Below are 114771 nucleotides of genomic sequence, written 5' to 3'. Positions count from 1 at the left end.
GGTCGAGGCGTTCGTTGGTGAACGGCCGGGCGCTGCCGACCACGATCACCTGCTGGGTGCCGGTGGTGCGGCTGATCAGGGAGTTGCGGCCGTTGCCGTGCGGGTAGCAGCCGACGTCGCGGGCGCCGGGTTCGTAGCTCTCGCCGCCGATCTGGACGGCGCCGGCGTTGGCGGCCTCGGGCAGCGCGCAGGCGGGTTCGATGGCGGTGGTGCTGTCGGTGGCGGAGTAGTAGGTGGCGATGCCGGGGACGAAGGCCTTCAGGGCGGGCTGGTCGGGGTAGATCAGCACCAGTCGGCTGTTGGCGCCGCGGTGGACGGCGGCGAGCCGGGTGAGTTGCTGGGCGGTCAGTTCGTCGGGGTGGCCGAGGACGACGGTGGTGTCGTCGGCGCGCAGGGCGGCGCCGAGTTCGCTCTCGGTGGCGGCGGTGCGGCTGGAGACGCCGCGCTGCTGGAGCAGCTGGTCGGCGGCGCGGATGCCGCCGGGGGCGCCGGAGCGGGGGTCGAGCGGCCAGTCGGAGCCGTTGTTGGGGATGCCGGCGACCATGGCGCCGACCAGCAGCACGGCGAGGGTGGCGAGCAGCCACCAGCGCCAGCGCCGCCACAGGGTGCGCAGGGTGGTGCGGGGCGTGTCGGCCGGCGCGGCGGCGGTGGGCTGCTCGGCGGGGTCGGCGGTGGCGGGCGGGGGTGCGGTGGTGGTCATGCGGTTCCTCCGCCGGCCGCCACGGGCGTGGGGCGGGTGCATTCGAGGGCGCGGTCGAGGTCGGCGAGGAGCCGGTAGGACGCTTCGTCGGCGGTTCGTTCGCCGAACGCGATGTCATCGAACAGCCGTGCGGCGGAGGCGAGTTCGCGGGCCCGTTCGGGCAGGGCGCGGCCGGCTTCGGCGGCTGCCTCGTCGGCGGTGCGGCCGGGGCGCGGGTCGAGGACGGTGCGTTCCTCCAGGCCGCGGACCAGGGCGCGCATCTGTTCGCGGACGGCGTCGGCCCAGGCACCGCGTTCGGCGTGGGCGGCGGCGTCGGCGCGGTGCTGGGCGGCGCTGCGCGGACCGTCGGCGGCGAACAGCGTGCCGGCGGAACGGGCGTCGCGGCGGGGCGCGCCGTAGCGTCGCCAGGCCACCACGGCGATGACCACGGCGAGGACGATCACCACCACCAGGGCGACGCCGTCGCCGCCGCCGAGCGGAACGCCGGCGACGGTCAGGTGGTCGAGCTGGCGCTGGACCCACGCCACGAAGCGGTCGACCAGTCCGGGTTCGTGCTGGTGGTAGATGGCTTTGCGGAGTTCCTCGTGCGCGGCGTCGCGGGCGGCGTCGCGCGGCACAGTGACCGGAACGCTGTCCGCGAGCAGCGCCCCTCCCCCCCGGAGTCCCATGGCGATCAGGCTCCCGGCGGGGGGTACTGGCCCGGGACGGGCGTGGTGGTGCGGGTCGGGTAGTGGCCGGGCATGCCTGCGGCGCGGGCGAGTTCGATGTCGAGCGCCTCGCGCCGGATCCGCTGGTCGACGTAGAGCAGGCCGAGCAGGCAGCCGGTGAGCGGGATCGTGAGGGTCTTGGCGAGGACGCCGAAGACCGCCGTGACGCCGATGCTGAGCGCGGCCTCCGTGTCGGTGGCGTAGAGCTCGCCGGGGCCGCCGCCGATGGCCAGGGAGATCAGCTGGCCGGGAACGAGGAGTACCGCGCCGAGCAGGCCGACGGCGATCTGGAACACCACCAGGGCGCCGAAGATCCGCCACCAGGAGCCGCGGACCAGGTGCCAGGAGCGCTTGAGGGCGCCGACGACGCCCTGCTTCTCCAGGACCAGCGCGGGGGCGGCGAAGGTGAGCTTGATCGCGATCCACAGCATGGGCAGCAGGGCGGGTGGGACGAGTACCAGCAGGGCGGGCTCGGCGGTGAAGCCGGTCAGCAGCAGCACCGGGACGAGCGGCACGGCGAGCGCGCCGAGCATGATCAGCGTGTGCAGCAGGGCCAGGCCGGTCAGCCGGCCGAGGAGCGGCCGGGCCTGCGCCCAGGCCTCCTTGGGCGGGGTGTCACGGCCGAGCAGGCTGTTCCCGATGACGGGGGTGAGCAGTCCGGTGGCGATCATGCCGGCGAGCATTTCCAGCGGCAGCGTGTAGTAGGTGGAGAACGTCGCCTCCAGGCTGGTGCCGGAGACGTGGATCCACCAGGAGACGCCGGCCTGGACGAGTTCGAGGACGCAGGCGAGGAGCAGGCTGAGTCCGAAGGCGGTCTTCCAGTACCTGCGGACGAGGGCGAACGCGCCGTCCATCAGTTCGCCGAAGCCGAGCGGACGCAGCGGGATGATGCCGGGCGTCGGGCCGGGCGGCACGGCCGGTCCGGGCGTCGGGCCGGGCTGCGGGCCGGGCGGGGGCGGTGCGGCTGCGGCGGTGGCCTGCGGGGCCGGGGGAACCGAGTGGCCGGTTTCGGACGGGCCGGGCGCGGGCTCGGGAGAACCGGGTGAGGTCCAACCCGGGGTCTCGGACAATCGACGCTCCTCGTCGGGGCACCCTGGCGCGGGTGCATCGGGGTGCCCATCGTGCCATGGTGCGCACGCGCACCCCAGAGGTATCCCGTTGCTGATCCGCAACGGTGCGGGCAAGGCCGTCGAGCCGATACCTTTGCGATGGTATGACTGCTTCGGCCGACGGCCGGGGGCCGGCAGCGGAACAGCTGTGCGTCAGGTCACATTCGGGTGATGAGAAGATGGAGCCATGAAGGGACGTGTCCTCGTCGTCGATGACGACACCGCACTGGCCGAGATGCTCGGCATTGTGCTGCGTGGTGAGGGTTTTGAGCCGTTTTTCGTCGCGGACGGGGACAAGGCGCTGGCCGCCTTCCGGGAGACCAAGCCGGACCTCGTGCTGCTCGACCTGATGCTGCCCGGACGGGACGGCATCGACGTATGCCGGCAGATCCGGGCGGAGTCGGGCATCCCGATCGTCATGCTCACCGCGAAGACCGACACGGTCGACATCGTGGTGGGCCTGGAGTCCGGTGCCGACGACTACGTCACGAAGCCGTTCAAGCCCAAGGAACTGGTCGCCCGGGTCCGGGCCCGCCTGCGCCGGGCCGAGGAGCCCACGCCGGAGCAGCTGACCATCGGCGATCTGGTGATCGACGTCGCCGGGCACTCGGTGAAGCGCGAGGGCCGCGGCATCCCGCTGACCCCGCTGGAGTTCGACCTGCTGGTCGCGCTGGCCCGCAAGCCCTGGCAGGTGTTCACCCGCGAGGTGCTGCTGGAGCAGGTCTGGGGGTACCGGCACGCTGCCGACACCCGGCTGGTAAACGTGCACGTGCAGCGCCTGCGCTCCAAGATCGAGAAGGATCCTGAGCGCCCGGAGATCGTGGTCACCGTCCGCGGTGTCGGCTACAAGGCCGGGCCCAGCTGAGGATGAGCGAAGAGCAGGCCGCCTCCTCCCCGTCGGACGAGTTCGCCGGCGGGGAGGCTGCTGTGCGCGGCGACGTGCTGAGTTCCACCACCGGCCGGCCGCGCCGGCGCCGGTGGTGGGCGGCGCTGTTCGCGCCGGTGATCCGGCAGTTCCGGCACCCGGTGGGCCGGGTGCTGGCGCTGTACCGCCGCTCGATCCAGCTGCGGGTGGTCGCGGCGACGCTGCTGCTGTCCTTCGTGGTGGTGCTGGTGCTCGGCGTGGTGGTGGTCGCCCAGGTGCGCACCGGCCTGCTGGAGGCCAAGCAGAAGGCCGCGCACGGGCAGGCCATCGGCGGCTTCCAGATCGAGCAGGACAAGATCAACGAGGCGATCAACCTGCAGGCCAAGGCCGGTGCGACCGCCGACCCGACCCGCGACCAGATCAACGCCTGGCTGACCAAGCAGGTCTCCGACCTGGCGTCCGGCGGCGCCGGCGTCTACTCGGTGATCGCGATCGGGCCCGGCGGCCAGGAGGACAGCGCCGCCAGCGCCGGCCTGCGCGGCAGTGCCCGCTACTCGGGCTCGATCCTGCCCGACTCGATCACCTCCGACATGCGCGCCAAGGTCGCCGCCGAGCCGTCCGTCCCGCACGAGCAGCCGGTCAAGCTGCTCCGCTCGCCGGACAGCCAGGCCAAGCCCGACGACAACAAGGGCCTGGCGATCGGCAAGCAGTTCAGCGGCCCGGACGGCAACCCGTACCAGCTGTACTACGTCTTCTCCTTCTACCAGGAGACCAGCACCCTGAACCTGGTGATGGGGACGCTGGCCACCGCCGGGCTGTTCCTGGTCATCCTGCTCGGCTGCATCGCCTGGCTGGTGGTCCGCCAGGTCGTCACCCCGGTGCGGATGGCCGCCGGTATCTCCGAGCGGCTGGCCGCCGGGCACTTCGACGAGCGGATGAAGGTCACCGGCACCGACGACATCGCCCGGCTCGGCGACTCGTTCAACCGGATGGCCAACGGCCTGCAGGCGCAGATCCGCAAGCTGGAAGAGCTCTCCCGGGTGCAGCGGCGGTTCGTCTCCGACGTCTCGCACGAGCTGCGCACCCCGCTGACCACGGTGCGGATGGCCGCCGACCTGATCTACGACAGCCGCGAGGACCTGGACCCGATGGCGGCCCGCTCCGCGGAGCTGCTCCAGGACCAGCTGGACCGCTTCGAGTCGCTGCTCGCCGACCTGCTGGAGATCAGCCGCTTCGACGCCGGCGCGGCCATCCTGGACGCCGAACCCGTCGACCTGCGCGACATCGTGACCCGCGTCGTGGAGGCCGCCGACCCGCTGGCCCAGGCCAAGGGCAGCGCGGTGCTGATCCGCGGCGGCGAGACCCCGGTGATCGCCGAGGTGGACAGCCGCCGGATCGAGCGCATCCTGCGCAACCTGGTGGTCAACGCGCTGGAGCACGGCGAGGGCCGGGACGTGGTGATCCGGCTCGGCGCGGGGGACGGCGCGGTCGCCGTGGGCGTGCGCGACTACGGCATCGGCCTGAAGCCCGGCGAGGCCTCCCGGGTGTTCCACCGGTTCTGGCGGGCCGACCCGTCCCGGGTGCGCACCACCGGCGGCACCGGCCTCGGCCTGTCCATCGCGGTCGAGGACGCCCACCTGCACGGCGGCTGGCTGCAGGCCTGGGGCGAGCCCGGTGGCGGCTCGCACTTCCGGCTGACCCTGCCGCGCACCCGCGGCGGCGAGATCTCCCGCGCGCCGTTCCGGCTGGAGCCGGAGGACTCCCGGCACAACCGCGGCATGTCCTCGGTCGGCGCGCCCTACCGGCGCGCGGTGCGCGGTGGCGGCGAGCCCGCCGCCGTCCCGGAGACCCCGGACACCGGCGAGCGGCACACGTTCGGCTCCGGCCTCGGCGGGGTGCTCAGCATCGGCCCGGGCCTGGGCCGGCCGAGCGCCGCCCCGGTCGCCGACCCGTCGGACGTTCGCGCCGCAGCCGCCGGATACGGGGCCACCGGCGCACAGGTCGTGGTGGACCGCAGCGGCCGCCCGACGCAGCCGGCCCCGTCCGCACCGGACGGCGCCGACACCGATCAGGAGGGGACCACCGGTGCACAGGGACGACAGGACGGCTGAGCGACGGGCGCTTGCCTGGGGCGGGGTCGCACTGCTGGCGGCCGCCGCCACCGGCTGCGTCTCGATGCCCTCCGGCGGCCCGCCGCAGCGCCTGGAGGTGCCGCAGGGCGCCGCCGACGGCGTCCAGGTGCACGTCTACCCGGTCGCCCCGCACAAGGACGAGAGCCCCAGCGACCTGCTGGCCGGCTTCCTCGACTCCTCCAACGCCGACCAGGCCAACTACGACACCGCCAAGCAATACCTGACCGCGGACGCCGCCAAGCGCTGGCGCCCCGACGCGCAGGTCGTGGTGCTGGCCGAACCCCCCGGGCGGAGCCATTCCGTCCCGGGCCCGGACGCGACCACCATGCCGATCAAAGTCACCGGCACGCGGGTCGCCGAACTCGACGGCCGGCACACCTACCAGCCGCCCCGCTCTCCCGAGTACAAGGAGACCTTCACCTTCGTGAAGGTCGCCGAGGGGCCCGACGCCGGCCAGTGGCGGATCAACGACCTGCCCGACGGCCTGATCGTCGACCTGACCAACTTCAAGAACACCTACAAGCCGGTCCACCGGTACTTCTTCGCCACTCCCGACCCGTCCATCGACCCCGCCCAGCGGAGCGCGGTGCTGGTGCCCGACCCGATCTACCTGCGCCGCCGAATAGACCCGCTCACCGAGGCCGTCCGAGCCACCGCCGAAGGGCCCTCGCAGGGGCTCGCCCCGGTGGTCACCGCCCCGCTCGAAGGCGTCAAGGTGCTCAGCGCCACCGTCGGCGACAACCGGATCGCCTCGGTCAAGGTGGACGGCGTCGAGCTCGGGAAGTACCAGGACGGCTGCAAGCAGCTGGCCAAGCAGTTCTTCCAGACCCTGGCCGACCAGCAGGGCAAGCTTGACCGGCTCGACCTGTCCTCGCCCAAGGGTGGCTGCTCGGTCGGCAGCGCCGAGGCCGCGGCGGTCGCGCCGGGCTTCCTGGCCGGTGGCGAGAACGGCATGCAGGCGTACATCCAGCTGGCCAACGGCCGGCTGACCCGTTACAGCCAGTCCGGCGGGGACGCCGCCCAGACCGCCGGGCCGCTCCCCTCGGTCGCCGGGGTGCTCGGCCAGCCCGCGCAGGGCAACCAGCCGAAGCCGGGCGAGCTCGCCGTCCGCCGGGACGGCGGCGCCGTCGCGGTGATCGACAAGGACGGCCGCAACCTGTACCAGGTCGATCTGGCCAAGTCCGGCAAGTTCGGCGAACCGATCGTCTCCAGCCACGCCCCGCAGGGCCTGGCCTCGCCCAGCTGGGACGGCCAGGGGAGCCTGTGGCTGGTCGACCGTGACCCGGCCGCCTCCCGGGTGCTGATGGTGCGCGAGCACGTCGTCGTCCCGGTGACGGTGGAGGGGCTGGACAAGCGCTCCGTGCAGGCGCTGCGGATCTCCTCCGACGGCACCCGGGTCGCGCTGCTGCTGCGGGGCTCCGACGGAAAGACCACGCTGTGGCTCGGCCTGGTGACGCACGGCGGCACCCCTGCCACCCCCGCCGCCCGGATCACCGGGCTGCGCCAGCTCGCCCCGCAGCTCACCGAGGTCGCCGCCGTCTCCTGGAGCGACACCGACCAGCTGGTGGTGCTCGGCAAGGAGGCCGACCGGCTGCAGCAGCTGCACTTCCTGGGCACCGACGGCTCGCAGTCCACCGACTCCCCGCTGCAGGGCGGCGAGTCGATGACGGCGCTGTCCGCCACCGAGGCCCGGGTGCAGGCCGACCAGGCCGGCCCGGCGGTGCTCGCCGCGTCCGGCAACGGCGTGTACCGGCTGAAGGACAACCAGTGGCACGCGGTGACCAGCACAGACACGAAAGACACGCCCGTGGCGTTCATCTACCCGGGCTGAGACCGGCCTCCCCGGCCGGCGCGCCGCGTCGGCCGGGCCCGGGGCCGCGCCTGGCCGCCGCTGCCACGGTGGCCGCCGCCCGCGGCGGGCAGCCTGCCGCGCGCAGCGCCCGGGCCGCCTCGGCGAGGCTCGCGCCGGTGGTGACCAGGTCGTCCACCAGCACCAGCCGGTGCCCCGTCAGCCGGCCGGCCAGTCGGGCCGGGACGGTCAGTGCCTCGTGCAGATTGCGGTGCCGCTCGGCCGCGCCCAGGCCCGCCTGGTCGGCGACCGGCCGGGACTGCCGCAGCACCGGGGCGACCAGCGTGGCCACCCCGCCGCGGCGCAGTTCGCGGGCGGCGGCGCGGGCCAGCCGCAGCATCGGATCGTGGCCGCGGGCCCGGGTGGCGGCGCGCGCGGAGGGCATCGGCACCAGCAGCAGCGGGGCGGCGCCCGCGCCGGTGGCGGAGCGGACGGCGGCGGCCAGCGCGCAGCCGAGCGGGGCGGCCAGCCGCAGCGCGCCGCGTTCCTTGTGGGCGAGCAGCAGTTGGCGCACCGGCCCGGCGTAGGGGGCGGCGGCGTGCACCGGCGGTAGGCCGGGTGGTGGGCGCATCGGCCCGGCCGGCCCGGCGCCGGTGCCGTCGAGCAGGGCCCGGCAGGGCGGGCAGAGCGCGGTGCGGCCGTCGCCGCAGCCGGCGCAGCGGGCGGGGATCAGCAGGTCGAGCAGGGCGGCGAGGACCGGTGCGGGGCCGGATCCGGGCCGGTGGGCGGTGCTGCGGCTCGTCACGGAAACCCCTCCGGAACCCTCGCCGGGCGGCGACTTCAGCCATACGGTGGGCGGTGTCAGGCGTGTTGTCCAGTCGTTTGCCACTGTTTCACCCGTAGGAGGGTAAACAGGGGGGAACAGCCGGGCCGTCGACCGCTCGTCGGTACGTTCGTTCGACTGGGGAGGCGAGATTCCCCCGTGAGGTGTTGCATAAGGGCTCCAGGGGTTTCGAACGCTCCTGGTGGGGAGGAAGTGAGGTAAGGGGCCGGCGGTTCTCGCGGGTCTCCCGGGCGGTGTTCCGGGGGCGGGCGGTGGCCGGCCGGTCCGGCTGGGTCTCACGCCGGTCCGGGACGCACTCCGGGCCGGTCAGTACCAAGGGATCGGAGTTCTGCGTGGACATCGTCGTCAAGGGCCGCAAGACCGAGGTGCCCCAGAGGTTCCGCGAGCACGTGGCCGAGAAGCTGGAGAAGGTCCAGAAGTTCGACGCCAAGGCGATCAGCCTGGACGTCGAGGTGTCCAAGGAGCACAACCCGCGGCAGGCCGACCGTTCCGACCGGGTGGAAATCACCCTCCGCAGCCGGGGCCCGGTGATCCGGGCCGAGGCGTCCGCCAACGACCCGTGGGCCGCGCTCGACCTGGCCTCGGCGAAGTTGGAGGCGCAGCTGCGCAAGTCCGCCGACCGCCGCCGGGTGCAGAAGGGCGGCACCAACGGGCGCGGCCCGCTGAGCGTCGCCGCCGCCACCGCCGTGCTGGCCGAACCGCCCTCGACGGAGGCCGCCGAGGGCGTGAACGGCACGATCCGCAAGACGCTGGCGGGCAGCCTCGAGGTGGAGGGGGACGGGCCGCTGGTGGTCCGCGAGAAGACCCACTCGGCCGCGCCGATGTCGCTGGACCAGGCGCTGTACGCGATGGAGCTGGTGGGCCACGACTTCTACCTGTTCCAGGAGAAGGACAGCGGGCTGCCGAGCGTGGTCTACCGCCGGCACGGCTACCACTACGGCGTGATCCACCTGAAGGAGGACCAGGCCGCGGCGGCCGACTTCGCCGGGGCCGGGGGCGCGATCAACGGCCCCGACGAGGAGTGAGTGGCGGCCGCGTCCGCCGAATGACAGAAGTGGTGACCCCGGTGGCCGTGAACGGCCGCCGGGGTCACCGGCGTTCGGGGAGTCACCCAGCCGGGCGGTTCGGCGGCACAGGGTGATCTCAGGCCGTCCGGGGCGTGGAATGATGGGCGCGTCACGTGACCGGAGGCGGGGGAGGACCGGATGGGGGAGAGCCTGGGCGCGGAGGACGCCGGCTACCCGCCGCGACGCGCGGAGCCGATCCGGGTGCTGGTGGTGGACGACCACGCGCTGTTCCGCCGCGGCCTGGAGATCGTGCTCGCCGAGGAGGAGGACATCCGGGTCATCGGCGAGGCGGGGGACGGCGCGGAGGCCGTGCTGAAGGCCGCCGACCTGCTGCCCGACATCATCCTGATGGACGTCCGGATGCCCCGGCGCAGCGGCATCGAGGCGTGCACCGCGATCAAGGACGTGGTGCCCAGCGCCAAGATCATCATGCTGACGATCAGCGACGAGGAGGCCGACCTCTACGAGGCGATCAAGGCGGGGGCGACCGGCTACCTGCTGAAGGAGATCTCCACCGACGAGGTGGCCACCGCGATCCGCGCGGTGGCCGACGGCCAGTCGCAGATCAGCCCGTCGATGGCGGCCAAGCTGCTGACCGAGTTCAAGTCGATGATCCAGCGCCGCTCCGACGACCGGGAGCTGGTGCCCGCGCCCCGGCTGACCGACCGGGAGCTGGAGGTGCTCAAGCTGGTGGCCACCGGGATGAACAACCGGGAGATCGCCAAGGAGCTGTTCATCAGCGAGAACACCGTGAAGAACCACGTGCGCAACATCCTGGAGAAGCTGCAGCTGCACTCCAGGATGGAGGCCGTGGTGTACGCGATGCGTGAAAAGATCCTCGAAATAGGCTGAGTGAACGCCGATGGCCCGTCAGGCCAGCAGCTTCTCCAGCTCCGGCCGCAGCGCCTCGTCGTCCAGCCGCTCCACCCGGACGTCCGAGCAGCCCACCCACTCGGCGGCCTCGCGCAGCGCCTCGGCGAGGGCGGGCACCGAGCGGGGGCCGTCCAGCGAGACCTGCCGGGCCACCAGGGTGGCGCCCTCGCGGGCCGGGTCGACCCGGCCGACCAGCCGGCCGCCGGCCAGCAGCGGCATCGCGAAGTAGCCGTGCACCCGCTTGTGCTTGGGGGTGTACGCCTCCAGGCGGTGGGCCATGCCGAAGATCCGCTCGGTGCGGGGCCGGTCCCAGATCAGCGAGTCGAACGGGGAGAGCAGGGTGGTGCGGTGCCGGCCGCGCCCCGCGGCGGAGCCGCTCGTCGACCCAGCGGTCTCCAGCGCCGCCGGGTCGGCCCAGGCCGGGGCGGACCAGCCCTCCACCGCGACCGGGACCAGGCCGGAGGCGGGCAGTGCCGCGTCCAGCTGGGCGCCCTTGAGGCGGTGGTAGTCCATCAGGTCGGCGCGGGTGGCCACTCCGAGCGCGGCGCCGGCCTGTGCGACCAGGCGCTCCAGGCACTCGGCGTCCGTCAGGTCCTGCTCGAACAAATCGCCGGGGACCGCCCGTTCGGCAAGGTCGTAGACCCGCTTCCAGCCGCGCCGCTCGGTGACCACCACGTCGCCGAAGGCCAGTGCGCGCTCCACCGCGATCTTGGTGTCGGACCAGTCCCACCACTCGGCGGTCTTCTTCGCCCCGCCGAGGCCGGTCGAGGTCAGCGGGCCCTCGGCGCGCAGCTGGGCGAGCACCTGCGCGTACACCTCCTCGGAGACCTGGTGGCCCCAGACCCGGCCCTTGACCCGGTTGGCGCGCCGGCGGAAGGCGAACAGCGGCCACTCCTCGATCGGCAGGATGCAGGCGGCGTGCGACCAGTACTCGAAGGCGGTTCCGCGCCCCCAGTACGCCTGCTCGACCGGGCGACGGCCGACGGCGCCGAGCCGGGCGTACGGCACCAGTTCGTGCGAGCGGGCGAGCACCGAGATGGTGTCCAGCTGGACGGCGCCGAGCAGGCGCAGCACGCCGCGGGCGCCCGCGCGGCGGTCGGGGGAACCGAGCAGTCCCTGGGCGCGCAGCGCGAGCCGGCGGGCGTGGTCGGCGGAGATCCGGACGGTCGGGGCAGGGGTCGCGGCCATGGGGCGAGGCTAGGGGAGGGCACTGACATCGCGGCCACGCCCGAGCGCTTTGACCGTTTGTACCCTGCTTCGGGCGATGTGCGCCCAGGGGTGACACAGGAATAGCGTGCTGACGGACCTCCCGGGCGCTCGGGCTCCTCGCATACGATGGCCCGTACGGTGGGGTGGACTCCCCACCGGCAGTCATCCAGAGCCGAATGAGGCAAGGAGCCCGCTCACGTGTCCGTCTTCGACAAGATCCTGCGCGCAGGCGAGGGCAAGATCCTCCGCAAGCTGCAGCGGATTGCCGCCCAGGTCAACTCGATCGAAGAGGACTTCGTCAACCTCACCGACGACGAGCTGCGCGCACTGACCGACGAGTACAAGGCCCGGCTCGCCGACGGGGAGAGCTTGGACGACATCCTCCCCGAGGCCTTCGCGACCGTTCGCGAGGCCGCCAAGCGAGTGCTCGGGCAGCGCCACTACGACGTGCAGATCATGGGCGGCGCCGCGCTGCACCACGGTCACGTCGCCGAGATGCGCACCGGCGAGGGCAAGACCCTCGTCGGCACGCTGCCCGCGTACCTGAACGCCCTCACCGGCAAGGGCGTGCACCTGATCACCGTCAACGACTACCTCGCCGAGCGCGACTCGGAGTGGATGGGCCGGGTGCACCGCTTCCTCGGCCTCGAGGTGGGCGTGATCCTGGCGAACATGACGCCGGCCGAGCGCAAGCGCCAGTACGGGATGGACATCACGTACGGCACGAACAACGAGTTCGGCTTCGACTACCTGCGCGACAACATGGCGTGGTCGCAGGACGAACTGGTGCAGCGCGGCCACAACTTCGCGATCGTCGACGAGGTCGACTCGATCCTGATCGACGAGGCCCGTACCCCGCTGATCATCTCCGGTCCGGCGGACCAGGCCACCAAGTGGTACAGCGACTTCGCCAAGCTGGTGCAGCGCCTGAAGATCGAGCGCGACTACGAGGTCGACGAGAAGAAGCGCACCGTCGGCATCCTCGAGGACGGTGTCAGCCGGGTCGAGGACTACCTGGGCATCGACAACCTCTACGAGTCGGTGAACACCCCGCTGGTCGGCTTCCTGAACAACGCCATCAAGGCGAAGGAGCTGTACAAGCGGGACAAGGACTACGTCGTGATCAACGGCGAGGTCATGATCGTCGACGAGCACACCGGCCGCATCCTGGCCGGCCGCCGCTACAACGAGGGCATGCACCAGGCGATCGAGGCCAAGGAAGGCGTCGAGGTCCAGAACGAGAACCAGACGCTGGCCACCATCACCCTGCAGAACTTCTTCCGCCTGTACGACAAGCTGTCCGGCATGACCGGTACCGGCACCACCGAGGCGGCCGAGTTCCACCAGATCTACAAGCTCGGTGTGGTCCCGATCCCGACCAACAAGACCCCGCTGCGGATCGACCAGCCGGATCTGATCTACAAGTCCGAGCCGGCCAAGTTCGCCGCCGTGGTCCAGGACATCGCCGAGCGCCACGAGAAGGGCCAGCCCGTGCTGGTCGGCACCGTGTCGGTGGAGAAGTCCGAGTACCTGTCGCAGGAGCTGCGCAAGCGCGGCATCCCGCACGAGGTGCTGAACGCCAAGCACCACGAGCGCGAGGCGCAGATCGTCGCGCAGGCCGGCCGCAAGGGCGCCGTCACCGTCGCCACCAACATGGCCGGCCGCGGCACCGACATCATGCTCGGCGGCAACCCCGAGCACCTGGCCGCCGCCGAGCTGGCGCAGCGCGGTATCACTCCGGAGGACACCCCGGAGGAGTACGAGGGCGCGATGCCGGCCGCGATGGAGAAGGCCAAGCTCGCGGTCAAGGCGGAGCAGGTGGAGGTGCAGGAGATCGGTGGCCTGTACGTCCTGGGCACCGAGCGCCACGAGTCCCGCCGGATCGACAACCAGCTGCGCGGCCGCTCCGGCCGTCAGGGCGACCCGGGCGAGTCCCGGTTCTACCTGTCGCTGGGCGACGACCTGATGCGCCTGTTCAAGGCCGGCATGGTCGAGCGTGTGCTCTCCATGGCGAACGTCCCCGAGGACGTGCCGATCGAGTCGAAGATGGTCACCCGCGCCATCGCCTCCGCGCAGACCCAGGTCGAGCAGCAGAACTTCGAGATCCGCAAGAACGTCCTCAAGTACGACGAGGTCCTCAACCGCCAGCGCGAGGTCATCTACGGCGAGCGCCGCCGCGTCCTGGAGGGCGAGGACCTGCAGGAGCAGGTCGGCCACTTCATGGACGACACCGTCGCCGCGTACGTCGACGCCGCCACCGGCGAGGGCTTCGAGGACGACTGGGACCTCGACAAGCTGTGGACGGCCCTCAAGCAGCTCTACCCGCTCGAGCTGGACCTCGACGAGCTGGAGGAGGACGCCGCGGAGAACGGCGGCCTCACCCCGGAGTACCTCACCAAGGTCATCCAGGAGGACATCGCCGCCGCCTACGGCAAGCGCGAGGACCAGCTCGGCGACCAGATCATGCGCGAGTTGGAGCGCCGGGTCGTGCTGTCGGTGCTGGACCGCCGCTGGCGCGAGCACCTCTACGAGATGGACTACCTGCAGGAGGGCATCGCGCTGCGCGCCTACGCCCAGCGTGACCCGCTGGTCGAGTACCAGCGCGAGGGCTTCGACCTGTTCTCCGCGATGATGGAGGGCATCAAGGAGGAGTCCGTCGGCTACCTGTTCAACCTGGAGGTCCAGGTCGAGCAGCAGGTCGAGGAGGTGCCGGTGCCGGACGACGAGCAGGTGCTGCTCGAGAAGCTGGAGAAGGACGCCACCGTCCCCGCCGCCCGCCCGGAGATCCGCGCCAAGGGCCTGGAGGCCCCCGAGCGCAAGAAGCTGCACTACACCGCCCCGTCCGACGAGGTCGGCGGCGGCGTGGTCGAGGGCGACTTCGACGAGGACGGCCTGGTGCCCGACGGTGACGGCCTGACCCGGGCCGAGCGCCGCAAGGCGGCCAAGGCCGCGAAGGGCCGGCGTCGCAAGAGCTGACCGGCAGCGCGCGTCCGACGGGGCGTCACCTCCTTTCCGGGGGTGGCGCCCTGCGGCGTTTCCCCGGGTGCTCAGGCGCACTTGGCAGGTGTTCAGCGGGCCTCGACGGCGGTGCACTGCCACTGGCCGGTGCGGGTGTGCAGTTCCAGCCGGAACGCCAGCATGTGGTGCCGGGGTCCGAGTTCGATCCGGACGCAGGCCTCCACCGCGCCCGGCGCGGGCGCCGAGTCGTGCACATGGCCGAGTCGCGGCTGCCAGGACCGCCCGCGCGGGCGGAGCGGGCCGCTGCGGGTGAGTGCCGCGAGCTGGTGGAAGCCCGGCAGCGTGGTGTGCCGCTGCAGCTGGTGCACCGGGCGCACCCCGCACAGCACCTCCACCAGGCGGCGGGCGAAGCGGGCCGCCAGCTCGCTGTGCCCCGTCCGGGTCGGCGCCGGGCTGCGCGGCCGGGCCGGGCGTCCGCCGTCGCAGGCCGCCCGCGGGCTGCGGACGGTCCGGACCGCGTCGCCGGCCGGGTGCGGGTGGCGGACCGGGCGGCGGGCGGAGTGCACCGGGTGGACCAGCGGGCGGATGCGGGGGCCGGGCGTCCGGGTGAGCTGCTCGGTCATCGGGGCCTTCTCGGGCGTCGGGGCGTGGGGGCCGGTGCGTCGGGTGTGCCGGACCTTGTTATCGGGCCCGCAGGGGCAGGCCCAAGGCGGGTCGCGCGCCCGCGAGGCGGCCGGAAACTCCACTCGTGCGGGTGGTGTTCGCGGGGGCGGAAGGGGCCCGGCGGGCCCGGCCGGTCGCGGAGTTGACGCACGGTCGGCGGCCGGGCGGCACCAAGGGGGACACCGCCCGTCCCCTGACCGGCCCAGCGCGGAACCGGCGGCCGCGGGCTGCGTATTCTTGACCCGTCGCACTGTGACCGAGGAAGGTGCCCCCCATGCGCGTGTACGTGCCCACCACGTTGAACGACCTGACGGTGGCGCACCCCGAGGGGGTCCTGGAGCAGAGCGTCGCGTACGCGGTGACTCCGGCGCTTCGCGAGTGGTACGTCAGCGACGACATGGAGGAGCTGGAGTACGCGGCCCTCAACCGGGCGGCGCTGTCCTCGATCCGGCTGCTGGCCGCCGACCCGAAGGCGGTGCGGCGGCGCGTCGTGGTGGCCGTCGAGGTCGCCGACTCCGCGGTGTCGCCGTTCCCGGGCGACGAGTACCAGGACCAGGCCTCGCTGGGCCGGGTGGTGCTGGCCGGCCCGATCCGGCTGGCGAAGGCCGCCTCGGTGCACGCCGACGACGCGGACGCGGACGTGGAGGCCGACGTGGCCGCCGCGGCCGACGCGATCGCCGCCGCCGACCAGGGCGACCAGGACGCGCAGTTCACCGTGGACGGCGCGGAGGACCACGAGCTGCTCTGGTTCGCCACCCAGGAGATCCCCGGTCTGATCGCCTGATCTTTCGCTCCAGGACCCCGTCACGGCCACCCGGCCAGGGCGGGGTCCTCGCGTTTCCGCGCCCACTGCTCCGACCGCCCCGTATGAGGCGTCTGCAATCATTGCGCTTGCAAGAAGATGCGTCTGCAATTATTGTCGGAGCACGTAAGGCGCATCCGCAATCGCATGGAGGTCGGCAGTCATGCCTCTCGCGCTCCTCGCCCTGGCCATCGGGGCGTTCGGCATCGGAACCACCGAGTTCGTGATCATGGGCCTGCTGCCCGAGGTCGCCTCGGACTTCGGGGTGACGATCCCCACCGCCGGCCTGCTGGTCACCGGCTACGCGATCGGCGTGGTCGTCGGCGCACCGCTGATGACCGTGCTCGGCACCCGGATCAGCCGCAAGCGGATGCTGATGCTGCTGATGGTCCTGTTCACCGTCGGGAACCTGTTCTCGGCCCTCGCGCCGAACTTCGGGGCGATGCTGGTCGGGCGGATCGTCGCCTCGCTCGCCCACGGCGCGTTCTTCGGCATCGGGTCGGTGGTCGCCGCCGAGCTCGTCGCGCCGGAGAAGAAGGCCGGGGCGATCGCCACCATGTTCACCGGGCTGACGGTCGCCAACATCGTCGGCGTGCCGCTCGGCACCTTCGTCGGCCAGAGCGTCGGCTGGCGGGCCACCTTCGCGGTCGTCGCCGCGCTCGGCGTGGTCGGACTGCTCGGCATCGCCAAGCTGGTGCCGGACCTGCCCCGGCCCGAGGGCGCGCACCTGCGCCGGGAGCTGGCCGCGTTCCGCAACGTGCAGGTGGTGCTGGCGATGGCGATGACCGTCCTCGGCTTCGGCGGCGTGTTCGCCGCGATCACCTACATCGCGCCGATGATGACCGACGTCGCGGGCTTCTCGGCAGGCGCGGTGCCGTGGCTGCTGGTGCTGCTCGGCGTCGGCATGTTCCTCGGCAACCTGCTGGGCGGCCGGTTCGCCGACCGACGGCTGATGCCGATGCTGTTCACCACCCTCGGCGGCCTGGCCCTCGTCCTCGCCCTGTTCACCGTCACCGCGCACAACGAGATCACCGCCGCGGTCACCCTGCTGGTGATCGGCGCCCTCGGCTTCGCCACCGTGCCGCCGCTCCAGAAGCGGGTCCTCGACCAGGCGCACGGCGCGCCGACGCTGGCCTCGGCCGTCAACATCGGAGCATTCAACCTGGGCAACGCGCTCGCCGCGTGGCTCGGCGGCGCCGTCATCTCGGCCGGATTCGGCGCGACCGCACCCAACTGGGTGGGCGCGGCGCTGGCCGGCTCCGCCCTGCTGCTGGCCTTCGTCTCGGCCGGCCTGGAGCGCCGCGAGGCGGCGACCCCCGCGGCCGTCCCCGCCCCCGCGCTGAACCACTGATCCACCCTCACTCCCCGTACCGGAGAAGCACCATGAGCACCACCCTCACCACCACCCCGCTCACCACCACCGACGCCGAGACCCTGGTCGTCGCCGCCCGCGCCGCCGCCGAGGCGGCCGGGGTCGCGGTCAGCGTCACCGTCCTGGACGCGGGCGGGTACCTGCTGGCGTTCCGCCGCGACGACCGGGCCGTGCTGATCTCCGGCGAGACCAGCACCCGCAAGGCGTACACCGCGCTCCAACTGAACGCGCCGACCGCCGACCTGGTCGACCTGGTCAAGCCGGACGGCCCGTTCCACTCGCTGCCGACCGCGCTGGACCGTCCCCTGCTGTTCATCGCCGGCGGCGTCCCGGTGCACCGCGACGGCCGGCTGATCGGCGCCCTCGGCGTCGGCGGCGGCGCCCCCGAGCAGGACCACGGGTTCGCCACGACCGCGCTGCGGGAGCTCGACCGGTGAGCGCCCGCACCCCGCAGGAGGTGTTCGCCGAGCACGGCCGGCGCCTCGCCACCGGCGACCTCGACCTGATCGCCCAGAGCTACACCGAGGACGCCGTGTTCCTGACGCCCGACGGCGTCCGCACCGGCCGCGGCGGCGTCAAGCAGGTCATCGGCCGGCTGCTCGCCGAACTCCCCGACGCCGAATGGCAGCTCACCCCGCTGTTCGCCGACGACCTGCTGTTCCTCCGCTGGAGCGCCGCCACCGCCACCCGGCAGGTGACCGACGGAGTCGACACCTTCGTCTTCCGGGACGGCCTGATCCGCGCCCAGACCCTGAACTACACCCTCACCGAAAAGGCTTGATCCCCATGACCGTCCCCACCGTCACCCTCGACAACGGCGTCAAGATGCCGCAGCTCGGCTTCGGCGTCTTCCAGGTCCCGGACGAGGAGACCGCCGCCGCCGTCGCCACCGCGCTGGAGGCCGGCTACCGCAGCATCGACACCGCCGCGATCTACGGCAACGAGCGCGGCGTCGGCAAGGCGCTGGCCGCGTCCGGGCTGCCGCGCGAGGAGCTGTTCATCACCACCAAGCTGTGGAACGCCGACCAGGGCTACGACGCGACCCTGCGGGCCTTCGACGCCAGCCTCGACAAGCTCGGGCTGGAGACCGTCGACCTGTACCTGATCCACTGGCCCACCCCCGCCCGGGACCTCTACCTCGACTCCTGGCGGGCGATCGAGCGCCTCGCCGCCGACGGCCGGATCCGCGCCGCGGGCGTCTCCAACTTCCAGCCCGCGCACCTCACCCGGCTGATCGAGAACGGCGGCCTGGTGCCCGCCGTCAACCAGGTCGAACTGCACCCCGGCCTCCAGCAGGCCGAACTGCGGGCCTTCCACGCCGAGCACGGCATCGCCACCGAGGCCTGGAGCCCGCTCGCCCAGGGCGCCGTGCTGGGCGATCCGGCGATCACCGCGATCGCCGAGCGCACCGGCAAGTCCGCCGCCCAGGTGGTGCTGCGCTGGCACCTCCAGCTCGGCAACCTGGTCATCCCGAAGTCCGTCACCCCGGCCCGGATCCGGCAGAACCTCGACGTCTTCGACTTCACCCTGACCGACGAGGAAATGGCCGCGATCGCCGCCACCGACCGCGGCCTGCGCACCGGCCCGAACCCGGACGAGTTCAACGCTGCCTGATCCTGCCCGGCCCGGGCCCGGAATTCCGAACGGGATTCCGGGCCCCGGCCGTACTCTTGGCGGGTGCGTACACACATAGTCTGGGACTGGAACGGCACCCTGCTGTCGGACATGCCGGCGGTGCTGGGGGCCAGCAACGCGGCGCTCTCGCTGGTCGGGATCGCGCCGATGTCGCTGGAGGAGTACCGGGCGCAGTACGAGATCCCGGTCCCGCGGTTCTACCACCGGCTGCTGGGGCGGATGCCGAGCCGGGACGAGTGGCTGGAGCTGGACGACGCGTTCCACGTCAAGTACCTGGAACTGTTCCCGAGCTGCGGGCTGACGCCGGGCGTGGAGGAGCTGCTGACGGGGTGGGCGGCGGGTGGGCGCAGCCAGTCGGTGCTGTCGATGTACGAGCACGAGAAGCTGGTGCCGGCGGTGGACGCGTTCGGCCTGACCAGGCACTTCGTGCGGGTGGACGGGCGGCGTGGGGATTCCGGCGGGCGCAAGGCGGAGGAGCTGGCGGGGCACCTGGCGGCGCTGGGCGGGGAGATCGACCGGCAGCGCACCGTGCTGATCGGGGACGCGGCGGACGACGCGCACGCGGCGCTGTCGCAGGGCATCAAGTCGGTGCTGTGGACGGGCGGCTCGCACACCCGGGAGAAGCTGGTGCACGTCGGTGTGCCGGTGGTGGATTCGCTGGCGGAGGCCGTCGCGGTGGCCGAGGAGCTGTCGCGCTAGGCGTGTCACGGCACGTCAACGCGGGTACGCGCGTTCACCCTGGGAGGGGAACAGCACGCACCACCGTACGGAGCAGTTGAGCAGCATGCCGATCGACGCGGTCACCACCGTCCCCACACCCGTCAACGAGCCGCCGCGGGAGTACGCGCCGGGCAGTCCCGAGCGGGCCCGGCTGCTGCGGGTCGCGGACCTGCTGGCCGGGCAGTACACGACGCTGTCGATGACCGTCGGCGGCCGGCAGCGGATCGGCGGCGGGGAGCGGATCGAGGTGGCGCAGCCGCACCACCACGCGGCGAAGCTCGGCGTGCTGGGCAACGCGACCGCCGCCGACGTGCGGGACGCGGTGGACGCGGCGCTGGCGGCCGCGCCGGAGTGGCGGGGCCTGTCGTTCGACGACCGGGCGGCGGTGTTCCTGCGCGCCGCCGACCTGCTGGCCGGGCCGTGGCGCGAGACGCTGGCCGCCGCCACCGTGCTGGGCCAGTCGAAGTCCGTGCAGCAGGCCGAGCTCGACGTGTGCGAGCTGGTCGACTTCTGGCGGTTCAACGTGCAGTTCGCCCGGCAGATCCTGGCCGAGCAGCCGATCTCCGGCCCCGGGGTGTGGAACCGCGCCGACCACCGCCCGCTGGAGGGCTTCGTCTGCGCGATCACCCCGTTCAACTTCACCGCCGTCGCCGGCAACCTGCCGACCGCGCCCGCCCTGATGGGCAACACGGTGGTGTGGAAGCCCGCGCCGGCGCAGATGCTGGCCGCGCACTTCCTGATGCGGCTGCTGGAGGAGGCCGGCCTGCCGCCCGGCGTGGTCAACCTGGTCACCGGCGACGGGCAGGCGGTGGCCGAGGTGGCGCTGCGGGACCCGGCGCTGGCCGGGCTGCACTTCACCGGCTCCACCGCCACCTTCCAGCACCTGTGGCGGGAGATCGGCCGCAGCATCGGCCACTACCGCAGCTACCCGCGGATCGTCGGCGAGACCGGCGGCAAGGACTTCCTGATCGCCCACCCCTCCGCCGACCCGGCCGTGCTGCGCACCGCGATGCTGCGCGGCGCGTTCGAGTACCAGGGCCAGAAGTGCTCGGCGCTGTCCCGGGCGTACGTGCCGCGCAGCCTGTGGCGGCGGATCAAGGACGACTTCCTCGGCGAGGTGGACGCGCTGACCGTCGGCGACGTCACCGACCTGAGCAACTTCATGGGCGCGCTGATCGACGAACGCGCCTTCGCGCGCAACCGCGAGGCGATCGAGCGCGCCAAGGCCGACCCGCAGGTGGAACTCCTCGCGGGCGGCCAGTACGACGACGCGATCGGGTGGTTCGTCCGGCCGACCGTGCTGCTCGGCGGCGCCCGGCGCGGCGAGATCTTCTCCACCGAGTACTTCGGGCCGATCCTGGCCGTCCAGGTGTACGAGGACACCCGCTGGGAGGAGGCGCTGGACCGGGTCGACGCGGCCGCCCCGTACGGCCTGACCGGCTCGGTGATCGCGCAGGACCGGCGGGCCATCGCGCAGGCCGTGGAGCGGCTGCGGTTCACCGCCGGAAATCTGTACGTCAACGACAAGCCGACCGGAGCGGTGGTCGGACAGCAGCCGTTCGGCGGCGGCCGGGCGTCCGGCACCAACGACAAGGCGGGCGCGGCGCAGAACCTGCTGCGCTGGACGTCCACCAGGTCGATCAAGGAGACGTTCACCCCGCCGACCGACTACGTGCACCCGCACATGGAGTGGTCACCCGAGTGACGTACAGGACGCCCGGACGGCTTTGGACAAGGTGTCCAGGAAGGAACGATCTTCGTCCGGGATTGTGCCTCCATGTCCCCTGACACCCTGGTGCCGCCACGTTAGGCTGGCTGGCGTCGCCGGTTTCGGTCAGGCAGGCCAAACGACTTGTCGTACCCGGGTTGAGCGCGACTCATGCGTGACATGAGCGCTTTTCCACCTGGTGCGCGGGAGGATTTGCCGATGGGGCCCGGCGGTGCACCCACCGTCATCACCGAGTCACGCAACGGCGCGCGACAGGAGCCAAACAGCTATGCAGACCAAGCTGGACGCAGCCAAGGCCGACCTGCTCAAGAAGGCAGCAGCAGCCGCTGAGAACAGCCAGGTGGGGGGAGCGGCGCCCGGCGAAGGGCTGAGCAACGGCGCTCTGGCCGCCTACCTGCACCACTACTACCTCCACACGGCCCCCGAGGACCTGATCAGCCGGGACCCGGTGGACGTCTACGGTGCCGCGGCCTCCCACTACCGGCTGGGCCTCAAGCGCCCGCAGGGCACCGCCGAGGTCCGGGTGTACACCCCGACCGTGGAGGAGAACGGCTGGTCCTGCGGCCACACCGTGGTCGAGGTCGTCACCGACGACATGCCGTTCCTGGTCGACTCGGTCACCAACGAGCTGACCCGCCTGAACCGCGCCATCCACCTGGTCGTGCACCCGCAGCTGGCGGTCCGCCGCGACCTCACCGGCAAGCTGCTGGAGATCCTCGACACCGACGCGTGCAACCGCGCGCAGGCCGCCGGCGCCGAGTGGCCCGCGGACGCCGTGATCGAGTCCTGGATGCACATCGAGATCGACCGCGAGACCGCCCGCGAGGACCTGCGCGAGATCGAGACGGGCCTGCGCCGCGTGCTGGGCGACGTCCGCGAGGTCGTCGAGGACTGGACGAAGATGCGCGACTCCGCGCTCCGTCTGGCCGACGAGCTCGCCGAGCAGCCCCCCGCGCACCTGCCCGAGCAGGAGGTCGGCGAGGCCTGGGAGCTGATGCGCTGGCTGGCCGACGAGCACTTCACCTTCCTCGGCTACCGCGAGTACGACCTGGTCGAGCACAAGGGCGAGGAGGTGCTCAAGGCGGTCGCCGGCACCGGCCTCGGCATCCTGCGCGCCGACCCGCTCAGCCACGACACGGACCACCACCCGGTCTCCGAGGCCTTCGGCCGGCTCTCCGCCCCCGTGCGCGCCAAGGCGCACGAGAAGAAGCTGCTGATCCTCACCAAGGCCAACAGCCGGGCCACCGTGCACCGCCCCGCGTACCTCGACTACGTCGGCGTGAAGAAGTTCAACGCGGCCGGCGAGCCGATCGGCGAGCGCCGCTTCCTCGGCCTGTTCTCCTCCGCCGCCTACACCGAGTCGGTCACCCGGATCCCCGTGGTGCGCCGCAAGGTGCAGGAGGTCATGGACGGCGCCGGCTTCTCCGGCGAAAGCCACGACGGCCGCGACCTGCTCCAGATCATGGAGACCTTCCCGCGCGACGAGATGTTCCAGACCGCCGCCGCCGAGCTGCAGTCCGTCGCCACCAGCGTGCTGTACCTGCAGGAGCGCCGCCGGCTGCGGCTGTTCCTCCGTCAGGACGAGTACGGCCGCTACTTCTCGGCGTACGTCTACCTGCCGCGCGACCGCTACACCACCCGCATCCGGCTCGCCCTGATGAGCATCCTCAAGGAGGAGCTGGACGGCGACACCATCGACTACACGGTGTACGCCACCGAGTCGGTGCTGACCCGCCTGCACTTCGTGGTCCGGGTCGCCCCCGGCAACGAGCTGCCGCAGCTGTCCGACGCCGACATCGAGCGGATCGAGAACCGGCTCGCCGAGGCCGCCCGGTTCTGGATGGACGGCTTCAACGACCAGCTGCAGACCGAGTTCGGCGAGGAGCACGCCGCCGAGCTGGGCCACAAGTACGCCACCGCCTTCCCCGACGGCTACCGCGCCGACTACTCGCCGCGCACCGCCGTCGCCGACCTCAAGCAGATCGAATCGCTCACCGGCGAGGGCGACTTCCGCCTGAACCTGTACCAGCCGGTCGGCGCGGGCGACGACGAGCGCCGCTTCAAGATCTACCGGGTGGGCGGCCCGATCTCGCTCACCGAGGTCCTGCCGGTCCTGCAACGCCTGGGCGTCGAGGTGCTCGACGAGCACCCGTACGCGCTGCGCCGCACCGACGGCACCACCGCGTGGGTGGTCGACTTCGGCCTGCGCCTGCGCGAGGGCACCGACCTCACCGAGGAGGACCGCGAGCGCTTCCAGGACACCTTCGCGGCGACCTGGCGCGGCCAGGCCGAGAACGACCGCTTCAACGAGCTGGTCCTCACCGCCAAGCTGACCTGGCGTCAGGCCGTGGTGCTGCGCGCCTACGCGAAGTACCTGCGGCAGGCGGGCTCCACGTTCTCCCAGGACTACATGGAGGACGCGCTCGGCAACAACACCCACACCACCCGGCTGCTGGTCAACCTGTTCGAGGCCCGGCTCTCGCCGAGCCACCGCTCCGGCGGCGACGAGCTGACCGACGCCATCCTGGAAGAGCTGTCCGGCGCCCTCGACGAGGTCGTGTCGCTGGACGAGGACCGCATCCTGCGCTCCTTCCTGCACCTGATCAAGGCCACCCTGCGGACCAACTTCTTCCAGCACGACGCCGAGGGCAACTGGCACTCGTACGTGTCGATGAAGTTCGACCCCAAGGCCATCCCGGACCTGCCCGCGCCGCGCCCCGCCTTCGAGATCTGGGTGTACTCGCCCCGGGTCGAGGGCGTCCACCTGCGCTTCGGTAAGGTCGCCCGCGGTGGTCTGCGCTGGTCCGACCGGCGTGAGGACTTCCGCACCGAGATCCTCGGCCTGGTCAAGGCCCAGATGGTCAAGAACACCGTCATCGTGCCGGTCGGCGCCAAGGGCGGCTTCGTCGCCAAGCAGCTGCCGGACCCGTCGGTGGACCGCGACGCGTGGCTGGCCGAGGGCATCGCCTCGTACAAGACCTTCATCTCGGCGCTGCTCGACATCACCGACAACCTGGTCGCCGGCGAGGTCGTGAACCCGGTCGACGTGGTCCGCCACGACGAGGACGACACCTACCTGGTGGTCGCCGCCGACAAGGGCACCGCGACGTTCTCCGACATCGCCAACGGTGTCGCCCAGGAGTACGGCTTCTGGCTCGGCGACGCGTTCGCGTCCGGCGGCTCGGCCGGCTACGACCACAAGGGCATGGGCATCACCGCCCGCGGCGCGTGGGAGTCCGTCAAGCGCAACTTCCGCGAGCTCGGCGTCGACACCCAGTCCGAGGACTTCACCGTCATCGGCATCGGTGACATGTCCGGCGACGTGTTCGGCAACGGCATGCTGCTGTCCGAGCACATCCGCCTGGTCGCCGCGTTCGACCACCGGCACATCTTCCTCGACCCGAACCCGGACGCGGCCGTCTCGCACGCCGAGCGCCAGCGCCTGTTCAACCTGCCGCGCAGCTCCTGGGACGACTACGACAAGTCGCTGATCTCGGCCGGCGGCGGCGTGTTCCCGCGCTCCGCCAAGTCGATCCAGCTGTCCGCCCAGGTCCGCGAGGTGCTCGGCATCGAAGCGGCCAAGCTGACCCCCGCCGAGCTGATGAAGGCCATCCTGCAGGCCCCCGTGGACCTGTTCTGGAACGGCGGCATCGGCACCTACGTGAAGGCCTCCACCGAGACCAACGCGGAGGTCGGCGACAAGGCCAACGACCCGATCCGGGTCAACGGCACCGACATCCGCGCCCGCGTCATCGGCGAGGGCGGCAACCTCGGCTGCACCCAGCTCGGCCGGATCGAGTTCGCCTCGCACGGCGGCCCGCAGTCCAGCGGCGGCTGGATCAACACCGACGCCATCGACAACTCGGCCGGCGTGGACACCTCGGACCACGAGGTGAACATCAAGATCCTGCTCAACCAGGTGGTCGCCGACGGCGACATGACGGTCAAGCAGCGCAACACCCTGCTCGCCGAGATGACCGACGAGGTCGGCCGCCTGGTGCTGCGCAACAACTACGCGCAGAACGTGGTGCTGGCCAACGCCGTCGCGCAGGCCGCCAGCATGGTCAACGTGCACGCCCGCATGATCAACCGGCTGGAGTCCAACGGACAGCTCGACCGGGCGCTGGAGTTCCTGCCCACCGAGAAGCAGATCCGTGAGCGCCAGCAGGCCGGCCGCGGCCTGTCCCAGCCCGAGCTGTCGGTGCTGCTGGCCTACACCAAGATCACCCTCGCCGAGGAGCTGCTCGCCACCGACCTGCCCGACGACCCGTACTTCCGGGACGTGCTGCACCAGTACTTCCCGTCCGCGCTGCGGGCCCGGTTCGCCGAGCAGATCGACAACCACCCGCTGCGCCGGGAGATCATCACCACGCTGATCGTCAACGACACGATCAACCGCGGTGGCTGCACCTTCGCGTTCCGCCTCCGCGAGGAGACCGGCGCGACGATGGAGGAGATCGCCCGCACCCACGCCGCCGCCCGCGCGGTGTTCGGCCTGGAGCAGCTCTGGGACCAGGTCGAGGGCCTCGACAACCAGGTCGGCGCCAAGATCCAGACCACCATGCGGCTGCACGCCCGCCGCCTGGTCGAGCGCGCCACCCGCTGGATGCTGGGCAACCGCCGCCAGCCGCTCGACATCGCCGGCACCATCGCGTTCTTCCACGACCGGGTCAACCAGGTCTGGGACTCGCTGCCCAAGCCGCTGCGCGGCGAGGACCTCGCCTGGTACGAGTCGGTGTACCAGAGGCTGTCCTCGGCCGGTGTGCCGGAAGACCTGGCCGGCCGGATGGCCGGACTGTCCTCCGCGTTCCCGACCCTCGACATCGTCGGTGTCGCGGACCGCTCGGACGCGGACGTGATGGAGGTCGCCGAGCTGTACTACGACCTCGGCGACCGCCTGGAGATCAGCCACCTGCTCGACCGGATCATCGAACTGCCGCGCACCGACCGGTGGTCCTCGATGGCCCGCGCCGCGATCCGCGAGGACCTGTTCGCCGCGCACGCCGCCCTCACCTCCGACGTGCTGGCCGCCGGACCGGCCGGATCCAGCCCCGAGGAGCGCTACACCGAGTGGGCCGAGCTCAACGGCAACCTGCTCGGTCGGGCCCGCACCACCCTCGACGACATAAGGGGTTCGGACAACTACGAGCTGTCCAGCCTCTCGGTCGCCATGCGGGTCATCCGCACCCTGCTGCGCGCCGGTCGCTGACCGCACCACCCCGAAGGGGTCCCGGGCAACCCGCCCGGGGCCCCTTCGGGCGTTCCCGGCACAATGACCCGCATGAGCGATTCTGCGTTCGACCGGCTCACGGACCTGCTCGGCGAACCCGACAGGCAAGCGCCGCACGGCAGTTGGGACGCTGCCGAGACCTACCTCGGGGTCCGGTTGCCGAGCGGCTACAAGACTTTCGTGGACCGCTGGGGCCCCGGCACCCTGGACAGCTTCCTCACCGTCCTCGGACCGGTCGACGGCACCGCGGACGAGGCCCGCGGGCTGTGGGGGGCGTGGTACGGCTCGCAGCCCGGCCAGACACGCAACCACGACATCGACCCGTTCCCGTACCACCCCGAGCCCGGCGGGCTGATCGGCTGGGGAGTCGACAAGTACGGCGGCGCCTGGTTCTTCCTCGCCCAGGGCCCCGACCCGGACCGCTGGCCGATCGCCGTGGTCAGCGACACCGGCCAGTGGTACGCCACCCGCGGCACCTTCCCCGAGTTCCTGCTGCGCTGCCTGGAACGCGAGAACTACCCGCTGTTCCTCGACATCACCTGGCCGCGACCGCAGCCCCACTACCTGCCGTACCGGGCAGACTGAGCACCACCGTCAACCCGCCGTCCGGGTTGCCCGCCAGCCGCAACTGTCCGCCGTGCGCCTCGGTGACCGCCGCGACGATCGCCAGCCCCAGGCCGTGCCCGCGCCGCACCGGGCCGCGCTGTGCCGTCCGGCCGCTGCCGCGCAGGAACGGCTCGGTGAGCGTGGCGACCACCGAACTGTCCAGCACCGGGCCGGAGTTGCGCACCGTCAACTGCACCCGGCCCGGATGCTGCCGGTCCGGTCCGGTGGCCAGCTCCACCCGGCCGCCGGACGGCAGGTTGTGCCGGACGGCGTTCTGCAGCAGGTTCACCGCCGCCTGCCGCAGCAGCACCTCGTTGCCGGCGGCCGGGGCCGCGGACAGCTCCGCACTGACGGCCACCCCCAGCTCGGCGGCCTCCGTGGCCACCGCCGCCAACGCCTCGCGGGCCGGCGCGGACAGCTCCACCGGCGCCGACTCCGGGACACGGTGCGGGAGTTCGGCGAGCTGCAGCAGCGCCTCGGTGACCTCGATGCCGCGCCGGTTGGTGTCCAGCAGCCGGTCCACCAGCCGCGGCCAGTCCTGCCCCGCCGGGTCGGCCGCCGCCACCTGCAGCATCGTCCGGTTGATCGCCAGCGGCGTCCGCAGCTCGTGCGAGGCGTTCGCCGCGAAACGCTGCTGCGCGTCGAACGCCCGCTCCAGCCGGGCCAGCATCTCGTCGAACGCGTCCGCGAGCTCGGTGAACTCGTCCCGCGGCCCCGCCAACGCGATCCGGTGCCCCAGGTCCCCGTCCGACGCCCGCCGCGCCGCCGCCGTCACCTCCTGCAACGGCCGCAGCACCCGCCCCGCCACCAGCCAGCCGCCCGCCATCCCCACCACCGTCAGCACCGCCAGCGCGTACGCCTCCGCCGTGAGCAGCGAGCGCAGGATCTCCTGCCGCGACGGGGCGTCCGAGCGGTAGCGCGGATTCGCCGACGTCAACGGGTAGTTGGGGACGTACTTCATGCCGACGTACACCACGCCCAGGCAGAGCGCGCCGGTGGTCACGGTGAACAGCGTGTAGCTCAACGTCAGCCGCAGCCGGGCGGTCAAGCGGCGCGGGCGGCTCACGCCGCGTCCAGACGGTAGCCGACACCCGGCACGGTGTGGATCACCCACGGCTCACCGAGACGCTTGCGCAGACCCGAGATGGTGATCCGCACCGCGTTGGTGAAGGGATCCGCGTGCTCGTCCCAGGCCCGCTCCAACAGATCCTCCGCGCTCACCACCCCGCCCCGCGCCGCCATCAGCACCTCCAGCACCGCGAACTGCTTGCGCGGCAACGCCACATACCGCCCGTCCCGGAACACCTCGCGCCGGAACGGATCCACCCGCAGCCCCGCGAACTCCAGCACCGGCGGCGCGGACTGCTCCGGCCGACGGGCCAACGACCGCAGCCGCACCACCAGCTCGGCCAGGTCGAACGGCTTGGTCAGATAGTCGTCCGCGCCCAGCTCGAACCCCGCCACCTTCTGATCCAGCCGCGACGCCGCCGTCAGCATCAGCACCCGGCAGCCCAGCCCCGCCGCGACGATCCGCCGGCACACCTCGTCACCCGACACCCCCGGCAGGTCCCGGTCCAGCACCACCACGTCGTACCGGTGCACCCCCAACCGCTCCCACGCCGCCTCGCCGTCCCCCGCCACGTCGCACGCGATCGCCGCCAACCGCAACCCCGCCTGCACCGCCTCGGCGAGGTACACCTCGTCCTCCACCACCAGCACCCGCACGCACAGCTCCGCTCCTCGACGATTCGGACATCCATTGAACCCGACACCGCATGTCGAAAACGTATGCCCGCCACCCGCCACCCGCTGCGCGGGGCCGGCGCGGGAACCGGGGGCGGGCCGGGGTGGCCGGTCGGGCGGTACCCGCTGCGCGGGGTGGCCGGGGGGGTGTGGTGGGTGTCGAAGACGTATGCCCGCCACCCGCTGCGCGAGGCCGGCGCGGGTGTTTTGTGTGCCGCTGCGCGGGGCGGCCGAAGGGGATGTGGTGGGTGTCGAAGACGTATGCCCGCCACCCGCCACCCGCTGCGCGGGGCCGGCGCGGGAACCGGGGGCCAGGCCGGGGCGACCAGTCCGGCGGTACGCGCTGCGCGGGGTGGCCGGGGGGGTGTGGTGGGTGTCGAAGACGTATGCCTGCCTCCACCACCTGCTGCGCGGGGCTGGCGCAGGCGGTTTGTGTGCCGCTGCGCGGGCTCGGTGGGCGGGGATGCGGTGGATGTCGAAAGCGTATCCGGAAACGTAGACGCCCTCGCAACACCGTCCGCCCTGCAATGGACCCCGGAAGCACGTGTACGGAGCAGGAGGCAGAGATGCGGAAGACCACGCGGCGGGCGATCACCTCGGTGGCGGCGGTGACGGTGCTGGGGGCGGTGGCGGCGTTCGTCGTGGGGGGATCGGACCAGGTGCGGGCGGCCGACGGCGAGCTGGCCGCCGGTGTCTCGGCCAGCCCGTTCGACGACGGCTCGGCGGCGGTGAGCAGGCTCGACCCGGCGCTGCTCGCCGCGTTGCGGGCGGCGGCCACGGACGCGAAGGAGCAGGGGATCGAGCTGCGGGTCACTTCGGGGTGGCGGAGCCGGAGCTATCAGCAGCGGTTGCTGGATGCCGCGGTGGAGAAGCACGGCAGTCTGGAGCTGGCGCGGCGGTACGTGAACACGCCGGAGAAGTCCTCGCACGTGTCGGGCAAGGCGGTGGACGTCGGGCCGACCAATGCCGACGACTGGCTGAACCGGAAGGGCGCCAAGTACGGGCTGTGCCAGGTGTTCGCGAACGAGATGTGGCACTTCGAGCTGCTGACCACGCCGGGCGGCCGCTGCCCGTCGCAGCTTCCGGACGCCGCCGGCTGAGCGGTGCCCGGAAGCCTGAAGCGGTCAGCTCTCGGTGGCGCGGCGGAGGGCGGAGGCGAGCAGGGCGAGGTCGGTGGGGCCGTTGCCGAGTTCGCGGACGGGGCGCGGGGACGGGGCGGCGCCGTGGTCCTCCAGGCGTTGGGCGACGACGGTGGGCCGGAGCGTCGCGGTGCGCGGGATGCGGCCGCTGACCCGGGCGCCCTGGAAGGCGGTGACGGCGCCGTCGGGGCGGCGCAGGTAGCCGCGGCCGGGGGTGGTGCCGGGCAGGGCGGCGGCGTCGGGCAGGTCGATCAGGAGGTCGGAGTCGCCGGGCTGTTCGGTGCGCAGGGCGATCCGCAGTTGCGCGGCCTCGTCGAGTTCGGTGTCGGCGGTGCTCTCCGGCGAGCCGGTGGTGGCGATGACGTGCACGCCGAGGCGGGCGCCGCGGGTGGCGGCGGCGGCCAGCGCGCGGGCGAGCGGGCGGCCGCCGGGGGAGGCGGGGCCGAGCAGCGCGTCGTAGTCGTCGACGACGACGATCAGGCGGGCGGGGGCGTCGGCGGACGGGGCGTCGGGGGAGCGGCGGGGTTCGACCACCCGGACGCGGTCCGCGGCGGGGCCGCCGACCAGTGCGGGGGTTTTGTCGAAGATCTGCCGGGTGTGCCACTCGGTGAAGCTGAGGCCGTCGAACAGGGCTTCGCGGTGGGCGAGTTCGTCGAGCAGGCGTTCGGCGGCGAGCAGTGCGCCGCGCGGGTCCTCGGCGGCGTTGACGTGGTCGGTGACGTGCGGCAGGTCGGTGCAGCCGGCCAGGCCGCCGTCGTCGGCGCGGTCGCCGTCGATCATCAGCAGGGCGAGACGGTCGGGGCGTTCGGAGACGGCGAGCGAGGCGGCGAGGGCGCGCAGCAGTTCGGACTTGCCGGAGCCGGGGCCGCCGCCGATGAGCAGGTGGTCGCCGTCCTCGGCGAGGTCGACGGCGCAGGTCTCCTCGCCGGCCGCGCCGCGTGCGGTGCCGAGCAGGGCGGCGGCGGCGCCCGCGCCGGCGGGCAGCGCGTTCCAGCTCTCGGCGAGCCGGGCGGGGGAGAGCGATTCGGAGCGCAGCAGGTCGAGCAGGCGGAGGGCTTCGGGGAGCGGTCCGCGGGCGGCGTGGTCGGCGTCGGTGGCGGCTTCGCGGAGCGGGGCGAGGGTGCGGGCGAGGCGTTCGGCCCAGGCGGGGGAGACCGCGTCGAGGGCGATGTCGGTGAGGTGTTCGCGGGCGCCGCCGGCCGGCCGGTCGAGGGTGAGGCGGGTGGCGACCTCGCCGGTGATCAGGCCGAACGCGCCGAGCCCGGTGGGGAGTTCCTCGGGGACCTCGGCGAGGCAGAGGACGAATACGCCGGCCGCGGGGCCCTGCCGGAGCAGCAGGCCGAGGGCGCGTCGGCCGGCGTCGGTGCCGGGATCGCCGTCGACCAGGACGACGGTGGCGGGCGCGGCGGCGGTGGCGGAGGCGAGTTCGGTGAGCCGGGCCTCGGCCTGTTCGGGGCCGAGGCCGTAGAGGAGCCGGCAGGCCTGGCCGTGGGCGGGCCGCAGGTGGGGCAGCCACTGGGCCCAGGACCAGTCCTCGGCGTGGTGCTCGGGGGCGATCACGACCAGGGCGAGGCCGCTGGGCGGGTGCAGCGCGGCGAGCTGGGCGAGCACGGCGCGGGCCAGGCCGGCGAGGCGGTGGCGCGGGCCGGCCAGGCCGAGGCTGCCGGCGGTCTGCAGGTCGACGGTGGCGGGGACGGCGGGCAGCAGGGTGCCGGGGGCGGTGCCGGGGCCGCCGGGGAGGTCGGCGGTGCCCAGACGCAGGGTGAGCGCGTCGGGGTGGTCGGGGCCGCGTTCCCACAGCCGGGGGCCGGTGCCGAGGGCGGCGAGCAGCAGCGCGGCCGGGTCGGGCCAGCGTTCGCGCTGGTTGGCGGCCTGCCGCAGGCGGGCGGTGGCGTGCTGGCGGTCGGTGTCGACGGCGGGCGGCTCGGGGCGGGTGCGGCGCAGCCAGCGGCCGCGGCCGCCGCCGGGCTCGGCGGGCGGTTCGGCGGGGGGCGGGGGGCCGGCCGGGCGGCCGGGTGCGGTGCGGGCGGTGGGGCGGGGGGCGAGCCGGAGCCGGCCTTCGCCGTCGGGGGTGGTGCTGCGGGCCGCTATGTCGGCGGGGTGGGCGAGCTGGAGGGTGGATTCGCCGATCCGCAGCAGTGCGCCGAGCGCGAGTTCGGCGCTCTCCTCGCGCAGGTAGCGCTCGTCCAGCAGGGTGCCGTTGGTGGAGCCGAGGTCCTGGACGGTGGCGTGGCCGTCGGCGGTGAGGTGCAGGGCGAGGTGCAGCCGGGACACGTCGGGGTCGTCGAGCGGCACGTCGGCCTCGGTGGAGCGGCCGATCCGGATCCGCTCGCCGTGCAGGCGGTGGACGCCGCCGGCGTCGGGGCCGCCGACGACGCGGAGTTCGGCCGCGGGGTGGCCGGCGGTGTCCCCGGTGTCCGGGTCGGGCTCGCCGAGGGCGAGGACGGCGCCGTCGATCAGCGGGGGGTGGCCGATCGGGAGCTGTTCGTCCAGGCGCTGCTCACCGGCGTACAGGTGGATGTGAGTGGCGGAGCGTGGTCCGCGGACGCCGACCGCGCCGGCCAGCGCGGTGGCGACGGCGCCGAGCGTGGTGCCGACCGGTGCGGTGACCAGGACGTCGGCAGAGCTCCCGGGGCTGGTCGGGCCGCTGCGCGGTCGAAGGACGGTGAGCCGGATCTGCATCACGCCCGGGGTCCCTTCTGCACACGTGTGGTGCCTGCCATCCTGCCACTCGGGACGGACAGTCCGCGCACGGTACCGGATTTGACGATCTTGCGATCATCGCCATGGTGAATCCGACGCCGAGTCAGGTCAAGGAGACCCCGGCGCCCCAGGTGGCCGACAGTGCGCGACGGGCCCCGGCAGCACCTCGGAAACCCGCGCGGGCACCGTTAGAGTTGCCGAAAACCGGGAGCCCTCGCGCGCGGGCGGATCCCAAAGGCCCCGGCGCCGTTCACGGGAACGGGGGAGTGCCGGAACGCGGCCCCGCAGCGGGCGCGGGGTGACCGAACGGAGTGCACAGGTGCGGCCTGTCGGAAGCAAGTACTTGCTCGAGGAGAGCCTCGGACGCGGAGCGACCGGCACGGTCTGGCGCGGCCGGGTGCGCGAGGACGTCGCCGTGCCGGGCCTGCAGCCCGGCCAGGCCGTCGCGGTGAAGGTGCTGCGCGAGGAGCTCGCCGCCGACCCGGACGTGGTGATGCGCTTCCTGCGCGAGCGCTCCGTCCTGCTGCGGCTGACCCACCCCAACATCGTGCGCACCCGCGACCTGGTGGTGGAGGGCGAGCTGCTCGCCCTGGTGATGGACCTGATCGACGGCCCCGACCTGTTCCGCTACCTGCGCGAGTCCGGCCCGCTGTCGCCGATCGCCGGCGCGCTGCTGATGGCGCAGATCGCCGACGCGCTGGCCGCCAGCCACGCCGACGGCGTGGTGCACCGCGACCTGAAGCCCGCCAACGTCCTGCTGGCCACCCTGGTGATGGACGGCGGCGAGCAGATGTACCCGATGCTCACCGACTTCGGCATCGCCCGCCTCGCCGACTCCCCGGGCATCACCCGCACCCACGAGTTCGTCGGCACCCCCGTGTACGTCGCCCCGGAGTCCGCCGACGGCCGCCCGCAGACCGCCGCGGTGGACGTCTACGGCGCCGGCATCATGCTGTACGAACTGGTCACCGGCCGCCCGCCGTTCCAGGGCGACAACCCGCTGGCGATCCTGCAGGCCCACCTCGCGCAGGAGCCGCAGCGCCCGCGCACCATGCCCGAGCCGCTGTGGACGGTGGTCGAGCGCTGCCTGCGCAAGGACCCGGCCGAGCGGCCCACCGCCGTCTCGCTGGCCGAGGCGCTGCGGGTGGTGGCGGCCGGCATCGGCGTGCACTCCTCGCCCGCCGCCGTGGACGCCGCCCTGTCGGTCGCCGCCCTGCTGGTGCCCGACCCCGCGCTCGCCCCGCCCGCGCCGGCCCACGACCCCGCGTTCGGCGGCAACGGGTACGACCCGGCCGCCGCCACCCAGGTCATGACGCACAGTCAGGCCGTCCAGGGCGCCGAGGACCGCACCCAGCTGATGAGCCCCCAGCCGCCCGCGCCGCCCGCGGACCGCACCAGGGTGATGCCCGCGATGCCGCCCGCGCCCGAGCAGCCGCCCGCGCAGCCGGACGGGCCGCACCCGTGGCAGACCCAGCTGCAGGCCGCCCGGGACCGCAACGAGCAGACCCGGATCGGCTACTTCGAGCCGGAGGACCTGGCCGACCCGCAGGTCGCGCCCCGCCCGTACCAGGCCGGCCAGTACCCGCCGCCCGGGCAGCGCCCGCCGGTCGCCCCGCCGCCGTACCAGGCCCCGCAGCCCGGCCCGCCGCCCGGCGGCGGCCGGTACGCCCCGCCGCAGGGCCCGTACCAGCCGCAGCAGGGCGGGCACCCGCAGCAGGGCGGGTACCCGCAGCAGGGCGGCGGCCGGCCCGGCGGCCAGTACCCGCAGGGCCGCGGTGGTCGCCCGCCGGTCGCCCCGCAGCCGTACCAGGCGCAGCAGCCCGGCCCGCCGCCCGGCTACGACGGCCGCCCGCAGGGCCACGCGGCGCCGCAGCGCCGGCCCGAACCGGCCCCGCCGCGCCGCCAGGAGCCGCCGTACCGGGAGCCGGAGCCGCCCCGGGCGCGGGAGCGCGAGCCGCGCCCGCGCAGCCGCAACCGGATGTGGATCCCCGGCCTGGGCTGCGCGAAGGGCTGCCTGCTGGTGCTGGTGGTGCTGGCGCTGGGCTGCCTGGCGCTGTGGAACTTCACGCCGCTCCCGGACTACTGGCACAACGTGGTGGGCTGGTTCGATTCGGCGAAGTCCTGGATCGGCAGCCATACCGGCAACTAGGTTTGACGCTTTGTCGACACTCCGACGAAATTCCTCCGGATCGGAACCGCTCCGGGGGCCCTCCGCGGCCCCCGGAGGTCGCTCGGGCGCGTAGGTTGTTCCGCGAGCACCGACCTCACGAGCCCACGGAGCAGCATTGGCACGCAAGATCGGCAGCCGGTACACGGTCCACCAGGTGATCGGCCGCGGCTCGGCCGGCACGGTGTGGCTCGGCGAGGGCCCGGACGGGCCGGTGGCGGTGAAGCTGCTGCGCGAGGACCTGGCCGCCGACCAGGTCCTGGTCGGCCGTTTCGTCCAGGAGCGCACCGCACTGACCTGCCTCGACCACCCGCGGGTGGTCGGCGTGCACGACATGGTGGTGGACGGCAGCGACCTCGCCCTGGTGATGGACCTGGTCCAGGGCACCGACCTGCGCACCCGCCTGGAGCGCGACGGCGTGCTCGACCCGCTGGTCGCCGCCTCGGTGATCGCCGACGTCGCCGACGGCCTGGCCGCCGCGCACGCCGCCGGCATCGTGCACCGCGACGTCAAGCCGGAGAACGTCCTGCTCGACCTGGCGGCCCCGCCCGGCCCCGGCGGCGCCCCGCGCGCCAAGCTCACCGACTTCGGCATCGCCCGCCTGGTCGACGCCCCCCGCCGCACCCGGGCCACCCGGATCATCGGCACCCCCGACTACCTGGCCCCCGAGATCATCGAGGGCCTGGAGCCGCGCGCCGCCGTCGACATCTACGCCCTCGCCACCGTGCTGTACGAACTGCTCACCGGCACCACCCCGTTCGGGGGCGGCCACACCGGCGCGGTGCTGCGCCGGCACGTCACCGAGAACGTCCCGCCGGTCGAGGGGATGCCGGACGGCCTGTGGCGGATCATCTCCGAATGCCTGGCCAAGGCCCCCGCCTCCCGGCTTCGGGCCGCCGAACTGGCCTCCCGGCTGCGCGAGCTGCTGCCCGAACTGGCCGGGGTCGGCCCGCTCGCGGTGCCCGCCCAGCGGACCGCCACCGAGGAGGCGCCCACCCCCGGCGAGGCCGTCTACGCCGAGACGGAGACCGGCCGCGGCACCCACCGCCGCCGCCGCGGCCCCGCCGTCCCGCTGGTGCCCGGGCCCACCCCCGACTCCACCCGCGACACCCACACCAGCCTGCGCCGCCCGTCCGCCGGGGAGCTCGCCTCCTACGCGGAGGAGTCCCGCGCCCAGCGCACCCAGCCCGCGCCCGCCCACCGGCGCACCCGGGCCCAGCAGATCCGCCGCCGCCGCACGCTGGCCGTGCTGATCGCGGTGATCCTGCTGCTCGCGGGGGCCGCCGCCGCCTGGACGGCGTTCGCCGCCGAGCCCCCCGCGTCCACCGCCGGAGCCGTCCACACCACCTGGTACCCCCGGTTGTAGCCGAGCCCCCCCGGCGAACCATTACCCTTGTGGGCGTGGCAGCCGTCGATCCTTCCGAAGAGCTCAAGAACCTCGACTCGACCATGTCGTCGATCGAGGCAGTCCTCGACCTGGACAAGATCCGGGCCGACATCGCAACCCTGGAGGAGGAGGCAGCCGTCCCCACCCTGTGGGACGACGTCGCGAACGCGCAGAAGGTCACCAGCCGGCTCTCCTTCCTCCAGGGCGAGCTGCGCAAGGTGGAGTCCCTGCGCGGCCGGGTCGAGGACCTGGGCGTCCTGTTCGAGCTCGCCGAGGCCGAGGACGACGCGGACACCCGCGTCGAGGCCGAGAACGAGCTGGAGGCCGTCAAGAAGGCCGTCGAGGAGCTGGAGGTGCGCACGCTGCTCTCCGGCGAGTACGACGCCCGTGAGGCCCTCGTCAACATCCGTGCCGAGGCGGGCGGCGTCGACGCCGCCGACTTCGCCGAGCAGCTGATGCGCATGTACCTGCGCTGGGCCGAGCGGCACGGCTACCCGACCGAGGTCTACGACACCTCGTACGCCGAAGAGGCCGGCATCAAGTCCGCGACCTTCACCGTCAAGGCCCCCTACGCCTACGGCACCCTCTCCGTCGAGCAGGGCACCCACCGCCTGGTGCGCATCTCCCCGTTCGACAACCAGGGCCGCCGCCAGACCTCCTTCGCCGGCGTCGAGGTGCTTCCCGTCGTCGAGCAGTCCGACCACGTCGACATCGACGAGGGCGACCTGCGCATCGACGTGTACCGCGCCTCCGGCCCCGGCGGCCAGGGCGTCAACACCACCGACTCCGCGGTCCGCATCACCCACCTGCCCACCGGCGTGGTGGTCTCCTGCCAGAACGAGCGCTCGCAGATCCAGAACAAGGCCTCGGCGATGAACGTCCTCCAGGCCAAGCTGCTGGAGCGGCGCCGCCAGGAGGAGCGCGCCGCGATGGACGCGCTCAAGGACAGCGGCAGCTCCTGGGGCAACCAGATGCGCTCCTACGTCCTGCACCCGTACCAGATGGTCAAGGACCTGCGCACCGAGCACGAGGTCGGCAACCCGCAGGGCGTGCTGGACGGCGACATCGACGGCTTCATCGAGGCCGGCATCCGGTGGCGCAAGCAGCGCGAGAGCTGAGCGTCATAGCGAGGCAATGAGAAAGGGCCCCACCGCTTCGGCGGTGGGGCCCTTTCCGTGTTCTCGGTCCTGGGGATCAGCGGGCGAGCAGCGCCAGCGCGATCAGGGCGGCGCACAGGACGGCCAGTAGCACCGTCGGGTTGAGCGTGGCGAACGGCCCGTGCTGCTCCTGCTGGAGCCGGGCGCGGTTGGCGCGACACACCGGGCAGCGGCCGTCGATGACGCGGCCGTTGCAGTTGGCGCACACCAGTTGGTCGCAGGTCATGCGTGTCCTCCTTGCTGCATAGCCAACGTGCCGGAGGCGGCTTCGGTTCCGACTCCCTACCACTCTGCCAGGTTCCGGACACCCGGGCCCCCGGAGGGGAAGGGTTATCGAGCTGTGACGTAGCTCGCAATTTCGGGTCCGAACCGGAACCGAAGCAGACGAAATTCCCATGGGTAGCCGCCTGGTTACTGCGGGTACGCAAGGGCATCGCGTAAGGTCACTGGCTCCGATCCACCTAGGATGGCCCCGTGATGCAGCCGTGATCAGATTCGACAACGTCTCCAAGACCTATCCCAAGCAGAACCGTCCGGCCCTGGACAACGTCTCGCTGGAGATCGAGAAGGGCGAGTTCGTCTTCCTGGTCGGCTCGTCCGGTTCGGGCAAGTCGACGTTCCTGCGCCTGTGCCTGCGCGAGGAGCGCCCGTCCACCGGCGAGGTGCACGTCCTCGGCAAGGACCTGGGCAAGCTCTCCAACTGGAAGGTGCCGCACATGCGGCGCCAACTGGGCACTGTCTTCCAGGACTTCCGCCTGCTGCCGAACAAGACCGTGGGGCAGAACGTGGCGTTCGCCCTGGAGGTCATCGGCAAGCCGAAGAGCGCCATCAACAAGGTGGTGCCCGAGGTGCTCGACCTGGTCGGCCTCGGCGGCAAGGAGGAGCGGATGCCCGGCGAGCTGTCGGGTGGTGAGCAGCAGCGCGTGGCGATCGCCCGCGCGTTCGTGAACCGTCCGATGCTGCTGATCGCCGACGAGCCCACCGGCAACCTCGACCCGCAGAACTCGGTCGGAATCATGAAGCTGCTGGACCGGATCAACCGGACCGGCACCACCGTGCTGATGGCCACCCACGACCAGGCGATCGTCGACCAGATGCGCAAGCGCGTCATCGAGCTCGACAAGGGTCTGCTGGTCCGTGACCAGGCCCGCGGCGTCTACGGCTACCAGAGCTAGAAGAGAGAAGCATGCGCGCCCAGTTCGTTCTGTCGGAGATCGGCGTCGGTCTCCGCCGCAACCTGACCATGACGATCGCCGTCGTGGTCAGTGTCGCGCTCTCGCTCGCCCTCGCCGGTGCCTCGCTGTTGGTCCGCGACCAGGTCAACTCCATGAAGGACTACTGGTACGACAAGGTCGAAGTCAGCATCTACTTCTGCGCCAAGTCGGACCACAACTCCGCCCAGTGCGCGGCCGGCGCGGCCACCGAGGACCAGATCAGGGACGTCAAGGCCGACCTGGACAAGCGCACCGAGCTGGTGCAGAGCGCGACCTTCGAGAGCTCGCAGGAGGCGTACCAGCGCTTCAAGGCGTCCAACCCGGACAACCCGCTGCTCGCGGCGGTCGGTCCGGACGCGCTGCCGGCGTCCTGGCGGGTCAAGCTCAACGACCCGACCAAGTACGACGTGATCCAGAGCGCCTACGCCGGCAAGCCCGGCGTGAAGTCGGTCGAGGACCAGCGCAAGATCCTGGAGAACCTGTTCGGCCTGCTGCGCGGCCTGCAGACCGCCGCCTTCGTGATCATGGCGCTGATGCTCTGCGTGGCGCTGCTGCTGATCGTCAACACCGTCCGGGTGTCGGCGTTCAGCCGACGCCGCGAGACCGGCATCATGCGGCTGGTCGGCGCCTCCAACTTCTACGTGCAGATGCCGTTCATCGCGGAGGCCGCGTTCTCCGCGCTGCTCGGTGCGGGCCTGGCCTCGCTGCTGCTTCTGGGTGGTCACTTCTTCGTCCACGGGTGGTTGGCGAAGAAGGTGCTGTTCATCAACTTCATCGGCCTGTCCTCGGTGCTGGCGGTCATTCCGCTGCTGGTGGTGGTCGGTATGGCGATGGCCGGCATCGCGGCGTTCTTCACCCTGCGCAAGTACCTGAAGGTCTGACGGGCCGTCGGCAACGCCCGCCGGTGGCCCTACACTCGCTGGCATGCCGACAGCTCCACGAGTACGCCAGGGGATGACCCTCGGCCTGGTGTTCGGCGCCGTGCTGTTCGCCGGAGCCGCTTCCGGGGCCTGGGGCGAACCGATCGGTTCGTCCCGGGCCCCTTTGTCGTCCGACGGGGTCCGCGGCGCGGACCTGTCCGGGGCCGACCTGAGCCCGCAGGAGGCCCGGCAGCTGGTCGGCGCCAGCGGCGACCGGTGGGCGGCCTACCTCAGCCCGCAGCAGTACCGGGACTTCACCGGCGGCCGCTACCCGGGCGTCGGACTGACCGTCGAGCGCAGCGCCGACGGCCCCACCGAGGTGGCCGAGGTGCTGCCCGGCTCGCCCGCCGCCCGGGCCGGCATCGCCGCGGGCGACCGGCTGGTCAGCGTGGACGGCGTCCCGGCCGCTCAACTGCCGGTCACCGAACTGGTGTCCCGGCTGCGCGGCGGCCCGGCCGGCAGCGAGGTCGTGGTCGGCGTGCAGGACGGCGACGGGCCGGTGCGCGAACTCGGCCTGACCCGGGCCGAACTGGCCGCCCGTGAGGTCGAGACCGACCGCCCCAGCCCCGGCGTGGCGCGGATCGCGGTGCACGCCTTCACCAAGGGCGTGGCCGGCCAGGTGCGGGCCGCCGCGGCCGGTGCCCGCGGCGTGGTGCTGGACCTGCGCGGCAACTCCGGCGGCCTGGTCGAGGAGGCCGTCGGCGTCGCCTCGGCGTTCCTCGACGGCGGCCCGGTGGCCAGCTACCAGGCGCGCGGCGAGCACCGCGAACTGACCGCCACCCCCGGCGGCGACACCGCCGTCCCGCTGGTGGTGCTGGTCGACGGCGGCACCATGAGCGCCGCCGAACTCCTGGCCGGCGCCCTGCAGGACCGCTCCCGGGCCGTCCTGGTGGGCGAGCGCACCTTCGGCAAGGGCACCGTCCAGCAGCCCAGCACGCTCGCCGACGGCTCGGTGCTCGAACTCACCGTCGGCCGCTACCAGACCCCGGCCGGCCGCTCCCCGGACGGCACCGGCGTCCAGCCCGACGTTCCCGCCCCCGCCGGCGACGACACCGGCACCGAGAACCTCGCCCTGCGGGTGCTGGACGGGCTGAGCCCCGCCCCCGAACCGTCCGGCGCGCCGTAAAGGGGCTGCCGAGGGCGCCCCCGAGGTGCGAGAATGACGGAGCTATGGCAAAGGAAACGGGCAAGAAGCTGGTCGCGCAGAACAAGAAGGCGCGGCACGAATACACCATCCTCGACACCTACGAGTGCGGAATGGTGCTCACCGGAACCGAGGTCAAGTCGCTCCGCGAGGGCCGGGCCAACCTGGTCGACGGCTACGCGTACATCCAGGGCGGCGAGGCCTGGATCGACAACGTCTTCATCCCCGAGTACACCCAGGGCACCTGGACCAACCACTCGGCCCGCCGCAAGCGCAAGTTGCTGCTGCACAAGATGGAGATCCGCAAGCTGGAGTCCAAGGCCAAGGAGACCGGCCACACGCTGGTCCCGCTGTCCCTGTACTTCAAGGACGGCCGCGCGAAGCTCGAAATCGCCCTCGCCGTCGGCAAGAAGCTCTACGACAAGCGGCAGACCCTGCGCGAGCGCCAGGACCGCCGCGAGTCCGACCGCGCCGTTGCCGCGGCCCGCCGCCGGCAGGGCTGAGACCCGCTCTGATCGGACGTCAGGTCAAGGGCGTGCCAACCCGGTTGCATGTGGTGACCGGACGCTTTCGTACGATCTCGGGGTGGACTCCTCACTGCTGAGCGGCTGGCTCCCGTGGACATTGCGCATTCTGGCCCTCGCGGCACTGGGCGCGGCGGTGATTCGGGTCAGCCCGTTCTGGGTGCGCCGCCGGCTGCCGTGGGCGGCCGCCGGGGCACTGGTGGTCACCGGGTTGACGGCCGTCCTGGTGGTGCTGTTCGGCGATGTCCAGGACGGGCTGCCGGTCGGGCTGTGGTTCTGGATGTTCTGCGCCCTGCTGGCGCTCGGCTCGCTCACGTTCGGCCTGCAGGGCGCCCGCTGGTGGAACATGACCGCAGTGCCGATCGCCGCCGCGCTGTCCGTGCTCTGCGGCGCCAACTCGCTGAATGCCGCCACCGGTTACTACCCGAGCGTGGACATCGCGCTGTCCGACCTGGCGGGCGCCCCGGTGCCCCAGCAGATGAGCCTCGGCCAGGCGCTCGGGACGGTCGGCAAGGCCACCGAGGGCCGGGTGGTCGCGGTCGACATCCCGGCGGAGCCCAGCGGGTTCCAGCACCGGCAGGAACTGGTCTACCTGCCGCCGGCCTGGTTCAAGAGCAAGAACCGCCCGCAGTTGCCGGTCGTGGAGATGATCGGCGGCCAGTACATGTCCCCCAGTAACTGGGTGCGGGTGGGCGACGCGGTGAAGACCGCCGACGCCTATGCCGCTGCGCACGACGGCTATGCTCCGGTGCTGGTCTTCGTGGACGCCACCGGCGGTTTCAACGCCGACACCGAGTGCGTCAACGGCCCGGCCGGCAAGGCCCAGGACCATCTGGTCAAGGACATCCCGCCGTTCATCGTGAAGACCTTCGGCACCGCCTCCGGCCCGCGCTCCTGGGCGGCGGCGGGCTGGTCGATGGGCGGCACCTGCGCCCTCGACCTCGGAGTGGTGCACCCCGAGGTTTTCGGGCACTTCGTCGACATGGCGGGCGACCTCGGACCTACCACCGGTAACAAGCAGCAGACCATCGAGAAGCTGTACGGGGGCGATGCCGAGGCGTGGGCCGCGAACGACCCGCTGACGGTGCTGCGCGGCAGGCACGGCGACTACAGCTCCTCCTCCGGCCTGTTCATGGTCGGCGATACCGAGGCCGGCCACATCGCCAACGCCAAGGAACTCGACCGGGCCGCCAACGCGGCCGGCCTGAAGACCCGGGTCGAGGTCCACCCCGGCAAGCACGACTGGCAGTTCGGTGCCTTCGCGTTCAAGGAATCGCTGCCCTGGCTGGCCAAGGAACTCGGCCTGCCGGGCGCGGGCGGCTGACCGGCGGCACTGTCGCAGCTTCGTCACCGTCCACCCGGATGGCGCGGTGCCGCCGCTCGGGCGCCTACCATCCCGGGGTGGACATCTCGTTGTTGGACGGCTGGTTCCCGTGGACGGTGCGGGTGCTCGCCGTCGTCGCACTGCTGGCCGCGATCGGCCGGCCCGGACGCCGCTGGTGGCTGCGCCGGCTGCCGGTGGCGGTCGGCGCGGCGGCCGGCGCGGCGGGGCTGCTCGCCGTCGGGGTGCTGGAGCTGTCGGGAATCACCGACCCGCTTCCCGCCACGCTGTGGGTCTGGCTGGGCGTGGCACTGCTCGCCGCCCTGGTGCTGGTGGCCGGCTGGCGCGGGGCGCGCTGGTGGCACCGGGCGGCGGTGCCCGTCGCGATGCTGGCGGCGGTGCTGGCCGGGGCGAACACGCTGAACGCGGCGACCGGCTACTACCCGACGCTGGGCGACGCGATCGGTGAACTCTCCGGCTCCCCGGTGCCCGACCAGATGAGCCTGGACCAGGCGCTGCAGACCACCGGCCGCACCGGCACCGGCCGGGTGGTCGCGGTGGACGTCCCCGCGGTGCCGAGCGGCTTCGCGCACCGGCAGGAGCTGGTGTACCTGCCGCCGGCCTGGTTCCGCAGCAAGACGCGGCCCAAACTGCCGGTGGTGGAGATGGTCGGCGGCGAGTTCGCCGCCCCCGACAACTGGGTGCGGGCCGGCAACGCGGTGAAGACCGCCGACGCCTACGCGGCCAAGCACAACGGCTTCTCCCCGGTGCTGGTGTTCGCGGACGCCACCGGCGGCTTCAAGGTCGACACCGAATGCGTGGACGGCCCGGCCGGGAACGCCGCCGACCACCTGGTCAAGGACCTGCCGAAGTACGTCGAGAAGACCTTCGACACGTCCGCCGACCCGAAGAAGTGGGCGATGGCCGGCTGGTCGATGGGCGGCACCTGCGCGATCACCCTGACCGCCGCCCACCCCGAGGTGTTCGGCCACTTCCTGGACATCTCCGGCGACCTCGGCCCGTACATCGGCGACAAGCAGCAGACCATCGAGAAGCTGTACGGCGGCGACGCCGCCGCCTGGGCCGCCTACGACCCGCAGACCGTGCTGGCCGCGCACCGCGGCAAGTACAAGGGCGTCACCGGGATGTTCGACGTCGGCGACCAGGAGAGCGGGCAGCTCGCGCACGCCAAGCAGCTGGAGGCGGCGGCCGGGAAGGCCGGGCTGACCACCCGCCTGAACGTCGAGCCCGGGCGGCACGTCTGGCAGTTCGCCGCCGGCGCCTTCGAGCGCCAGCTGCCGTGGCTGGCCCAGCAGTTGGGCACTCCGGGGGCGGCCGCGAAGAACCCGTCGGCCGCCGCTCGTTAATGCGCTGGACCCTTGACGCGCCGCCCGAGTACTATGGCAGCGCATCACCCGGAGGGCCTCGCCCGCCGGTGCTGTTTGTCAAATCAACATGGGGATGATCGGTTTCGACAGTGGCTGTCGAAACAGGAGAAGCGAGCCGAGGAACGCGGCAATGATCTCGTAAACCATCTGTCGCAAAAATATAATCGCCAACTCTAAGCGCGATTCCCAGCAGTTCGCTCTCGCAGCCTGATCTGCGAAAGTGAATGGGTGTCAGCCCGGGGCGTTCCCGACCCGGATCCTGGCATAATCTAGGGAACTCAACCTTCCACTCCGGTCACGGGGGTGGCGGGGAAACCAAACAGTGGCTGGGCCTGTTGGCGGCTTGTCCGCGTGACTGCCAGGGCCGAGAAACTCACAGCGGACTGCGCTCGGAGAAGTCCTGAATCCTCTCCACTGGACCCGGGTTCGATTCCCGGCATCTCCACCACCCCATGTGCATCGCAGAGCCGTCCTCCACCCGGAGGGCGGCTCTCGTGCGTTCCGGGCCGGTCCCCGGTCCGGGCGCCGGTGGGCGGGGGTCCTCGTCCGCGGAACAGTTCATCCCGTAAGATCGTCCGTCCGCCTTTTTCTCCGCACCTCTGGGGGCTCCTTGGGCGCGCACGGCTCTGCCGAGCACCACACCGATACTCTCCGCGACCGCGAGATCGCGGAGGAGCAGCAGCATCTCGACACCGTCTACCAACGGCTCGAGGAGAAGCTCGCCGAGGCGGAGTACATCCTGGAGGACGCCGCGAAGCGCGTGCAGGTCGGCACCCCCGGCGCACTCGCCGAGCGCGACGCCCAGGTGTACCGCGCCGGCGCGCACCTGCAGCGGCTGAACAACGAGTTCGAGGACTTCCTCTTCGGGCGCATCGACCTCCAGCAGGCCGACGCCCCCGAGGAACACGGGATTCCCTCGCAGACACCGATGGACCCGGCCGACCCGGCGGTCGCCGAGAGCCTGCACATCGGCCGGCTCGGCGTGCTCGACGCCGAGTTCGGCCCGCTGGTGATCGACTGGCGGGCCCCGGCGGCCGCACCCTTCTACCGGGCCACGCCGCTGGAGCCGGGCCGGGTGATCCGCCGCCGGGTGATCCGTTCCAAGGGCCGCAAGGTCATCGGCGTCGAGGACGACCTGCTGCGTCCCGACCTGACCCCGACCCTGAACGGCGAGGAACTCGCCGTGGTCGGCGACGGCGCGCTGATGGCGACGCTGGGCCGGGCCCGCGGTCACACGATGCGCGACATCGTCTCGTCCATCCAGAAGGAGCAGGACGAGGTGATCCGGGCGGCCGCCGCCGGCGCCACCCTGGTCACCGGCGGCCCCGGCACCGGCAAGACCGCCGTCGCCCTGCACCGCGCCGCGTTCCTGCTCTACCAGGACCGCCGCCGCTACGCGGGCGGCATCCTGGTGGTCAGCCCGACGGCGCTGCTGGTCTCCTACACCGAGGGCGTGCTGCCCTCGCTGGGCGAGGAGGGCCAGGTGGCGATCCGCGCGGTCGGCAGCCTGGTGGACGGCATCGAGGCGGCCCGCTACGACAGCCCCGAGGTGGCCCGGATCAAGGGCTCCTCGCGGATGGTGCAGCTGCTGCGCAGGGCCGCCCGGGCGGCCCTGGAGCTGGGCGCGCCGACCGAGCTGAAGGTGTTCGCCCGCGGCCAGGCGCTGCGGCTGGACGCGGGCCGGCTGAAGACCGTGCGCGGCAACGTGGTGGGCGGCGGCGGCACCCCGCTCAACCTGCTGCGCCCGCGCGCCCGCCGCCTGCTGCTGGACGCGCTCTGGTCGGAGGCCGTGCGCGACCTGCCGAAGCCGGTCAGCCACGGCGAGCGCGAGCAGCGCCAGGAGGAGCGCGAGTCCTTCGACGAGTACGTCTCCGACGAGGCCGCGTTCCTGAACTTCCTGGACGCCTGGTGGCCGGCCGTCACCCCGCGCCGGGTGCTGGCCACGCTGCGCCAGCACCGGCACACCAACCGGATCGCCCGCCGGGCCGTCACCCCGGAGGAGGCCCGCCTGCTGGCGGCGTCCTGGCGGCACCTGGACGACCGCGGCGCCGGCGACCTGTCGGCGCACGACGTGGCGCTGGTCGACGAGCTTCAGGTACTGCTCGGCGAGCCGGCCCGGCCGAAGGTCCGGGAGGTCGACGCGATCGACCTGCTGACCGGCCTGGAGGAAGTCACCACGTACGGCGAGCGGGCGTACGGGCGGCGCGAGCGCGAGCGTATTCCCGAGGAGCGCCGCGAGTACGCGCACGTGATCGTGGACGAGGCACAGGACCTCACGCCGATGCAGTGGCGGCTGATCGGCCGCCGCGCCCGGATGGCGACCTGGACCATCGTCGGCGACCCGGCGCAGTCGTCCTGGCCGTTCCCCGAGGAGGCGCAGGCGGCGATGGGCGAGGTGCTGGCGGGCAAGCCGCGCCGCCGGCACACGCTGACGGTGAACTACCGCAACCCGGCGGAGATCGCCGAGGTGGCGGCGAAGGTGCTGGCGCTGGCCGCGCCGGGCACCCCGTCGCCGAGCGCGGTCCGGGCCACCGGCGTGCACCCGCGGTTCGCGGCGGTCCGGGACGCCGGCGCGGAGTCCTTCGGCAAGGCCGCCCGGGCCGAGCTGGAGCGGCTGCTGTCCGAGGTGGACGGCACCGTCGCGGTGGTCGTCCCGATGGACCGCCGCGCGGAGGCCGCGTCCTGGACCGAGGGCCTGGGCGACCGGGTGGTGGCGCTGGGCAGCCTGGAGGCGAAGGGCCTGGAGTACGACGCCACGGTGGTCGCCGACCCGACCGGCATCGCCGGCGAGTCCGAGGCGGGCTTGCGGGTGCTGTACGTGGCGCTGACCCGCGCCACCCAGCGGCTGACGGTGCTGTCCGGCCCGGACGACCTGCCGGACGCCGCCGGAGTCCCGGCCCTGCTGAAGTAACGCGAAGGCCCCCCACCAGGAGGTGGGGGGCCTTCGTGAAGCTGAACACCGACCCGCCATGCTCGCCTCGCGGCAAGTGGTCCCTCGAAGGGACGAAGGTTGGGCCCGGGGGCTTGGATCGAGCCGGTGCCGTTCCAATGTAACGCATCGGCGCCCACGGGCAAGGAGGCCCTCTGCCCGGGCCGTGCGGGTTTGTCGGATCCGCACACTCAATGAACGTTATTTCTGGCAAGCACCCGGTAGGTGCGACGATCGATACCTAGCTTGCTGCGCGATTACCAGGCCGGTCACGGTCTGCTGATTCTAGGAAGAAGGACGTCGATGGCGACGGTGCCCAGTGTCTCGAACTCGATCACGGTCCGGTTGGAGGTGCCGGCCACCGGCAACGCGGTGAGCTCCATCACCACCGCGGTCGAGTCCTCCGGCGGCTCGGTCACCGGCCTCGACGTCACCGCCTCCGGCCTGGAGGCGCTGCGCATCGACGTCACCGTCGCGGCGTCCTCGGTGGCGCACGGCCAGGAGATCGTGGAGAAGCTCCGCACGATCGACGGCGTCACCATCGGGAAGGTCTCCGACCGTACGTTCCTGATGCACCTCGGCGGCAAGATCGAGATGTCCTCGAAGCTGCCGATCCGCAACCGTGACGACCTCAGCATGATCTACACCCCGGGTGTGGCCCGGGTGTGCATGGCGATCGCGGAGAACCCCGAGGACGCCCGCCGCCTGACCATCAAGCGCAACTCGGTCGCCGTGGTCACCGACGGCTCCGCGGTGCTGGGCCTGGGCAACATCGGCCCGAAGGCCGCGCTGCCGGTGATGGAGGGCAAGGCGGCGCTGTTCAAGCGCTTCGCGGGCATCGACGCGTGGCCGCTGTGCCTCGACACCCAGGACGCCGACGAGATCGTGGCGATCGTCAAGGCCATCGCCCCGGGCTTCGCCGGCATCAACCTGGAGGACATCTCCGCGCCGCGCTGCTTCGAGATCGAGGCCCGGCTGCGCGAGGCGCTGGACATCCCGGTCTTCCACGACGACCAGCACGGCACCGCGATCGTGGTGCTGGCCGCGCTGACCAACGCGCTGAAGGTGGTCGGCAAGGAGATCGGCGAGATCCGCGTGGTGATGAGCGGTGCCGGCGCCGCCGGCACCGCGATCCTCAAGCTGCTGATGGCCGCGGGCGTCGCGCACGCCACCGTGGCGGACGTGCAGGGCGTGGTCCACCTGGGCCGCGAGGACCTGAACGAGAACCTGCGCTGGATCGCCGAGAACACCAACCGCTCCGGCCGCACCGGCACCCTCAAGGAGGCGGTGGCCGACGCCGACGTCTTCATCGGCGTCTCCGCCCCGAACGTGCTGGACGGCGACGACCTGGCCACCATGGCCAAGGACGCGATCGTCTTCGCGCTGGCCAACCCCGACCCGGAGGTCGACCCGGCGGTGGCCCGGCACACCGCCGCGGTGGTCGCCACCGGCCGCAGCGACTTCCCCAACCAGATCAACAACGTGCTGGTCTTCCCGGGTGTCTTCCGCGGCCTGCTGGACGCCCAGTCCGCCAGCGTCGACACCGAGATGATGCTGGCCGCCGCCCGCGCGCTGGCCACCACCGTCACCGACGACGAGCTGAACGCCAACTACATCATCCCCAGCGTCTTCCACCCGGGTGTCGCCAAGACCGTCGCCGCGGCCGTCCGGGACGCCGCCGTGGCGGCCCGTGGCGGCGCGGAGGCGGCCCCCGCGAAGCCCACCCCGGGCATCGTCGGAACGCTCGACACCGCCGCGTTCCCGGCCGTTCAGCTCTGAGCCGGTGAGCGCCCGGCACGGTCGCCGCGGCCGGATTGCGGCGAACGTGCCGGATCCCTTGCGACACAAGGGAAAGGGGCGTGTTTGGGCTTGTCGGTGCCAGGGCGTACCGTAGCCCTGCGACGGGGTGGCGTGTCCGACAAGTACGGAACGTCCCCAGTTGTGCCACGGCGTGTCGTCCCGGCCGCCGCCCGCCCCGGCCACCCCGGAACCGACGGAGCGTCACACCTCTGTCCGGCGGACGCTGTTCGGGTCAACCACGCCGGTACCCGATTGGCTTTCTCAGTGCCGGTCGAGGCAGGATTCGTACCCAGGCGGGCAGTTTGCGGCGCTTCGCGGTGCGAGCCCGGCCCCTGACCACCCCTCGCCTGAACGAGCACCGTGCCGCGGACCGGCCATGCCTCCGCGTACGGCAGAGCAACAGACCACAGGAGTACACATGAACCGCAGTGAGCTGGTGGCCGCGCTGGCCGAGCGCGCCGAGGTGACCCGCAAGGACGCCGACGCCGTGCTGGCCGCCTTCGCCGAGATCACCGGCGAGGTCGTCGCCAAGGGCGACGAGAAGGTCACCATCCCCGGTTTCCTGACCTTCGAGCGCACCCTGCGCGCCGCCCGCACCGCCCGCAACCCCCAGACCGGCGAGCCGATCCAGATCGCCGAGGGCTTCAGCGTCAAGGTGAGCGCCGGCTCGAAGCTGAAGGAAGCCGCGAAGGGCAAGTGACCCTCCGCTGAACGCACCGGTGGCCGGCCTCCCCTCGGGGAGGCCGGCCACCGGCTTGTTACGGGCCTTGGATCAGGCGGTCAGCTGGACCGCGGCCAGCTCGGCCTCCGACGGCAGCTCGATGTGCGCGCCCAGGTCGCGCAGCTTGTCCATGAAGTTCTCGTAGCCGCGGTTGATCAGGTCGATGCCGTGCACCGTGGAGGTGCCCTCGGCCGCCAGCGCCGCGATCAGGTACGAGAAGCCGCCGCGCAGGTCGGGGATGACCAGCTCGCCGCCCATCAGCTTGGACGGGCCGGAGACCACCGCGGAGTGGTTGAAGTTGCGCGCGCCGAACCGGCACGGGGTGCCGCCCAGGCACTCGCGGTACAGCTGGATGTGCGCGCCCATCTGGTTCAGCGCGCCGGTGAAGCCCAGCCGGGACTCGTACACCGTCTCGTGCACGATCGACAGGCCGGTGGCCTGGGTCAGCGCCACCACCAGCGGCTGCTGCCAGTCGGTCTGGAAGCCCGGGTGGACGTCGGTCTCCAGGGCGATCGCCTTCAGCTCGCCGCCCGGGTGCCAGAAGCGGATGCCCGCGTCGTCGATCTCGTAGGCGCCGCCGACCTTCCGGAAGGTGTTCAGGAAGGTCATCATCGGGATCTGCTCGGCACCGCGGACGTAGATGTCGCCCTTGGTGGCCAGCGCCGCGCAGGCCCACGAGGCGGCCTCCAGGCGGTCCGGCAGCGCCCGGTGGGTGTAGCCGTCCAGCTCGTCCACACCGGTGATCAGGATGGTGCGGTCGGTGCCCAGCGAGATGATCGCGCCCATCTTCTGCAGCACGCAGATCAGGTCGACGATCTCCGGCTCGATCGCGGCGTTGCGCAGCTCGGTGACGCCCTCCGCGAGCACCGCCGTCAGCAGCACCTGCTCGGTGGCGCCGACCGACGGGTACGGCAGCTCGATCTTGGTGCCGCGCAGCCGCTGGGTGGCCACCAGGTAGGTGCCCTGCGGGTGCTTCTCGATGGTGGCGCCGAACTGGCGCAGCACCTCGAAGTGGAAGTCCACCGGCCGGCCGCCGATGTCGCAGCCGCCCAGGCCCGGGATGAACGCGTGGCCGAGACGGTGCAGCAGCGGGCCGCAGAACAGGATCGGGATGCGCGAGGAGCCCGCGTGCGCGTCGATGTCCGCCACGTTGGCGCTCTCGACGTGCGACGGGTCGAGGATCAGCTCGCCCTCCTCGTCGCCGGTGCGGACAGTGACACCGTGCAGCTGCAGCAGGCCGCGGACGACCTTGACGTCCCGGATGTCCGGCACGCTGCGCAGTCTGCTGGGGCCCTGGCCGAGCAGCGCGGCGACCATGGCCTTGGGGACCAGGTTCTTGGCGCCGCGGATCTGGATCTCGCCTTCGAGCGGGTTTCCGCCGTGGACCAGCAGGACGTCGTCGGTCATCGTTCTCGCAATCCGGGGTGCGCAGGGATGTTTTCGGCTGCGGAGCTGAGGGAACGGCCCTTCGCCACCACATAGATGGTAGAGGGTGGGCGATTGGTTCCCGTGTGCCCTATTGGTGATCATGCTGTAAGGGGTGCCCGGCGGCACCGCCATTGGGCCGGACGGGTGGCCTGCCCACGGCCCGCCGGGTGTCCGGCGCGGCCCCTCGGGAGGCATCATGGCAGGCATGGAAGCGGCCCCCTCGTTCACCGGGCGACTGCTCGTGGCGACGCCCGTACTGACCGACCCGAACTTCGCCAGGTCGGTCGTGCTGCTGCTCGACCACGACGCCCAGGGGGCGCTCGGCGTGGTCCTCAACCGGCCCACCCCCGTCGACGTGGCCGCCGTGCTGGACGGCTGGGCGTCGCTGACCGGCGACCCCGCGGTGGTGTTCCAGGGCGGCCCGGTGGGGCTGGACTCGGCGCTGGCGATCGCCGTGGTGCCCGGCGAGGAGACCCACCCCGGGCCGCTCGGCTGGCGGCGGGTGCACGGGGCGATCGGCCTGGTCGATTTGGAGGCCCCGCCGGAGGTGCTGGCCGGGGTGCTCGGTGGCATGCGGGTGTTCGCCGGCTACGCCGGCTGGTCGCCCGGCCAACTGGAGCAGGAGATCGCCGAGGGCGCCTGGTACCCGGTGGAGTGCGAGGCCGGCGACGTCTCCTGCGTGGAGCCGGACCGGATGTGGCGGGCCGTGCTGCGCCGCCAGCGCGGGCCGCTGGCGATGCTCGCCACCTACCCGGACGACCCGATGCTGAACTGACCGGCGGCCTGCTCCCGCATGGTGGCCGGGTTCCGGGCGGCCCCCATAGACTTGGCACCCATGAGCACTCTTGAGCCCGAGCGCGGCCTCGGCACCGGCACCCTGGTCGAGCCCGTCCCGCAGACTTCGCACGGGGACGGCGACCACGAGCGCTTCGCCCACTACGTCCAGAAGGACAAGATCATGGAGAGCGCGCTCTCCGGGTCCCCCGTGGTGGCGCTGTGCGGCAAGGTCTGGGTGCCCGGCCGCGACCCGAAGAAGTACCCGGTCTGCCCGATGTGCAAGGAGATCTTCGACGGGCTGAACAACCCGGGCGGGGACGACAAGAAGGACTGACCGTCCGACCTGTGCGATGCCCCCGAGTGGTCTATGCCAATCGGGGTTCACCGGGGCAGGATGAGGCGCATGGACCTCATCCCTGCCCCGTTGCACGTCCGGACCCCCGCCGACACCGCCCCGTTCGAGCTGCACGCCGGCACCCGGATCGCCGCCGCCCCCGGCACCGAGGGCGTGGCCCGTCGGCTGCGCGCCGAACTGTCCGCCGCCACCGGCCTCGACCTGGACCCGGCCCCCGCAGGGCAGGACGGTGACCTCGTGCTCGCGCTGGACGACACCCTCGCCGCCGAGGAGTACCGGCTGAGCGCCGGCCCGGACGCGGTACGGCTCACCGGCGGCGGCGCCGCCGGTCTGTCGCACGCCGCGCAGACCCTGCGCCAGCTGCTCGGCCCCGCCGCGTACCGCACCGCGCCGCTGCCCGGCGCGCGCTGGACGGTGCCCGCGGTGGAGATCCACGACGCGCCCCGGTTCGGCTGGCGCGGCGCGCTGCTGGACGTCTCCCGGCACTTCATGCCCAAGGCCGGGGTGCTGCGGTTCATCGACCAGCTGGCCGCCCACAAGCTCAACGTCCTGCACTTCCACCTGACCGACGACCAGGGCTGGCGGATCGAGGTCAAGCGCTACCCGAAGCTCACCGGGACCGCGTCCTGGCGGGAGCGGTCGATGGTCGGCTTCCGGGCCGGCAAGCGGCACGACGACCAGCCGCACGGCGGCTACTACACCCAGGACGACCTGCGCGAGATCGTCGCCTACGCCGCCGCCCGGCACATCACCGTCGTCCCCGAGGTCGACCTGCCCGGCCACAACCAGGCCGCCATCGCCGCCTACCCCGAGCTCGGCAACACCGACGTGGTGGACACCGCCGCGCTCGGCACCTGGACCGACTGGGGTGTCAGCGAGAACATCCTGAACGCCTCCGAGGCCACCCTGCGGTTCTACGAGCACGTGCTGGAGGAGGTGCTGGAGATCTTCCCCTCCACCTTCGTCCACCTCGGCGGCGACGAGTGCCCCAAGGACCAGTGGAAGTCCAGCCCCGCCGCGCAGGCCCGGATCGCCGAACTCGGCCTCGCCGACGAGTTCGAGCTGCAGAGCCACGTCATCCGGCACTTCGACAACTGGCTGGCCGAGCGCGGCCGCCGCCTGATCGGCTGGGACGAGATCCTGGAGGGCGGCCTCGCTCCCGGCGCCGCCGTCTCCTCCTGGCGCGGCTACGAGGGCGGCATCGCCGCAGCTCAGGCCGGCCACGACGTGGTGATGTGCCCCGAGCAGCACGTCTACCTCGACCACCGGCAGGCCGGCGGCGAGGACGAGCCCGTGCCGGTCGGCTGGGTGCGCACGCTGGAGGACGTCTACCGCTTCGAGCCCGTCCCGCCGCAGCTCGACGAGCAGGCCGCCCGGCACGTCATCGGCACCCAGGCCAACATCTGGACCGAGTTCATGCTCGACGGCCGGGACGTCGACTACAAGGTGTTCCCGCGGCTGGTCGCGTTCGCCGAGGTCGCCTGGTCCGACCTGCCGCGCGACCCCGACGCGCGCGACTGGGCCGGTTTCGAGACCCGGATGGCCGGCCACTACCCGCGCCTGGACGCCCTCGGCATCGAGTACCGCCGCCCCGAGGGCCCGCTCCCCTGGCAGCGCAAGCCCGGCATCGTCGGCCGGCCGATCGACGGGCGTCCCGGCGCCGGTCCGGCCGTCGGCTAGGACGTACCGGAACTCCGGGCGCGGCCGCCTCGTCATGATCAAGTGAACAACCGATCACCTGGACAGGCCCGGTCGTCTTCGCGCCCGGAGTTGTCCCGAGTTGTTCGGACCTGTCCGCGACCTCGGAAATGATCAGCGGTCTTTGTGTGCCAGAGTTGCCCAACCCGCACCGATCGCCCGTACCCTACGGGCGGCAGGCCGCACTGCAAATGGAGCACGGTGGGAACCTGGTGAACCGGACGATCATGATGCCGTCCTCGGTCGACGAGGCGGTCGAAGCGCTGGCCGCCACCCCCGGGGCGGTGCCGGTGGCGGGCGCCACCGACCTGATGGAGGCCGTCAACGGCGGACGGCTGCGGCCCGCCGCCCTGATCGGACTCGGCCGGATCACCGAACTGCGCGGCTGGCGCTACGAGGACGGCGGCACCGCCGTCCTCGGCGCCGGGCTCACCCACGCCCGGATGGACCGCCCCGACTTCGCCGCACTGATCCCCGCCCTCGCCGACGCCGCCCGCACCGCCGGACCCCCGCAGGTGCGCAACGTCGGCACCCTCGGCGGCAACATCGCCACCGGTGCCCCCGCCGGCGACACCCTCCCGGTGCTCGCCGCCCTCGAAGCCACCGCCACCCTCGCCCGGCCCGGCACCGTCCGCGACGTCCCGATCAGCCACCTGCTCACCGGACTCGACCCGCTGCGCCCCGGCGAACTCCTCACCTGGGTGCGGGTGCCGCTGCTGCACGCCCCCCAGGTGTTCCTCAAATCCACCGGCCGCAGCGGCCCGTCCCGCGCCGCCGCCTCCGTCGCGCTCGTCCTCGACCCCGCCCGGCGCGGCGTGCGCTGCGCCGTCGGCGCCGTCGCCCCCGTCCCGCTGCGGCCGCTGGAGGCCGAGAACTGGGTGGCCGGCTGCATCGACTGGGACGCCCGCGGCCAGGACGGCGCGGTCCTGATCGATCCGGCCGCGCTCGCCGCGTTCGGCGAATACGTGGCCGGCGCCTGCGTCCCCGAGGGCGGGGCGCCCGACGAGGGGGCGGGCCCGGCGGCCGCCCGCCTGCGGCGTACCGTGGCCGTGCTGGCCCGCCGGGCGCTGGGAAGGGCGCTGAAGAAGTGACCGACGAACTGCTGAACCACCCCGGGGCGCTCACCGGTGACGTGCGCCCCACCGCCTCGTACACGCTGCGCGTCAACGGCGTCGAACGACCCGTCAGCGACGCCTGGATCGGCGAGAGCCTGCTGTACGTGCTGCGCGAACGCCTCGGCCTGGCCGGCGCCAAGGACGGCTGCGAACAGGGCGAGTGCGGAGCCTGCTCGGTGCAGGTCGACGGACAGCTGGTGAACGGCTGCCTGATGCCCGCCGCGCTCGCCGCCGACAGCGAGATCAACACCGTCGAGGGCCTGTCCGGCACCGGCGGCGCCAGCGACGTCCAGCAAGCGCTCGCCGACTCCGGCGCCGTCCAGTGCGGCTACTGCACCCCCGGCCTCGCGATGGCCGTCCACGACCTGCTGCAGCGCAACCACCGCCCCAGCGAGATCGAGGCCCGCCAGGCACTGTGCGGCAACCTGTGCCGCTGCACCGGCTACCGGGGCGCACTCGCCGCCGTCCAGGCCGTCGCCGACGCCCGCGAAGCCGCCCTCGAAGCGGAACTCGACGCCGCCGAACAGGCCGCCGCCACCGCCACCGACACACCCCGGCCGCCCGCGCCCGAACCCGCCCGGGCCACCGAGCAGTCCTTCTCCGACCTCGCGCTGGCCGGCGAGCTCCCGCTCTACGCCGACTCCGAACTCTGGCACGAGGCCGACCAGTTGATCCCCCCGCAGGCCCAGGCCGAGCCCGCTCCGCAGGCCTGGTCCGGCACCCCCGCGCACGGCACCGCCGTCCCCGTCGGCTGGGAACCCACCCCCGCCCACGGCACCACCGCCGACGCCGCCGTCTACGGCACCCCCGCCCACGGCACCCCGTACCTGCCCACCCCGCCGCACGGCATCCCGCACCAGGACGCCGGCATCTACGACACGGCCCCGCCCCCCGGCACACCGCCGCAGGACGCGGGCGCCTACGACGGCACCGTCTACGCCACCGACGGCTACGGACACCAGTACACCGGCTACGACGCCACCCCCGCCCACGGCATCAGGCTCCCCGAGGACGAGAACGCATGACCTCCGCCACCGAGCTCCCGGCGGCCGCCCCCGCGGACGACGAGACCGGCTCCACCGGACTCGGCAGCTCCCCGCTGCGCACCGACGCCCTCCCCAAGGCACTCGGCATCTACCCGTACGCCGCCGACCTGTGGGCCGAAGGGCTGCTCTGGGGCGCCGTGCTGCGCTCCCCGCACCCGCACGCCCGGATCGTCTCCGTCGACACCTCCGCCGCGCTCGCCGTCCCCGGCGTGCACGCCGTGGTCACCGCCGCCGACCTGCCCGCCGGGCCCGACGGCGCACCCGGCGGGGCCGTCGTCGCCGACCGGCCGGTGCTCGCCTCCGGCGTGGTGCGCCACCACGGCGAACCCGTCGCCGCCGTCGCCGCCGACCACCCCGACACCGCCCGGCTCGCCGCCGCCGCGATCCTGGTCGAGTACGAGGTCCTGGAACCCGTCACCGACCCCGAAGCCGCCTTCCACGCCCCGCCGCTGCACCCCGACGGCAACCTGCTGCGCCACCTGCCGCTGCGCACCGGCAACCCCGACGCCGTCGGCGAGATCGTCGTCGAGGGCCTCTACCAGGTCGGCCGGCAGGACCCCGCCCCGATCGGCGCCGAGGCCGGCCTCGCCGTGCCCCGCCCCGACGGCGGCGTCGAACTGCACCTGTCCTCCACCGACCCGCACGGCGACCGCGACCGCACCGCCGCCTGCCTCGGCCTCGAACCCGACCGGGTCCGGCTCGTCGTCACCGGCGTGCCCGGCGCCAGCACCGACCGCGAGGACCTGTCCTTCCAGGTCACCCTGGCGCTGCTCGCGCTGCGCACCGGCCGCCCCGTCAAGATGACACTCACCCGCGCCGAGTCCTTCCAGGCGCACCCCACCCGGCACCCCGCACTCCTGCGCTACCGCCACCACGCCGACGCCGAAGGCAAGTTGGTGAAGGTCGAGGCGCAGATCCTGCTCGACGGCGGCGCCTACGCCGAGGTCTCCGCCGAGGCGCTCGCCGCCGCCGTCGCGTTCTCCGTCGGCCCCTACACCTGCCCCAACGTCTTCGTCGACGCCTGGGCGGTGCGCACCAACAACCCGCCCGCCGGACGGATGCGCGGCGAGGGCGCGCTGCAGACCTGCTTCGCGTACGAGTCGCAGCTCGACCAGCTCGCCAAGCAACTCGGCGTCGACCCGGTGGAGATCCGCCGCCGCAACGCGATGTCCACCGGCGACCCGCTGCCCACCGGACAGGCCGTCACCTGCCCCGCCCCCGTCACCGCACTGCTCGACGCGCTCGCCGACTCCCCGCTGCCCGCCCTCCCGCTGGACGACCCGGAGGCCGACTGGCTGCTGCCCGGCGGCCCCGGCGGGGCCGGCGACCCCGCCGCCGTGCGCCGCGGCATCGGCTACGCCGTCGGCATGGTGCACATGCTCGGCGCGGAGGGCGAGGACGAGGTCTCCACCGCGACCGTCCGGGTCTCCGGCGACCACGCCACCGTGATCTGCGCGGCCGTCGACTCCGGGCAGGGCTTCGCCACCCTGGCCCGCCAGATCGTCCAGTCGGTGCTCGGCGTCAGCGAGGTCTACATCGCGCCCGTCGACTCCGACCAGACCTCCGCCGGCCCCGCCGCCCGCAGCCGGCACACCTGGGTCTCCGGCGGCGCGGTCGAACGGGCCGCGCTGATGGTCCGCCACCAGATGCTGCAGCCGATCGCCGCCGACTTCGGCATGTCCGTCGAACTGCTCACCATCAGCGACGGGAAAATCACCTCGTACGACGGTGTGCTCGGCATGCCCGTCAGCCAGGCCCTCGAAGGCCGCGAACTCTGGGCCACCGCCCAGTGCCGCCCGCACCCCACCGAACCCCTCGACCCCGAGACCGGACAGGGCGACGCCTTCGTCTCCATCGCGTTCTGCGCGATGCGCGCCGTCGTCGACGTCGACATCGAACTCGGCGCCGTCCGGGTCGTCGACGTGACCGTCGCCCAGGAAGTCGGCCGCGCCCTCAACCCCCGCCAGATCGAAAACCGCATCGAAGGCGCCGTCGCCCAGGGCGTCGGACTCGCCCTGCTGGAGAACCTCCGCACCGAACACGGCATCCCCCTCAACGCCTCCCTCACCGGCTACCGCCTGCCCACCGCCCTCGACACCCCCGACATCCGGATCGCCGCCCTCCTCGAAGAACGCGACGTCGTCGCCCCCTTCGGCGCGAAAGCCGTCAGCGCCGCCCCCGCCGTCGTCGCCCCCGCCGCCGTAGCCGCCGCCGTCCGCGCCGCCACCGGCCTCCCCGTCGGCCGGCTTCCCATCCTGCCGGAGGACGCGATCCTCGCCTGACGGTCCGCCACTCGCTGCCCGGCGCGGGTGCGCCGGGCAGTGGGGGCGGGGCGATTCAGTAGACGGTCAGTCAGGAGTCCTGTCAGGGCCGCAGTTGGCGGTCGCCAGGCCGGATCAAGGCCCGAATCCCGCCCGCCGTTCCGGGCCGTGGCAGGCAGTCGGGTCGTGGCTGGGCGAAATGTAGTGGGCTCGTCACCAGGGGTCTGCGCAGCGACCGGGCCGGGCGATACGATCGGACTGTCCTGCGTTCCGGGGGCGTTGCGAGAACGAACGGGCTGTCACTCGACTGACGGGGTACTGATGAGGCTGACGAGACTCACGCGCGTGCTCGGCGCGACCACGCTGACCGCGGGCTTCCTGCTTGCAGGACTGCCGGCGGCGTCCGCGGACCAGGTGCGTGACGGGCAATGGGCGAACCAGCTCTTCAACCTCGACAAGGTGTGGTCGATCACCAGGGGCGAGGGCGTCACCGTCGCGGTCATCGACGAGGGAGTGGATGCCAACCACCCGGACCTTGCGGGCCGTGTGTTGCCCGGGTACGACCCGAGCGGTGGCGGTAACGAAGTGAAGCCCACCGACCCGCACGGTACCCAGGTGGCGAGCCTGATTGCCGGCCAGGGCCACGGCAGTGGCAATGGCGACGGTGTGGTGGGCCTGGCTCCCGGGGCCAAGATCCTGCCGATTTACAAGGTGAACTCTCGTGGCAGCAACGGGGTTCCAGAGGGTATCAAGTGGGCGGTGGATCACGATGCAAAGGTGATCAACATTTCGCTGGGCAGTGCGGATCCCAGTGAGCGTGATCGGGACGCGATTGCCTATGCCTACCAGCACGATGTCTTGGTCGTGGCCGCCACTGGCAACGACGGAGCTTCGGTGGGGTATCCCGCCGCGTTCCCGGGGGTCCTCGCCGTTGGCGCGGTCGCTCAGGACCTGAAAATCTGGCCAAAGTCCAACTATGGTCCGGAAGTGCTCCTTTCGGCACCCGGCGTGCAGATTGTCGCTGCAGGCGCCTGCGGTGGGAGTCAGTACTGCAGGGAGGCCGGTACCTCGTTCGCGGCTCCGTATGTCTCTGCTGCTGCGGCTCTGGTGCGGGCGAAGTTCCCGAAGTTGACGGCCGGCCAAGTCGCGGAGCGGTTGGTCAAGTCTGCATCGCGGCCAACAGGGGTGAGCAAGCTTCCCGACGAGCACTACGGCTATGGCGTTGTCCGCCCGTACGAGGCGCTGACGATGGATATTCCGGCGGGGTCCGCCCAGGGGCCGTTGGCACTTCCGTCCGGCGTGAACGATGGCGGCTCGAGTCCTGCGGCCAGCGCCGGGGCGACCGCCGGCAGTGGAAGTTCCGCTGATCCAGGTTCCGGCCTTGGGAATCCTGGGGCGGCGCCGGAGCTGAAGCAGTCGAAGACCTCGACCACTCCGCTGATCCTCGGTGCGGCCGGCGGCGCGGTGGTGTTGCTCATCGTGATCATCGCGATCGTGGTGGCGAACAGCCGGAGGCGCAACCGGTCGCAGGGCATTCCCGCGCAGCCGGGCGGGCCGGCTCCGTACGGTGCTCCGCAGGGTTGGCCGCCGGCTCAGGCTCAGCAGCCGCCGTACGGCCAGCAGCAGGGAGCTCCGCAGTACGGTCAGCAGCCGCCGCCGGGCTACCCGCCCCAGCCGCCGACGTCCTATCAGAACCCTTACCAGGGACAGTAATCAGGCGCGTCGAGGGCGTGTCAATGCGCCCTCGAAACGCGATACGATCGAACGCTCTGAGCAAACGGTCAGCCCACCCGCCAGAGCGCTACCACGGGGAAGTTTCGACACTCCAGGGGGAGAGGGCCTCGTGTCCGACGGATTCAGCGTAAACCCGGATGAGCTGGAGGCAGTCGTCAAGCGACTGCGGGCCCTCCAGCAGAACATCAGCACCTGCGGCACCAACACGAAGTACAAGACCGACATCTCTCGGGATGCCTTCGGCGGCAACTTCGTCGAGGCGCAGGCGCTGTATGACGCGCACGGCAAGATGCAGGCGTTCCTGACCAAGACGATCGCGGATCTTGACGCCCTGATCAACGAGTACGGCGACAAGACCCAGCTCGCTCATGCCAGGTACACCGGCGTTGAGCTCGACAAGCAGGCGACGATGAACCAGCTGAACCCGAGGACGGTCTGACATGGCGTCACACAAGACTCCGTTCGACAGCTACGCCCTCATCCCGCTCAAGGACATGGTCGGGCACTCCAGCCCGGACCGGATCCGCGAGGTCGGCGATCACTGGAAGAACGTTCACCAGGAACTGAACGACGTCGCCGCGAAGCTGCAGGAGGCCGTGCAGCACGCCTCCGCGAACTGGGAGGGTGCTGCGGCCCAGGGCTTCGCGCAGAAGGGCGGTCAGATCCAGCAGAGCCTGACCAACACCGCTGCACATGCGTCGAACACTTCGGTCGCCATGGACTATGCGGCAACCGCGTTGCAGCAGACCAAGTCGACGATGGGCCAGATCAAGGTTCCCAGCCTCTGGGACCGGGCTGTCAAGACCGTGAACGACGGCTTCGCCTCCTCCGACGAAGGCCTCAAGCGCGACCTCGCCTCGGGGATGAACCGCATCGACGCGGTGAACAAGAACGCCCATGAACTGTCGGCGACCGAGGTCGCCCACCAGTACGCGATCGGCGTCATGGAGCACCTCGGCCCCCAGTACCTCGAGGCGGCGAGCTATCTGGACAGTCCGCCATCGAGGGTCGGTGACGGCGAGACCCGCGAGGCCTTTCCGCCCCCGCCGCAGGTCAGCCCCCCGCCCGGGCACACCCCGCCCAGCTCCCCGATGCCGAAGTACCCCGAGGGGCACCCGAAGGACCTGCCCCCGCCCGGGTATGTGCCGCCGGGTGACCCGCGGGCTCCGATGCCCGGGATCCCGAACCAGCCGAATCCGCTGCCGCCCGGGCACGGCGGGGTGGTGCCTTCGCCGGGGCAGCCCTGGACTCCGCCTGCGGGGACGGGGCTGGACGGGTGGACTCCGCCTGACACCGGGGTCGGCGGGGGCGGTCACCCCGGTGGTGGGCTGCCTGGTGGGGTGGGAACCCTGCCGGGGCCCGGTACTGGTGGTGGCGGGTCCGGTGGTGGTGGCATCGGCGGTGGCGGTGTCTACCTGCCCGGCGGCGGTGGCCTGCCTGGTGGCGGGTCCGGTGGCGGCGGCCGTGGCGGTGGCGGCGGTGGCCGTGTCGGCGGCGGTCTTCCGACCGGCGGGCTCGGGACCGGTGGTGCCGGCGGTGGCAAGGTCGGCGGTTCCGCCGGTGCTGGTGCCGGTGCAGGCGGCAAGGCCGGTGGTGTCGGCGGTGCCGGTGCCGGCGGCGCGGGTGCTGCGGGTGGCCGTGGTGCGGCCGGTGCCGGTGGTATGGGCGGCGGCATGCACGGTGGCGGCATGGGTGGTGCCGGTGGCGCGAAGGGCGGTGCCGGCGCCAAGGGCGGCAGCGGCCTGGTGCGCAAGGCCGGTGGCACGATCGGTGGGACCAAGGCCGGCGGTGCCGGTGGCCGTGCGTTCACCGAGGGCGGTTCGGGCATCGGCAAGGGCCGGTCTGCCGGACAGGGCGGTGCGGCCGGTATGCACGGCGCGCCGGGTTCCGGGAGCGCCAACCGGAAGAAGAAGAACGAGGGTCACCGTCCCGACTACCTGGTCGAGGACGAGGAGACCTGGCGCGGTGGCACGGCGAACCCCGGGGTCATCGAGTAGCAAGAGGCGGTAGGCAGCGGCGGGCGCCGGTGATGGTCCTGAGGGATCGTCGCCGGCGCCCGTTGTCATGAGGTGCTATGAGGCGCCGACAGCGGCGAAAAGGGGAATGGAAATGGAAATGGGCAGCGGAATTCACCGGGCGCGGCGGTGCACATTTCGCGCCCGGTGAATTCCGGGAGAGACCGTGACGGGATTCGAACCCGTGTTAACCGTTTTGCAGACGGTTCCCTGGACCACTCGGGTACACGGTCGTGAAGGGGTGCGCGCAGGCGTCAACCAGCCTGTCGGCGCGGGGGAGTTGCGGTCAGGCGCAACAGGAGAGGGAACACCGGCAGCCGGGACAGGAGGCACAGGTGCGGGGCGCTGCGAGGGCCGCCGTCTTCCTGTTCATCGCCTTCTCCTGCCGTCGGGGGCTGCTCCGGTTCGTTCCGGTGAATTCACTATAGCGGGCCGGACTCGGGCGGCGTCAATGGAAAGCGGGAATTCGTCGATGAATTCCGTGTGTCGGCGCTGTGCTACGGTCGGATCGAGGCGGGTGCTGGTGGCCCGTCCCGGACGAGGTGCGTCGTACCCGGTATGACAAGACGGCGCGGTAGGTGGTTCGACTACTGCGAGGAGTCCGTCGTCATGGCGTGGGTGGTTCTGATCGTTGCCGGTGTGCTGGAGACCGTCTGGGCGGTGGCCCTGGAGGCCAGCAAGGGGTTCTCGCGACTGGTGCCGAGTGTGGTGTTCCTGGTGGGGCTGGTGCTGTCGATGGGCGGGCTGGCGTACGCGATGCGGTCGATCCCGTTGGGGACGGGCTACGCGGTGTGGGTGGGCATCGGCGCGGTGGGGACGGCGCTGTACGGGATGGTGGCGCTGGGGGACGCGGTGAGTGCGGCCCGGATCACCTGCCTGGTGCTGATCATGGCGGGGGTGGTGGGGCTGAAGGTGCTGCACTGAGGCCCGGCGGGTCCTAGGGCCGGCGGCGGAGGTCCCGTTCCGTCGAAGGGCCGTCCGAGAGGCCGTCCACGGGTCAGGATCAAACGGCCAGGACGGCACTTACCATATCGAGGTGACCACCACCTCCCCGGCCGAAACGGCACTACCGCAGCAGATATCCGACGACGGCACGGGAGGGGTGCTCAGCGGGCCCTGGCGGGCGTTGACGCTGGGCATCGTCTCGGTGGTGCTGCTGCTGGCGTTCGAGGCGACCGCCGTGAACACCGCGATGCCGACCGCGGCCCAGCAGCTCGACGGCATCGGCCTGTACGCGTTCGCGTTCTCCGCGTACTTCACCACCACACTGCTGGCGATGGTGGTGTCGGGGCAGTGGTGTGACCGGCGCGGGCCGCTGGCGCCGCTGTTCACCGGGATCGCGGTGTTCGCGGCCGGACTGGTGACGGCCGGCACCGCCGTGAACATGTGGATGTTCGTCGCGGGCCGGGCGGTGCAGGGTCTGGGCGGCGGGCTGGTGATCGTCGCGCTGTACGTGGTGGTCGGCCGGGCGTTCCCGGAGCGGCTGCGGCCGGCGGTGTTCGCGGCGTTCTCGGCGGCCTGGGTGCTGCCGTCGATCCTCGGCCCGGTGATCTCCGGTGCGGTCACCCAGAACCTCGGCTGGCGCTGGGTGTTCCTCGCGGTGCCGGCGCTGGTGCTGCTGCCGCTCGCGGTGATGGGCCCCGCGCTGCGCCGCTCCGAGCGCCGTCAGCCGCCGCTCAAGGCGCAGCCGTACGACTGGCGGCGGACCCGGGACGCGGCGATGGTCGCGGTCGGTGCGGCGCTGCTGCAGTACGCGGGTCAGCGGCTGGACGTCTGGGCGCTGCTGCCGGCGGCCGCGGGGGTGGCGCTGATCGGTCCGGCGGTGCTGCGGCTGCTGCCGAAGGGGACGCTGCGGGCGGCCCGCGGCCTGCCGACGGTGATCCTGCTGCGCGGGCTGGCGGCGGGCGCGTTCTTCGCGGCCGAGCTGTTCATCCCGCTGATGATGCAGACCCAGCGCGGCCTGTCGGTGACGATGGCGGGCCTGACGCTGGCGCCGGGCGGTCTGTCCTGGGCGCTGGGGTCGTGGCTGCAGGGCCGACCGGGCGCGGAGCGCTACCGGGGGGCGATGATCCGGTACGGGTTCGTGCTGACGGCGGTGGCGATCGGCGCGGCGGCGCTGGTGCTGTTCTCGTCGGTGCCGGTGTGGGTGACGGCGGCGGCCTGGGCGGTCGGCGGCGCCGGCATGGGTCTGGCGATCGCCAGCATCAGCGTGCTGATGATGAAGCTGTCGGCGCCGGAGGAGACGGGTGAGAACTCGGCGGCGCTGCAGCTGAGCGACGCGCTGGGCAACGTGCTGCTGACCGGTCTGGCGGGCGTGCTGTTCGCGGCGCTGGGCGGCGGCGCGGTGAGCGCGGTGGCCCAGGACGCGGCGCTGCCGGCCGGGGCGTTCGCGGCGGTGTTCCTGACCATGCCGGTGGTGGCGCTGCTCGGTGCGGCGCTCGCCGGCCGGGCGGCGGTGGCCCGGGCGGAGAGCTGACGGGCCGACGGAAGAGCTGGCGAGGGCCCGAGCGGCCGACCGAACGGTCACGGGCCACCGGCCGGGCGGTGGTGGCCCGGCAGCAGGGCTGAGGACCTACTTGCCGCCGGCCACCGGCGGCACCGACGGCCGGGTGGTGGCGGGGCCGGAGCCGGTGGTGCCCGCTCCGCCGAGGTAGCTGTTCCAGCCGGCCTCGGGGCTCTGGCCGGGGCTGAGGGCCTGGAGCTTCTTGAGCACCGCCGGGTCCTGCACCTCCAGCCACTCGACCAGCTGCCGGAAGGACACCATCCGGACCTCGGGCTTGTCGGCGATGGCCTTCAGGGTCTCCTCGACGGCGTTCATGTAGATGCCGCCGTTCCAGCCCTCGAAGTGGTTGCCGATGATGAACGGCGCCCGGTTGCCGTTGTAGGCGCGGTCGAAGCCGGCCAGGTAGGCGTCGCGGGCCTGGTTCTGCCAGAAGGCGCGGCGGCCGGGGTCGCCCTTGGTGTTGTCGCCGGACTGGTTGTACATGATGTTGTAGTCCATCGAGAGCACCTGGAAGGTGTGCCCGGGGAACGGGATGGACTGCAGCGGCATGTCCCACAGCGCGCCGCCGGCGAACTTCTGCGGCCACATCTGCAGGCCGCCGGGGCCGGAACTGTCGTACTTCCAGCCGCGCTTGACGGCGGTGGGCAGCAGGCCGCGCTGGCCCTCCAGGCAGGGGGTGCGGCCGCCGATCAGTTCCTTGCGGTAGTCGAAGGGCAGCGCGGGCAGGTCGGTGTTGCCGGTGTTGGTCTTCCAGTTCATGACGAAGTCCATCGCCTGCTGGATCTCGCTGTCCCAGTCCTCGGGGGACCAGCGGCCGCCGCCGTTGGCGCCGCAGAAGTGCCCGTTGAAGTGGGTGCCGATCTCGTGGCCGTCCAGCCAGGCCGCGCTGATCTGCTCGATGGTGGAGCGGATGTGCGCGTCGCTCAGGTAGCCGATGTCGGAGGCGCCGACGGAGTGCTGCGGCGGGTGGTACATGGACTTCTTCGACTCGGGCAGGGTGTAGATGCCGGAGAGGAAGAACGTCATGCTGGCGTTGTGGTCGTTGGCGAGCTGCCGGAACCGGCTGAACAGGCGGTCGTCGAGCTCGCCCGCGCCGTCCCAGGAGAACACCACGAACTGCGGTGGCTTCTGGCCGGGTTCCAGCGGTTCGGGGGTGGGCTGGCCGGGCTGCGGGCCGGTGTCGGAGGTGGAGCCGTCGCCGATCATGGTGGCCGGGGGCCGGGGGACGGTGCTGGAGCCGCCGCTCGCGGCGACGCCGTCGGCCCGGGCGGGCGCGTCGGCGTTGCTCCCGTTCCCGGAGGTGCTCGCGCACCCGGCCGCGAGAGTGGCGGCGGTCGCCGCTCCGGCGGCCAGCAGTGTCCTGCGGGAGAGGGCGTCCATGTCTCACGTCCGTTCACCAGGGAGTAAGGGGATGGCACCGGCCGGAGGGACGGTCCATCAGGTGGAATGACCGATGCGTCGTCCGGGGGGAGTCGGCCCCAGCATCGCACGGGCCGCCGCGCCGTGCTGGTAGGCAAGGCCCGGGGTACGGATGACCGGGGGACACCACGCCGAAAGGCTCACCTGTTCGGCGCACCGGGCCGGAGCGGCACCGGCCCCCACGAGCTGAGCTGGCATCAGATGGCACGGACCGGATCGGACCCTGGACACGGAGGTCGCACCCGCCGATGTGGCAGTCGCTGCTGGACGCGTACCGGGACCGGATCGTCGACACCGGACGGGAGCCGCTGTTCCTGCTGCTGCTCGGCCTGGTGCTGTCGTTCGTGTTCATCCGGATCAGCACCCGGATGATCCGCGCCCAGGTCCGCTGGTGGCCCGGCAACGTCACCCCCGGCGGGCTGCACATCCACCACGTGGTGTTCGGCCAGGCGCTGCTGCTGATCTGCGGCGTCTCCGCGTTCGCGGTGCGCGGCGAGGGCGGCTCCTGGTGGAACCTGCTCGGTTTCGGGTTCGGCGTCGGCTGCGGGCTGGTGCTGGACGAGTTCGCGCTGGTGCTGCACCTGAAGGACGTGTACTGGAGCGAACAGGGCCGCACCTCGGTGGACGCCGTGATGCTCGCCGTCGCCACCATCGGACTGCTGCTGCTCGGTGAACTCCCGCTCGGCGGCTTCGCCCGCCACCCCGACGGGCCGACCCTGGCCGGGGCCTGCGGGCTGCTCGCCCTGGTGGTGGTCAGCCTGCTCAAGGGCAAGACCTGGACCGGGCTGCTCGGCATCATGCTCTGGCCGCTCGCCCTGGTCGGCGCCCTGCGGCTGGCCCGGCCGCAGAGCCCGTGGGCCCGCTGGCGCTACCGCTCCCGGCCGCGCCGGCTGGCCCGCGCCGAGCGGCGCGAGGAGCGCATCCACCGCCGTCTGGTCGCCGCCAAGACCACCGTCTACGACCTGGTGGCCGGCACCCCCGACGAGCACGAACCCGCCGTGCCGCCGGTGCCCGCGCCGGCCGCCGGGCAGCGGCCCGCCGCCGTCGAGCCGCCGCCCGCCGTGGCCGAGCTGCCGCCGCCCGCGCCGTGGCGGCTGCGCTGCGCCGCGTTCGTCCAGTGGTACCTGCGGATCGCCACCCTGATCGACCTGCTCGGCGCCGTCGTCGCCCCGTTCCGCGCGGAGGTCCAACGGATCGACCGGGGCGAGTACTTCGCGCCCGTGCTGGTCACCTCCGGGTTCACCACCGCGCTGCTGGCCGGGCTGCTCGCCGTGATGCTGCGCCGCCGCAAGCGGGCCGCCTGGATCGCCGCGCTGGCCGTCGTCCTGGTGCACGCCGCGCTGTACGGGCTGGCGCTGGCGTTCCCCGAGTTCCGCGCCCACCCGTTCAACTGGTTCTCCTTCGCGCTCACCCTCGCCGTGCTGGTGGCGCTGGTGCTGAGCCGCCCGGTGTTCCGGGTGCGCGGCGGGCGCGGCAACCTGCCGCTGGCCGCCGCCGTGCTGGTGACCGGCAGCGCGCTGCTCACCGGCCTCGGCGCGGTCGCCGTCCGGCTCGGGCACGCCGACGGCGTCCCGAGCTGGGGCGAGGCCGCCCGCTACGGCCTGCTGCGGCTGGTCACGCTGTCCGGCGTCGTCCGGGTCACCGACGTGGACGTGCCGCGCTGGATCGACCTCGTGCTCAACCTGCTCGGCACCGCCCTGCTGCTGCTCACCCTGCGGATCCTGCTGCGCTCCCCACGCGGCACCGAGTGGCAGAGCCCCGAGGAGGAGCTGAGGCTGCGTGAACTGCTGGCGCGGCACGGCGGGCGGGACTCGCTCGGCTACTTCGCGCTGCGCCGCGACAAGTCGCTGTGCTTCTCGGCCAGCTGCAAGGCCGCCGTCGCCTACCGGGTGGAGAACGGTGTGGCGCTGGCCTCCGGCGACCCGATCGGCGACCCGGAGGCATGGCCGCAGGCCATCGAGGAGTGGCAGCGGCGGGTCCGCGCGCACGCCTGGATCCCCGCCGTCACCGGCGTCGGCGAGCAGGGCGGCACCGTGTACGCCCGGGTGGCGGGGCTGCGGGCGCTGCACCTCGGCGACGAGGCGGTGGTGGAGCCGGCCCGGTTCACCCTGGACGGCCGGGAGATGCGCGGACTGCGGCAGACCTGCCGCCGGGTCGAGCGGGCCGGGTACCGGGTGGTGATCCGCCGCCACCGCGACATCCCCGCCGAGGAGTTCGCCGACCTGGTGCGGCTCGCCGACGCCTGGCGGCACGGCCGCACCGAACGCGGCTTCTCGATGGCGCTCGGCCGGCTCGGCGACCCCGCCGACGGCGACTGCCTGATCGCCGAGTGCCGCGACGAGGCCGGCCGGACCGCCGCCCTGCTGTCCTTCGTCCCCTGGGGGGACGACGGGCTGTCGCTGGACCTGATGCGGCGCGACCGGGAGTCCGACAACGGGCTGGTCGAGTACACCGTGGCGCGGCTGCTCGAACAGGCCCGGGACGGCGGGCCGGCGGTGCGGCGGGTGTCGTTGAACTTCGCGATGTTCCGCGAGGTGTTCGAGGAACGGCTCGGCGCCGGGCCGGTGCTGCGGCTGTGGCGCGGGGTGCTGCGGTTCCTGTCCCGCTGGTGGCAGCTGGAGTCGCTGTACCGGGCCAACGCCCGCTACCGGCCGCACTGGCAGCCCCGGTTCGTGCTGTACGAGAAGCCCTCCGAGCTGCCCGCGATCGGCCTGGCCGCCGCGCTCGCCGAGGGCTTCCTGACCCGCCCCCGGCTGCGCCGCGGCCGCAGGGCCTGAGGGCCGGTCACCCGGGCGGAACGGCGGAGGTGCCGGGGCGGGCGGCGCTGGATTGACTGGTGCTCGTCCCGGAGGGAACGGAGGGTGCGGTGGGCGAACGGACGTGGGGCCGGGCGGGGCTGGCCGCGGGGGCGATCGTGGCCGGGGCCTGGCTGCTGCACGGAGGCCTGCTGGGCACGCTGCCGCCGGCCCCGCTCGCCGCGCAGGCGTACGACGGGACGCCGGTGGGGCCCGCGGTGCCGCCGCTGCCGTCCTCGCCGCCGGTGCGGATCCGGATCCCGGTGCTGGGCGTGGACGCCCCCGTCGGCCCGCTGGGCCTGGACGGCGAGGGGCGCCTGCAGCCGCCGCCCGAGGCGGACGGCACCCTGACGGGCTGGTACCGGGGCAGTGCGGCGCCCGGTTCGAGCGGTGCGGCGGTGCTGGCCGGGCACGTCGACACCGCGCACGGCCCGGCGGTGTTCTACCGGCTGGGCGCGCTGCGCAGGGGCGACCTGGTGGAGGTCGCCCGGGCCGACCGGGCCACCGCCTGGTTCCAGGTGGACGGCGTGGAGGTCTATTCGAAACGGGAGTTCCCGGACACCAAGGTGTACGCGGCCACCCCGGACGCCCAGCTGCGGCTGATCACCTGCGGGGGTGCCTACACCCGCGAGGGCGGCTGGGAGGGGAACGTGGTGGTGTACGCACACCTGGTACGCACCCAACGGGCCTGACGTTTACCCGCGGGATACGTGGCGCCGGCGGGAACTCAGGCCAGCAGCTGGGCCAGCGCGCGGTCGCAGTCCAGGTGCCGCAGCTCCTGGCCCTCCGGGACGGCCAGGTGACTGCGCCACAGGAAGCGGCGCAGGTCGGCGCGGGCGAACTGGAGCAGCGCGACGCCCTCCGGGGAGCGCAGTTCGACCATGGTGCGCATGCCGTACGCGGGCCGGATCCGGACGTCGCCCTCGCCGGCCGCCCGGTCCAGGCCGACGGAGAGCAGCTGGCGGGCGAACACCCACTCGATGTCGGGCGCCGACGGGTCGGCGGGGGCGGTGTCGAACGGGTCGTCCGGGTCGTGCGGGCCGTGCGGGTCGTACGGATCGGTGTCGGAGGCGTCCACGGCGTACTCGGCGGGGAAGACCATCCGGACCGCCAGCGGGTCCTCGCAGCAGTAGCGCAGGGTGACCCGCAGCAGGGCGGAGCGGTGGGTGCCGAGGATCAGTCGGGCCTGGGTGTGTTGCTCGATCGGCGCGGGTGCTGGGGACACGACGTTTCCTCCGGAGTGTGGGGTGCGTTGCGCGGGGTGCGACCGGTGTCGCCTCCCGTGACTGAAGAGTCGGAAGGGGCAGGAGGAATTACACCGGTTTTGGGGCCATTTTGAGTGATCTGCGCCACATTGATGGGGATCAGTCGGGCATTTCGGCCGTCGAGTGTGGGGGTGTTGTGTGTGTTCGTACGGTCTCCCGGGCAGGATCGCGGGAGCCGACCGGGCCGCCGCCGGTCCGGCGGGGCCAGGGGAGGACAAGATCGCCGAGTCATCAGCGCGGACGGCCGGGCGCCCGCCGCTCGCCGCGTACACCGAGCTGTACCGGAGCCACCACCCCGGCCTGCTGCGCTACGCCGGCATCCTCACCGGCGGCGACCACTGGCGGGCCGAGGACCTCGTCGCGGAGGCCCACCTGCGGGTGTGGCGGCGGCTGGCCGCCGGGCAGCGGATCGAGGACCCGCGCGCCTACCTGGCCACCACCGTCCGCCACCTGGCCGCCGCCCCGGTCCGCGAACGGGCCGCCCCGGACGTGCCCGGCGGCGAGAGTGAGGACCCGGCCGCGGGCGTGGCCGAGACCGACCGGATGCGCCGACTGCTCGCCCGGCTGCCCGAGCGGTGGGCGCACGCGCTGTGGCTGGCCGAGGTGGAAGGGCTGCCGCCCCGCGAGATCGGGGCCCGGTTCGGGGTGCGGCGCGGCGCGGCGGCGGTACTGGTGCACCGCGCCCGCGAGGGCCTGCGGCTGGCCTACCTGCGGGACTATCCGGGCAGCCCGTGCGACCCGGCCTGCGCCGGGCACTGGGAGACGCTCGCCGGGCACGCTCGCGGCCGGGCCGGACGGCGGGCCGGGCAGCGGGTGGAGCGCCACCTGCCGCACTGCGCGGACTGCCGGCGCCGGCTGACCCTGCTGCGCCGGGTCAACCTGGGCCTGGCCGGGCTGATGGGCAGCGCGATGGCGCTGCTGGCCGCGCTGGTCGCGCCCCCGGCGGGTGCCGCCGGGCAGCGCGGCGGCGAGCCCGCGTGCGAGGTGGGCTACCGGATCACCGCGCAGGCCGGCGGCGGGTTCCAGGCGCTGCTGACCGTCCGCAACACCACCGACCGCCCGATCGGCGACTGGACGCTGCGCTGGCCGCTGGCCGACGGCGAGCACCTGGTGGCACCCCGGCCGGGCACCGGGCAGGCCCACGAGGTGGCCGGGGCGGTGCTGCTCGACGAGGGCGCCGCGCTGCTGCCCGGCGCCAGCGCGGAGACCGGGTTCACCGGCGCCGCGGCGGGCCCGCACAGCGTCCCGGACGCGATCACGGTGAATGGTCGGCCGTGCCGCGTGAAGGTGTGGTGAGGGCCGCGCGGCGGGAGTGGGACGCGCGCCACAAGGGCCCTCCATCGCCGCTGTCCGCCCCTCGGAAGGGGCTAGGCTGGGCGGGTTCCACGACCGCCCGCAGACCGCGGGAAAAGGGCCTTGCATAGGCTCTGACCTGCGACGACCCCGTTCGGAGACCGTGACTACCGCCGCCTCCTCACCGATGGCCCCGCTGTTCTCGCACGCCGACAGCCTCCACCCCCGTCCCACCGGCACCTCCGCCGCCGCACACCTCTCCCCGGCCTTCCCCGGCCGCGCCCCCTGGGGTACCGCGGGCAAGCTCCGCGCCTGGCAGCAGGGCGCGCTGGACAAGTACATCGAGAAGCAGCCCCGGGACTTTCTGGCGGTCGCCACCCCGGGCGCCGGAAAGACCACCTTCGCCCTGACCCTGGCGTCCTACCTGCTGCACAACCACCTGGTGCAGCAGGTCACCGTGGTCGCGCCCACCGAGCACCTGAAGAAGCAGTGGGCCGAGGCCGCCGCCCGGATAGGAATCCGGCTGGACCCGGCGTACTCCTCGGGCCCGCTGTCCAAGGACTTCCACGGCATCGTGGTGACCTACGCGGGCGTCGGCGTCAATCCGATGCTGCACCGCAACCGCACCGAGGCCCGCAAGACGCTGGTGATCATGGACGAGATCCATCACGCCGGCGACTCCAAGTCCTGGGGCGAGGCCTGCTTCGAGGCGTTCGAGCCCGCCACCCGCCGGCTCGCGCTGACCGGTACGCCGTTCCGCTCGGACACCAACCCGATCCCGTTCGTGCACTACGACGCGGGCAGCGACGGCATCCGCAAGTCGATCGCCGACTACACCTACGGCTACGGGCACGCGCTCGCCGACCACGTCGTCCGACCGGTGATCTTCCTCAGCTACTCCGGCAACATGCGCTGGCGCACCAAGGCCGGCGACGAACTGGAGGCACGGCTCGGCGAGCCGATGACCAAGGACCTGATCGCCCAGGCCTGGCGCACCGCGCTGTCCCCGCAGGGCGAGTGGATCCCGGCGGTGCTGCAGGCCGCCGACCGGCGGCTGACCGAGGTCCGCAAGGGCATCCCGGACGCCGGCGGCCTGGTGATCGCCACCGACCAGACGGTGGCCCGCGCCTACGCCAAGATGCTGCGCGAGATCACCGGCGAGAAGGTCACCCTGGTGCTCTCCGACGAGACCGAGGCGTCCAAGCGGATCTCCGACTACGCCGAGGGCACCTCGCGCTGGATGGTCGCGGTGCGCATGGTGTCCGAGGGCGTCGACGTGCCCCGGCTGTGCGTCGGCGTGTACGCCACCTCGATCTCCACCCCGCTGTTCTTCGCGCAGGCCGTCGGCCGCTTCGTGCGTGCCCGCAAGCGCGGCGAGACCGCCTCGGTGTTCCTGCCGACCATCCCGATGCTGCTCGGCTTCGCCAACGAGATGGAGCTGCAGCGCGACCACATCCTGGACCGTCCGAAGAAGGACGGCGAGGGGCTGTTCGACGAGGAGGACCGGCTGCTCGCCGAGGCCGAGAAGGCCAACGACGGGCCGGACACCGGCAGCGAGGAGTTCTCCTACGAGGCGCTGGGCAGCGAGGCGGTCTTCGACCGGGTGCTGTACAACGCCATGGAGTTCGGCATGCAGGCGCACCCCGGCAGCGAGGAGGAGGAGGACTACCTCGGCATCCCGGGCCTGCTCGAACCCGACCAGGTGCAGATGCTGCTGCAGAAACGTCAGCACCGGCAGATCCAGCGCTCCAAGGCCCGCCCCGCCGAGGAGGCCGACCTGATCGAACTGCCCGCCGACCAGCGCCCGGTGGTCACCCACCAGGAGCTGCGCGAGCTACGCAAGGAGCTGAACGCGCTGGTCGCGGCCTGGCACCACCGCACCACCCAGCCGCACGGCACCATCCACAACGAGCTGCGCCGCCAGTGCGGCGGTCCGCTCACCGCGCAGGCCACCGCCAACCAGCTGAAGGCGCGGATCGGGCGGATCAGGGAGTGGGCGACGCAGGGCTGACGGGCCGATGGACTGACTGGGCGTCAAGAACCTTGAGTCGGAGGGTTCGCGGAGGAAATTTGGCTTTCGATTAGAGAAAGTGTGCAGACATCCAGTCTTATCTTCCGTTAATCTTCCGCGTGCCAGCGCCTGGACGCCTCACCCCGAGGTGCCTGTCCGACGCCGGCTGCCCATGTCGAGGCGTGCCGTCCACGCGCGCCCGGCCGTCTGCACCGAACGAGGAGCCTTTCGTGGCGTACAACGCCCAGCCCGAGCTGTCCGACAAGTCCAAGGTCGTCGCCGGCATCCTGCAGATCCTGCTCGGCGGCTTCGGCGTCGGCCGCTTCTACACCGGCCACATCGGCATGGGCATCGCGCAGCTGCTCACCTGTGGTGGCATGGGCATCTGGGCGCTGATCGACGGCATCATCTTCCTGGTCAGCGACACCCGCACCGACGCCCAGGGCCGTCTGCTGCGCAGCTGATCTTGAGCGCCGAGGCGAACGGCCGGCACCCCCGCCCCGCGGACACCCGCGGCGGGGGTGCCGGCCGTTCGCCGTTCGCCCTGCTGCGCCACCCCGCCGCCGGCCCGCTCGGGCTGCTCGCCGCGGGGCTGGCCGGCGCGGCCTACCTGTACACCCGGAACCCGCACCTGCCCGGGCAGTCCCTGCCGTTCTGTCCCTGGCGCCGGCTGACGGGCCTTCAGTGCCCCGGCTGCGGCGGCACCCGGATGACCTGGGACCTGCTGCACGGCGACCTGGTCGCCGCCTGGCACGACAACGCCGCGCTGCTGCTCGCGCTCCCCTTCGTCGCCGCCTGGTACCTGGTGCGGCTGCGCCACGGACTGGCCGGCCGGCGCTGGAAGCTGCGGCTCTCGCCGCGAACCGTCGCCGCCATCCTGGTCGCCGCCGGGCTCTGGACCGTCGGCCGCAACGTCCTCTGATCCCTCTGAATCCCTCGCCCGCGGAGGGCCGTTGTCCGGCTACCGGTCAGATATCGAACACCAGAGCGATCCGACCCGGGGTTTTGCGCGTCTTGTCCGTTTTTTCATCGCGACTTTCCAACGATGTGGATCGGATTTTGAACAACTACTTCCGTAGCGCGCCTCCCGTTCACTAGCGTCTCCCCAATCCGTTCGGGCCCCACCCCCAGCTCGGCCGGGCAACCGCGGAGCCCTGCGACCGGCCGACCTCGCCGTGGCCGGACTCCCACGCCGGACACCCCGCTGGCGTGTGATCAATTCCGGTGCGGCCCACGGCAGTTGTGTCGTAGGGTCGGACTCGCCGCGGAAAGGACCTGGCGTTCGTGACTGCTGAGACCTCCCAGACCCTGGACCGGGGTGTCCGGGTACTGAAACTGCTCGCCGACTCCGAGCGCGGGCTGACCGTGACCGAACTGGCCGCCCGACTGGCCGTCAACCGCACGGTGGTGTACCGCCTGCTGGCCACCCTGGAACAGCACGGCCTGGTCCGCCGCGACATCGGCGGCCGCGCCCGGGTCGGCCTCGGCGTGCTGCGCCTCGCCCACCGGGTGCACCCGCTGCTGCGCGAGGCCGCGCTGCCCGCCCTGCGCTCGCTCGCAGAGGACCTCGGCGCCACCGCCCACCTCACCCTGGTCGACGGCAACGAGGCGCTCGCCGTCGCCGTGGTCGAACCGACCTGGACGGACTTCCACGTCGCCTACCGCACCGGCCTGCGCCACCCGCTCACCGAGAGCGCGGCCGGCCGGGCGATCCTGGACGCCCGGGGCTTCCCCGGCCAGCGCCGCCCCGAGCAGGGCTTCGTGATCACCCGCGCCGAGGAGCAGTCCGGCGCCTGCGGGGCCGCCGCCGCGCTGATCGGCCTGAGCGGCATCGAGGGCAGCGTCGGCGTGGTGATGCTCAACGGCCTGGTGCCCGAGCGGGTCGGCCCGCGCGTGGTGGAGGCCGCCACCGAGGTCGCCGACGCACTGCGCTGAACCGGCCGATCCGCGCGGCCGTCCCTGGGGGCCGCCCCGGTGTGTTTGGATGCGGGGTGTGCCTCTCCAGAACCTGCCCACGGCCCTGACCGCCCCGCGCAGCCGCGCCCTCGCCCTGTGCGCGCTGCCGGTGCTGGCACTGTTCGCGGTGGCCGCGTTCACGCCGCTGCCCTTCACCGTGGAATCGCCGGGCCGGACCGCCGACACCCTGGGCGTGTACGACGGCACCCAGGTGATCACGATCAGCGGGGCGGCGCAGCGGCAGACCTCCGGGCAGCTGCGGGTGGTGACCGTCGAGGCGACCGGCCCGGGCCAGCGCAACACCCTGTGGGACTCGCTGGCGTCCTGGGTCGACCCGAAGCGGGCGGTGGTGCCGACCGAAGAGGTCTACCCGCAGACCGACCCGAACAAGGCCAACCAGGCGACGCAGCAGCAGATGACGCAGTCCCAGGACAGCGCCACCATGGCCGCGCTGAACTACCTGCACCTGTCGCCCGAACAGGTGAACGTCCAGATCCGGCTCGGGGAGATCGGCGGACCGAGCGGCGGGCAGATGCTGGCCCTGGGCATCGTCGACAAGATCGCCGGCGACGGCAACGGCGGCGACCTGACCGGCGGGCGGGACGTGGCCGGCACCGGCACCATCGACGCGGACGGGCGGATCGGCCAGGTCGGCGGCATCCCGCTCAAGACCCAGGCGGCGCGCAACGCCGGCGCCACGGTGTTCCTGCTGCCGCGCAGCGAGTGCACGCAGGGCCAGGTCAACACCCCCGACGGGCTGCAGCTCGTCCCCGTGGACACGCTGTCCGAGTCGATCGCCGCCCTCAAGGCGGTGCGCGAGGGCGGCGCCGTCCCGCACTGCTGATCCGGCCCGGACGCCCGGCCTAGACGCCGAACGCTGCGGTCGCCAGGTCCTCGCCGACCCGGGCCCGCAGCTGCTCGGCCACCGCCGTCAGCCGGTGCGCCTGCGAGGCGGGCAGTGCCACCGCGACCGCCGCGAGGTCGCTGCCCAGCACGATCGGCACCGCCGCCCCCACCACCCCCAGCTGGTACTCCTGGTACTGGGTGATCGGCGCGGCCCGTTGCGGCCCCGGCCCGGGCAGCAGCGGCAGCTGGGACGGCTCGCGAAGGGTGTACGGGGTGAACGGCACCATCGGGTGGCGCGCCAGGTGCGCCCGGCGCTCCTCGGCGGACAGCAGCGCCAGCAGGGTCTTGCCGCTCGCGTGGGCGTGCGCGGCGATCCGGAAGTTCGCCGGATCGACGGTGGCGGCGCCGGGCGCGGCCCGGGCGGCGACCAGCTCGACCTCGCCGTCCTTGTACCGGGCGTAGTGCACGGCCGCGTTCAGCTCGTGGGCGATCCGGCCGAGCACCCGGTCCAGCCGGATCCGCCCGGCCTCCGGCCCGTCCAGCCGGTTTTCCACGCTCAGCCCCGACACCGCGGGGCCGGTGCGGTACCGGCCCTCCCGGCGCTCCAGGTACTGGTCGTGCACCAGGGTGCGCAGCAGGTGGTAGGTGGTGCCGAGGGCCAGTCCGGTGTCCCGGGCGAGCTGCTTGGCGGTGGCGCCGGTCGGGTGCTGGGCGGCCGCCTCCAGCAGCCGCAGGGCGCGCTGCGCGGAGGTGATCAGGGTGGGCGCCGGGGTGACCCGCCTCATCGCGGTGCCCGGGGGGTGCGGGCGGCCGGCCGGCCCTGGGAGGGGATGGCCCCGGGGGTCATGATGACGGCGTTGACTGCGTACATGAGCCCTAGGCATATGCCAAAAATCGCCCGCCGTCACCCGTGGACACGCCAGAACGGCCCCGCCGACCCGCCGTCAGGCCCCGTCCGGCACCCCCGCGGCCTGCTCCACCAGCGGCAGGACCCGGAACGGCACCGGGTTCTCCAGGGCGATAGCGGTGGACGCCCGGACGATCCCGTCGAAGCACACCACCCGGTCGATCACCCGTTGCAGATCCGCGTTCGACCGGGCCACGATCCGCACCAGCATGTCGCCCTGCCCGGTGATGGTGTGCAGCTCCAGCACCTCCGGCACCGCCGCCAGGTGCGCCCGCACGTCCGTGCCCTGGCCCTGGGAGATCTCCAGGGTCGCGAACGCCGTCACCGGGTAGCCCAGCGCCGCCGGGTCCACCTGCGGGCCGAACCCGCCGATCACCCCGCGCGCCTGCAGCCGGTCCAGCCGGGCCTGCACGGTGCCGCGCGCCACCTGCAGGCGGCGCGAACACTCCAGCACCCCGATCCGCGGCTCCTCCGCGAGCAGCCGGATCAGTTTTCCGTCCAGCGCGTCGATGGCATCGGGCTGCGGGGGCACGGCGGGCTCCTCGGTGGTGCGGGCGTCGACCGACATTGTGGGGTCGGCACGGCCCGCCCGTCAGCCCCCGCCGGGCGACGCGTCCGGTGTCGTCAGCCCGGGACGACCTGTACGTCGGGCTGGTAGCCGTTCCAGGTCACGTACACCTGGGAGACCCGGTCGTCCTTGCTGAACAGGACCCGGATCCACTGGTCGCCGTGCCAGACCTGCATCGCCCACCCCGCCTCGGGGGTCGCCGACACCAACTCGGCGTCGTGCTCCCGCAGATCGACCGCCACCCGGCCGCCCGGCATCAGGTAGCTGTGCACCGTCCCGGTCGGGCTCGGCGAGGTGCGGGCCGTCATGGTGCTGTTGTGGGACGGGGAGGGCTGGCCGCGGCTCTGGCCCGGGCTCGGATTCGGGCCCGCGTTCGGGTTCTGGTTCGGGCCCTGGGTCGCGCTCGGGTCCGGGTCCGGATCGGGGTGCGGGGCGGTCGAGCCGCTCGGGCCGTCCGGGCCGGGCGGCAGGGCGCCCGTCGCCGAGGGTGCGGGCGGCACCGTCACCGCGGGCCCCGGCTGCGAGGACACCGTCGACGGCAGGGGCAGCGCCACCGGCCCTTCGTACACCGTGTCGGCGAGCACCGCGTGCACACCGAGCCAGGACAGCGCCACCGCCGCCCCGGTAGCCGCCGTCCAGGCGCCCAGTTGAACCCATCCGCTCCGCATCGCGGGCCCATCCTGCCGTACTCGGGTCACGGGCAGGTCAGTGCCCCGGTCATTCCTCAGCAAGCTTGCGGATCACGGCTCCAGAGGATCCGTCAGGCGCCGGCCGGACCCGTTCGGGCCACCCAAGGTACAGACCAGTTGGTCGGGATGCCGTACCGTGCAGCCCCATGGCAACAGTGCTTGTGGTCGAGGACGACCCCTTTGTGCGTTCCGCCCTGATCCGCCATCTGGCCGACTCCGGCCACGCCGTGCGCTCCGTCGGCACCGCCCTGGAGGCGTTGCGCGAAGTCGCCCAGGTCGGCTGCGACCTGGTGATCCTCGATCTGGGCCTGCCCGATCTGGACGGCAGCGAGGCGCTCAAGATGATCCGCGGACTGACCAACGTACCGGTCATCATCTCCACGGCCCGTGACGAGGAGGCGGAGATCGTCCGGCTGCTGAACGACGGCGCCGACGACTATCTGGTGAAACCTTTCTCCGGCGAGCACCTGACGGCCCGGATGGCCGCCGTCCTGCGCAGGCTCGGCGGCGGCTCCCTGATGGCCCCTCAAATCCTGCGGGTCGGCGGCCTCGCCATCGACCCGCAGCGCCGCGAGGCCCTGCTCGACGGAGAACGCCTCGACCTCACCCGGCGCGAATTCGACCTGCTGGCCTTCCTCGCCGCCAGACCCGGCGTGGTCGTCCCGCGCAAGGAGATCCTCGCCGAGGTGTGGCGGCAGACCTACGGCGGCGACCAGACCATCGACGTCCACCTGTCCTGGCTGCGCCGCAAACTCGGCGAGACCGCCTCCAGCCCGCGCTACCTGCACACCGTGCGCGGCGTCGGCGTCCGGCTGGAAGCGCCCTCGGAACCGGTCGGGTGCACGACATGAAGCGCCTGCTCCGCTCGCTGCGCTGGGCGATGGTCAAGGCCGCCATCGCCGGCACCGTCATGGTCGCGCTGGCGTTCCTCATCCCGCTCGGCCTGGTCGTCCAGCACACCGCCCGCGACCGGGCCTTCACCGCCGCCCAGCGGCAGGCCGCCGCGCTCGGACCCGCGCTCGCCATCACCACCGACCGGGACGCCGTCGCCCGCGCCCTGGCCTCCACCGAGGCCGGCGCCCAGGACCGCCTCGCCGTCCACCTGCCCGGCGGCCAGGTGGTCGGCCGCGGCCGGGTCGACGCCGGGCAGCTCGGCCCCACCGAGGACCCGAGCCGCGGGGCGCGGACCGGTACCCTGCGGACCCCCGGCGGCTACGCCCTGCTCCAGCCGGTCGCCGTCGACAACGGCCGGGTCGCCATGGTTGAGGTGTTCGTCCCGGACGCCGATCTGTCGCGCGGCGTCGGCACCGCCTGGCTGGTGCTCTCCGGCGTCGCGCTCGCCCTGGTCGCGGTCTCCGTCGCGGTCGCCGACCGGATGGGCGCCCGGATCGTCCGCTCCGCCCGCCGCCTCGCCACCGCCGCCCGCACGCTCGGCTCCGGCAACCTCACCGTCCGGGTCCCGGTCGACGGCCCCGAAGCGGCCGGCGCACCCGAAGAGCTCCGCGAGGCCGCCTACGCGTTCAACGCCATGGCCGACCGCGTCGTCCACCTGCTCGCCGCCGAACGGGAACTCGCCGCCGACCTCTCGCACCGGCTGCGCACCCCGCTCACCGTGCTCCGGCTCAACGCCGCCGCACTCGGCGCCGGCGACGCCGCCGACGCCACCCGGCACGCCGTCGCGCACCTCGAACGCGAGGTCGACCAGATCATCCGCAGCGCCCGCCGGGACCCGGTGGACGCCCCACCGGTCGTGCTCGGCTGCGACGCCGTCGAAGTGATCCGCGAACGCGTAGCCTTCTGGTCCGCCCTCGCCGAGGACGAGGGCCGCCCCTGGCAGCTGGCCGGCGACCAGGAACCGGCACCCGTGCCCGTGCAGCGCGGCGACCTGGCCGCCGCCGTCGACGCGCTGCTCGGCAACGTGTTCCGGCACACCGCCGTCGGCACCGCCTTCGCCGTCGACCTGACCGCCGACGAGGACGGCGTCACCGTCCTGGTCGGCGACGCCGGACCGGGCTTCGCCGACCCGGCCCCGGAGATCCGCCGCGGCGCCGGCCACGGCGGCGAAGGCTCCACCGGCCTCGGCCTGGACATCGTCCGCAAACTCGCCGAGAGCACCGGCGGCGACGTCACCCTCGGCCGCTCCGCCGCACTCGGCGGCGCCCAGATCGCGGTGCGGCTCAACACCCGCACCCAAGTCGAACTGCCGCGCCAGCAACGGCGCCGCCCCGGCCGGCTGATCCGCAAGGACTGACGGACCGATGACCCGACACAGCAGCTGTTACCGCGGGGGCGACAGCTCGGTGTCGCTCCTCTTCCTTAAGTACTCCCTAGTACCTCCTCAGCGGCGCCTGATGCCGCCCCGGCCGCGCCGATCCGGCCCGCCCGCCCGGCTAGGGTCGGGCGCACGCCGATCACCACACATCGGCGGGCCGCCCACACGGCATGTGGCGGCAGGTCGCCCGCCGTCCGCGTCGGCCGACCGATCACCAGGTGCGGCACCTGAACAAGGGGTCGCCCCGGGCCGGGGCCGCGCTCGCACCGTCACACTTCCCCGTGACCGCAGGGCAGGCCCCCGGAGGGGAGCCCGGGGCGACCGCGAACCGCCCGGCCCGGACGATCAAGACCGCCGTGACCGCGACCGGTGGCATGAACCGGACGGTCGGGTAGTGTCGGCTGCTGGCCCAGCACAGGTCGACGGCGGACGGAGCAACACAGTGACCACGGTGCAAGCAGAGCGCGCCACATCCTCCGGCGGACCCGAACAATCACCCGTTCAGGCCTGGAAGCGCGCCCTCACCGCACCCGCCCGCCTGCTCGCCGACATCACCGCCGCCCTGCGCGCCGCCCCCCGGCGGCAGCTGCGCACCGCCACGGCGATCGCCCTGGTCTCGCTGCTCGGCTACGCGATCGTCCGGCACCTCGTCGGCACCTCGATGGTCGACATGCTCGTCTACCGGGCCGAGGGCGCCGCCGTCGCCCACGGCCAGGACCTGTACGCGCTGCGGGTCACCAAGTGGGACCTGCCCGCCACCTACCCGCCGTTCGCCGCCATGCTGTTCGTGCCGACCACCTGGTTCGGCGTCCCGTTCCTGCGGGTGGCCGTCACCGTCGGGAACCTGCTACTGCTGGCCACCCTCGCCCACCTGTCCTTCAAACTGGTCGGCTGGCCGCGCCGCGAACTGCGGCCGATCGGCGTGATCCTGATCACCGGACTGGGCGTCTGGCTGGAACCCGTCTTCACCACCCTGCGCTACGGGCAGATCAACCTCGCCCTGGCCTGCCTGATCCTCTGGGACCTCACCCGCCCCGACCACGCCCGTACCAAGGGCATCGCCATCGGCCTGGCCGCCGGCATCAAGCTCACCCCCGGCCTGTTCGCCGTCTACCTGCTGATCACCGGCCGGATCCGGGCCGCACTGGTCGCCGCCGGCGCGTTCCTCGGCACCTTCCTGATCGGCGCGCTGGTCCTGCCCGACGCCACCTGGGGCTTCTGGACCAAGTACCTGTTCGACTCCACCCGGGTCGGCAAGACCGTCATCGTCGACAACCAGTCACTGAGCGGCATGGCCGCCCGCCTGCTGCACACCGAGAACCCTGGGCTGCCCGCCACCGCGCTCGCCGCCCTGGTCGCCGTCGGCGGCCTGGCCATCGCCGTCTGGGCCCACCGCAGCGCCCGCTGGTCGCCCCGAGCCGAAGCCTGGAGTGTGTGCGCCGCAGCGGTCACCGCCGTGCTGATCTCCCCGATCAGCTGGACCCACCACTGGGTGTGGTGCGTGCCGATGCTGGTGCTGCTCGCCGCCGAGGCCGCCCACGAACGCTCCCGCCCCGGCGCCGGCCGGCGCCACCGCTGGCGGATCGTGTTCGGCCTCACCCTGCTGGGCTTCCTCTCCTTCGCGATGTGGATCATCCCGCACAAGGGCGACCTGGACCAGAAACTGCCCGCCCTGAGCCAGGCACCCGCCTCCGTCTACCCCCTGCTCGGCCTGTGCTTCCTGGCCGTCGCCGCCGTCAGCGTGCACTCCCGCCGCCGCGCCGCCGGCGCCCCGCCGGTCCGCCTCCCCGCCCCGCGCACCGGCCCCGACGGGCTCGGCAGCGCCGACACTCAGAAGGCCCCCGCCGCCCGCTGAACACCCCGCCCGGCCCGGAAGCGGACCCGGCGCGGGCCGTCACGCCAGCAGCTCGGCGAGCGAGCCGTCCAGGTCCATCGCCTCCAGCTCGGCACCCGGCGGCACCAGCCGGTGCGCCCGCTCCAGCCACGCCGCCACGGTCGGCAGCGGCGCCTCCAGCAGCGCGTCGCCCGCCGGCGAGCTCAGCGCCATGCACAGCACGCTGCGCCGCCCCGCCCGGGTCGGCCAGATCCGCACGTCGCCCTGGCCGCACGGGCGGAACGTTCCCTCCACCAGCAGCTCACGGGCGAACACCCAGGTGACCGGCGTCCCGCTGTCCAGGTGGAACGTCACGTACACCGCGAACGGGTCGTGGCTCCCGTACGACAACCGCGCCGGCACCGCGACGCTGCGCTCCGGCGACAGCACCAGTTCCAACTGCAGCTCCTGCTCCACCACTCCGGTCGACTGTCCGGCCACGGCCGCTCACCCTCTCGCCTCCACGCGTGAGGCCGCCGATCGGCCCCACGGCAGGGAAAGAGCGGCGGTGCCGCGCACTCTTACACGGGTTTCCGAGAAACTTTCCGGCGGACTTTCCGCAGAACCTTTTCCCCGCCGCCCCGGTTGTTCCGGACGGGGCGACGGGCGTCCGGCGCACCGGACTCGCGCCCTACCACTCGAGTCCGTCCCGTACCACCGGTTCCACGAGATCCGGTGAACCCGGCGGGCCCGACCCCTCCAGGCGCTACCCTTTGTGACTGCCCGGCGACTCTCCGCCCGCGGCCCTGTTGCGCACATCCGCACACCTGCACGCCGCGGTGCCGGTACGAAGGAAGAGGCAATGACGGACCGGCCCCCCACCGCAGCACCCATGCTCGGCACGACCGTGCCCGCCGATGCCGGAACACCCGGCTACTACCCCGACCCCTCGGTACCCGGCTTCGTCCGCTACTGGGCCGGCCACGCCTGGGTCCCCGGCACCAGCCGGGCCGCCCCCGCCCCCGGCGAACAGCTCCAGCCCCCGCGCTTCGTCGCCCGCTACATCGGCCCGCCGCCCTACAGCGTCCCGCCCGGCCTCGTCCCCGCCGTACCCGCCGGCCCGCTGATCGAGACCGGCCCCATCTACCTCGACGAGACCGGCGCCCACACGGCCTTCAACATGCCCGCCCACCCCGACCCGGTCGAGGCCGCGCCCGCCGCCGCCGAGGTGCGGGGCCTCGACCGGGTCGGACCCGCGCCCTGGGCCGTCACCGGCAACGGGCTGCAGCCCGCCGCCGCCGAATCCTGGGCCACCGCCGCCGCACTGCGGCTGGGCCCGGTGTCCGTCCCGGAGGCGGCGGTCGTGGCACCCCGGCGCGGCGGGACGGGCCGGGAGGCGCAGGAGCGCGGGCGGGCGCCGGTGGGTGCTCCGGTGCGTCAGGTCCGGGAGGGGTTCGCTGCGGGGGCGGAGGCCGAGATCGCGGTCGAGCCCGAGGTTCGGGTGCCGGAGCCGGTGGTCGTGGAGGAGGCCGCGCCGCGGCCCGCCCAGCCGCTCGGTGGGACGCCCTGGCACGGGGGCGGGGGCGGAGGCGGCGGCGGTGCCGTTGCCGGGGGAGGGCCGGGCGGTGACGGCTCGGTGGGGATGTCGGCCGGGCCGGCGTCGCTGTACGAACCGCGACCGGCATACGAGCGGGTGGCCGCCGAGCGGTCGGCGCCCGAGCCGTTGCGCGGGGCGAGTGCGTCCTCGGCTCCGGTGTCGGCTTCGGCTTCGGCTCCGGCTCCGGTGGAGGAGGTGCGGGCCGCCGAGTCGGCTGCCGGTTCGGGTTGGCGGGCGGATCCGCGGGCGCAGCGGGGCCTGATGGACACCGGGGAGGCGCCGCGGCGGGTGTCCTGGGGCGTCGACGGGGCACCCGGCGAGGTGCCGGCCGGCGGGCCGTCGTCGCCATCGTCGTCACAGTCGTCGCTGGTGGAGCGGGCCGCGCGGGAGCCGCGGGTGGCGCACGTCACCAGTGAGCGGGTGCGCCCGCCGAGGGCTGCCCAGGTGGAGGAACGCCCTGCCGCACAGGTGCGCGGCGGTGTCGGTGCCGCCGGCGCGCGTGGCGAGGGGCGGCGGCCGGCCGTTCCGGCGCCCGTCCCGGCCGGGCTGGCGGCGCGGGCGTTCGGGTGGCTGGTGGACGGGGCGGTGACGCTGGTGGTCGGGGCGGCCGTCGCGGTGCCGATGGCGGCCACGGTCTCGGAGCACGTCCGGAAGAAGATCGAGCAGGCGCAGCTGGCGGCCCGGCTGACCGGACGTCAGCACCAGGTGTGGCTGCTGGACCAGGTGGTACTGGGCCGGCTGGCCGTGGTGCTCGGGGTGCTGGTGCTGTTCGCGCTGCTGTACCAGGTGCTGCCGGTCGCCCGGACCGGCCAGACCTTCGGCAAGCGGCTGGCCCGGATCCGGGTGGTCGCCGCGGGAAGCACCCGCCCGCCCGGCTTCGGGCGTTCGCTGCTGCGCTGGTTGGTGGGCGGGCTCGGCACCGTCCTGCTGCTGGGCCTGTTCACGCCGCTGCTGGACCGTCCTGCCCGACGCGGCTGGCACGACCGGGCGGCCCGGACCCGGGTGGTGCGGGTGGCGCGGCGCTGAGAGCCGACGCGCCGCCACGGTGGGAGGCGGGTCTCGTCGCATGCCGCCAAAACGGACAGAAACGTCGAAAATGTCCCAACAGCGCAGTAATTGCGGTGTTCTACTCGGGGCATGAGCGCCAACGACCCCTCTGGGACCGAGCCGGAGGAGGAGGGCGGCAAGCCTTCCTTCGACAAGCAGCCGCCGTCGGCGGACAGCCCCTACGACACGCCGCCCGGCTACGGGGGCCAGTACGGTGCGCCGCCCGGATCGGGCTCCCCCTACAACAACCAGCCGCCCGGCGACGGCCCCCCGCCCGGCCAGACCCCGCCCCCCGGCGGCCCGTACGGCTCGCCCTACGGCACGCCCGGCCCCGGCCCCGTCCCCGGGATGCCCCCGCTCGGCAGCTGGGGCGCGCGGATCCTCGCCACGGTGGTCGACTGGGTCCTGGTGGAGGGCATCGCCATCCTGGTGCTGCTGCCGTTCGTCAGCTTCGCCCGGCAGGACGGCTGGGTCGGCTCGGCCTGGCTCGGCTACGGGCTCTTCCTGGTCTACCAGGGCCTGATGCTCAGCCGGGACGGCCAGACCCTCGGCAAGAAGCTGATGAAGGTCCGCGTCGCGATGCTCGCCGACGGCTCGTCCCCGTCCTCCAGCGCCGCCTGGACCCGCGCCGCCACCTTCGTCGCCCCCGCGCTGATCTGCTGCGGCGGCCTCTGGTGGCCCGTCGACGGCCTGTTCGGCGTCTTCGACAAGCCCTACCGGCAGTGCATCCACGACAAGGCCGCCAAGACCGTGGTGGTCTCCACCGCCTGACGGCCGTCCTGACGGCGGTCCTGACGGCGGTCCTGATGGCCGTCCTGACGGCCGTTCGATTCGGTTGGGCCCCGGGCCCGTGGCAGCCATCGACCTGCCGCGGGCCCGGGAGTCGTTGCGTTCGGGCCGTCTGTTGGTGGTGCGGCTACCGGGACTGGTTGGCGTATTCGGGCCGGCGTGCGGGTTCCGGGCGGGCGACCGGCTTCGGGGCGGCGGGCTTCAGGGCAGCGGGCAGGTGCGGACGAGGGGTGAGCAGGACGGCGGACAGCGTGCCGAGCGCGATCGCGAACGCCACCAGCACCGCGACCCGCCACACCCCCGTCTCACCGGACACGGCCAGCAGGGCCACGGTGGTGGCCGTCGCGATCAGTGCGCCTCGGCTCACCTGGGCCGGGGCGGGGCGGAAGGCGGTTCGCGCGGGGGCGCGAACGGTGCCGGTTTGCGGGGCGGGGAGGCGCGTCATGGTGGTCGACCCTTCGCGCGGACGGGGAAGCCGAGAGACCCTTGGTGGTCCGAACTGTTCGGCCGGGATCGGTAAGTCCAGGCTAACCCTTGGGAGTTGAGCAGACCGGGGGCACAGGGGGCGCACAGGCTCACGTCTGCCGGCCCGGACCGTCGTTGCCCGCCCCTCGGCGGCGGGCGATAGCGTGCGCACGGACAACGCCGGGGTGGGTGGCCGCCCCGCGCCACCTGTTTCCGACCCGCCCGGAGTCGCCGTGACCGTCCCGACCGACTGGCCCACCACCGCGGAAGCCGCCCGCGCCGAACAGGAACGCCTGCGCCCCCTGGTCGTCCCCGAGGGCCCCGAACCCCCGCGCCGCCCCGGCACCCTGATCGCCGGCGTCGACGTCGCCTACGACGACGAACGCGACGTGGTCGCCGCCGCGGCCGTCCTGCTCGACTACGCGACCCTCGACGTCGTCGAACAGGCCACCGCCGTCGGCCGGGTGGCCTTCCCCTACCTGCCCGGACTGCTCGCCTTCCGTGAACTCCCCGCCGTCCTCGACGCCCTCTCCCGGCTCACCCGCACCCCCGACCTGGTCGTCTGCGACGGCTACGGCCTCGCCCACCCCCGCCGCCTCGGCCTCGCCAGCCACCTCGGCGTCCACACCGGCCTGCCCACCCTCGGAATCGCCAAGACCCCCTTCACCTTCACCCACGAACCACCCGGCGAGCACCGCGGCGACTGGTCCCCGCTCCTCGACGGCCCCGAGACGGTCGGCCGCGCCGTCCGCACCCGGCAGGGCGTCAAACCCGTCTTCCTCTCCGTCGGCCACCGCATCGGTCTACCCGAAGCCACCGCCGTCACCCTCGCGCTCACCCCGTCCTACCGCCTCCCCGAAACCACCCGCCGCGCCGACTCCCTCTGCCGTCAGGCCCTCGCAGCCACCGCCTCCACCCCCTGACTCCACCTCCCCTCAGCAGGGGGCGTTTTGACGGGCCGTTCCATGTGTTAGACATATGGATTGGAGCCAACTATCCATCAGGCCCCAGGCGGCAAGCGGGCAGTCCGACGGGCAGCAGGTACGGGGGAGGTACGAGTAGATGAGCACAGGCGGCAAGGGCTTCCAGGTAGAGGTCGACAGCCTGCGTGCGTTCGCGGCGCAAGTCCGAGGACTGCTCAAGGAGTTCGAAGACGGCGCGGGCGGCGCGAAGGTCCACGGCCAGACCGGGCTGGCCCCGGCGGCCTTCGGCACTTTCGCGGAGGCCATGGCGTTGCATGCCAAGTACGGCCAGATGCGGGACGCGCTGAAGGAGGTCCTCGACGGTATCCAGCAGGCGATCGACGAGGCCCAGCGGAACGCGGACCGGACCGCGACCAACTACGAGGAAAACGAGCACGACACCAGCAAGCACCTGAAGCTGGCGAGTGACGGCTGGTCCACGGTGGCCCCCAGCCCCGTGACCTCGACTCAGCGCACCACCTCGGCGGCACCTCAGGCCGCGCCGCCGGCCGGAAACGTCTCTCCGGCGGGCAGCGGGGAGCCGAGGCCACAGTGGTGATCATTCGGACGACAGCGGAACCGGGTAACGGCCGAGGCACTGTTCGGCGTGAGGGGAGCCAAACGTGACCGACATGACCAACTTCTACTCCTACAGCCATGGCCAGATGCGCGAGATGGTCCAGTCCATGGACTCCGGCGCGGTCATGGCAGCCGCCGACCCGTGGCGTCGCGCCACCGACACCCTGAAGCAGATCCGCACCGCGCTGAACACTGCGGCCGCCGACACCAGCGACACCTGGGAAGGCGACACCAGCAACGCGTTCTACTCGCGGATGACGTCGCTCGCCAACACCGTCAACAACGTTGCGGCCTACTCGAACGACGCCGCCAACGCGCTGCAGATGATGTCGGAGGCCATCGACAAGGCCAAGAGCGACATGCCCGAGGAGCCCGGCTTCTGGGACAAGGTCGGCGACGCGATCAGCGACAGCGCGCAGCAGACCGTCGGCATCGACAACGAGGACACTCGCACGGCTATCGCGGACAGCCGCAAGCAGCAAGCGGTCACCGTGATGCAGGTGTTGGCGGCCAGCTATCGGAGCACTACCAGCTACCTGAAGCCGCCGCCGCCACCGCCGCCGCCGCCGGGCGGGAGGTTCGACGACGGCGGCCGGGAGTTGGCTCCCCCGGACAACGGTGGTATCAGCGCGCTCGGGGCGATGATTGCCGGTATCGGTGCCGGTCTGAATCAAGGTAGTTCGGGATCGGGATCCTCGTCAGGATCCCGAGTCTCCGGGCAGAGGTCGACGCCCCAGGCTCCGAAACTGCAACCTGCGGTGGTTCGTCCGACCGATGCGGGCATCTCCGGCGGGACTGCCAACCCGGTTGCGCAGCCGAAGGGCCCAGGAACAGGCATCGACGGGATGCAGAGTGGAACCGGCGGCGTCCGTGGGGGCACCGGGACGATCGGCGGCACCGGCGGTGCGGGCACCGTACACGGTCCGTCCGGCGGCGGTGGACTCGGGCCAGCCGGCGGTGCTGGCAGCGGCTTGATCGGCCGTCCTGATGGCGGGTTGCTTGGCGGCGGCTCCGGCATCGGCGGTAGTCGTGCCGGGTTCAGCGGAAACAGCGTCTCCAAGGCCGGGACCTTCGGGTCCGGTGGCTTGGGCGGCAGCGGTGGCCCGGGTGGCGCTGGTGCTGGTGGTGCCAGCGGCAACGGTCTTGGCGGACGCTCCGGTGGCGGCTTGGGCGGTGGCGGCGGTGCCGGCGGTAGCGGCATCGGAGCGCGTTCGGGCGGGAGCCTGGCCGGCAAGGCCGGCGGCGTGATCGGCGATTCGACCCACGCCACCGCTGGTGGACGTGCCTTCACCGAGGGCGGTTCCGGTATCGGCCGCAACCGCTTCGGCCAGGGCGGCGCAGGTGGCCAGGCCGGCGGCCCGGGCCAGGCAGGTGCCGGGCACAGCGGCGGCATGGGCGGTCACGGCCAGGCAGGCAAGAAGGACAAGAAGCGCGGCAAGGACCGCCCGGACTACCTCGTCGAGGATGAGGAAACCTGGGCATCCGGCGATCAGGTCAACCCGAACGTGGTGGAATGACGTTCGGTCAGTAGAACAGTCGAACAGGACCGGCCGTCCCGCAGATCCGATGGTCTGTGGGGCGGCCGCTTCAACGAGTGGGGTGACGAGGCTTGACGACCAGCCGATCCGTGCGCGGTCTGGCTGCGCTCGCTGCGGGAACCCTGTTGTGGGGTGTCAGCGCCGGGCCTGCCGCTGCGGACACCATCCGCGACGGTCAGTGGGCGTTGAAGAACTACCGTGCGGCCGAAAAGGTATGGCCGATCAGCCAGGGCGAGGGGGTGATCGTTGCGGTCATCGACAGTGGCGTTGACGCAGATCATCCGGACCTGACTGGGCAAGTTCTTTCTGGTCTTGACCTCACCGGCGCCGGCACGGACGGGCGGAGCGACAGCGAGGGCCACGGCACTGGCATGGCAAGTGACATTGCCGGACACGGCCACGGTGACAATGAGGGTGTGATGGGGATCGCCCCCAGGGCGAAGATCCTCCCGATCAAGACCGATGTAAATATCGCCGGAACGGACTTTTCCAAGGCTATTCATTACGCCGTTGACAACAACGCCAAGGTCATCAACATGTCTTTCGGCGGCGGTAGGTCCACTGAGGACGGGTACAAAGAAGCGATCAACTACGCCATCCAGAAGGATGTAGTTCTCGTCGCCGCCACTGGAAACACTGCTGGTGTCCCGATTGCGAACCCCGCTTGCTTCCCGGGAGTAGTGGCAGTCTCTGGAGTCGCGGAGAGCGGTGACCTGTGGGAGAAATCGACCACTGGCCCGCAGGTGACAGTGGCGGCACCTGCGGTGAACGTTTACCACGCGAATCAGAAAAAGGGTTATACCGCGGCTGATGGCACCTCCGAGTCGGCGGCCTACGTTTCCGGCATTGCGGCCCTGGTGCGGTCGAAGTACCCGAACCTTTCGGCGGGGCAGGTCATCAACCGGATGATCAAGAGTGCGGCGAAGCCGGAAGGCAAGGGATCGTTCCCCAACGATCAGTACGGCTACGGTATTGCCTCTCCCAGCGGTTCGCTGGCGGCCAACCCTCAGGTGGATAGCGGGCCGAAGGAGAATCCGCTGCTCAAGCGCGCCACGTGCAGCGACCAGCCGAAGAACACCACCTCGACATCTCCCGAGCCTGGTGCGTCGGCTCCGGCGCAGGCCCCTCCAACTGGGGGCAGTGCGACCTCGCCGCAGGCGAGCAGTGACTCCAAGAGCAGCAACGGGATGCTGATCGCGGTCGGCGGCGGTGTTCTCGGTCTGATCGTCATTGTGGTGATTGTGCTGCTGGTCCGTCGTTCCAAGGGTGGCAACGGTGGCGGGCCCGGCGGGCCGGCCGGGCCGGGTGGTCCTGGTGGGGGGCCGGGCTATGGCTACCCGCCGCAGCAGCCTGGTGGTTATGGTCAGCCGCAGCCGGGGCAGGGCTACCCGCCGCAACCGCCGTACCCGCAGCAGCAACCGCCTGCCGGCGGGAATCCGTACCAGCGCTGAGAGAGCGGTGGTTTGGCGGTCTCTCGATATCGGTGAGCCGATGTCGAGGGACCGTTTCGTTGCTGCGCTTGTGGCGTTGCTGGGGGGAGTTGAAGGTGGGAGTCGGACGCGGGGCGCGGCCATGGTCGGTCATGGCAGTGCTGGGGGCCGTGCTGTTCAGCGCCAGCGCTGGGCCGGCTGCTGCGGACACCATTCGCGATGGCCAGTGGGCGTTGAAGAACTACCGTGCGGCCGAGAAGATTTGGCCGATCAGCCAGGGCGAGAACGTCATCGTCGCAGTCCTCGATAGCGGTGTTGGGAACCACCCCGATCTGGCCGGCCAGGTTCTCTCCGGGACTGACTTCACAAGCCCTGGCAAGGACGGGCGAACTGATACTCAGGGTCACGGAACCGGTATGGCCAGCATTATTGCTGGGCGCGGCCATGGTGATAATGCGGGAATCATGGGACTTGCGCCCAAAGCCAAGATTCTGCCCGTGAAGATTAACCTTGGGATCGGCGAAAATTCCCAGGCTGGCAGTGAAACGGAACTCGGCGATGCCATCCGCTACGCGGTCGACCACGGCGCGAAGGTCATCAACATGTCCTTCGGTGGAGGAAGCGAGTCCGATGCTGGGTACCAGGATGCCATCAACTACGCCGTGCAGAGGGATGTTGTCCTCGTTGCAGCACCCGGGAACGATTCCAGCCTGAAGATCGGCTACCCGGCGGCTTCCCCGGGAGTGGTGGTGGCTACGGCGATCGATGAGAGGGGTGACCTCTGGCCGAAGTCGACCACTGGGCCCCAGGTGACGCTCGCAGCTCCAGGCGTCAACATCTACCGGGCGAACGAGAAGCAGGGCTACGGCACAGCGAACGGTACGTCCGACTCCACGGCGTATGTGTCCGCGATCGCTGCGTTGGTACGGTCGAAGTACCCGAACCTGTCGGCAGGTCAGGTCATCAACCGGATGATCAAGAGTGCGGTGCAGGTGCCGGGCAAGGGTCCGTTCCCGAATGATCAGTACGGGTATGGCATCGCGTCTCCGGCTGGCGCGTTGGCCCCTAACTCGGCGGTGGACAATGGGCCGAAGGAGAATCCGCTGCTCCATCGCGCGGGTTCGGGTGATGGTTCGTCCTCAAAGTCCCCGGGGGCGGGCGCCACGGATCCTGTGAAGACGCCTCAGGCCAGCAGCGGTTCCACCACTCCGCAGGCGAGCAGTGGCTCCAAGAGCAGCAACGGGATGCTGATCGCGGTCGGTGGCGGTGTTCTCGGCCTGATCGTCATCGTGGTGATCGTGGTGCTGGTACGTCGCTCCAAGAACGGCACCGGTGGCGGGCCTGGCGGTCCGGCCGGGCCGGGCGGTCCTGGTGGGGGGCCGGGCTATGGTTATCCGCCGCAGCAGCCTGGTCCGGGCTACCCGCCGCAAGCGCCGTATCCGCAGCAGCAGGCGCCGTACCCGCCGCAGCAGCCGTCGGCAGGGGGGAATCCGTACCAGCGGTGAGTGGGCTCGTCAGTGGCGGCTCTCCGGCGAACGGTGAGGGCGTTCGTGGGGGAGCCGTTCTGCGTTCGGTGGCGGGGTGTGTGCATGTGGACTTTCATGTGTGCCGCGTGGGCGGGCTCTGGTGGTGGAGGTGAGCGAGACCGGTGGGAGGGGCGCTGTTGCGCTTGGCGAGGCGTGGTGGGGGTGGCGGGATCTCGATGGTCGGTGGCGGTGGTGGGCCTGGTGGGGTGGGGTGGGGGCGGGCGATGCTGGGCGCATGATGATCCCTGACACCAAGGACTGGACCTGGGTGCTCGAGCGCCCCTGCGCGGAGTGCGGGCTGGACACGTCGGCCGTGGGGTTTGAGCAGGTCTCGGGCATGATTCGGGCGAATGCGGCGGCTTGGACGGAGTTGCTGGCGGGTGATCCGGCGGTGCTGCGGGAGCGGCCGCGGGCGGAGGTGTGGTCGGTGCTGGAGTACGCGTGCCATGTGCGGGACGTGTTCCGGCTGTTCGATGTGCGGTTGAAGTTGATGCTGGCCGAGGACGACCCGCTGTTCGCCAACTGGGACCAGGACGCGACGGCCGTCGAGGAGCGTTACGGCGAGCAGGAGGCGGCCGTGGTTTCCGAGGAACTCGCGGACGGCGCCGAGCAGTTGGCCCGGTCGTTCGAGGCGGTGCCGGATGCCGCCCGCGCGCGCACTGGGCTGCGCAGCGATGGTGCCCGGTTCACCGTGGAGTCGTTCGCCCGCTATCTGATCCACGATCCGGTGCACCACCGTTACGACGTCACCGGTGTGATGCACGTGGGGAGTTGATCAGAGGGCGGAGAGCGCGGGGTCGCCGTCCGCGAGGGTCCATGCGGGCAGGCCGTGCGGCATCGCTTCGGCGAGGACCGTGGTGGGGCCGGTGCCGAGGCGGGTGGTGAGCAGGAAGCGGTGCCCGGTGCCGACCCGGCGGGGTTCCAGGGCGATGTGGACGAACGGCGCGGACGGGCCCGACGCGGCTGCAAGGCGGTCCAACTCGGTTTCCACGGAACGCCATTCCTCGGCGGGGACGTACTGGCGCATGATCGAGTGCCAGACCACGGTGAGGGTCCCGTCGGCGACCTGGACGTCGCGGAGGAACTCGGCCGCGCCGATCGGCTCGACGGGGGCGGGGAGCTTCTCGGCGAGGGCGAGTGCGCCGTTCAGCCGTTCCAGGCGCGGGAGTTGGTCGGCCCAAAGGTAGGCGCGGAGGGCGAGTGCGCCGTCCGCGGAGCGCGGGTCGATCGGGGTCGGGTCGCAGCCGTGCCGTTCCACCACCTGCTGGAGCGGGGCGTCCCGCAGCCAGGTGGGCGGCTCGCCCTGCCAGGCGTCGGTGAGTACCACGGGGGAGTCCGCTGGGCCGTACGCGAAGCCGGGGGAGACGCAACGGAACTGTTCGGCAAGGAGGTTGAGGCCCGCGCTGGAGCCGAGTTCGTGCAACCGCACCGGCAGCGGCGCGGTTGCGGCGAGTTGCTGCTGGGCCCAGGCGAGGCCGGTGAGCAGCAGGTTGGCGCGGCCGACCTCGTTGGTCTGCGGCGGGCGGGTGAGCCACTCGCGGATCCACGGCAGGTTCTCGGCGACGGTGGTGCGGAACGCGGGCCAGGGGGCGTCGGGGTGGGCGGGGTCGAAGGTGCCGCCGGCGCTCGGGTAGTGGGCGGCGAGACCGGGCGCCCGGCCGGAGATCACCAGGGCGTGGACGGCGCCGAGCAGGCGCAGCGCGACGGCCGACGGGCCGGGTGCGTCCTCGTGGCCGGCGATCGCCTCGGCGCACGGGCCGGCCTCGGCGAGGTCTTCGGCGGCCCGGCGGAGCAGGGCGGCGGACAGTGGGGAGCCGAGTTCCGCGCAGGCGTCGGCCTGGTGCCGGAACATGGCCACGGCATGGGCGATGGGCATTCGGGAACTCCTCTGGCGAAGGGTGACAGGACGTCATCCTTCGCCGCAGGAGGGTGGACCGGTAGCGGCGTCGGCGGTGATCTCGCTCACGGAAGGTGCGCGTGCGACCGGCGTGGACGACGCGGGAGACCGCGTGCGGAAGCGTGTCCCGGCGGCCGGGACACTCCGGGGGCGTGCGGCACTCGTTGTGCGCCTGCCGTCGGCCCGTGTCGGAGGCCGGTCACCAGTCGGTGGTGCGTCGCCGGTGGGTCTGCCGGAGCTGGCTGGTGATGCTGGCGGTGTCGACACCCACCACGTCGGCGATCTCGGGCGTGGCCAGGCCGACCACGTAGTGCAGGATCGCCAGGTCCTCCTCGGCGTCGACGTCCGGGCGCGGCCGTTCGGCACCGGCCAGCGCGTGCTGCTCGGTGACGGTGTCGCGCAGGATCTGCCAGGCCGCGGCGGCCGGGTTGGAGCTTCCGAGTACCGCGGGCCAGACTTCGGCCAGTTCGCGCAGCGCGAGCCGGACCACCCGGTGGGCGGCGGCGGGTTCCTGGAACCAGACCCGGGCGTAGCTCCGGTACCGCGGTTCGTGCAGCTCGCAGAAGGCCGCGAACTCGACGGACACCTGCGGAAGTTCGGTGGACCGATCAGCGAATGCCGAGCCTGCGGCCGGGACATGACGATTGGTCACATCAGCTGCCTCTCGATCTGGGTCCGGACGGGGAGCGTCAACGCTCACTCTAGGCCCTCGGGCGGGTGCTGTGGGTGACAAGTCTGCTGAGATGCCCGGGCGTGGATCCGCTGCGGAGTGTTGCGTGACGAGCCGTCGGCGACGGTTGCTCGGAGGACGCAGCTGCGAGTGCGTCGCACCTGGTCAGAGGTGGTAGATCGGCAGTGGCTGCAAGGCAGTTGGTGTGCCACTGTAGCCCTCATGGGTGAACGCGGACACGGCAACGGGGCTCACCTTCACGGGCGAAACCCGGACCACGGGCATGACCACCATCACACATCGAACCGGCAGCACCACCACGAACACGCACACCGACCCACGCACGCGCACCTGGACCGTCACGGGCGCGAAGACGGGCGCGAAGACGGGCGCGAAGACGAGCGCGGACACGGGCACCAGCACGGGCACCAGCACGGACACCCGACCGGTCTCGGGCACCGCCTGGCCCACCTGCTGCGCCCGCACTCGCACGACGCCGCCGACCGGGTGGACGCGGCGCTGGAGTCCTCGGCCGAGGGCCTGCGCACGCTGTGGGTCTCGCTGGCGGTGCTCGGCCTGACCGCCGCCGCGCAGGCGGTGATCGCAGTGCTGTCCGGTTCGGTGGCGCTGCTCGGCGACACCGTGCACAACGCCGCCGACGCGCTGACTGCCGTCCCGCTGGGCGTGGCGTTCCTGCTCGGCCGGCGGGCGGCGAACCGCAGTTACACGTACGGGTACGGGCGGGCGGAGGATCTGGCGGGCGTCGCGGTGGTGCTGGCGGTGGCGGCGTCCTCGCTGGTGGCGGGCTGGACGGCGGTGGACCGGTTGCTGCACCCGCAGCCGGTGGGGCACCTGTGGGCGGTGGCGGTGGCGGCCGTCGCGGGGTGCGTCGGCAACGAGTGGGTGGCGCGCTACCGGATCGCCACCGGCCGGCGGATCGGTTCGGCGGCGCTGGTCGCGGACGGCCTGCACGCCCGCACGGACGGGCTGACCTCGCTGGCGGTGCTGCTGGGCGCGGCCGGCAGCGCGCTGGGCTGGCGGTTCGCCGATCCGGTGGTGGGGCTGCTGATCACGGTGGCGATCCTGCTGGTGCTGCGCGGCACGGTGCGCGAGGTGGGCCGACGGTTGATGGACGCCGTCGACCCGGCTCTGGTGGACGTGGCGGAACGGGAACTCGCCGCCGTGGACGGGGTGCGCGCGGTGGGCGCGGTGCGGATGCGCTGGATCGGGCACGCGCTGCGCGCCGAGGCGGACGTGGTGGTGGACCGCACGCTGACGGTGGTGGCCGGTCACCGGGTGGCGGTGGCCGCCGAGCGGGCGCTGATCCGCGCCGTCCCCCGACTGCTGGCGGCCACCGTGCACATCGACCACGCTCCCGCGGAGGTCTGAACCACCGCGGGTGCGGACCGGCACGCCGGACCGCCGAATCGGCGGTGATCGCCGATCCGACGGCCTGACGGTCCGTCAAAAACCGCCCCAGGGAGCCCAGAAGGGCTCCCTGGCGACCGTACGGGGCGGTCAGTGACCCTCGGGGCCACCCGCCTCCCGAACGGGCGGCACAGCGGCCCTGACGCCCTCGACCGGCCCGCCGGCCTGCGGGGCGGCCTGCGCGTCGGCCTGCGCCGCAGCCGCGTTCGCGGCCTCGGCGGCAGCCGCTTCGGCGGCCCGCGCGGCGGCGGCCACGCTGTCGGGCTCGCGGCGCGACTGCTCGGGGATGCCGGCGGTGCGGCGGATCCGGCCGGTTTCCTCGGCGGCCTCGCGGGCGGCCAGGTAGGCCTGTACGGCGGCGATTCCGTACACCGGCTGAATCAGCTGGTGGCCTTTGAAGAACGGCCGTGCGGGGGCGAACCCGGCGGCCGTGACCAGCTCGCGGATCTCGGTTATCTCCTCTTCGCTGCGCGCCGTGAAACGTACTTCCCAGCCCTTCTTGTACGCACGTCCGTCCTCTCCGCCGCGCCGGGCGGGATCGGGTTGGCGGACGTAGCCGGGCAGGCGGCCGAGGCGCAGTCTGGCGGCGCGCTGGGCGGATGACTCGTCGCGGGACATGTGCCTGATGGTAGGCAATTCGGAACGCCCGCCGACGCCGCGGGGCGTGCCGCTGCGTGTGTGATCGGTCACGGTCGGTCAGATTGCGCAGGTGGGCGGCCGGGTCCGACCGGATCGCAATGATGTGTGGATCCCCCGAAAATCGGATTGTAGGCGTCAAGTCCGATCTGATCCGACAACGGTTCGAACGTCCGATCCGCCGAATGGGTGAGGGTATGGGGACTTTAGTGCAGAGCAGTCCCGGTTTGACGACGGTTGGGTAACAGACCGTCAGGTATGGAGTCGACTGTCGGAGGCGAGGGGGAGTGTTGTCGGCATGAGCTACCGGATTCCGCAGCAGCCCACCTCTCTCGAAGAGCTCGCCCGGCGCCAGCAGAATGTGGTGACGGCCAGCCAGTTGCGCGCCCGCGGCGTGCCGGCCCGCCTGGTGAGCGAACACTGCCGGCAGGGCGGTCCGTGGCAGCGCCTGCTGCCGCGGGTGTACCTGCTCCAGGAGGGTCCGCCGACCCCGGAGCAACGGATCTGGGCGGCGTTGCTGTACGCCGCCCAGAACGGCCGGGCCGAGGGCGGCCGGGAGCGCGCGGTGATCACCGGGGCGGCGGCGCTGGCGCTGTACGGGTTCGTGTCGATGCCGCGGCTGCCCGCGGTGTTCGGGGTGGACGTGCTGGTGCCCCGGCAGCGCCGGCTGCGGGACGCCGGGCAGGTCCGGATCCGGCGCACCGAACGGGAGTTGGTGGCCCGCGAGGTGCACGGTCTGGTCTGCGCGCCGGTCGCCCGGGCGGTGGCGGACGCGATCCGCGAGTGGTCCGAGCAGGGCGCGTTCGAGTCCGGTCTGGTCGCCCCTGGGGTGCTGCGGGCGGTGCTGCGCGAGGCGCTGGCGCGCGAGGGCGGCCAAAGCGCGGCCGAGCTGCTGGCGGAGCTGACCGAGGCGGGCCTGCTGGCGGAGCCGCGGGTGCGTGCGGCGGTGGACGAACTGCTGGCCGCGCAGCGGGAGTCGGCGCTGGCGTCGCTGAGGGAGCTGGCCGCCGAGCAGGGCCTGCCGCTGCCGCTGTCCGGCCCGGAGCTGCGGATGCGAGGCGGCACGTACATCGCGGTGCCGGACCTGTTCTGGCCGGAGGCGGCGGTGGCGGTCGAGGTGGACTCCGAGGTGCGCTGCGTCAGCGAGGGCGACGCGGCCTGGGTGCGGGCCGGGCAGCACCGGATGGAGTACCTCGGGGTGCGGGTGGTGTACGTCGGCTCGTCCCGGCTCGCCGCCGAACGGGACGCGGTCGGCGGCGAGTTGGCCGAGGCGTACCGGATCGGCGGCGAGGACGTGGTGGCGCTGGTGGTCACCGAGCGCTGAGCGGCGCGGAGTTGGCGTCCGAAGAACTCAACAGGCGCCGCTCGACGGGGAAGTGACGTTCAGTCAGCCGTGAACCACGGGGGTGCCGGTGAGTTCGACGCCCGCGGCGCGCAGTTCGTCGAGCGCGGCGGTGGTGGTGGCGGGTGCGACGCCGGCCGTCAGGTCGAGCAGGACGCGGGTGGCGAAGCCCTCCCGGGCGGCGTCCAGGGCGGTGGCGCGGACGCAGTGGTCGGTGGCGATGCCGACCACGTCGACGTCGGTGATGCCGCGTTCGTTCAGCCAGTCGGCGAGCGTGCCGCCGTGCTCGTCGAGGCCCTCGAACCCGCTGTAGGCGGCGGCGTACTCGCCCTTGGAGAACACCGCCTCGACCGCCCCGGAGGTCACCGAGGGCGCGAAGTTGGGGTGGAAGCCCACGCCTTCGGTGCCGGCCACGCAGTGTGCGGGCCAGGAGCGGACGTAGTCGGGTTCGGCGGCGAAGTGCGCACCGGGTTCGATGTGGTGGTCGCGGGTGGCGACGATGTGGGCGTAGCCGGGTGCGGAGTCGGCGATCAGGTCGGTGATCGCGGCCGCGACCTCGGCCCCGCCGGCGACGGGAAGGCTGCCGCCTTCGCAGAAGTCGTTCTGCACGTCGACGACGATCAGGGCCCGGTGCATGGCTGGTCTTCTCTCGTTGGGTGGTGCGGTCCGAAGCCCGGGGGTGTCGGCCGCAGTGGTGTCGGGGGCGGTTGGCACTCTAGGCAGTGCCGGGCGGCGGCGGAAGGGTTCAGCCGGTGTGCCGCTCGGTGCCGATCACCGGCTCGCCGCGGGACAGCTGGGTGGCGGACAGCGGCAGCGTGGCGCGGGCGCGGCGGTGGCGTTCGCGGGCGGCGTCCAGCGGTTCGCGGCCGACCACCTCGCCGGCGGTGATCAGCGGGACGTGCAGCAGGTGCGGCTCCAGGTCGGCGGGCACCGGGCCGGTGCCGACCACCTCGGTCTCGGCGACGCCGTCGGCGTCGGGGCGGCGGGCGGCCCACTTGCGTCCGCCGATGCTGGTCTTGCCGCCGGCCGAGCGCTTGGCGACGGGGACGAGTTCGCCGCCGGGGGCGGATTCGCGGGCGACCAGCTTGTAGACCATCGCGCAGGTCGGGTGGCCGCTGCCGGTGACCAGGCTGGTGCCGACGCCGTAGCCGTCCACGGGGGCGGCGGCCAGCGCGGCGATGGCGTACTCGTCGAGGTCGGAGGTGACGATGATCTTCGTGCCGGTGGCGCCGAGGTCGTCGAGCTGGCGGCGGACCCGGTGGGCGAGCAGCGTCAGGTCGCCGGAGTCGATCCGGACGGCGCCGAGGCCGGGGCCGGCCACCTCTACGGCGGTGCGGACCGCCTCGGCGAGGTCGTATGTGTCGACCAGCAGGGTGGTGGTGCGGCCCATCGACTCGATCTGCGCGGTGAAGGCGTCCTTCTCGCTGTCGTGCAGCAGGGTGAAGGCGTGCGCGGCGGTGCCGGTGGTGGGGATGCCGTACGTGAAGCCGGCCTCCAGGTCGGAGGTGGCGGAGAAACCGGCCAGGTAGGCGGCCCGGGAGGCGGCGACGGCGGCCTGCTCGTGGGCCCGCCGGGCGCCCATCTCGATCACCGGGCGGTCGCCGGCGGCGGCGGTCATCCGGGAGGCCGCGGCGGCGATCGCCGAGTCGAAGTTGAGGATCGACAGGATCACCGTCTCCAGGATCACCGCCTCGGCGAAGCTGCCCTCGACGGTCAGCAGCGGCGAGCCGGGGAAGTACACCTCGCCCTCGGGGTAGCCGTGGATGTCGCCCGTGAAGCGGTAGTCGGCGAGGTAACGCAGCGTGTCCTCGTCCACCACCCGCTGATCGGCGAGCCAGTCGAGCTGGGGCGTGGTGAACCGGAAGTTCTCCACGGCGTCCAGCACCCGGCCGGTGCCGGCCAGCACACCGTAGCGGCGGCCGTTCGGCAGGCGGCGGGTGAACACCTCGAAGACCGAGCGGCGGTGGGCGGCGCCGCTGCGCAGGGCGGCCTGCAGCATGGTCAGCTCGTAGCGGTCGGTGAGCAGCGCGGAGCTGCGCTGCGCGGTGATGGCGTCCATGGGAATGATGCTACTACCACTTAGCGTCAGAGTGACGATTTCCCCCCGGGGTCACGTGTCGGACGACCCTGATTCGCTCCGGAGTCCCTCGGATGGAAGCATGGGCCGAGGGGGAAGATCGAGGTCGACGAGGAGAGACGGACTGTGAGTGTCGCGCCGGTGGAGATCGAGCGCCCGGAAGTGGAGGGGGTTCCGGTCACGGAGCCGGACACTCCCTGGGTGACCATCGTCCACAACGACCCGGTCAACCTGATGACCTACGTGCAGTACGTCTTCCAGAGCTACTTCGGCTACCCGAAGGACAAGGCGCGTCAGCTGATGATGGACGTGCACACCAAGGGGCGGGCGGTGGTCTCCAGCGGCACCCGCGAGGAGATGGAGCGCGACGTGCAGGCGATGCACGGCTACGGCCTGTGGGCCACCCTGCAGCACGACTGACGGCCCGCCACCCACCGATCCACGAGGGACTGATCCGAAACACATGGCCGGTTTGTTCGAGAGCGCCGCGAGCGGCGGCGCGGCGATCCCGCTGGACGAGTTCGAGGCTTCCATCCTGCGCTCGTTGGAAGTGCAGATGCTGGAGCTGATCGGCCCGCCGCCCGGCGGCGAGCACGAGGACCCGCTGGCGGCGCTGTTCGCCGAGGGCCCCAGCGAGGCGCCCGAGGACCCGGCGCTGCTGCGGCTGTTCCCCGACGCGTACGGCGGCCCGGGCGCGCCCGAGGACCCGCAGAACGCCGAGATGGCCTCCGAGTTCCGCCGCTACACCGAGCTGGACCTGCGGGCCCGCAAGCGGGAGGACGCCCTCACGGTGGTCCGGGCGCTGGACGGGCTCGGCGGCGAGGGCGGCGTGGTCGTGGTCGACGCCGGGGACTGCCCGCGCTGGCTGGGCGCGCTCAACGACCTGCGGCTGACCCTGGGTTCCCGGCTGGAGGTCACCGAGGAGGACGACGACGGCCTCTACGACCTGCCGGAGAACGACTCGCGCAAGCCGCTGGTGATCGCCTACCTGTGGCTGGGCGCGATGCAGGAGAGCCTGCTGGAGGCGATGGCCGGCTGAGCCATCGGGGCCCACCCATTCGCTCGAATTGTCCGATTATTTCGAGGATGATCGGATTCACGCTGTAGCGGCGCATTTCGCGTGGTTCACTGCTGTTTCACCCGGAAGACGGGGCGTGTCGGCCGACCGGTCGGCGCGAACCGGGGAGGCGAGGTGGCAGATGACCGAGGCGACCGACGAGACGACCGACCCGGTCCCCGATGACGAGGGCTACGAGCGGGGGCTCGGCGGCCGGCAGATCCAGATGATCGCGATCGGCGGCGCGATCGGCACCGGCCTGTTCCTCGGGGCCGGCACCGCCATCTCCAAGGCAGGGCCGAGCCTGCTGCTCGCCTACGCGGTGGCCGGCGTGGTGATCTTCGTGATCATGCGGGCGCTCGGCGAACTGCTCACCTACCGCCCGGTGTCGGGCAGTTTCGCCGAGTACGCCCGCGAGTTCCTCGGCCCGTTCGCCGGCTTCGTCACCGGCTGGACGTACTGGCTGTTCTGGGTGGTCACCGGCATGGCCGAGACCACCGCCGCCGCCGTCTACGTGCGGTTCTGGGAGCCGGGCGTCCCGCAGTGGGGCACCGCGCTGGTCTTCCTGCTGCTGCTGTACGGCGCCAACCTGATCTCGGTGAAGCTGTTTGGCGAGATCGAGTTCTGGTTCTCGATGGTCAAGGTCACCGCGATCGTGGGGATGATCCTGATCGGCATCGGCGTGCTGATCTTCGGCTTCTCCGCCGCCGGGGAGACCGCCACCATCGCCCACCTGTGGAACGACGGAGGCTTCTTCCCCAAGGGCTTCGGGGCCACCGTGATGTCCCTTCAGATCGTCATGTTCGCCTACCTGGGGGTCGAGCTGGTCGGCGTCACCGCCGGGGAGAGCGAGAACCCCGAGAAGACGCTGCCGCGGGCGATCAACACCCTGCCGGTGCGGATCGCGCTGTTCTACGTCGGCGCCCTGCTGATCATCCTGTCGCTGGTGCCGTGGTCCGAATTCGAGCCCGGCGTCAGCCCGTTCGTCGCCGCCTTCGGCAAGGTCGGCATCCCCGCCGCGGCCGGCATCATCAACTTCGTGGTGCTCACCGCGGCGCTGTCCTCCTGCAACTCCGGGATGTACTCCACCGGCCGGATGCTGCGCGACCTGGCGCTGCGCCGGCAGGCCCCCGGCCGGCTCACCCGGCTCACCGCCCGGCGCACCCCCGCCGCCGCGATCACCGTCTCCTGCATGCTGATGGGTGCCGGAGTGGTGCTCAACTACCTCGTGCCGGAGCGGGCGTTCGAGTACATCACCTCGGTCGCCACCGTCTGCGGCCTGTGGACCTGGGGGGTCATCCTGGCCAGCCAGCTCCGCTACCACGCCGCCTGGAAGGCCGGCCGGCTGCCCGCGCCGACCTTCCGCGCCCCCGGCGGCAGTTGGACCCGCTGGCTGGCGCTGGCCTTCCTGGTGATGGTGCTGGTGCTGATCGCGCTCGACTCGACCGCCCGAATCTCGCTGTACGTCTTCCCGTTCTGGGCGCTGATGCTGATCGTCGGTTACCGGGTGATCGGCCGCCGCGACCCGGCCGCCGTGCACGGCGATCCGCACGGGCACCTGCACGCCGAAAGCGGCGAGTGAGGCCCAGGGTCCGTCCGGCAGGATCGGCCGGAAAGGCCCTGGCTATCCTGGCCGCATGCTGACCATCACCCGAGAACTGCGCGACCGGATGGTCGCCCACGCCCGCGCCGACCACCCGGACGAGGCGTGCGGCGTGATCGCCGGACCGGCCGGCACCGGCCGGCCCGAGCGGTTCATCCCGATGCTCAACGCGGCCCGCTCGCCCACCTTCTACGAGTTCGACTCCGGCGACCTGCTGAAGCTCTACCGCGAGATGGACGACCTGGACGAGGAGCCGGTGGTGATCTACCACTCGCACACCGCCACCGAGGCCTACCCGTCCCGCACCGACGTGAGCTACGCCTCCGAGCCGTTCGCGCACTACGTGCTGGTATCCACCGCCGAGGGCACTGGCGAGGACGACCCCTATCAGTTCCGCTCGTTCCGCATCGTGGACGGTGTGATCACGGAGGAAGACGTCGAGGTGGTCGAGGCCTACCAGGTCTGAGCCTCCGGGCCCGCCGACGGGTCCGCCCAGGCCGTGCGGCGCGCGGCCGGCGGGCCCGTTTTCTCATGGGGCGGGACGCTTGCGGCCGGATGGTGAGACAAGCATGTCAAAGCGGGGGCGGGAATCTATACGATGAGTCCATGCGTTCCGTCGATGTGAGCAATCAGGGCCCAGGCATCCGCCTCGTGGCGCGCCTGCACGTCGACCTGTGCCGGCTGGCCAGCGCGATCTGTCCCGGCACCGCCGCGCGCTGACCGGCAGAGCCGACAGCAAGCCTCCTCCCGACTGCTTTCTCGACCTTTCCGCCCCGGCCGCCGTCGGGGTCCTTCCCCCTGCCGCGCCCGCGACGGCCCGGCGACCCGAAACCACTCCACAGGAGCGCAGCCATGGCCATCGAGGTCCGCATCCCGACCATCCTCCGCACCTACACCGACGGCGCCAAGGCCGTCGACGGCAACGGCGACAACCTCGGAGAGCTGTTCACCGACCTCGACGCCCGCCACCCCGGCATCGCCGCCCGGCTGCTGGACGGCGGCGAGCTGCGCCGCTTCGTCAACGTCTACCTGAACGACGAGGACGTCCGCTTCCTGGACGGCGTCGCCACCAAGCTGGCCGACGGCGACAGCGTCACCATCCTCCCCGCGGTGGCCGGCGGTATGAAGTAATGCGTTACGACAGCCCGATCGAGGCCGTCGGCAACACCCCCCTGGTGCGGCTGCCGCGGCTGTCCGCGGCCGTGCCCGGCAATGACGACGGCCTGGTCACGCTGTGGGCCAAGCTGGAGGACCGCAACCCCACCGGCTCCATCAAGGACCGTCCGGCGCTGCACATGATCGAGCGTGCCGAGGCCGACGGGCGGCTCACGCCGGGCTGCACCATCCTGGAGCCGACCAGCGGCAACACCGGTATCTCGCTCGCCATGGCGGCCAAGCTCAAGGGCTACCGGATGGTCTGCGTGATGCCCGAGAACACCAGCGAGGAGCGCCGCGAGCTGCTGCGGATGTGGGGCGCGGAGATCATCCCCTCGCCGGCCGCCGGCGGCTCCAACACCGCGGTGCGGATCGCCAAGGAGATCGCCGCCGAGCACCCCGACTGGGTGATGCTCTACCAGTACGGCAACCCGGACAACGCCGGCGCGCACTACTACGGCACCGGCCCGGAGATCCTCGCCGACCTGCCCACCGTCACCCACTTCGTGGCGGGTCTCGGCACCACCGGCACCCTGATGGGCGTCGGCCGGTACCTGCGCGAGAAGGTCCCCGGCGTGCAGATCGTCGCCGCCGAGCCGCGTTACGACGACCTGGTGTACGGCCTGCGCAACCTCGACGAGGGCTTCGTCCCCGAGCTGTACGAGGCCGAGGTGCTCACCACCCGCTTCTCGGTCGGCTCCGCCGACGCGGTCGCCCGGACCCGTGAACTGCTCCAGCAGGAAGGCATCTTCGCGGGCGTGTCCACCGGCGCGATCCTGCACGCCGCGATCGGGGTGGCCCGCAAGGCGGCCCGGGCCGGCGAGCGGGCGGACGTGGTCTTCGTGGTCGCCGACGGCGGCTGGAAGTACCTGTCCACCGGCATCTACACCGCCGAGACCACCGAAGCGGCGGTCGAAGCGCTGCAGGGCCAGCTCTGGGCCTGACGGAACGCCAACTCGACGGCGCGGCACCCCGGTCGGGGGCCGCGCCGTCGGCGTTCGGATGGTTCTCATGGTCGGACGGTCGGATCATCGGCCTGCTGTGACATCCCGGTATTTGTCCGTTCCCGGTGACCGCTCTGTCACGGAACCGCGACCGCAGCCCGTCGCGCACCTGCCGGGCGCACTTGCCCAACAGGCTGACGGCTCATTGCTTGGTTCACCGTCACCGTGGAGGTGGGCATCCATGCCCGGCCGGAAGCTCTGGTCCTACGTCGAGATCGCCCGCCACATCGGCGTGCAGGCCGAGACCGTCCGCCACTACAAGCGCCACGGACTGCTCCCGCACCCCGACCGGCTGGACGCCGGCGGCCGCCCCCGCTGGTACCCGCAGACCATCCGGAACTGGGCCAGGACCCGCCCCGGGCGGCGCTGAAACGGCCCGCCCCGTCCTGGTGATTCCGCCCACAGCGCGGCACGGGAGAGGGGGCAAAGTGCCGCCCGGCCCTTACCCTCGACACTCAAGAAACCCGCTCCGCCCCCGGCGGCGCGGACGGCCGCGGACGATGGCGCGACGGGGCGGGAAGGGCTCGGCATGAAACTGACCGTAGTGGGGTGCTCGGGGAGCTTCCCGTCCGTGGACTCCCCCTGCTCCAGCTACCTGGTGGAGGCCGACGGCTACCGCCTGGTCGTCGACCTCGGCAACGGCGCCCTCGGCAACCTGCAGAAGTACACCGGTCTGTACGACGTCGACGCGGTGCTGCTCAGCCACCTGCACGCCGACCACTGCATCGACCTGTGCGCGTACTGGGTGGCCCGCAACTACCGGGTCGAGGGCTGCCCCGCCCTGCTGCCCGTCTACGGCCCGACCGGCACCGCGGCACGCCTGGCCCGCGCCTACGACATGCCGGAGAAGCCCGGCATGACCGAGGTCTTCGACTTCCGCGACCTCACCGACGGCGCCCGCCTGGAACTCGGCCCGCTCACCGTCACCGTGGCCCTCGTCAACCACCTGGACTCCGAGGCCTACGGCTTCCGGATCGAGCACGGCGGCCGCAGCGTGGTCTACTCCGGCGACACCGGCGTCTGCCCCGAACTGGTCGAACTCGCCCGCGGCGCCGACCTGTTCCTGTGCGAGGCGGCGTACACGCACGGCAAGGAGACCTTCGACTCCATCCACCTCAACGGCCGCCAGGCCGGCGAGCACGCCGCCCGGGCCGGCGCCCGGCGCCTGGTGCTCACCCACATCCCGCCGTGGACCGACGCCGAACGCAACCGCCGCGACGCCGCCGCCGTCTACCCCGGACCGGTCGACCTGGCCCGCGCCGGAGCCGTCTACGAACTGTGAACCGGCGTCAGCCAGTGCCGGTAGCGGGCGTCCTCCCCGTGTACCGCGGCCCGGTACGCCTGGGTCAGCTTCCTCGTCAACTCGCCCTCGTGCGAGGGTAGTTCACGGTTGTCCAGGGAGCTGACCGGGACCACTCCGGCGGCCGTTCCGGACAGGAACACCTCGTCCGCCGCGTACAGGTCCGAGCGCAGCAGCGGCTCGATCCGGACCTCCGCCCCCAGATCGCGGGCCAGCGTCAGCACGGTGTCCTGGGTGATCCCCTCGAGCGCCCCCGCACTGGCCGGGGTGGTCCGCAGCACACCGCCGCGCACCACGAACACGTTCTCCGAACTGCACTCGCTGACCGTCCCGTCCGGGGCCAGCAGCAGCGCCTCGTCGAACCCGGCGTCGGTCGCCTCCCGGCGGGCCAGCGCCGAGTTCAGGTACGGGCCGGTCGCCTTCGCCGCCGGCGGGACGGAGTTGGGGTCGGTGCGCCGCCAACTGCTGGTCATCAGCCGCAGCCCGCGCCCGGCCGGCAGGTAGGCCGGCCACTCCCAGGACGCGATCGACACGCTGGTGGGGGAGTGGCGCATGTCCAGCCCCATCGAGCCGTAGCCGAGGAACGCCAAGTGCCGCAGGTAGCACTCGCGGTGGCCGTTCGCCGCCACGAGTGAGATGGTGGCGGCCTCCAATTCGTGGGTGGAGTAGGGGAGTTCCATGCGCAGCATGCGGGCGCTGCGGCTCAGGCGGGTCAGGTGTTCGGGCAGCCGGAACACCGCGGGGCCGGTGACGGTGTCGAACACCCGGGTGCCCTCCAGCACCCCGGTGCCGTAGTGCAGCGCATGGGTGAGCACATGGACGCGCGCCTGCTGCCAGGGCACCAGCGCGCCGTCGAACCAGATCACGGAAGACTCGTCGATCGCCATGCCGCCATCCTGGGCAGCCCGGCCCGCATCCGCGAAGAGCAACGGGCCCGCCGGATCAGGCCATGGCCGACACCGGAGCACCCGTCTCGGATGCTGAAATGGCGGCGTCCGCCCACCGGTCGCGGCCCTAGGCTCCGGAAGGGTGGAGACCAGCACCGCCCTGTACGCCCGACTGCTCGCCGACCCCGGCTGCCCGCTGGACTCCCTGCGCGCCGAACTCGACTGCGAAGAAGCGGAGTTCGCCAAGGCGCTGGACGACCTGCACGCGCTCGGGCTGCTCCGGTCGACCACCGCCACCGCGAACGGCGTGGCCGCCGTCTCCATCGACACCGCCGTGCGCGACCTGCTCACCGACTCCGACCACCGGCTCGCCGCGCTGCTCGGCGAGGCCCGCCGCACCCACGAACGGGTCGAGCACCTGCACCGCCACTACCTGCCGCTGCGCACCGCCGCCGCCCACGAACTCGTCCGCGGCCCCGACCGGATCGCCGCCCTGCTGGAGGACGCCGCCCGGGCCGCCCGCACCGAGGCGCTGTCGCTGCGGCCCGGGCAGGACCAGTCCGAGACCGGCCTCGCCGAGAAACTCGCCCGCGAACGGATCGCCCTCGCCCACCGGGTCGCGCTGCGCACCATCTACCCTGCTGCCGCGCTCCACCAGGCGGCCGTGCTCGCCCACGTCCAGGCGCTCACCGCCGCCGGCGCGAGCATCCGGGTCGCGCACAGCCTGCCGCTCTGGCTGATCGTGGTGGACTCCCACCTCGCCGTCCTGCCCGCCCCCGGCGAGACGCCCGGCAGCGCGGCGGTGGTGGTCCGGGACCCGGCGGTGGTCTCGGTGGTGCGGGAGCTCTTCGAGCACTTCTGGGCGGCGAGTTGGGTTCCGCCGGAGCTTCTGGGCCGTGCGGCACCGGACGACCGGCACCGAGAGGTGCTGCGGCTGCTCGCCGCCGGGCTGACGGATCAGGCGATCGGGCGGAAGCTGGAGATCTCGGACCGGACGGTGCGGAGGCTGGTGGCGGATCTGACGGCTTCGTTGGGGGCGCAGTCGAGGTTCCAGGCGGGGGTGCACGCTACGAGGCTGGGGTGGATCTGAGGGGCGCTTCCGCGTGCAACTGGCTGGCGGGGGCGCGATCTTGCGGGCGTGCTCCTTCCGCTTCGCGCAGTTCCCCGCGCCCCTGCGGGGCGCGCGGTCCTATGTTTCCTCGAAGCCTTCTTCCTCGCGCCCAGGGGTCTTCAGGTCGAAGCGGAGGATGACGAATCGGAAGGCCGTGTAGTAGATCACCGCGATGACCAGGCCTATCGGGATGATCAGCCAAGGTCTGGTGGCGTAGCCCCAGTTGAGGACGTAGTCGATGACGCCGGCGGAGAAGGTGAAGCCGTGGTGGACGCCGAGGGCCCAGGTGGCGGCCATGGAGATGCCGGTGAGGAGGGCGTGGGCGACGTAGAGGGCGGGGGCGATGAAGACGAAGGCGAATTCGATGGGTTCGGTGATGCCGGTGGCGAAGGAGGTGAGGGCGAGCGAGATCATCATGCCGAGGACGGCTCGGCGGCGTTCGGGGCGGGCGCAGTGGGCGATGGCGAGGGCGGCGGCGGGCAGGCCGAACATCATGACGGGGAAGAAGCCGGACATGAACTGGCCCGCGTTGGGGTCGAGTTGGAAGAAGCGGGTCTGGTCGCCGTGGAAGGTGCGGTCGCCGACGGTGTAGTTGCCGGCCTGCTGCCAGAAGAAGGTGTTGGCGATCTGGTGCAGGCCGAACGGCAGGAGCGCCCGGTTGATCAGGCCGAAGATGCCGGCGCCGAGTGCGCCGAGGCCGATCACCCAGTTGCTGAACTCGTCGACGGCGGAGCCGATCGGGCCCCAGCAGAGGCCGAAGAAGACGCCGAGGCCGGTGCCGACGAAGGCCATCACGATGGGTACCAGTCGGCGGCCGTTGAAGAAGCCGAGCCAGTCGACCAGCCGGGTGCGGTGCAGGCGTTGCCAGAGCAGGGCGGAGAGCAGGCCGACGACGACTCCGCCGGCTACCCCGGGGTCCTGGTAGGTGGCCTCGATGTCCTTGCCGGGGAGCACCTGGTAGGCGGTCTTGGGGAAGGCGGTGAGCACCTGGTGGTAGGTCAGGAAGCCGACCAGTGCGGCGAGTGCGGTGGAGCCGTCGGACTTCTTGGCGTAGCCGATCGCGATGCCGACGCAGAACAGCAGCGGCATCCAGTCGAAGACGGCGTGGCCGGAGGCGGCGAAGACTTCGGCGACCTTGGTCCAGCCGAGGCCCTTGGGGCCGAACACGTCGTCCTGACCGAGTCGGAGCAGGATGCCGGCGGCGGGCAGGACGGCGATCGGGAGCTGGAGGCTGCGGCCGATCTTCTGGAGGGCGGGGAAGACCCGGGAGCGCAGGGCCCGTCCGCCCGGTGCCGCCTGCGAGTTCGGTGCGGTCGTACTCATAGCGGGCGGTTCCTCACGGCAGCGCGATCCTGGTCTAGACCACTGGTGGCCCGGTCCAGTTTCTAGCACGCGCCGAACACGCTCCGGAACCCTCCGAAGGTCGGCCCCCGTCAAGCGCTGCGGAATCGAAACCTGCCCGGCCCGCCGCCTCGGCCGCCGGACAACACGGCGCCCCCGGACGGAAATTGTCTCCCACCGGGGGCGCGCAGGGCGAATTCGTCAGGCCTTGGTCGGGTCCTCGATCTCGCCCTCCTCCTCGCGTCCTGGTGTTTTCAGGTCGAATTTGACGATGACGAACCGGAAGACGACGTAGTAGACCGCCGCGAAGCACAGGCCGATCGGGATGATCAGCCAGGGTTTGGTGGCCAGGTTCCAGTTGATCACGTAGTCGATGAGTCCGGCCGAGAAACTGAAGCCGTCATGGACGCCGAGCGCCCAGGTGATGGCCATCGAGGCGCCGGTGAGCAGGGCGTGGATGCCGTACAGCAGCGGGGCGACGTAGGCGAAGGAGTACTCGATGGGCTCGGTGACGCCGGTGACGAAGGAGGTCAGTGCGACCGAGGTCATCAGGCCGTAGATCTCCTTGCGGCGGTGCGGCTTCGCCGAGGCGGCGATGGCCATCGCGGCGGCGGGCAGCGCGAACATCATGATCGGGAAGAAGCCGGAGAGGAACTGGCCGGCCGTCGGGTCGCCCGCCAGGAAGCGGCCGATGTCGCCGGTGGCGGTCTTGCCGGTGTGCGGGTTGGTGAAGGTGCCGAACTGGAACCAGACGAAGGTGTTCAGCAGCTGGTGCATGCCGACCAGCAGCAGGGCGCGGTTGGCGACGCCGAAGATGCCGGAGCCGCCGGCGCCCAGGTCGGACAGCCACTTGGAGAAGTCCTCCAGCCCGGTGCCGATCGGCTGCCAGATCCACACCATCAGCGAGCCGAACAGCAGGCCGACCAGGGCGGTGATCATCGGGACCAGGCGGCGGCCGTTGAAGAAGCCCAGCCAGTCGACCAGCTTGACCCGGTGGTAGCGCACCCACAGCTTGGCCGAGAAGAGACCCATCAGGATGCCGCCGAGCACGCCGGGGTTCTGGAAGTCCACCTTCACCGCTGTTTTGGCCTCGAAGTCGACGCAGACCGTCTGCTCCAGTACCGAGGGGGCCGGGCAGGCCTTCGGGAAGGCCCGCAGGACGGCGTAGTAGACCAGGAACCCCGCCACCGCGGCGAGCGCGGTCGAGCCGTCCGCCTTCTTGGCCATGCCGATCGCCACACCGATGCAGAACAGCAGCGGCAGGCCGAGGGCCGGGTCGAGGAGCGCGCCGCCGGCGGCGGCGATGGCCGTGGCGACCCGGTCCCAGCCGAGGCCGTTCTTGCCGAAGATGTCGTCCTGGCCGAGGCGGGTGAGGATGCCGGCGGCGGGCAGCACGGCGACCGGCAGCTGGAGGCTGCGGCCCATCTTCTGCAGGCCGCCGTAGAAGGTGTGCCACCAGGTGCTCTGATGAGCGGCGGCGCCTGTTGAACTCAATCGTCGGCCCTCCGTGCTTCGCTGCCCGGTCCGTCCGGGGGAGGGCCAGGAACACCGGCGGACCGTCCGGCGTTGTCCGAGTACACCTATAATTGGTGTAGACCATTTATGGGGTCGGAGGCGGTCCGCCGGGCCATGGGCCCGGTGATCGTCATCTTCGGGCGACCCCCGAGCGGACCGCGCGCGGAGCTGGTCCGAACGTGGACCAACATGGCATATCGTCCGGAATCGGGTGATGCTGGTCGCGCCGTCGGAAGGCGCGGCAGACTGATCCCGAGTCACTTCCGGCCGGTACCACCGCACACGCAGTACGGCACCCGGCGACCGACCGCCGATGCGCCGAGACAGAGGGAGAAAGACCATGGCCAGCAAGGCTGAGAAGATCGTCGCCGGTCTCGGCGGAATCGAGAACATCGACGAGGTCGAAGGCTGCATCACCCGGCTGCGCACCGAGGTCCACGACGCTTCCAAGGTCGACGAGGCGGCCCTCAAGGCGGCCGGCGCCCACGGTGTGGTGAAGATGGGCACCGCCATCCAGGTCGTCATCGGCACCGACGCCGACCCGATCGCGGCCGAGATCGAAGACATGATGTGAGCCGAGGCCCCGCCGGCCCGCCCCCGCACTGCCGGTGGCGGGCCGTCGCACGTCCGGGGGCGGGATGGGGCAGGACGGGACGGGGCGGGATGGGGCAGGACGGGACGGGGACGGGCGGGGAGCCGGACGGGATACGCTCGTTCGCATGTCACGCATCGACGGCCGCACCCCCGACCAGCTCCGCCCCATCACCATCGAACGGGGCTGGAGCAAGCACGCCGAAGGATCCGTCCTGGTCTCCTACGGCGACACCAAGGTGCTGTGCACCGCCAGCGTCACCGAGGGCGTCCCGCGCTGGCGCAAGGGCAGCGGCGAAGGCTGGGTCACCGCCGAGTACGCCATGCTGCCGCGCGCCACCAACACCCGCGGCGACCGCGAGTCGGTGCGCGGCAAGATCGGCGGCCGCACCCACGAGATCAGCCGGCTGATCGGCCGCTCGCTGCGCGCCGTGGTCGACCACCGCGCGCTCGCCGAGAACACCTTCGTGCTGGACTGCGACGTCCTCCAGGCCGACGGCGGCACCCGCACCGCCGCGATCACCGGCGCGTACGTGGCGCTGGTCGACGCGGTCTCCTGGGCCCGCGAGAAGAAGCTGCTGCGCGCCAAGGGCCAGCCGATCACCGGAGGCGTCAGCGCGGTCAGCGTCGGCATCATCGACGGCGTCCCGATGCTCGACCTCCGCTACGAGGAGGACGTCCGGGCCGAGACCGACATGAACATCGTCTGCACCTCCGACGGGCGCTTCGTCGAGGTCCAGGGCACCGCCGAGGGCGCCCCCTTCGACCGCGACCTGCTCAACCAGCTGCTCGACCTGGGCAGCCTGGGCTGCGCCGAGCTGGACGAGATCCAGCGCAAGGCGCTGGGGCTGTAACGGCTCCACGCGGAACCGCGGTGGGTCGAACGGCCGTCAGAACCGAAGGGCAGGCCCGCGTGTGCTGTACAGGCACGCGGGCAGACCCTTAACGTTCCGCTGTGAGCCCGCACACCCTCCTGGAGGACTCGCCGATGCAGCAGCCACTCAGCATCAACCGCACCGCCGCGCTGGCCGTCGCCGCGCTGGTGCTGATCCTGCCGTTGAGTGCGGTCAGCTGCTCCGCCGCGGAGAAGGCGGTGAGCTGCGCCAACACGGCCGTGCAGCTCTCCACCGACGTGGCGCAGCTCGGCTCCGCGTACAACAACGCGGACAAGGACCCGGCCGCCGCCGGGAAGGCCGTCCAGAAGATCAAGGGCGACCTGGACAAGATCGGCCGCAACTCCAGCGACGCCGACCTGGCCAAGGCCGTCGGCGACCTGCAGACCCAGGTCGACAAGGTGCAGAAGGCCATCGACGCCAACGAGACGCCCGACCTCGGCCCGCTCGGGGACGCTGCGGGGCGGATCAGCAAGGTGTGCACGGGCTGAGATCGGCGGGTGGTTAGGCTTGCGGGCATGACCACGCGCCTCGTTCTCGCCACCCGTAACCAGCACAAGGTCGCCGAGCTGCGCGACATCCTCGGCGCGGCCGGGCTGGATGTCGAACTGGTCGGCGCGGACGCCTTCCCCGAGGTGCCGGACGTGCCGGAGACCGGCGTGACCTTCGCCGAGAACGCCCTGCTGAAGGCGCACGCGCTGGCCCGCGCCACCGGACTCCCCGCGGTCGCCGACGACTCCGGGCTGTGCGTGGACGTGCTCGGCGGGGCGCCCGGCATCTTCTCCGCCCGCTGGGCCGGCCGGCACGGCGACGACAAGGCCAACCTGGACCTGCTGCTCGCCCAGCTCGGCGACATCTCGGCCGAGCACCGCGCCGCGTCCTTCGCCTGCGCCGCCGCGCTCGCGCTGCCCGACGGCACCGAGCGGGTCGTCGAGGGCCGGCTGCACGGCACGCTGCGCACCGAGCCGGCCGGCAGCGGCGGCTTCGGCTACGACCCGATCCTGCAGCCGCTCGGCGAGAGCCGGACCTGCGCCGAGCTGAGCGCCGAGGAGAAGAACGCGATCAGCCACCGCGGTCAGGCGTTCCGCTCGCTCGCCCCGGTGGTGGCCGAACTGCTCGGCTGAGACGCCGCGTTGACGCGCGAAGGGCCCACCCGGAACGTTCCGGGCGGGCCCTTCACCATGGGTGCGGCCTGAGGGACTCGAACCCTCACGAGATTTCTCTCACGGGCACCTAAAACCCGGGCGTCTGCCAATTCCGCCAAGACCGCAGGCAGCGACTTCCCCGTCATGCTACTTGTCCGTCACCTCGACGTGCACCACCCTTTCGGGCGGCGTCCGGTCCCCCTGCCGGGCGTGAATATCGGAGCGACCCGTGCCGACCATCCGGAGCGCGTGGATCTACGACGGCACCAGCCTGTGGGCCGGCGATGCCTCGCGGGCCATCGCGGCGCGCGGTGCGTACGCCACTGGCAAGGGCCTGGGTGGCATATTCGCCTGCTCGCCGGAGGGCGACGACCCGTCCGGGACGCTGGTCAACGCGATGGGCGCGAAAATGAAGTGGCGTCAACTCGCCCTGGAGAAGGCCGGATCGTCCGAGTGCGGACGGTTCGGCCTTTCTTGCCAAGTTGGTACAGACCTGTTGACGTGGATGGTCCAGACCTTTTAAGTTCGGCGGAACTTCCCCCACATGTGCATGCCCTCCCACAGGCATGCACGCGACACTCTCTCCCGGAGGACCGAGTGTTGATCCGACACACCACGGCGCAGCGTCCCACCGCTGCCGGCCGTCAGAAGAGCGGCCGCAAGGTGGCGTTCGCCGCCACCGCGGCGGCGGGACTCGCGGGCCTGCTGATGGGCACGCTCGGCGTCGCGCCGTCCGCCGCCGCCGTCGACAACCAGGCGTGCCGCCCCGACGGCATGTACACCACGCCCGGCGTCGACGTCCCCTACTGCAACGTCTACGACACCAGCGGCCGCGAGCAGATGGGCGCCGACCACCAGCGCCGCGTCATCGGCTACTTCACCGGCTGGCGCACCGGCAAGGACGGCACGCCCGCCTACCTGGTGAACAACATCCCCTGGGACAAGGTCACCCACCTCAACTACGCGTTCGCGCACGTCGCCGGTGACAACACCATCTCGGTGGGCACCGACAACGCGGACAACGCCTCCACCGGGATGACCTTCCCGGGCGTGGCCGGCGCGGAGATGGACCCGTCGCTGCCCTACAAGGGCCACTTCAACCTGCTCAGCAAGTACAAGAAGCAGTTCCCGAATGTCAAGACCATGGTCTCGG

The 114771-nt window shown here is 72.3% G+C and carries 102 protein-coding genes, 2 tRNA genes, 1 other RNA gene, 1 pseudogene and 1 riboswitch (2 of these 107 only partly in view); of the genes and pseudogenes, 77 read left to right on the top strand and 29 right to left on the bottom strand.

Annotation, left to right across the window (positions count from 1 at the left end; genetic code table 11):
• The 3 genes in view from ACIHEI_RS22775 to ACIHEI_RS22765 are tightly spaced (at most 5 nt apart) and all read right to left on the bottom strand, a layout consistent with a single transcriptional unit that may run on beyond the window.
• Positions 1-700, bottom strand: the 5' portion of a protein-coding gene (locus tag ACIHEI_RS22775) for a DUF4350 domain-containing protein (protein WP_396607856.1). Its footprint begins 539 nt before the window's first position; 700 of the gene's 1239 nt are visible here — the first part of the coding sequence; the start codon lies at positions 698-700; its stop codon lies off the left edge, out of view.
• Positions 697-1368 (bottom strand): DUF4129 domain-containing protein, encoded by a 672-nt coding sequence (locus tag ACIHEI_RS22770; protein ID WP_396607855.1) that lies wholly within the window; start codon positions 1366-1368, stop codon positions 697-699. Before ACIHEI_RS22770 ends, ACIHEI_RS22775 begins: the two co-directional genes overlap by 4 nt.
• A gap of 5 nt (positions 1369-1373) precedes the next feature.
• A complete protein-coding gene (locus ACIHEI_RS22765; protein ID WP_396607854.1) occupies positions 1374-2477 on the bottom strand; it encodes a glycerophosphoryl diester phosphodiesterase membrane domain-containing protein in 1104 nt (367 codons plus the stop codon).
• 226 nt (positions 2478-2703) lie between these two features.
• Between ACIHEI_RS22765 and mtrA the strand changes: the two genes are divergently transcribed.
• The 3 genes from mtrA to ACIHEI_RS22750 are packed head-to-tail and all read left to right on the top strand — an operon-like array spanning position 2704 to position 7344.
• The gene (mtrA, locus tag ACIHEI_RS22760) at positions 2704-3381 is read left to right on the top strand and encodes an MtrAB system response regulator MtrA (protein WP_030459579.1); all 678 of its coding nucleotides are present in this window, start codon (positions 2704-2706) and stop codon (positions 3379-3381) included.
• Between the two features lie 2 nt (positions 3382-3383).
• Positions 3384-5492 carry an MtrAB system histidine kinase MtrB gene (gene mtrB / locus ACIHEI_RS22755; protein WP_392947200.1) on the top strand — a complete coding sequence of 703 codons (2109 nt, stop codon included), beginning with the start codon at positions 3384-3386 and terminating at the stop codon, positions 5490-5492.
• Positions 5467-7344: an LpqB family beta-propeller domain-containing protein gene (locus tag ACIHEI_RS22750; protein WP_396607853.1), complete on the top strand. Its 1878-nt coding sequence runs from the start codon at positions 5467-5469 to the stop codon at positions 7342-7344. The genes mtrB and ACIHEI_RS22750 overlap by 26 nt, the downstream gene beginning before the upstream one ends.
• Here the strand turns inward: ACIHEI_RS22750 and ACIHEI_RS22745 are convergent.
• Positions 7328-8107 carry a ComF family protein gene (locus ACIHEI_RS22745; protein ID WP_392947195.1) on the bottom strand — a complete coding sequence of 260 codons (780 nt, stop codon included), beginning with the start codon at positions 8105-8107 and terminating at the stop codon, positions 7328-7330. The genes ACIHEI_RS22750 and ACIHEI_RS22745 overlap by 17 nt on opposite strands.
• A gap of 371 nt (positions 8108-8478) precedes the next feature.
• Between ACIHEI_RS22745 and hpf the strand changes: the two genes are divergently transcribed.
• Complete coding sequence (gene hpf, locus ACIHEI_RS22740; RefSeq protein ID WP_387647621.1) at positions 8479-9171, top strand: ribosome hibernation-promoting factor, HPF/YfiA family; 693 nt, start codon at positions 8479-8481, stop codon at positions 9169-9171.
• Between the two features lie 225 nt (positions 9172-9396).
• Positions 9397-10065 (top strand): annotated as a pseudogene (locus ACIHEI_RS22735) (response regulator); the annotation flags it as partial.
• 18 nt (positions 10066-10083) lie between these two features.
• On the opposite strand, the gene ACIHEI_RS22730 reads toward ACIHEI_RS22735, so the two are convergent.
• Positions 10084-11274, bottom strand: a complete 1191-nt coding sequence (locus ACIHEI_RS22730; protein WP_396607852.1) for a winged helix-turn-helix domain-containing protein — start codon at positions 11272-11274, stop codon at positions 10084-10086.
• 219 nt (positions 11275-11493) lie between these two features.
• Between ACIHEI_RS22730 and secA the strand changes: the two genes are divergently transcribed.
• The gene (gene secA / locus ACIHEI_RS22725; RefSeq protein WP_392947189.1) at positions 11494-14271 is read left to right on the top strand and encodes a preprotein translocase subunit SecA; all 2778 of its coding nucleotides are present in this window, start codon (positions 11494-11496) and stop codon (positions 14269-14271) included.
• 92 nt (positions 14272-14363) lie between these two features.
• On the opposite strand, the gene ACIHEI_RS22720 is transcribed toward secA, so the two are convergent.
• A complete protein-coding gene (locus ACIHEI_RS22720; protein WP_387647614.1) occupies positions 14364-14876 on the bottom strand; it encodes an Rv3235 family protein in 513 nt (170 codons plus the stop codon).
• Between the two features lie 314 nt (positions 14877-15190).
• On the opposite strand from ACIHEI_RS22720, the gene ACIHEI_RS22715 reads away from it, so the two are divergent.
• The 9 genes from ACIHEI_RS22715 to ACIHEI_RS22675 all read left to right on the top strand — a co-directional run bounded on the left by ACIHEI_RS22715 (position 15191) and on the right by ACIHEI_RS22675 (position 26989).
• Positions 15191-15700 (top strand): DUF6912 family protein, encoded by a 510-nt coding sequence (locus ACIHEI_RS22715; protein WP_396607851.1) that lies wholly within the window; start codon positions 15191-15193, stop codon positions 15698-15700.
• Between the two features lie 181 nt (positions 15701-15881).
• Positions 15882-17069, top strand: a complete 1188-nt coding sequence (locus ACIHEI_RS22710) for an MFS transporter (RefSeq protein ID WP_396607850.1) — start codon at positions 15882-15884, stop codon at positions 17067-17069.
• Positions 17070-17101: 32 nt separating this feature from the next.
• Entirely contained in the window at positions 17102-17527 is a 426-nt protein-coding gene (locus ACIHEI_RS22705; RefSeq protein WP_396607849.1) for a heme-binding protein, read from the top strand.
• On the top strand, positions 17524-17871 hold the full coding sequence (locus tag ACIHEI_RS22700; RefSeq protein ID WP_387647603.1) for a nuclear transport factor 2 family protein: 348 nt from the start codon (positions 17524-17526) through the stop codon (positions 17869-17871). Before ACIHEI_RS22705 ends, ACIHEI_RS22700 begins: the two co-directional genes overlap by 4 nt.
• A 5-nt stretch (positions 17872-17876) precedes the next feature.
• The gene (locus tag ACIHEI_RS22695; protein WP_396607848.1) at positions 17877-18704 is read left to right on the top strand and encodes an aldo/keto reductase; all 828 of its coding nucleotides are present in this window, start codon (positions 17877-17879) and stop codon (positions 18702-18704) included.
• A gap of 63 nt (positions 18705-18767) precedes the next feature.
• A complete protein-coding gene (locus ACIHEI_RS22690; RefSeq protein ID WP_387866755.1) occupies positions 18768-19424 on the top strand; it encodes an HAD family hydrolase in 657 nt (218 codons plus the stop codon).
• Positions 19425-19515: 91 nt separating this feature from the next.
• Positions 19516-21150 (top strand): L-glutamate gamma-semialdehyde dehydrogenase, encoded by a 1635-nt coding sequence (pruA, locus tag ACIHEI_RS22685; RefSeq protein WP_396607863.1) that lies wholly within the window; start codon positions 19516-19518, stop codon positions 21148-21150.
• 292 nt (positions 21151-21442) lie between these two features.
• Positions 21443-26383 (top strand): NAD-glutamate dehydrogenase, encoded by a 4941-nt coding sequence (locus ACIHEI_RS22680; RefSeq protein WP_396607847.1) that lies wholly within the window; start codon positions 21443-21445, stop codon positions 26381-26383.
• Between the two features lie 72 nt (positions 26384-26455).
• Entirely contained in the window at positions 26456-26989 is a 534-nt protein-coding gene (locus tag ACIHEI_RS22675; RefSeq protein WP_396607846.1) for a hypothetical protein, read from the top strand.
• Here ACIHEI_RS22675 and ACIHEI_RS22670 read toward each other — a convergent pair.
• Together ACIHEI_RS22670 and ACIHEI_RS22665 are read right to left on the bottom strand one after the other, a co-directional pair.
• On the bottom strand, positions 26940-28076 hold the full coding sequence (locus tag ACIHEI_RS22670) for a sensor histidine kinase (RefSeq protein ID WP_396607845.1): 1137 nt from the start codon (positions 28074-28076) through the stop codon (positions 26940-26942). The two genes, ACIHEI_RS22675 and ACIHEI_RS22670, sit on opposite strands and share 50 nt — an antisense overlap.
• A complete protein-coding gene (locus ACIHEI_RS22665; RefSeq protein WP_387647661.1) occupies positions 28073-28735 on the bottom strand; it encodes a response regulator transcription factor in 663 nt (220 codons plus the stop codon). Before ACIHEI_RS22665 ends, ACIHEI_RS22670 begins: the two co-directional genes overlap by 4 nt.
• A gap of 584 nt (positions 28736-29319) precedes the next feature.
• Between ACIHEI_RS22665 and ACIHEI_RS22660 the strand changes: the two genes are divergently transcribed.
• Positions 29320-29853: a M15 family metallopeptidase gene (locus ACIHEI_RS22660; RefSeq protein ID WP_396607844.1), complete on the top strand. Its 534-nt coding sequence runs from the start codon at positions 29320-29322 to the stop codon at positions 29851-29853.
• A gap of 24 nt (positions 29854-29877) precedes the next feature.
• On the opposite strand, the gene ACIHEI_RS22655 is transcribed toward ACIHEI_RS22660, so the two are convergent.
• The gene (locus ACIHEI_RS22655; RefSeq protein WP_396607862.1) at positions 29878-32574 is read right to left on the bottom strand and encodes an FtsK/SpoIIIE domain-containing protein; all 2697 of its coding nucleotides are present in this window, start codon (positions 32572-32574) and stop codon (positions 29878-29880) included.
• 340 nt (positions 32575-32914) lie between these two features.
• Here ACIHEI_RS22655 and ACIHEI_RS22650 point away from each other — a divergent pair, with 340 nt between their 5' ends.
• The 3 genes from ACIHEI_RS22650 (at position 32915) to prfB (ending at position 37267) form a co-directional block, all read left to right on the top strand.
• Entirely contained in the window at positions 32915-34744 is a 1830-nt protein-coding gene (locus ACIHEI_RS22650) for a serine/threonine-protein kinase (RefSeq protein ID WP_396607843.1), read from the top strand.
• 136 nt (positions 34745-34880) lie between these two features.
• Positions 34881-36128, top strand: a complete 1248-nt coding sequence (locus tag ACIHEI_RS22645; RefSeq protein ID WP_387866766.1) for a serine/threonine-protein kinase — start codon at positions 34881-34883, stop codon at positions 36126-36128.
• A gap of 35 nt (positions 36129-36163) precedes the next feature.
• A complete protein-coding gene (gene prfB, locus ACIHEI_RS22640; RefSeq protein ID WP_387647578.1) occupies positions 36164-37267 on the top strand; it encodes a peptide chain release factor 2 in 1104 nt (367 codons plus the stop codon).
• Between the two features lie 76 nt (positions 37268-37343).
• Here the strand turns inward: prfB and ACIHEI_RS22635 are convergent, their stop codons facing one another.
• On the bottom strand, positions 37344-37532 hold the full coding sequence (locus ACIHEI_RS22635) for a hypothetical protein (protein WP_387647576.1): 189 nt from the start codon (positions 37530-37532) through the stop codon (positions 37344-37346).
• A 259-nt stretch (positions 37533-37791) separates the two neighbouring features.
• On the opposite strand from ACIHEI_RS22635, the gene ftsE reads away from it, so the two are divergent.
• The 10 genes from ftsE (at position 37792) to ACIHEI_RS22585 (ending at position 49246) form a co-directional block, all read left to right on the top strand.
• Positions 37792-38481 (top strand): cell division ATP-binding protein FtsE, encoded by a 690-nt coding sequence (ftsE, locus tag ACIHEI_RS22630; RefSeq protein WP_387647574.1) that lies wholly within the window; start codon positions 37792-37794, stop codon positions 38479-38481.
• Between the two features lie 11 nt (positions 38482-38492).
• Entirely contained in the window at positions 38493-39401 is a 909-nt protein-coding gene (ftsX, locus tag ACIHEI_RS22625) for a permease-like cell division protein FtsX (protein WP_387647572.1), read from the top strand.
• A 43-nt stretch (positions 39402-39444) separates the two neighbouring features.
• A complete protein-coding gene (locus tag ACIHEI_RS22620; RefSeq protein WP_396607842.1) occupies positions 39445-40566 on the top strand; it encodes a S41 family peptidase in 1122 nt (373 codons plus the stop codon).
• 44 nt (positions 40567-40610) lie between these two features.
• Positions 40611-41087, top strand: coding sequence for an SsrA-binding protein SmpB (gene smpB, locus ACIHEI_RS22615; protein ID WP_387647568.1), 477 nt, complete (start codon positions 40611-40613; stop codon positions 41085-41087).
• 82 nt (positions 41088-41169) lie between these two features.
• Positions 41170-42432: an alpha/beta hydrolase gene (locus ACIHEI_RS22610; protein WP_396607841.1), complete on the top strand. Its 1263-nt coding sequence runs from the start codon at positions 41170-41172 to the stop codon at positions 42430-42432.
• A 77-nt stretch (positions 42433-42509) separates the two neighbouring features.
• Positions 42510-43796 carry an alpha/beta hydrolase gene (locus ACIHEI_RS22605; protein WP_396607840.1) on the top strand — a complete coding sequence of 429 codons (1287 nt, stop codon included), beginning with the start codon at positions 42510-42512 and terminating at the stop codon, positions 43794-43796.
• A 90-nt stretch (positions 43797-43886) separates the two neighbouring features.
• Positions 43887-44265, top strand: a transfer-messenger RNA (tmRNA) gene (gene ssrA / locus ACIHEI_RS22600).
• 162 nt (positions 44266-44427) lie between these two features.
• Entirely contained in the window at positions 44428-46728 is a 2301-nt protein-coding gene (locus ACIHEI_RS22595; RefSeq protein ID WP_396607839.1) for a HelD family protein, read from the top strand.
• A 321-nt stretch (positions 46729-47049) separates the two neighbouring features.
• Positions 47050-48525, top strand: a complete 1476-nt coding sequence (locus ACIHEI_RS22590; protein ID WP_387647559.1) for an NAD-dependent malic enzyme — start codon at positions 47050-47052, stop codon at positions 48523-48525.
• 439 nt (positions 48526-48964) lie between these two features.
• A complete protein-coding gene (locus ACIHEI_RS22585) occupies positions 48965-49246 on the top strand; it encodes an HU family DNA-binding protein (RefSeq protein ID WP_014136004.1) in 282 nt (93 codons plus the stop codon).
• Positions 49247-49318: 72 nt separating this feature from the next.
• Here ACIHEI_RS22585 and murA read toward each other — a convergent pair whose 3' ends face one another.
• Positions 49319-50674, bottom strand: coding sequence for a UDP-N-acetylglucosamine 1-carboxyvinyltransferase (murA, locus tag ACIHEI_RS22580; protein ID WP_387647556.1), 1356 nt, complete (start codon positions 50672-50674; stop codon positions 49319-49321).
• A 217-nt stretch (positions 50675-50891) separates the two neighbouring features.
• Between murA and ACIHEI_RS22575 the strand changes: the two genes are divergently transcribed.
• From ACIHEI_RS22575 to ACIHEI_RS22535, 9 genes are all read left to right on the top strand, one after another.
• Positions 50892-51470 (top strand): YqgE/AlgH family protein, encoded by a 579-nt coding sequence (locus ACIHEI_RS22575; protein WP_387647553.1) that lies wholly within the window; start codon positions 50892-50894, stop codon positions 51468-51470.
• Positions 51471-51530: 60 nt separating this feature from the next.
• The gene (locus ACIHEI_RS22570) at positions 51531-51806 is read left to right on the top strand and encodes a DUF3039 domain-containing protein (protein WP_030459614.1); all 276 of its coding nucleotides are present in this window, start codon (positions 51531-51533) and stop codon (positions 51804-51806) included.
• A gap of 69 nt (positions 51807-51875) precedes the next feature.
• Complete coding sequence (locus tag ACIHEI_RS22565; RefSeq protein ID WP_396607838.1) at positions 51876-53507, top strand: beta-N-acetylhexosaminidase; 1632 nt, start codon at positions 51876-51878, stop codon at positions 53505-53507.
• Positions 53508-53716: 209 nt separating this feature from the next.
• Positions 53717-54616 (top strand): FAD binding domain-containing protein, encoded by a 900-nt coding sequence (locus ACIHEI_RS22560; protein WP_387647548.1) that lies wholly within the window; start codon positions 53717-53719, stop codon positions 54614-54616.
• Positions 54613-55665, top strand: coding sequence for a (2Fe-2S)-binding protein (locus ACIHEI_RS22555; protein WP_392947151.1), 1053 nt, complete (start codon positions 54613-54615; stop codon positions 55663-55665). The genes ACIHEI_RS22560 and ACIHEI_RS22555 overlap by 4 nt, the downstream gene beginning before the upstream one ends.
• Complete coding sequence (locus tag ACIHEI_RS22550) at positions 55662-57968, top strand: xanthine dehydrogenase family protein molybdopterin-binding subunit (RefSeq protein WP_396607837.1); 2307 nt, start codon at positions 55662-55664, stop codon at positions 57966-57968. Before ACIHEI_RS22555 ends, ACIHEI_RS22550 begins: the two co-directional genes overlap by 4 nt.
• Positions 57969-58292: 324 nt before the next feature.
• On the top strand, positions 58293-59660 hold the full coding sequence (locus ACIHEI_RS22545; RefSeq protein ID WP_396607836.1) for a S8 family serine peptidase: 1368 nt from the start codon (positions 58293-58295) through the stop codon (positions 59658-59660).
• Between the two features lie 130 nt (positions 59661-59790).
• Positions 59791-60120: a hypothetical protein gene (locus tag ACIHEI_RS22540; RefSeq protein ID WP_392947143.1), complete on the top strand. Its 330-nt coding sequence runs from the start codon at positions 59791-59793 to the stop codon at positions 60118-60120.
• 1 nt (position 60121) lies between these two features.
• Positions 60122-61678, top strand: a complete 1557-nt coding sequence (locus ACIHEI_RS22535; RefSeq protein ID WP_396607835.1) for a hypothetical protein — start codon at positions 60122-60124, stop codon at positions 61676-61678.
• 179 nt (positions 61679-61857) lie between these two features.
• On the opposite strand, the gene ACIHEI_RS22530 is transcribed toward ACIHEI_RS22535, so the two are convergent.
• Positions 61858-61929 (bottom strand) — tRNA-Cys (locus ACIHEI_RS22530).
• Positions 61930-62205: 276 nt separating this feature from the next.
• Positions 62206-62272: riboswitch (guanidine-III (ykkC-III) riboswitch) on the top strand.
• A 33-nt stretch (positions 62273-62305) separates the two neighbouring features.
• On the opposite strand from ACIHEI_RS22530, the gene ACIHEI_RS22525 reads away from it, so the two are divergent.
• Together ACIHEI_RS22525 and ACIHEI_RS22520 are read left to right on the top strand one after the other, a co-directional pair.
• On the top strand, positions 62306-62620 hold the full coding sequence (locus ACIHEI_RS22525; RefSeq protein ID WP_396607834.1) for a DMT family transporter: 315 nt from the start codon (positions 62306-62308) through the stop codon (positions 62618-62620).
• A gap of 112 nt (positions 62621-62732) precedes the next feature.
• A complete protein-coding gene (locus ACIHEI_RS22520) occupies positions 62733-64172 on the top strand; it encodes an MFS transporter (protein WP_396607833.1) in 1440 nt (479 codons plus the stop codon).
• Positions 64173-64268: 96 nt separating this feature from the next.
• On the opposite strand, the gene ACIHEI_RS22515 is transcribed toward ACIHEI_RS22520, so the two are convergent.
• Entirely contained in the window at positions 64269-65579 is a 1311-nt protein-coding gene (locus ACIHEI_RS22515; protein ID WP_396607832.1) for a hypothetical protein, read from the bottom strand.
• A gap of 287 nt (positions 65580-65866) precedes the next feature.
• Between ACIHEI_RS22515 and ACIHEI_RS22510 the strand changes: the two genes are divergently transcribed.
• Both ACIHEI_RS22510 and ACIHEI_RS22505 read left to right on the top strand, forming a co-directional pair.
• On the top strand, positions 65867-68395 hold the full coding sequence (locus ACIHEI_RS22510; protein ID WP_396607831.1) for a phosphatidylglycerol lysyltransferase domain-containing protein: 2529 nt from the start codon (positions 65867-65869) through the stop codon (positions 68393-68395).
• Between the two features lie 89 nt (positions 68396-68484).
• Entirely contained in the window at positions 68485-69105 is a 621-nt protein-coding gene (locus ACIHEI_RS22505) for a class F sortase (RefSeq protein ID WP_396607830.1), read from the top strand.
• Between the two features lie 35 nt (positions 69106-69140).
• Here ACIHEI_RS22505 and ACIHEI_RS22500 read toward each other — a convergent pair whose 3' ends face one another.
• Positions 69141-69638, bottom strand: a complete 498-nt coding sequence (locus tag ACIHEI_RS22500) for an SsgA family sporulation/cell division regulator (protein ID WP_396607829.1) — start codon at positions 69636-69638, stop codon at positions 69141-69143.
• A gap of 178 nt (positions 69639-69816) precedes the next feature.
• On the opposite strand from ACIHEI_RS22500, the gene ACIHEI_RS22495 reads away from it, so the two are divergent.
• The 6 genes from ACIHEI_RS22495 (at position 69817) to ACIHEI_RS22470 (ending at position 75782) form a co-directional block, all read left to right on the top strand.
• Positions 69817-70974 (top strand): sigma-70 family RNA polymerase sigma factor, encoded by a 1158-nt coding sequence (locus tag ACIHEI_RS22495; RefSeq protein ID WP_396607828.1) that lies wholly within the window; start codon positions 69817-69819, stop codon positions 70972-70974.
• A 184-nt stretch (positions 70975-71158) separates the two neighbouring features.
• On the top strand, positions 71159-72982 hold the full coding sequence (locus ACIHEI_RS22490; RefSeq protein ID WP_392947256.1) for a DEAD/DEAH box helicase: 1824 nt from the start codon (positions 71159-71161) through the stop codon (positions 72980-72982).
• Between the two features lie 230 nt (positions 72983-73212).
• Positions 73213-73446 carry a TM2 domain-containing protein gene (locus ACIHEI_RS22485; RefSeq protein ID WP_392947123.1) on the top strand — a complete coding sequence of 78 codons (234 nt, stop codon included), beginning with the start codon at positions 73213-73215 and terminating at the stop codon, positions 73444-73446.
• 80 nt (positions 73447-73526) lie between these two features.
• Positions 73527-73904, top strand: a complete 378-nt coding sequence (locus ACIHEI_RS22480; protein ID WP_396607861.1) for a DUF2752 domain-containing protein — start codon at positions 73527-73529, stop codon at positions 73902-73904.
• 362 nt (positions 73905-74266) lie between these two features.
• The gene (locus tag ACIHEI_RS22475) at positions 74267-74917 is read left to right on the top strand and encodes an IclR family transcriptional regulator (RefSeq protein WP_043914174.1); all 651 of its coding nucleotides are present in this window, start codon (positions 74267-74269) and stop codon (positions 74915-74917) included.
• A 58-nt stretch (positions 74918-74975) separates the two neighbouring features.
• The gene (locus tag ACIHEI_RS22470) at positions 74976-75782 is read left to right on the top strand and encodes a S16 family serine protease (protein WP_396607827.1); all 807 of its coding nucleotides are present in this window, start codon (positions 74976-74978) and stop codon (positions 75780-75782) included.
• A gap of 19 nt (positions 75783-75801) precedes the next feature.
• On the opposite strand, the gene ACIHEI_RS22465 is transcribed toward ACIHEI_RS22470, so the two are convergent.
• The 3 genes from ACIHEI_RS22465 to ACIHEI_RS22455 form a co-directional block, all read right to left on the bottom strand.
• Positions 75802-76569 carry an IclR family transcriptional regulator gene (locus tag ACIHEI_RS22465; RefSeq protein WP_396607826.1) on the bottom strand — a complete coding sequence of 256 codons (768 nt, stop codon included), beginning with the start codon at positions 76567-76569 and terminating at the stop codon, positions 75802-75804.
• A 159-nt stretch (positions 76570-76728) separates the two neighbouring features.
• On the bottom strand, positions 76729-77259 hold the full coding sequence (locus ACIHEI_RS22460; RefSeq protein ID WP_392947114.1) for an Lrp/AsnC family transcriptional regulator: 531 nt from the start codon (positions 77257-77259) through the stop codon (positions 76729-76731).
• A gap of 56 nt (positions 77260-77315) precedes the next feature.
• Positions 77316-77927 carry a hypothetical protein gene (locus ACIHEI_RS22455; protein ID WP_396607825.1) on the bottom strand — a complete coding sequence of 204 codons (612 nt, stop codon included), beginning with the start codon at positions 77925-77927 and terminating at the stop codon, positions 77316-77318.
• A 167-nt stretch (positions 77928-78094) separates the two neighbouring features.
• On the opposite strand from ACIHEI_RS22455, the gene ACIHEI_RS22450 reads away from it, so the two are divergent.
• The 3 genes from ACIHEI_RS22450 (at position 78095) to ACIHEI_RS22440 (ending at position 82075) form a co-directional block, all read left to right on the top strand.
• Positions 78095-78799 (top strand): response regulator transcription factor, encoded by a 705-nt coding sequence (locus ACIHEI_RS22450; RefSeq protein ID WP_387647500.1) that lies wholly within the window; start codon positions 78095-78097, stop codon positions 78797-78799.
• Between the two features lie 17 nt (positions 78800-78816).
• A complete protein-coding gene (locus tag ACIHEI_RS22445; protein ID WP_396607860.1) occupies positions 78817-80199 on the top strand; it encodes an ATP-binding protein in 1383 nt (460 codons plus the stop codon).
• 463 nt (positions 80200-80662) lie between these two features.
• Positions 80663-82075, top strand: a complete 1413-nt coding sequence (locus ACIHEI_RS22440) for a glycosyltransferase 87 family protein (RefSeq protein WP_392947108.1) — start codon at positions 80663-80665, stop codon at positions 82073-82075.
• A 39-nt stretch (positions 82076-82114) separates the two neighbouring features.
• Here ACIHEI_RS22440 and ACIHEI_RS22435 read toward each other — a convergent pair whose 3' ends face one another.
• Complete coding sequence (locus tag ACIHEI_RS22435; protein WP_392947105.1) at positions 82115-82534, bottom strand: SsgA family sporulation/cell division regulator; 420 nt, start codon at positions 82532-82534, stop codon at positions 82115-82117.
• Positions 82535-82895: 361 nt separating this feature from the next.
• Between ACIHEI_RS22435 and ACIHEI_RS22430 the strand changes: the two genes are divergently transcribed.
• Together ACIHEI_RS22430 and ACIHEI_RS22425 are read left to right on the top strand one after the other, a co-directional pair.
• Positions 82896-84656: an RDD family protein gene (locus ACIHEI_RS22430; protein WP_396607824.1), complete on the top strand. Its 1761-nt coding sequence runs from the start codon at positions 82896-82898 to the stop codon at positions 84654-84656.
• 111 nt (positions 84657-84767) lie between these two features.
• Positions 84768-85448: an RDD family protein gene (locus ACIHEI_RS22425; protein ID WP_396607823.1), complete on the top strand. Its 681-nt coding sequence runs from the start codon at positions 84768-84770 to the stop codon at positions 85446-85448.
• 145 nt (positions 85449-85593) lie between these two features.
• Here ACIHEI_RS22425 and ACIHEI_RS22420 read toward each other — a convergent pair whose 3' ends face one another.
• Entirely contained in the window at positions 85594-85911 is a 318-nt protein-coding gene (locus ACIHEI_RS22420) for a hypothetical protein (RefSeq protein WP_396607822.1), read from the bottom strand.
• Positions 85912-86164: 253 nt separating this feature from the next.
• Here ACIHEI_RS22420 and ACIHEI_RS22415 point away from each other — a divergent pair, with 253 nt between their 5' ends.
• From ACIHEI_RS22415 to ACIHEI_RS22390, 6 genes are all read left to right on the top strand, one after another.
• Positions 86165-86854: an endonuclease V gene (locus tag ACIHEI_RS22415; RefSeq protein WP_396607821.1), complete on the top strand. Its 690-nt coding sequence runs from the start codon at positions 86165-86167 to the stop codon at positions 86852-86854.
• Between the two features lie 139 nt (positions 86855-86993).
• Positions 86994-87452, top strand: a complete 459-nt coding sequence (locus ACIHEI_RS22410) for a hypothetical protein (RefSeq protein ID WP_396607820.1) — start codon at positions 86994-86996, stop codon at positions 87450-87452.
• A gap of 64 nt (positions 87453-87516) precedes the next feature.
• A complete protein-coding gene (locus ACIHEI_RS22405; RefSeq protein WP_396607819.1) occupies positions 87517-88989 on the top strand; it encodes a WXG100 family type VII secretion target in 1473 nt (490 codons plus the stop codon).
• A 92-nt stretch (positions 88990-89081) separates the two neighbouring features.
• Complete coding sequence (locus ACIHEI_RS22400; RefSeq protein ID WP_396607818.1) at positions 89082-90461, top strand: S8 family serine peptidase; 1380 nt, start codon at positions 89082-89084, stop codon at positions 90459-90461.
• A 131-nt stretch (positions 90462-90592) separates the two neighbouring features.
• Positions 90593-91945 carry a S8 family serine peptidase gene (locus tag ACIHEI_RS22395; protein WP_396607817.1) on the top strand — a complete coding sequence of 451 codons (1353 nt, stop codon included), beginning with the start codon at positions 90593-90595 and terminating at the stop codon, positions 91943-91945.
• Positions 91946-92075: 130 nt separating this feature from the next.
• Positions 92076-92741 (top strand): DinB family protein, encoded by a 666-nt coding sequence (locus ACIHEI_RS22390; protein WP_396607816.1) that lies wholly within the window; start codon positions 92076-92078, stop codon positions 92739-92741.
• Here ACIHEI_RS22390 and ACIHEI_RS22385 read toward each other — a convergent pair whose 3' ends face one another.
• The 3 genes from ACIHEI_RS22385 to ACIHEI_RS22375 form a co-directional block, all read right to left on the bottom strand.
• The gene (locus tag ACIHEI_RS22385; RefSeq protein ID WP_396607815.1) at positions 92742-93842 is read right to left on the bottom strand and encodes a DUF2332 domain-containing protein; all 1101 of its coding nucleotides are present in this window, start codon (positions 93840-93842) and stop codon (positions 92742-92744) included.
• A gap of 220 nt (positions 93843-94062) precedes the next feature.
• On the bottom strand, positions 94063-94449 hold the full coding sequence (locus ACIHEI_RS22380; protein WP_387866822.1) for a hypothetical protein: 387 nt from the start codon (positions 94447-94449) through the stop codon (positions 94063-94065).
• 249 nt (positions 94450-94698) lie between these two features.
• Positions 94699-95019 carry a hypothetical protein gene (locus tag ACIHEI_RS22375; protein ID WP_396607814.1) on the bottom strand — a complete coding sequence of 107 codons (321 nt, stop codon included), beginning with the start codon at positions 95017-95019 and terminating at the stop codon, positions 94699-94701.
• Positions 95020-95040: 21 nt separating this feature from the next.
• Here ACIHEI_RS22375 and ACIHEI_RS22370 point away from each other — a divergent pair, with 21 nt between their 5' ends.
• Complete coding sequence (locus ACIHEI_RS22370; protein ID WP_396607813.1) at positions 95041-95922, top strand: cation diffusion facilitator family transporter; 882 nt, start codon at positions 95041-95043, stop codon at positions 95920-95922.
• 129 nt (positions 95923-96051) lie between these two features.
• Here ACIHEI_RS22370 and ACIHEI_RS22365 read toward each other — a convergent pair whose 3' ends face one another.
• The gene (locus ACIHEI_RS22365) at positions 96052-96579 is read right to left on the bottom strand and encodes a hypothetical protein (protein ID WP_387647470.1); all 528 of its coding nucleotides are present in this window, start codon (positions 96577-96579) and stop codon (positions 96052-96054) included.
• Between the two features lie 316 nt (positions 96580-96895).
• Here ACIHEI_RS22365 and ACIHEI_RS22360 point away from each other — a divergent pair, with 316 nt between their 5' ends.
• Entirely contained in the window at positions 96896-97921 is a 1026-nt protein-coding gene (locus ACIHEI_RS22360; protein ID WP_396607812.1) for a hypothetical protein, read from the top strand.
• Positions 97922-97984: 63 nt separating this feature from the next.
• Here ACIHEI_RS22360 and ACIHEI_RS22355 read toward each other — a convergent pair whose 3' ends face one another.
• Both ACIHEI_RS22355 and ACIHEI_RS22350 read right to left on the bottom strand, forming a co-directional pair.
• On the bottom strand, positions 97985-98575 hold the full coding sequence (locus tag ACIHEI_RS22355; RefSeq protein ID WP_396607811.1) for an isochorismatase family protein: 591 nt from the start codon (positions 98573-98575) through the stop codon (positions 97985-97987).
• Positions 98576-98684: 109 nt separating this feature from the next.
• Complete coding sequence (locus tag ACIHEI_RS22350; RefSeq protein ID WP_396607810.1) at positions 98685-99998, bottom strand: nicotinate phosphoribosyltransferase; 1314 nt, start codon at positions 99996-99998, stop codon at positions 98685-98687.
• 144 nt (positions 99999-100142) lie between these two features.
• Between ACIHEI_RS22350 and clpS the strand changes: the two genes are divergently transcribed.
• The 9 genes from clpS to ACIHEI_RS22305 all read left to right on the top strand — a co-directional run bounded on the left by clpS (position 100143) and on the right by ACIHEI_RS22305 (position 106117).
• Positions 100143-100436, top strand: coding sequence for an ATP-dependent Clp protease adapter ClpS (gene clpS / locus ACIHEI_RS22345; protein ID WP_043914156.1), 294 nt, complete (start codon positions 100143-100145; stop codon positions 100434-100436).
• Positions 100437-100479: 43 nt separating this feature from the next.
• Positions 100480-101055, top strand: coding sequence for a DUF2017 domain-containing protein (locus ACIHEI_RS22340; protein ID WP_396607809.1), 576 nt, complete (start codon positions 100480-100482; stop codon positions 101053-101055).
• Positions 101056-101215: 160 nt separating this feature from the next.
• On the top strand, positions 101216-102655 hold the full coding sequence (locus tag ACIHEI_RS22335) for an amino acid permease (protein ID WP_387647456.1): 1440 nt from the start codon (positions 101216-101218) through the stop codon (positions 102653-102655).
• Positions 102656-102710: 55 nt separating this feature from the next.
• On the top strand, positions 102711-103142 hold the full coding sequence (locus tag ACIHEI_RS22330) for a Mov34/MPN/PAD-1 family protein (protein WP_387647455.1): 432 nt from the start codon (positions 102711-102713) through the stop codon (positions 103140-103142).
• A 140-nt stretch (positions 103143-103282) separates the two neighbouring features.
• Positions 103283-103396 carry a putative leader peptide gene (locus ACIHEI_RS22325; protein WP_387647453.1) on the top strand — a complete coding sequence of 38 codons (114 nt, stop codon included), beginning with the start codon at positions 103283-103285 and terminating at the stop codon, positions 103394-103396.
• Between the two features lie 132 nt (positions 103397-103528).
• Positions 103529-103807 carry a MoaD/ThiS family protein gene (locus ACIHEI_RS22320; protein ID WP_387647451.1) on the top strand — a complete coding sequence of 93 codons (279 nt, stop codon included), beginning with the start codon at positions 103529-103531 and terminating at the stop codon, positions 103805-103807.
• Positions 103807-104775, top strand: coding sequence for a PLP-dependent cysteine synthase family protein (locus ACIHEI_RS22315; protein ID WP_387647448.1), 969 nt, complete (start codon positions 103807-103809; stop codon positions 104773-104775). The genes ACIHEI_RS22320 and ACIHEI_RS22315 overlap by 1 nt, the downstream gene beginning before the upstream one ends.
• A gap of 241 nt (positions 104776-105016) precedes the next feature.
• Positions 105017-105205, top strand: a complete 189-nt coding sequence (locus tag ACIHEI_RS22310) for a MerR family DNA-binding transcriptional regulator (protein WP_387647446.1) — start codon at positions 105017-105019, stop codon at positions 105203-105205.
• Between the two features lie 159 nt (positions 105206-105364).
• A complete protein-coding gene (locus ACIHEI_RS22305; protein WP_387647444.1) occupies positions 105365-106117 on the top strand; it encodes an MBL fold metallo-hydrolase in 753 nt (250 codons plus the stop codon).
• Here the strand turns inward: ACIHEI_RS22305 and ACIHEI_RS22300 are convergent.
• Positions 106105-107022, bottom strand: coding sequence for a branched-chain amino acid transaminase (locus ACIHEI_RS22300; protein ID WP_396607808.1), 918 nt, complete (start codon positions 107020-107022; stop codon positions 106105-106107). The two genes, ACIHEI_RS22305 and ACIHEI_RS22300, sit on opposite strands and share 13 nt — an antisense overlap.
• A gap of 142 nt (positions 107023-107164) precedes the next feature.
• Here ACIHEI_RS22300 and ACIHEI_RS22295 point away from each other — a divergent pair, with 142 nt between their 5' ends.
• Entirely contained in the window at positions 107165-108112 is a 948-nt protein-coding gene (locus ACIHEI_RS22295) for a LuxR C-terminal-related transcriptional regulator (RefSeq protein ID WP_396607807.1), read from the top strand.
• A 99-nt stretch (positions 108113-108211) separates the two neighbouring features.
• Here ACIHEI_RS22295 and ACIHEI_RS22290 read toward each other — a convergent pair whose 3' ends face one another.
• Positions 108212-109456, bottom strand: a complete 1245-nt coding sequence (locus ACIHEI_RS22290; protein ID WP_396607806.1) for a PTS transporter subunit EIIC — start codon at positions 109454-109456, stop codon at positions 108212-108214.
• 219 nt (positions 109457-109675) lie between these two features.
• Complete coding sequence (locus ACIHEI_RS22285; RefSeq protein ID WP_396607805.1) at positions 109676-110968, bottom strand: PTS transporter subunit EIIC; 1293 nt, start codon at positions 110966-110968, stop codon at positions 109676-109678.
• Between the two features lie 361 nt (positions 110969-111329).
• Here ACIHEI_RS22285 and ACIHEI_RS22280 point away from each other — a divergent pair, with 361 nt between their 5' ends.
• The 4 genes from ACIHEI_RS22280 to rdgB all read left to right on the top strand — a co-directional run bounded on the left by ACIHEI_RS22280 (position 111330) and on the right by rdgB (position 113597).
• On the top strand, positions 111330-111563 hold the full coding sequence (locus ACIHEI_RS22280) for a glucose PTS transporter subunit EIIB (RefSeq protein ID WP_014135942.1): 234 nt from the start codon (positions 111330-111332) through the stop codon (positions 111561-111563).
• Between the two features lie 145 nt (positions 111564-111708).
• Positions 111709-112434: a ribonuclease PH gene (gene rph, locus ACIHEI_RS22275; RefSeq protein WP_392947039.1), complete on the top strand. Its 726-nt coding sequence runs from the start codon at positions 111709-111711 to the stop codon at positions 112432-112434.
• Positions 112435-112535: 101 nt separating this feature from the next.
• Positions 112536-112964, top strand: coding sequence for a hypothetical protein (locus ACIHEI_RS22270; protein ID WP_392947036.1), 429 nt, complete (start codon positions 112536-112538; stop codon positions 112962-112964).
• A gap of 27 nt (positions 112965-112991) precedes the next feature.
• A complete protein-coding gene (gene rdgB / locus ACIHEI_RS22265) occupies positions 112992-113597 on the top strand; it encodes an RdgB/HAM1 family non-canonical purine NTP pyrophosphatase (protein WP_396607804.1) in 606 nt (201 codons plus the stop codon).
• 62 nt (positions 113598-113659) lie between these two features.
• On the opposite strand, the gene ACIHEI_RS22260 is transcribed toward rdgB, so the two are convergent.
• Positions 113660-113743, bottom strand: a tRNA-Leu gene (locus ACIHEI_RS22260).
• Positions 113744-113847: 104 nt separating this feature from the next.
• Here ACIHEI_RS22260 and ACIHEI_RS22255 point away from each other — a divergent pair.
• Both ACIHEI_RS22255 and ACIHEI_RS22250 read left to right on the top strand, forming a co-directional pair.
• The gene (locus ACIHEI_RS22255) at positions 113848-114141 is read left to right on the top strand and encodes a hypothetical protein (protein ID WP_396607803.1); all 294 of its coding nucleotides are present in this window, start codon (positions 113848-113850) and stop codon (positions 114139-114141) included.
• Positions 114142-114326: 185 nt separating this feature from the next.
• Positions 114327-114771 carry the 5' end (the start) of a chitinase C-terminal domain-containing protein gene (locus tag ACIHEI_RS22250; RefSeq protein ID WP_396607859.1) on the top strand. The gene runs 1919 nt beyond the window's last position, so only the first 445 of its 2364 coding nucleotides appear in the window; it begins with the start codon at positions 114327-114329; the stop codon falls past the right edge of the window.

The sequence above is a fragment of the Kitasatospora sp. NPDC051984 genome, assembly GCF_044593455.1.
Classification (GTDB): domain Bacteria; phylum Actinomycetota; class Actinomycetes; order Streptomycetales; family Streptomycetaceae; genus Kitasatospora.
This window is presented reverse-complemented; position numbering and strand designations above follow the sequence as displayed.

Coding starts and splice junctions, on each gene's coding strand:
- ACIHEI_RS22770 (WP_396607855.1), bottom strand. CDS start 1,368: ATGGGACTCCGGGGGGGAGGGGCGCTGCTCGCGGACAGCGTTCCGGTC.
- mtrA (WP_030459579.1), top strand. CDS start 2,704: ATGAAGGGACGTGTCCTCGTCGTCGATGACGACACCGCACTGGCCGAG.
- mtrB (WP_392947200.1), top strand. CDS start 3,384: ATGAGCGAAGAGCAGGCCGCCTCCTCCCCGTCGGACGAGTTCGCCGGC.
- ACIHEI_RS22730 (WP_396607852.1), bottom strand. CDS start 11,274: ATGGCCGCGACCCCTGCCCCGACCGTCCGGATCTCCGCCGACCACGCC.
- ACIHEI_RS22720 (WP_387647614.1), bottom strand. CDS start 14,876: ATGACCGAGCAGCTCACCCGGACGCCCGGCCCCCGCATCCGCCCGCTG.
- ACIHEI_RS22715 (WP_396607851.1), top strand. CDS start 15,191: ATGCGCGTGTACGTGCCCACCACGTTGAACGACCTGACGGTGGCGCAC.
- ACIHEI_RS22710 (WP_396607850.1), top strand. CDS start 15,882: ATGCCTCTCGCGCTCCTCGCCCTGGCCATCGGGGCGTTCGGCATCGGA.
- ACIHEI_RS22705 (WP_396607849.1), top strand. CDS start 17,102: ATGAGCACCACCCTCACCACCACCCCGCTCACCACCACCGACGCCGAG.
- ACIHEI_RS22695 (WP_396607848.1), top strand. CDS start 17,877: ATGACCGTCCCCACCGTCACCCTCGACAACGGCGTCAAGATGCCGCAG.
- ACIHEI_RS22680 (WP_396607847.1), top strand. CDS start 21,443: ATGCAGACCAAGCTGGACGCAGCCAAGGCCGACCTGCTCAAGAAGGCA.
- ACIHEI_RS22675 (WP_396607846.1), top strand. CDS start 26,456: ATGAGCGATTCTGCGTTCGACCGGCTCACGGACCTGCTCGGCGAACCC.
- ACIHEI_RS22660 (WP_396607844.1), top strand. CDS start 29,320: ATGCGGAAGACCACGCGGCGGGCGATCACCTCGGTGGCGGCGGTGACG.
- ACIHEI_RS22655 (WP_396607862.1), bottom strand. CDS start 32,574: ATGCAGATCCGGCTCACCGTCCTTCGACCGCGCAGCGGCCCGACCAGC.
- ACIHEI_RS22635 (WP_387647576.1), bottom strand. CDS start 37,532: ATGACCTGCGACCAACTGGTGTGCGCCAACTGCAACGGCCGCGTCATC.
- ftsX (WP_387647572.1), top strand. CDS start 38,493: ATGCGCGCCCAGTTCGTTCTGTCGGAGATCGGCGTCGGTCTCCGCCGC.
- ACIHEI_RS22620 (WP_396607842.1), top strand. CDS start 39,445: ATGCCGACAGCTCCACGAGTACGCCAGGGGATGACCCTCGGCCTGGTG.
- smpB (WP_387647568.1), top strand. CDS start 40,611: ATGGCAAAGGAAACGGGCAAGAAGCTGGTCGCGCAGAACAAGAAGGCG.
- ACIHEI_RS22590 (WP_387647559.1), top strand. CDS start 47,050: ATGGCGACGGTGCCCAGTGTCTCGAACTCGATCACGGTCCGGTTGGAG.
- ACIHEI_RS22585 (WP_014136004.1), top strand. CDS start 48,965: ATGAACCGCAGTGAGCTGGTGGCCGCGCTGGCCGAGCGCGCCGAGGTG.
- murA (WP_387647556.1), bottom strand. CDS start 50,674: ATGACCGACGACGTCCTGCTGGTCCACGGCGGAAACCCGCTCGAAGGC.
- ACIHEI_RS22575 (WP_387647553.1), top strand. CDS start 50,892: ATGGCAGGCATGGAAGCGGCCCCCTCGTTCACCGGGCGACTGCTCGTG.
- ACIHEI_RS22570 (WP_030459614.1), top strand. CDS start 51,531: ATGAGCACTCTTGAGCCCGAGCGCGGCCTCGGCACCGGCACCCTGGTC.
- ACIHEI_RS22565 (WP_396607838.1), top strand. CDS start 51,876: ATGGACCTCATCCCTGCCCCGTTGCACGTCCGGACCCCCGCCGACACC.
- ACIHEI_RS22560 (WP_387647548.1), top strand. CDS start 53,717: ATGGAGCACGGTGGGAACCTGGTGAACCGGACGATCATGATGCCGTCC.
- ACIHEI_RS22550 (WP_396607837.1), top strand. CDS start 55,662: ATGACCTCCGCCACCGAGCTCCCGGCGGCCGCCCCCGCGGACGACGAG.
- ACIHEI_RS22535 (WP_396607835.1), top strand. CDS start 60,122: ATGGCGTCACACAAGACTCCGTTCGACAGCTACGCCCTCATCCCGCTC.
- ACIHEI_RS22525 (WP_396607834.1), top strand. CDS start 62,306: ATGGCGTGGGTGGTTCTGATCGTTGCCGGTGTGCTGGAGACCGTCTGG.
- ACIHEI_RS22515 (WP_396607832.1), bottom strand. CDS start 65,579: ATGGACGCCCTCTCCCGCAGGACACTGCTGGCCGCCGGAGCGGCGACC.
- ACIHEI_RS22510 (WP_396607831.1), top strand. CDS start 65,867: ATGTGGCAGTCGCTGCTGGACGCGTACCGGGACCGGATCGTCGACACC.
- ACIHEI_RS22490 (WP_392947256.1), top strand. CDS start 71,159: ATGGCCCCGCTGTTCTCGCACGCCGACAGCCTCCACCCCCGTCCCACC.
- ACIHEI_RS22465 (WP_396607826.1), bottom strand. CDS start 76,569: ATGAGGCGGGTCACCCCGGCGCCCACCCTGATCACCTCCGCGCAGCGC.
- ACIHEI_RS22460 (WP_392947114.1), bottom strand. CDS start 77,259: ATGTCGGTCGACGCCCGCACCACCGAGGAGCCCGCCGTGCCCCCGCAG.
- ACIHEI_RS22455 (WP_396607825.1), bottom strand. CDS start 77,927: ATGCGGAGCGGATGGGTTCAACTGGGCGCCTGGACGGCGGCTACCGGG.
- ACIHEI_RS22450 (WP_387647500.1), top strand. CDS start 78,095: ATGGCAACAGTGCTTGTGGTCGAGGACGACCCCTTTGTGCGTTCCGCC.
- ACIHEI_RS22430 (WP_396607824.1), top strand. CDS start 82,896: ATGACGGACCGGCCCCCCACCGCAGCACCCATGCTCGGCACGACCGTG.
- ACIHEI_RS22425 (WP_396607823.1), top strand. CDS start 84,768: ATGAGCGCCAACGACCCCTCTGGGACCGAGCCGGAGGAGGAGGGCGGC.
- ACIHEI_RS22420 (WP_396607822.1), bottom strand. CDS start 85,911: ATGACGCGCCTCCCCGCCCCGCAAACCGGCACCGTTCGCGCCCCCGCG.
- ACIHEI_RS22410 (WP_396607820.1), top strand. CDS start 86,994: ATGAGCACAGGCGGCAAGGGCTTCCAGGTAGAGGTCGACAGCCTGCGT.
- ACIHEI_RS22395 (WP_396607817.1), top strand. CDS start 90,593: ATGGCAGTGCTGGGGGCCGTGCTGTTCAGCGCCAGCGCTGGGCCGGCT.
- ACIHEI_RS22385 (WP_396607815.1), bottom strand. CDS start 93,842: ATGCCCATCGCCCATGCCGTGGCCATGTTCCGGCACCAGGCCGACGCC.
- ACIHEI_RS22365 (WP_387647470.1), bottom strand. CDS start 96,579: ATGTCCCGCGACGAGTCATCCGCCCAGCGCGCCGCCAGACTGCGCCTC.
- ACIHEI_RS22360 (WP_396607812.1), top strand. CDS start 96,896: ATGAGCTACCGGATTCCGCAGCAGCCCACCTCTCTCGAAGAGCTCGCC.
- ACIHEI_RS22355 (WP_396607811.1), bottom strand. CDS start 98,575: ATGCACCGGGCCCTGATCGTCGTCGACGTGCAGAACGACTTCTGCGAA.
- ACIHEI_RS22350 (WP_396607810.1), bottom strand. CDS start 99,998: ATGGACGCCATCACCGCGCAGCGCAGCTCCGCGCTGCTCACCGACCGC.
- ACIHEI_RS22340 (WP_396607809.1), top strand. CDS start 100,480: ATGGCCGGTTTGTTCGAGAGCGCCGCGAGCGGCGGCGCGGCGATCCCG.
- ACIHEI_RS22335 (WP_387647456.1), top strand. CDS start 101,216: ATGACCGAGGCGACCGACGAGACGACCGACCCGGTCCCCGATGACGAG.
- ACIHEI_RS22330 (WP_387647455.1), top strand. CDS start 102,711: ATGCTGACCATCACCCGAGAACTGCGCGACCGGATGGTCGCCCACGCC.
- ACIHEI_RS22325 (WP_387647453.1), top strand. CDS start 103,283: ATGCGTTCCGTCGATGTGAGCAATCAGGGCCCAGGCATCCGCCTCGTG.
- ACIHEI_RS22320 (WP_387647451.1), top strand. CDS start 103,529: ATGGCCATCGAGGTCCGCATCCCGACCATCCTCCGCACCTACACCGAC.
- ACIHEI_RS22315 (WP_387647448.1), top strand. CDS start 103,807: ATGCGTTACGACAGCCCGATCGAGGCCGTCGGCAACACCCCCCTGGTG.
- ACIHEI_RS22310 (WP_387647446.1), top strand. CDS start 105,017: ATGCCCGGCCGGAAGCTCTGGTCCTACGTCGAGATCGCCCGCCACATC.
- ACIHEI_RS22305 (WP_387647444.1), top strand. CDS start 105,365: ATGAAACTGACCGTAGTGGGGTGCTCGGGGAGCTTCCCGTCCGTGGAC.
- ACIHEI_RS22300 (WP_396607808.1), bottom strand. CDS start 107,022: ATGGCGATCGACGAGTCTTCCGTGATCTGGTTCGACGGCGCGCTGGTG.
- ACIHEI_RS22290 (WP_396607806.1), bottom strand. CDS start 109,456: ATGAGTACGACCGCACCGAACTCGCAGGCGGCACCGGGCGGACGGGCC.
- ACIHEI_RS22280 (WP_014135942.1), top strand. CDS start 111,330: ATGGCCAGCAAGGCTGAGAAGATCGTCGCCGGTCTCGGCGGAATCGAG.
- rph (WP_392947039.1), top strand. CDS start 111,709: ATGTCACGCATCGACGGCCGCACCCCCGACCAGCTCCGCCCCATCACC.
- rdgB (WP_396607804.1), top strand. CDS start 112,992: ATGACCACGCGCCTCGTTCTCGCCACCCGTAACCAGCACAAGGTCGCC.